The 115,343-nt window shown below is 67.6% G+C and carries 94 protein-coding genes and 1 tRNA gene (1 of these 95 running past the window's edge); 62 read left to right on the top strand and 33 right to left on the bottom strand.

Features of this window, described 5'->3' with window-relative positions:
- From EAH68_RS03750 to EAH68_RS03740, 3 genes are all read left to right on the top strand, one after another.
- Positions 1-593 carry the 3' portion of an arsenate-mycothiol transferase ArsC gene (locus EAH68_RS03750; RefSeq protein WP_126119989.1) on the top strand. The gene continues 52 nt to the left of window position 1, outside the view, so only the last 593 of its 645 coding nucleotides appear in the window; the start codon falls outside the window, past its left edge; its stop codon occupies positions 591-593.
- 5 nt (positions 594-598) lie between these two features.
- Entirely contained in the window at positions 599-1,120 is a 522-nt protein-coding gene (locus EAH68_RS03745; protein ID WP_164546387.1) for a phosphatase PAP2 family protein, read from the top strand.
- Positions 1,121-1,271: 151 nt separating this feature from the next.
- Entirely contained in the window at positions 1,272-1,913 is a 642-nt protein-coding gene (locus tag EAH68_RS03740; protein ID WP_126119987.1) for a three-helix bundle dimerization domain-containing protein, read from the top strand.
- 6 nt (positions 1,914-1,919) lie between these two features.
- On the opposite strand, the gene EAH68_RS03735 is transcribed toward EAH68_RS03740, so the two are convergent.
- Positions 1,920-3,347, bottom strand: coding sequence for a DUF5129 domain-containing protein (locus EAH68_RS03735; protein ID WP_164546386.1), 1,428 nt, complete (start codon positions 3,345-3,347; stop codon positions 1,920-1,922).
- A 75-nt stretch (positions 3,348-3,422) separates the two neighbouring features.
- Between EAH68_RS03735 and EAH68_RS03730 the strand changes: the two genes are divergently transcribed.
- From EAH68_RS03730 to EAH68_RS03680, 11 genes are all read left to right on the top strand, one after another.
- Positions 3,423-5,414 carry a glycosyltransferase gene (locus EAH68_RS03730; protein ID WP_126119985.1) on the top strand — a complete coding sequence of 664 codons (1,992 nt, stop codon included), beginning with the start codon at positions 3,423-3,425 and terminating at the stop codon, positions 5,412-5,414.
- The gene (locus tag EAH68_RS03725; RefSeq protein WP_126119984.1) at positions 5,411-5,914 is read left to right on the top strand and encodes a phosphatase PAP2 family protein; all 504 of its coding nucleotides are present in this window, start codon (positions 5,411-5,413) and stop codon (positions 5,912-5,914) included. Before EAH68_RS03730 ends, EAH68_RS03725 begins: the two co-directional genes overlap by 4 nt.
- Entirely contained in the window at positions 5,911-6,906 is a 996-nt protein-coding gene (locus EAH68_RS03720; RefSeq protein WP_126119983.1) for a decaprenyl-phosphate phosphoribosyltransferase, read from the top strand. Before EAH68_RS03725 ends, EAH68_RS03720 begins: the two co-directional genes overlap by 4 nt.
- A 60-nt stretch (positions 6,907-6,966) precedes the next feature.
- Entirely contained in the window at positions 6,967-8,940 is a 1,974-nt protein-coding gene (locus tag EAH68_RS03715) for an arabinofuranosyltransferase AftB family protein (RefSeq protein ID WP_206436346.1), read from the top strand.
- Positions 8,941-9,117: 177 nt separating this feature from the next.
- A complete protein-coding gene (locus tag EAH68_RS03710) occupies positions 9,118-10,134 on the top strand; it encodes an alpha/beta hydrolase (RefSeq protein ID WP_126119982.1) in 1,017 nt (338 codons plus the stop codon).
- Between the two features lie 316 nt (positions 10,135-10,450).
- Positions 10,451-12,358: an alpha/beta hydrolase-fold protein gene (locus EAH68_RS03705; RefSeq protein WP_126119981.1), complete on the top strand. Its 1,908-nt coding sequence runs from the start codon at positions 10,451-10,453 to the stop codon at positions 12,356-12,358.
- 2 nt (positions 12,359-12,360) lie between these two features.
- Positions 12,361-12,870, top strand: a complete 510-nt coding sequence (locus EAH68_RS03700) for a DUF732 domain-containing protein (RefSeq protein WP_126119980.1) — start codon at positions 12,361-12,363, stop codon at positions 12,868-12,870.
- Positions 12,871-12,889: 19 nt separating this feature from the next.
- Positions 12,890-13,798 (top strand): cutinase family protein, encoded by a 909-nt coding sequence (locus EAH68_RS03695; protein WP_126119979.1) that lies wholly within the window; start codon positions 12,890-12,892, stop codon positions 13,796-13,798.
- Positions 13,799-13,936: 138 nt separating this feature from the next.
- The gene (locus EAH68_RS03690) at positions 13,937-15,799 is read left to right on the top strand and encodes a FadD32-like long-chain-fatty-acid--AMP ligase (protein ID WP_126119978.1); all 1,863 of its coding nucleotides are present in this window, start codon (positions 13,937-13,939) and stop codon (positions 15,797-15,799) included.
- A gap of 110 nt (positions 15,800-15,909) precedes the next feature.
- Positions 15,910-20,745 (top strand): polyketide synthase Pks13, encoded by a 4,836-nt coding sequence (pks13, locus tag EAH68_RS03685; protein WP_126119977.1) that lies wholly within the window; start codon positions 15,910-15,912, stop codon positions 20,743-20,745.
- Positions 20,746-20,748: 3 nt separating this feature from the next.
- Positions 20,749-22,299: an acyl-CoA carboxylase subunit beta gene (locus EAH68_RS03680; RefSeq protein WP_126119976.1), complete on the top strand. Its 1,551-nt coding sequence runs from the start codon at positions 20,749-20,751 to the stop codon at positions 22,297-22,299.
- A 360-nt stretch (positions 22,300-22,659) separates the two neighbouring features.
- Here the strand turns inward: EAH68_RS03680 and EAH68_RS03675 are convergent, their stop codons facing one another.
- From EAH68_RS03675 to trmB, 5 genes are read right to left on the bottom strand one after another with little or no spacing between them, the layout of a single operon-like run.
- Entirely contained in the window at positions 22,660-23,034 is a 375-nt protein-coding gene (locus tag EAH68_RS03675; RefSeq protein WP_126119975.1) for a DUF3054 domain-containing protein, read from the bottom strand.
- Positions 23,006-24,088, bottom strand: a complete 1,083-nt coding sequence (locus tag EAH68_RS03670) for a lysylphosphatidylglycerol synthase transmembrane domain-containing protein (protein ID WP_206436351.1) — start codon at positions 24,086-24,088, stop codon at positions 23,006-23,008. Before EAH68_RS03670 ends, EAH68_RS03675 begins: the two co-directional genes overlap by 29 nt.
- Positions 24,089-24,092: 4 nt before the next feature.
- Positions 24,093-26,393 carry an MMPL family transporter gene (locus tag EAH68_RS03665; protein WP_126119974.1) on the bottom strand — a complete coding sequence of 767 codons (2,301 nt, stop codon included), beginning with the start codon at positions 26,391-26,393 and terminating at the stop codon, positions 24,093-24,095.
- 17 nt (positions 26,394-26,410) lie between these two features.
- Positions 26,411-27,088: an NYN domain-containing protein gene (locus EAH68_RS03660; protein WP_126119973.1), complete on the bottom strand. Its 678-nt coding sequence runs from the start codon at positions 27,086-27,088 to the stop codon at positions 26,411-26,413.
- 32 nt (positions 27,089-27,120) lie between these two features.
- Positions 27,121-27,903 (bottom strand): tRNA (guanosine(46)-N7)-methyltransferase TrmB, encoded by a 783-nt coding sequence (gene trmB, locus EAH68_RS03655; protein WP_126119972.1) that lies wholly within the window; start codon positions 27,901-27,903, stop codon positions 27,121-27,123.
- 126 nt (positions 27,904-28,029) lie between these two features.
- Between trmB and EAH68_RS03650 the strand changes: the two genes are divergently transcribed.
- The 3 genes from EAH68_RS03650 to EAH68_RS03640 all read left to right on the top strand — a co-directional run bounded on the left by EAH68_RS03650 (position 28,030) and on the right by EAH68_RS03640 (position 31,543).
- Positions 28,030-29,196, top strand: coding sequence for a hypothetical protein (locus tag EAH68_RS03650; protein WP_126119971.1), 1,167 nt, complete (start codon positions 28,030-28,032; stop codon positions 29,194-29,196).
- Positions 29,193-29,597 carry a DUF6802 family protein gene (locus EAH68_RS03645; protein WP_126119970.1) on the top strand — a complete coding sequence of 135 codons (405 nt, stop codon included), beginning with the start codon at positions 29,193-29,195 and terminating at the stop codon, positions 29,595-29,597. The genes EAH68_RS03650 and EAH68_RS03645 overlap by 4 nt, the downstream gene beginning before the upstream one ends.
- A 116-nt stretch (positions 29,598-29,713) precedes the next feature.
- On the top strand, positions 29,714-31,543 hold the full coding sequence (locus EAH68_RS03640) for a phosphoenolpyruvate carboxykinase (GTP) (RefSeq protein ID WP_126119969.1): 1,830 nt from the start codon (positions 29,714-29,716) through the stop codon (positions 31,541-31,543).
- A gap of 246 nt (positions 31,544-31,789) precedes the next feature.
- On the opposite strand, the gene EAH68_RS03635 is transcribed toward EAH68_RS03640, so the two are convergent.
- A complete protein-coding gene (locus EAH68_RS03635) occupies positions 31,790-32,545 on the bottom strand; it encodes a class I SAM-dependent methyltransferase (RefSeq protein WP_241228274.1) in 756 nt (251 codons plus the stop codon).
- 39 nt (positions 32,546-32,584) lie between these two features.
- Between EAH68_RS03635 and EAH68_RS03630 the strand changes: the two genes are divergently transcribed.
- Positions 32,585-33,712, top strand: coding sequence for a glycosyltransferase family 4 protein (locus EAH68_RS03630; protein WP_126119967.1), 1,128 nt, complete (start codon positions 32,585-32,587; stop codon positions 33,710-33,712).
- On the opposite strand, the gene EAH68_RS03625 is transcribed toward EAH68_RS03630, so the two are convergent.
- Positions 33,669-35,105 carry an MmpA family trehalose lipid delivery protein gene (locus EAH68_RS03625; RefSeq protein WP_500778757.1) on the bottom strand — a complete coding sequence of 479 codons (1,437 nt, stop codon included), beginning with the start codon at positions 35,103-35,105 and terminating at the stop codon, positions 33,669-33,671. The two genes, EAH68_RS03630 and EAH68_RS03625, sit on opposite strands and share 44 nt — an antisense overlap.
- 5 nt (positions 35,106-35,110) lie before the next feature.
- The gene (locus EAH68_RS03620) at positions 35,111-36,193 is read right to left on the bottom strand and encodes a PorA family protein (RefSeq protein WP_164546385.1); all 1,083 of its coding nucleotides are present in this window, start codon (positions 36,191-36,193) and stop codon (positions 35,111-35,113) included.
- Positions 36,194-36,279: 86 nt separating this feature from the next.
- Here EAH68_RS03620 and EAH68_RS03615 point away from each other — a divergent pair, with 86 nt between their 5' ends.
- On the top strand, positions 36,280-37,407 hold the full coding sequence (locus tag EAH68_RS03615) for an acyltransferase family protein (protein WP_126119964.1): 1,128 nt from the start codon (positions 36,280-36,282) through the stop codon (positions 37,405-37,407).
- Here EAH68_RS03615 and EAH68_RS03610 read toward each other — a convergent pair.
- From EAH68_RS03610 to EAH68_RS03600, 3 genes are read right to left on the bottom strand one after another with little or no spacing between them, the layout of a single operon-like run.
- Complete coding sequence (locus EAH68_RS03610) at positions 37,323-40,436, bottom strand: alpha-(1->3)-arabinofuranosyltransferase domain-containing protein (RefSeq protein ID WP_126119963.1); 3,114 nt, start codon at positions 40,434-40,436, stop codon at positions 37,323-37,325. The two genes, EAH68_RS03615 and EAH68_RS03610, sit on opposite strands and share 85 nt — an antisense overlap.
- Before the next feature lie 3 nt (positions 40,437-40,439).
- Complete coding sequence (locus EAH68_RS03605; protein WP_126119962.1) at positions 40,440-40,637, bottom strand: DUF2613 domain-containing protein; 198 nt, start codon at positions 40,635-40,637, stop codon at positions 40,440-40,442.
- Between the two features lie 18 nt (positions 40,638-40,655).
- Positions 40,656-41,114, bottom strand: a complete 459-nt coding sequence (locus EAH68_RS03600) for a universal stress protein (protein WP_126120057.1) — start codon at positions 41,112-41,114, stop codon at positions 40,656-40,658.
- A 119-nt stretch (positions 41,115-41,233) separates the two neighbouring features.
- Between EAH68_RS03600 and EAH68_RS03595 the strand changes: the two genes are divergently transcribed.
- From EAH68_RS03595 to EAH68_RS03585, 3 genes are all read left to right on the top strand, one after another.
- Entirely contained in the window at positions 41,234-42,436 is a 1,203-nt protein-coding gene (locus tag EAH68_RS03595) for a glycoside hydrolase family 3 N-terminal domain-containing protein (protein WP_126119961.1), read from the top strand.
- An 84-nt stretch (positions 42,437-42,520) separates the two neighbouring features.
- Complete coding sequence (locus EAH68_RS03590) at positions 42,521-44,221, top strand: VanW family protein (RefSeq protein WP_126119960.1); 1,701 nt, start codon at positions 42,521-42,523, stop codon at positions 44,219-44,221.
- Positions 44,222-44,560, top strand: a complete 339-nt coding sequence (locus tag EAH68_RS03585) for a DUF2200 domain-containing protein (RefSeq protein WP_126119959.1) — start codon at positions 44,222-44,224, stop codon at positions 44,558-44,560. It abuts the gene before it with no gap.
- 90 nt (positions 44,561-44,650) lie between these two features.
- Here EAH68_RS03585 and EAH68_RS03580 read toward each other — a convergent pair.
- Positions 44,651-44,721: transfer RNA gene (locus EAH68_RS03580), tRNA-Gly, on the bottom strand.
- Positions 44,722-44,840: 119 nt separating this feature from the next.
- Between EAH68_RS03580 and dcd the strand changes: the two genes are divergently transcribed.
- Positions 44,841-45,404: a dCTP deaminase gene (dcd, locus tag EAH68_RS03575; protein WP_126119958.1), complete on the top strand. Its 564-nt coding sequence runs from the start codon at positions 44,841-44,843 to the stop codon at positions 45,402-45,404.
- Between the two features lie 74 nt (positions 45,405-45,478).
- On the top strand, positions 45,479-46,801 hold the full coding sequence (locus EAH68_RS03570) for a UDP-glucose dehydrogenase family protein (protein WP_126119957.1): 1,323 nt from the start codon (positions 45,479-45,481) through the stop codon (positions 46,799-46,801).
- Here the strand turns inward: EAH68_RS03570 and EAH68_RS03565 are convergent.
- Positions 46,798-48,027: a YibE/F family protein gene (locus EAH68_RS03565; protein ID WP_126119956.1), complete on the bottom strand. Its 1,230-nt coding sequence runs from the start codon at positions 48,025-48,027 to the stop codon at positions 46,798-46,800. The two genes, EAH68_RS03570 and EAH68_RS03565, sit on opposite strands and share 4 nt — an antisense overlap.
- 36 nt (positions 48,028-48,063) lie before the next feature.
- Here EAH68_RS03565 and EAH68_RS03560 point away from each other — a divergent pair, with 36 nt between their 5' ends.
- Positions 48,064-49,023, top strand: a complete 960-nt coding sequence (locus EAH68_RS03560) for an LLM class oxidoreductase (RefSeq protein WP_126119955.1) — start codon at positions 48,064-48,066, stop codon at positions 49,021-49,023.
- A 3-nt stretch (positions 49,024-49,026) separates the two neighbouring features.
- Here EAH68_RS03560 and EAH68_RS03555 read toward each other — a convergent pair whose 3' ends face one another.
- The 4 genes from EAH68_RS03555 to EAH68_RS14890 form a co-directional block, all read right to left on the bottom strand.
- A complete protein-coding gene (locus EAH68_RS03555; protein WP_439647605.1) occupies positions 49,027-50,292 on the bottom strand; it encodes a pyridoxal phosphate-dependent aminotransferase in 1,266 nt (421 codons plus the stop codon).
- A 248-nt stretch (positions 50,293-50,540) separates the two neighbouring features.
- Positions 50,541-51,146, bottom strand: coding sequence for a DUF1707 SHOCT-like domain-containing protein (locus tag EAH68_RS03550; RefSeq protein WP_126119953.1), 606 nt, complete (start codon positions 51,144-51,146; stop codon positions 50,541-50,543).
- A gap of 116 nt (positions 51,147-51,262) precedes the next feature.
- Positions 51,263-52,174, bottom strand: a complete 912-nt coding sequence (locus EAH68_RS14895; RefSeq protein ID WP_241228284.1) for a cytochrome b/b6 domain-containing protein — start codon at positions 52,172-52,174, stop codon at positions 51,263-51,265.
- Entirely contained in the window at positions 52,156-53,055 is a 900-nt protein-coding gene (locus EAH68_RS14890; RefSeq protein WP_241228287.1) for a hypothetical protein, read from the bottom strand. The genes EAH68_RS14895 and EAH68_RS14890 overlap by 19 nt, the downstream gene beginning before the upstream one ends.
- 541 nt (positions 53,056-53,596) lie before the next feature.
- On the opposite strand from EAH68_RS14890, the gene EAH68_RS03540 reads away from it, so the two are divergent.
- The 4 genes from EAH68_RS03540 to EAH68_RS03525 all read left to right on the top strand — a co-directional run bounded on the left by EAH68_RS03540 (position 53,597) and on the right by EAH68_RS03525 (position 58,299).
- Positions 53,597-54,022, top strand: a complete 426-nt coding sequence (locus EAH68_RS03540; protein ID WP_126119951.1) for a pyrimidine dimer DNA glycosylase/endonuclease V — start codon at positions 53,597-53,599, stop codon at positions 54,020-54,022.
- 370 nt (positions 54,023-54,392) lie between these two features.
- Positions 54,393-55,538: a helix-turn-helix domain-containing protein gene (locus tag EAH68_RS03535; RefSeq protein ID WP_126119950.1), complete on the top strand. Its 1,146-nt coding sequence runs from the start codon at positions 54,393-54,395 to the stop codon at positions 55,536-55,538.
- 161 nt (positions 55,539-55,699) lie between these two features.
- Positions 55,700-56,650 (top strand): alpha/beta hydrolase, encoded by a 951-nt coding sequence (locus tag EAH68_RS03530; RefSeq protein ID WP_126119949.1) that lies wholly within the window; start codon positions 55,700-55,702, stop codon positions 56,648-56,650.
- A complete protein-coding gene (locus tag EAH68_RS03525) occupies positions 56,647-58,299 on the top strand; it encodes a flavin-containing monooxygenase (RefSeq protein ID WP_126119948.1) in 1,653 nt (550 codons plus the stop codon). Before EAH68_RS03530 ends, EAH68_RS03525 begins: the two co-directional genes overlap by 4 nt.
- A 91-nt stretch (positions 58,300-58,390) precedes the next feature.
- Here EAH68_RS03525 and EAH68_RS03520 read toward each other — a convergent pair whose 3' ends face one another.
- Positions 58,391-59,971, bottom strand: coding sequence for an SLC13 family permease (locus tag EAH68_RS03520; protein ID WP_126119947.1), 1,581 nt, complete (start codon positions 59,969-59,971; stop codon positions 58,391-58,393).
- 480 nt (positions 59,972-60,451) lie between these two features.
- Between EAH68_RS03520 and EAH68_RS03515 the strand changes: the two genes are divergently transcribed.
- On the top strand, positions 60,452-61,003 hold the full coding sequence (locus EAH68_RS03515) for a hypothetical protein (RefSeq protein WP_126119946.1): 552 nt from the start codon (positions 60,452-60,454) through the stop codon (positions 61,001-61,003).
- Positions 61,004-61,079: 76 nt separating this feature from the next.
- Here the strand turns inward: EAH68_RS03515 and EAH68_RS03510 are convergent, their stop codons facing one another.
- Positions 61,080-62,459, bottom strand: coding sequence for an FAD-dependent oxidoreductase (locus EAH68_RS03510; RefSeq protein WP_126119945.1), 1,380 nt, complete (start codon positions 62,457-62,459; stop codon positions 61,080-61,082).
- Positions 62,460-62,771: 312 nt separating this feature from the next.
- Here EAH68_RS03510 and EAH68_RS03505 point away from each other — a divergent pair, with 312 nt between their 5' ends.
- Genes EAH68_RS03505 through EAH68_RS03475 form a run of 7 tightly spaced genes read left to right on the top strand, consistent with a single transcriptional unit; the run spans position 62,772 to position 69,341 of the window.
- On the top strand, positions 62,772-64,454 hold the full coding sequence (locus EAH68_RS03505) for a nitrite/sulfite reductase (protein ID WP_126119944.1): 1,683 nt from the start codon (positions 62,772-62,774) through the stop codon (positions 64,452-64,454).
- Positions 64,451-64,717: a hypothetical protein gene (locus tag EAH68_RS03500; RefSeq protein WP_241228272.1), complete on the top strand. Its 267-nt coding sequence runs from the start codon at positions 64,451-64,453 to the stop codon at positions 64,715-64,717. The genes EAH68_RS03505 and EAH68_RS03500 overlap by 4 nt, the downstream gene beginning before the upstream one ends.
- Positions 64,714-65,487, top strand: coding sequence for a phosphoadenylyl-sulfate reductase (locus tag EAH68_RS03495; protein WP_164546384.1), 774 nt, complete (start codon positions 64,714-64,716; stop codon positions 65,485-65,487). Before EAH68_RS03500 ends, EAH68_RS03495 begins: the two co-directional genes overlap by 4 nt.
- Positions 65,484-66,401, top strand: coding sequence for a sulfate adenylyltransferase subunit CysD (gene cysD, locus EAH68_RS03490; RefSeq protein ID WP_126119943.1), 918 nt, complete (start codon positions 65,484-65,486; stop codon positions 66,399-66,401). The genes EAH68_RS03495 and cysD overlap by 4 nt, the downstream gene beginning before the upstream one ends.
- The gene (locus EAH68_RS03485; RefSeq protein ID WP_126119942.1) at positions 66,401-67,699 is read left to right on the top strand and encodes a sulfate adenylyltransferase subunit 1; all 1,299 of its coding nucleotides are present in this window, start codon (positions 66,401-66,403) and stop codon (positions 67,697-67,699) included. The genes cysD and EAH68_RS03485 overlap by 1 nt, the downstream gene beginning before the upstream one ends.
- A 2-nt stretch (positions 67,700-67,701) precedes the next feature.
- Positions 67,702-68,409: a sirohydrochlorin chelatase gene (locus EAH68_RS03480; RefSeq protein WP_126119941.1), complete on the top strand. Its 708-nt coding sequence runs from the start codon at positions 67,702-67,704 to the stop codon at positions 68,407-68,409.
- Entirely contained in the window at positions 68,406-69,341 is a 936-nt protein-coding gene (locus tag EAH68_RS03475; RefSeq protein ID WP_126119940.1) for a sulfite exporter TauE/SafE family protein, read from the top strand. Before EAH68_RS03480 ends, EAH68_RS03475 begins: the two co-directional genes overlap by 4 nt.
- Positions 69,342-69,536: 195 nt before the next feature.
- Here EAH68_RS03475 and EAH68_RS03470 read toward each other — a convergent pair whose 3' ends face one another.
- From EAH68_RS03470 to EAH68_RS03460, 3 genes are all read right to left on the bottom strand, one after another.
- Positions 69,537-70,928 (bottom strand): NAD-dependent succinate-semialdehyde dehydrogenase, encoded by a 1,392-nt coding sequence (locus EAH68_RS03470; protein ID WP_126119939.1) that lies wholly within the window; start codon positions 70,926-70,928, stop codon positions 69,537-69,539.
- A 177-nt stretch (positions 70,929-71,105) separates the two neighbouring features.
- Positions 71,106-72,044 carry an alpha/beta hydrolase gene (locus EAH68_RS03465; protein WP_126119938.1) on the bottom strand — a complete coding sequence of 313 codons (939 nt, stop codon included), beginning with the start codon at positions 72,042-72,044 and terminating at the stop codon, positions 71,106-71,108.
- Positions 72,045-72,102: 58 nt separating this feature from the next.
- Entirely contained in the window at positions 72,103-73,785 is a 1,683-nt protein-coding gene (locus tag EAH68_RS03460; RefSeq protein ID WP_126119937.1) for a flavin-containing monooxygenase, read from the bottom strand.
- Between the two features lie 269 nt (positions 73,786-74,054).
- Here EAH68_RS03460 and EAH68_RS03455 point away from each other — a divergent pair, with 269 nt between their 5' ends.
- Positions 74,055-76,379 carry an ATP-binding protein gene (locus tag EAH68_RS03455; protein WP_241228271.1) on the top strand — a complete coding sequence of 775 codons (2,325 nt, stop codon included), beginning with the start codon at positions 74,055-74,057 and terminating at the stop codon, positions 76,377-76,379.
- Positions 76,380-76,383: 4 nt separating this feature from the next.
- On the opposite strand, the gene EAH68_RS03450 is transcribed toward EAH68_RS03455, so the two are convergent.
- Positions 76,384-77,010 carry a TetR/AcrR family transcriptional regulator gene (locus EAH68_RS03450; protein WP_241228270.1) on the bottom strand — a complete coding sequence of 209 codons (627 nt, stop codon included), beginning with the start codon at positions 77,008-77,010 and terminating at the stop codon, positions 76,384-76,386.
- 153 nt (positions 77,011-77,163) lie between these two features.
- Here EAH68_RS03450 and mhpA point away from each other — a divergent pair, with 153 nt between their 5' ends.
- The 4 genes from mhpA (at position 77,164) to EAH68_RS03430 (ending at position 81,597) form a co-directional block, all read left to right on the top strand.
- Positions 77,164-78,789, top strand: a complete 1,626-nt coding sequence (mhpA, locus tag EAH68_RS03445) for a bifunctional 3-(3-hydroxy-phenyl)propionate/3-hydroxycinnamic acid hydroxylase MhpA (protein ID WP_126119935.1) — start codon at positions 77,164-77,166, stop codon at positions 78,787-78,789.
- Positions 78,790-78,831: 42 nt separating this feature from the next.
- Entirely contained in the window at positions 78,832-79,923 is a 1,092-nt protein-coding gene (locus EAH68_RS03440; RefSeq protein WP_126119934.1) for a maleylacetate reductase, read from the top strand.
- 27 nt (positions 79,924-79,950) lie between these two features.
- Entirely contained in the window at positions 79,951-80,859 is a 909-nt protein-coding gene (locus EAH68_RS03435; protein WP_126119933.1) for a dioxygenase family protein, read from the top strand.
- Positions 80,860-81,003: 144 nt separating this feature from the next.
- Positions 81,004-81,597 (top strand): nucleosidase, encoded by a 594-nt coding sequence (locus tag EAH68_RS03430; protein WP_126119932.1) that lies wholly within the window; start codon positions 81,004-81,006, stop codon positions 81,595-81,597.
- Here the strand turns inward: EAH68_RS03430 and EAH68_RS03425 are convergent.
- Together EAH68_RS03425 and EAH68_RS03420 are read right to left on the bottom strand one after the other, a co-directional pair.
- Entirely contained in the window at positions 81,584-82,993 is a 1,410-nt protein-coding gene (locus EAH68_RS03425) for an AI-2E family transporter (protein ID WP_126119931.1), read from the bottom strand. The two genes, EAH68_RS03430 and EAH68_RS03425, sit on opposite strands and share 14 nt — an antisense overlap.
- A 32-nt stretch (positions 82,994-83,025) precedes the next feature.
- Complete coding sequence (locus tag EAH68_RS03420; RefSeq protein WP_126119930.1) at positions 83,026-86,352, bottom strand: proline dehydrogenase family protein; 3,327 nt, start codon at positions 86,350-86,352, stop codon at positions 83,026-83,028.
- Between the two features lie 658 nt (positions 86,353-87,010).
- On the opposite strand from EAH68_RS03420, the gene dnaK reads away from it, so the two are divergent.
- The 5 genes from dnaK to exaC all read left to right on the top strand — a co-directional run bounded on the left by dnaK (position 87,011) and on the right by exaC (position 93,071).
- On the top strand, positions 87,011-88,879 hold the full coding sequence (dnaK, locus tag EAH68_RS03415) for a molecular chaperone DnaK (RefSeq protein WP_126119929.1): 1,869 nt from the start codon (positions 87,011-87,013) through the stop codon (positions 88,877-88,879).
- Positions 88,879-89,538 carry a nucleotide exchange factor GrpE gene (gene grpE / locus EAH68_RS03410; protein WP_126119928.1) on the top strand — a complete coding sequence of 220 codons (660 nt, stop codon included), beginning with the start codon at positions 88,879-88,881 and terminating at the stop codon, positions 89,536-89,538. Before dnaK ends, grpE begins: the two co-directional genes overlap by 1 nt.
- 144 nt (positions 89,539-89,682) lie before the next feature.
- Complete coding sequence (dnaJ, locus tag EAH68_RS03405) at positions 89,683-90,870, top strand: molecular chaperone DnaJ (protein ID WP_126119927.1); 1,188 nt, start codon at positions 89,683-89,685, stop codon at positions 90,868-90,870.
- A 130-nt stretch (positions 90,871-91,000) separates the two neighbouring features.
- Positions 91,001-91,342 (top strand): heat shock protein transcriptional repressor HspR, encoded by a 342-nt coding sequence (locus EAH68_RS03400; protein ID WP_241228283.1) that lies wholly within the window; start codon positions 91,001-91,003, stop codon positions 91,340-91,342.
- Positions 91,343-91,550: 208 nt separating this feature from the next.
- Entirely contained in the window at positions 91,551-93,071 is a 1,521-nt protein-coding gene (gene exaC / locus EAH68_RS03395; protein ID WP_126119926.1) for an acetaldehyde dehydrogenase ExaC, read from the top strand.
- Here exaC and EAH68_RS03390 read toward each other — a convergent pair.
- Entirely contained in the window at positions 93,041-94,234 is a 1,194-nt protein-coding gene (locus EAH68_RS03390; RefSeq protein ID WP_126119925.1) for an alpha/beta hydrolase, read from the bottom strand. The two genes, exaC and EAH68_RS03390, sit on opposite strands and share 31 nt — an antisense overlap.
- Positions 94,234-94,488, bottom strand: a complete 255-nt coding sequence (locus EAH68_RS03385; RefSeq protein ID WP_126119924.1) for a hypothetical protein — start codon at positions 94,486-94,488, stop codon at positions 94,234-94,236. Before EAH68_RS03385 ends, EAH68_RS03390 begins: the two co-directional genes overlap by 1 nt.
- A gap of 90 nt (positions 94,489-94,578) precedes the next feature.
- Here EAH68_RS03385 and EAH68_RS03380 point away from each other — a divergent pair, with 90 nt between their 5' ends.
- Positions 94,579-95,382, top strand: a complete 804-nt coding sequence (locus EAH68_RS03380; protein ID WP_126119923.1) for a carbon-nitrogen hydrolase family protein — start codon at positions 94,579-94,581, stop codon at positions 95,380-95,382.
- Positions 95,383-95,388: 6 nt separating this feature from the next.
- Here the strand turns inward: EAH68_RS03380 and EAH68_RS03375 are convergent, their stop codons facing one another.
- Together EAH68_RS03375 and EAH68_RS03370 are read right to left on the bottom strand one after the other, a co-directional pair.
- Positions 95,389-96,555 (bottom strand): FAD-binding oxidoreductase, encoded by a 1,167-nt coding sequence (locus EAH68_RS03375; protein ID WP_164546383.1) that lies wholly within the window; start codon positions 96,553-96,555, stop codon positions 95,389-95,391.
- A 22-nt stretch (positions 96,556-96,577) separates the two neighbouring features.
- A complete protein-coding gene (locus EAH68_RS03370) occupies positions 96,578-97,591 on the bottom strand; it encodes an alpha/beta fold hydrolase (protein ID WP_206436345.1) in 1,014 nt (337 codons plus the stop codon).
- An 80-nt stretch (positions 97,592-97,671) separates the two neighbouring features.
- Between EAH68_RS03370 and EAH68_RS03365 the strand changes: the two genes are divergently transcribed.
- The 4 genes from EAH68_RS03365 to EAH68_RS03350 are packed head-to-tail and all read left to right on the top strand — an operon-like array spanning position 97,672 to position 100,746.
- Positions 97,672-98,478, top strand: coding sequence for an ABC transporter ATP-binding protein (locus EAH68_RS03365; RefSeq protein ID WP_126119921.1), 807 nt, complete (start codon positions 97,672-97,674; stop codon positions 98,476-98,478).
- Entirely contained in the window at positions 98,475-99,119 is a 645-nt protein-coding gene (locus tag EAH68_RS03360) for an ABC transporter permease (protein WP_126119920.1), read from the top strand. The genes EAH68_RS03365 and EAH68_RS03360 overlap by 4 nt, the downstream gene beginning before the upstream one ends.
- The gene (locus tag EAH68_RS03355; RefSeq protein ID WP_126119919.1) at positions 99,116-99,790 is read left to right on the top strand and encodes an ABC transporter permease; all 675 of its coding nucleotides are present in this window, start codon (positions 99,116-99,118) and stop codon (positions 99,788-99,790) included. Before EAH68_RS03360 ends, EAH68_RS03355 begins: the two co-directional genes overlap by 4 nt.
- Entirely contained in the window at positions 99,787-100,746 is a 960-nt protein-coding gene (locus EAH68_RS03350) for an ABC transporter substrate-binding protein (RefSeq protein WP_126119918.1), read from the top strand. The genes EAH68_RS03355 and EAH68_RS03350 overlap by 4 nt, the downstream gene beginning before the upstream one ends.
- Here EAH68_RS03350 and EAH68_RS03345 read toward each other — a convergent pair.
- Together EAH68_RS03345 and EAH68_RS03340 are read right to left on the bottom strand one after the other, a co-directional pair.
- A complete protein-coding gene (locus EAH68_RS03345; RefSeq protein WP_126119917.1) occupies positions 100,743-101,810 on the bottom strand; it encodes an LLM class flavin-dependent oxidoreductase in 1,068 nt (355 codons plus the stop codon). The two genes, EAH68_RS03350 and EAH68_RS03345, sit on opposite strands and share 4 nt — an antisense overlap.
- Entirely contained in the window at positions 101,807-102,979 is a 1,173-nt protein-coding gene (locus EAH68_RS03340; RefSeq protein ID WP_126119916.1) for an NAD(P)-binding domain-containing protein, read from the bottom strand. Before EAH68_RS03340 ends, EAH68_RS03345 begins: the two co-directional genes overlap by 4 nt.
- Before the next feature lie 170 nt (positions 102,980-103,149).
- On the opposite strand from EAH68_RS03340, the gene EAH68_RS03335 reads away from it, so the two are divergent.
- From EAH68_RS03335 to EAH68_RS03315, 5 genes are all read left to right on the top strand, one after another.
- On the top strand, positions 103,150-104,499 hold the full coding sequence (locus EAH68_RS03335; protein ID WP_126119915.1) for a sodium/glutamate symporter: 1,350 nt from the start codon (positions 103,150-103,152) through the stop codon (positions 104,497-104,499).
- 143 nt (positions 104,500-104,642) lie between these two features.
- A complete protein-coding gene (clpB, locus tag EAH68_RS03330; RefSeq protein WP_126119914.1) occupies positions 104,643-107,204 on the top strand; it encodes an ATP-dependent chaperone ClpB in 2,562 nt (853 codons plus the stop codon).
- A gap of 69 nt (positions 107,205-107,273) precedes the next feature.
- The gene (locus EAH68_RS03325; protein WP_126119913.1) at positions 107,274-107,561 is read left to right on the top strand and encodes a DUF7218 family protein; all 288 of its coding nucleotides are present in this window, start codon (positions 107,274-107,276) and stop codon (positions 107,559-107,561) included.
- Positions 107,562-107,613: 52 nt separating this feature from the next.
- A complete protein-coding gene (locus EAH68_RS03320; RefSeq protein ID WP_126119912.1) occupies positions 107,614-108,789 on the top strand; it encodes a glucose-1-phosphate adenylyltransferase family protein in 1,176 nt (391 codons plus the stop codon).
- 10 nt (positions 108,790-108,799) lie between these two features.
- Positions 108,800-109,192: a DUF4265 domain-containing protein gene (locus EAH68_RS03315; protein WP_164546382.1), complete on the top strand. Its 393-nt coding sequence runs from the start codon at positions 108,800-108,802 to the stop codon at positions 109,190-109,192.
- Between the two features lie 15 nt (positions 109,193-109,207).
- Here the strand turns inward: EAH68_RS03315 and EAH68_RS03310 are convergent, their stop codons facing one another.
- The gene (locus tag EAH68_RS03310) at positions 109,208-110,530 is read right to left on the bottom strand and encodes an MFS transporter (protein ID WP_277600454.1); all 1,323 of its coding nucleotides are present in this window, start codon (positions 110,528-110,530) and stop codon (positions 109,208-109,210) included.
- 81 nt (positions 110,531-110,611) lie between these two features.
- On the opposite strand from EAH68_RS03310, the gene EAH68_RS03305 reads away from it, so the two are divergent.
- The 5 genes from EAH68_RS03305 to EAH68_RS03285 all read left to right on the top strand — a co-directional run bounded on the left by EAH68_RS03305 (position 110,612) and on the right by EAH68_RS03285 (position 115,227).
- On the top strand, positions 110,612-111,451 hold the full coding sequence (locus tag EAH68_RS03305; protein WP_126119909.1) for a sulfurtransferase: 840 nt from the start codon (positions 110,612-110,614) through the stop codon (positions 111,449-111,451).
- A 71-nt stretch (positions 111,452-111,522) separates the two neighbouring features.
- Positions 111,523-112,683, top strand: a complete 1,161-nt coding sequence (locus tag EAH68_RS03300; protein ID WP_126119908.1) for a TtfA family protein — start codon at positions 111,523-111,525, stop codon at positions 112,681-112,683.
- 77 nt (positions 112,684-112,760) lie between these two features.
- The gene (pyrE, locus tag EAH68_RS03295) at positions 112,761-113,315 is read left to right on the top strand and encodes an orotate phosphoribosyltransferase (RefSeq protein ID WP_126119907.1); all 555 of its coding nucleotides are present in this window, start codon (positions 112,761-112,763) and stop codon (positions 113,313-113,315) included.
- Positions 113,296-113,949, top strand: a complete 654-nt coding sequence (locus tag EAH68_RS03290) for a TrmH family RNA methyltransferase (protein WP_126119906.1) — start codon at positions 113,296-113,298, stop codon at positions 113,947-113,949. Before pyrE ends, EAH68_RS03290 begins: the two co-directional genes overlap by 20 nt.
- A gap of 78 nt (positions 113,950-114,027) precedes the next feature.
- On the top strand, positions 114,028-115,227 hold the full coding sequence (locus EAH68_RS03285; protein WP_126120051.1) for a glycoside hydrolase family 76 protein: 1,200 nt from the start codon (positions 114,028-114,030) through the stop codon (positions 115,225-115,227).
- The last annotated feature ends 116 nt before the right edge of the window (positions 115,228-115,343 follow it).

The raw sequence follows: 115,343 nt of genomic DNA, 5'->3' as shown, positions 1-115,343 counted from the left end.
GCCAGTACTTCGATCCCGATACCATCGATGACCTGGTCGACCGCACCATCGAGGAGGTCTCCGCGCGGGCGCGGATCAAGACCTACCTGCCGGTGCTCGTCGAGCGCGAGGTCTCCGAGATTCTGGAGCACATCGCGGCCGCCGATGACCCGGACGTGGAGTCCCGCCGTGAGGTCCTCTACGTCTGCCAGCGCAACGCCGGCCGTTCCCAGCTCGCCGCCTGCATCACCCGGCACCTCGTGGGTGACCGGCTCTTCGTCCGGTCCATCGGCCTGGAGCCGGAGGAGGGCGTCGATCCGAACGTGCTCGCCGTGCTGGAGGAGCGGGGCATCTCCACGGAGTACATCTACAAGGCGACGATCATCCCGCGCACCGTCCACCGCGCCGATGTCGTGGTGCTCATGGGTGTCCACGAGATCCCGGCAGTCCCGGGCCACCGTTATGTCTACTGGAACATCGACGACCCGGCGGGCCGTCCCATCGAGCGGGTGCGGAAGATCGCCGATGAGGTGGAGGAGCATGTCCGTGAACTGCTCCACGAGATGGATCTCCTGGCCGACCGTCTGCCCTCGAGTGAGTCTGTGGCGGGCTGAGGTTTTTGCCTCTGCCTGATTCCGCGCTCTGGCACCGGCTGATCGAGGACCGTCACCCCCTGCTTGTCGACGCCGCCGTCGCCCTCTCCGCCGTCACCCGCCCGCTCGCGGTGACGGCGTTGTCGTTGGTGGTGGCGGCCCTGCTGGCGTGGCGCTGGCGGCCGGTGCTGGTCCTGCCGCTGTCGGTCATCGCCGCCGGGCTGGTCGGTCATGCACTCAAGCCGGTGATCGGCCGGGAGCGTCCGCCGGAGGAGTTCCGGCTGGTCGTGGAGACAAACCACGCGATGCCCTCGGGGCATGCCACGGGGATGGCGGCCCTGGCGATGGTGCTCACCCTGTGGTGGTGGCCGCGCGGCGGGTGGTGGCGTCTCCCGGTGGCGGGGGTGTGGGTGCTGGCCGTGACGGTGTCCTGGACCCGTCTCTACCTGGGCGTCCACTGGTTCAGCGATGTCCTCGCCGGACTCATCCTGGGTGGGGCGGTGGCGTTTCTGGTTGCGGAGGCCACCAAAAGGTTAACTTTAAGTTAACACCCCTGACCTGGGGTGATGTCGGATCATTTTGAATAAACCTAGGACTTTGGTTGCGAACTCCCTGGTCGCTCGCCTAAGATGAACACTAGGTAAACATTAAGTCGCACAAGTAAACACTTGGCGGCAGCCAGAAAGAGAGACCTGCAAAATGACTGTAAACGCATTCCGCTCCGTCCGCCACGACCTCTACACCCGTTTCGGGCACCGTGCCGACAGCACCATCATCGACACCATCCTCGATGAGGTGATCACCGAACACACCGCCGCAGCGCGTGTCACGGATTTCCTGTCGATCTTCATCTACCGCGAGGCAGCGGAGAAGATCCAGGACCACCTGTGGACCCACGGGAATACAGGCACCCCGCGCCAGCGGGTCCTCTTCGTCAGCCGCACCAACGCCGCCCGCGCCGTCCTGGCTGCCGCACTGGCCCGCCGCATCAGCGACAACGCCGTCGTGGCCACCGTCGCGAGGACCCACCCCGAGAACCGTCGTGACGCCCTCATCGAGTGGGTCATGGATGAGCGTGGCCTGCGCGCCGAGCCGGTCAGCTACGCCGCTGACACCGGCCGCACCGTCGCCGCCGCCGACATCGTCGTCTACCTCGACGACAAGGAGCCGCACGACCTGCCGGGCCGCAGCTTCGTCCAGTGGGACGTGCCGGCCACCGACGGCATGAACGTCGAGCAGATCCGCCGCTTCGCCCAGGACATGGAGGGTCGCGTCGCCGGCCTGCTCACCGACCTGGACATCCCCTTCGTGCCGCAGTCGGCTCAGCGCCTCGCCGCTTAAGCTGCCTTAAAAACCCCGGGAGCCGCCACCGCCGGAGAATCCGCCCGCAGAATAACCGGTGGTGGCCGACGACGAGGAGGCGCTCGCCGCCTGCTGGTCACTGCTGTGCCACGTGTGCACCACGGCGAAGGGCACATAGTTGCCGTAGCCGTAGGCCGGGCGCCAACCCGATTCCCACACCCTCGGTGCTCGGCGGCCCTCGTCCGAGGTCTCCTCCGTGCCCGATTCCTCGTAGAGACGCTGCTGCGCCGCCGCCACGAGCACCCGGTGGTCGCCGACCAGGTCGGCGAACTCATCCATGAAACCGGGGGCCTCGAGGCGGGAACGCAGGTCGAGCACGCGGGCGTCGAGAAGCGAGAGACGTTCGCGCAGCCCCGCATCCTCGATGCCGGCGCCGGCCTCGAGAATGTCCTCGTGCAACTCCGTGAGCTCCCGACGGCGCAGCTCCGCATCCCCGTGCTCCATGCCCGCCAGCAGCTCGATGTTCTCCTCCGCCGTCCGCATCCGCGTGACCTGTTCGTGCGCTGTGGCGATCGGTTCCTGCAGCTCCCGGAACTCCGCGTCCGAGGATTCGTGACGCAACCCCTCCAGCCGGTCGAAGGTCTCGTTCAGCCCGAGGAAGCCACTCTTGACCTCCTCCCACTGCCGCCGCAGGGCGTCATTGGCCAGCGGCGAGGTCAACGAATGCGCGCGCACGTCGATGGCCTGCAGCTCCTGGGCCACGCGCCCGTAATCGCGCTGCACCTCATCGAACTGCTCCCGCGCCTTCTTCACCTGGGAACGGCGGGTGGCCACCACGGCCGCCGTGCCACCGCCCACGGCGAGCACCCCGATGCCGCCGCCGATGGCCCATCCCGCCCAGGCCGGAAACTCCGAGCTCTCCCGCACCGCGGTGGGATCGCCCGCGGCCGCCGCGCCCTCGAGCATGCCCGCGGCCCAGTTCCCGTTGCGCAGGGGAGTCTCCATCCGGTCAAGGATGCCGTCCAGGCGGCCTTCCCCGTAGATCCCGATCGCCGCGCACACATCATCGCCGCAGTACACGCCCATCTTCTGCGGATCGAGACCCACCGCCACGATCAGCGCCCCCGGCGCCCACTTATCGCGCTCCGCGCTGATGAGGTCGGAACGTTCATCCTCACCGAACTCCCGCACCGTGTCATTGAGATTGTCGTCATTCTCGGCGAAGAGGATGTAGGCCACATCGGTGACTTCCCCGGGCAGCTCCAGGCCCGGGGTGCGTTCCAGCAGCAGCTGCTCATCGGTCGCACTGAGCTCACCTGCCAGGTCAATGACCTCCACCTCCCGCGCGGCCACCGCCGCCGAGGCGGGGGAGAGGATGCCGGGGAGGAACGCACCCACCGCGGCGAGGAAGCCGAGCAGGAGGCAGGCGGACAGGCTTCGGGTTCGGGTCAGTCTCTGAATGGAGGCCGTCATGTTAACCAGGATAGAGTCCCGTCCCGGTGGGTGCACCGCGAAATCTGCGCCAGGCACACTACCCTTGTTCCGGAGATGACCCGAAAGGTGGAACCACCCGAAGTGAAGAACAACGGAGACGACAACGTGCGCGAGATGCTGCAGCGCATCCTGCTGCCCCGGAAGGGCGAGCCGCATGATGTACGCATGCTCTACCTCGTCGAGGCCGAGCAGAACAAGGAGCGCCTGACCTGGGCAGACCGGCTCACGGTCACCGTTCCCGCCGGCGCGGAGGTGTCCTTCCAGACCTACTTCAACGCCTTCCCCGCCAGCTACTGGCGCCGCTGGTCCCAGCTGGAGCACGTGCTGCTGCGCATGAACGTGGCCGGCACCGCCAGCGTCGAGGTGTACCGCTCCAAGATCGACGGCACCCGTGTGGCCGTCGACGGGGCCCTGATCACCGACGATGTGGCTGAATTCACGATTCCCCTGTCCCACTTCGAGGATGGCGGCTGGCTGTGGTTCGACATCACCGCCGAGACAGGGACCACCATCACCGAAGCCGGCTGGTACGCGGACCGCGAACCAGCCGCCCAGGTCCTGCCTGACGGCAGTGAGGTCGGCCCCTTCGAGAAGCGCGCCACCGTGGGCATCCCCACGTTCAACCGCCCCCACGACGCCGTCGCGGCACTGCAGGCACTCGCCGAGGACCCGCTCGTCGACGCCGCCATCGACGCCGTCATCATGCCCGACCAGGGCACGGCGCACCCCGCCGACGAGCCCGGCTATGACGAGGCCGTCGCCCACTTCGGGAACCGTTTCCACGAGTTCCGCCAGGGCAACCTCGGCGGTTCCGGCGGCTACTCCCGCATCATGTACGAGGCCGTCGGTGATGGCCCGGCCGGTGCCGCGCAGTCCCCGTTCATCCTCTACATGGACGACGACATCGCCATTGAACCGGAGTCGATCCTGCGCGCCATCCAGGTCGGCCGCTACGCCAGGAGCCCGATCATCATCGGCGGCCAGATGCTCAACCTGCAGGAACGCTCCCAGCTGCGCACCATGGGCGAGGTCGTCCAACACCACGACTTCATGTGGGGCCCGGCCACCCACTCCACCTACGACCACGACTTCGCCCGCTACCCGCTGGGCTTCCGCGGCGAGGACGAGGACGAGAAGGACCCGGACGCCAAGAACTCCCGGGACCTGCACCGCCGCATCGACGTGGACTACAACGGCTGGTGGATGTGCATGTTCCCCCGTGTTGTCGCCCAGACGATCGGCCAGCCGCTGCCGCTGTTCATCAAATGGGACGACACCGAGTACTCCTTGCGCGCCGGCAAGGCCGGTTTCCCCACCGTGACCTGGCCGGGTGTGGCCATCTGGCACATGGCGTGGACCGACAAGGACGACGCCATCGACTGGCAGGCATACTTCCACCTGCGCAACCGCCTCATCGTCGCGGCCCTCAACCACGACGGCCCCGTCGACGGCATCATCACCTCCCTGCGAAAATCCACCTTCAAGCACCTGATGTGCATGGAGTACTCGACCCTGGCCATCCAGATCGAGTCCATGAAGGACTTCCTCGCCGGCCCCGACCAGCTCTTCGACATCCTCGAGTCCTCCCTGCCGCGCATCGCCGCGATCCGTAAGCAGTACCCCGATGCCGTGGTCATCCCCTCGGCCGCGGAACTGCCCGCCGCCTCCGGTGCGCCGGGTGTGCCCATCAAGGACATCGGCGGCCGCCTGGGCAAGATCAAGAAGGCCGGCTGGCTGCTCAAGGGCCTCAAACACTCCCTGGGCAAGGAGGATCCGCACCACCACGAGGTGCCGCAGCTGAACCTCTCGCCCGCCGAGGCCCGCTGGTTCTCGCTCTCGCGTCTCGACGGCGTGACCGTCACCACCGCCGGCAACAACGGCGTGGCCTACCGCAAGCGCGACCGCGAACTCGCCGAGCGCCTGCTCAAGGAGACCTGGGCCCTGCAGAAGGAGATCGCGGAGCGTTTCGAGGAGCTGCGCACCACCTACCGCGCCGCCCAGCCCGAGCTGGTCAGCCGGGAGTCGTGGGGGAGGATCTTCGGATGAGCCGGGAAGTCGATCTGCTGGTCCGCGCCCAGGACCTGCTCTGTGACCGGCCGGGCGCCCTGCGCGTGGCCACCACGCTCTCGCATTTCGGGGAGCACTCCCTCGGCTGGTTCGCGTTGGCCGGGGCTGGGGCGGTCGTCGACAAGCAACGCCGCCGCCAGTGGGTGGCGCTGGGTGTGTCGGCCTTCACCTCTCACGCGGCCTCCGTGGTGATCAAGCGGGTCGTGCGCCGCAACCGCCCGCATGACCCGCGCATCCGGGTCGGGGTGGGCACGCCGTCGAAGCTGTCCTTCCCCTCCTCGCACTCCACATCCACCGCCGCGGCACTGACTTCCCTGTCACAGTTGAGCGGCTCCCGACTGCCGCTCGCGGGCATTCCGGTGATGATGGTCTCGCGTATGGTGCTGGGAGTGCACTACCCGACCGACACACTGGCAGGCGCGGTCCTGGGTGCCGCCACCGCCAGGATCGTCACCACGATTGAGAGGAAGACCGCGTGAGCGAGGAAAACCTGGCCGAGGACAAACCGGGCATCTTCTACTCTGAGCCGCACACCGAGGGCATCGACAACACCCGTCGCCGTCAGCCGCCGAAGAACCTGCCCGATGCGATGGTCAAGGCGCTGCGCCCCAAGCAGTGGGTCAAGAACGTCCTCGTCGTCGCCGCTCCCGCCGCAGCCGGCGCCGAGGCGCTGACCGACGGCCGCACGCTCCTCGACGTCCTCCTCGCCTTCGTCGTCTTCTGCCTCGCCGCCTCGTCGATCTACCTGGTCAACGACGCCCGCGACGTCGACGCCGACCGCGAGCACCCCACCAAGCGCTTCCGCCCGATCGCCTCAGGCATGCTGCCGATCAACCTGGCCTACGCCATGGCGGTCATCCTCATCATCGCCTCCGTCGGGCTGTCCTTCCTGGCCTCCTCCGGCTGGGGACTGGCCGCCGTGGTCAGCGTCTACATCATCCTGCAGCTGGGCTACTGCTTCGGCTGGAAGCACCTGCCGGTGATCGACATCGCCCTGGTCTCCTCCGGCTTCATGCTGCGTGCGATGGCCGGCGGTGTCGCCGCCGGCATCTCCCTGTCCCAGTGGTTCCTGCTGGTCGCCGCCTTCGGTTCGTTGTTCATGGCCTCCGGCAAGCGCTACGCCGAGCTGCTGCTGGCCGAGCGCACCGGCAAGCAGATCCGCCGTTCCCTGCAGGGCTACACCCCGACCTACCTGCGTTTCGTCTGGACCCTGGCGGCCACCGCCGTGGTCATGAGCTACGCCCTGTGGGGCTTCCAGCTCTCCACCGAGGTCGGGGGCATGGCCGGCGTCTGGTACCAGATCTCCATGGTGCCGTTCACCATCGCGATCCTGCGCTACGCCGCCGACGTTGACCGCGGTGCCGGTGGTGCCCCCGATGAGATGGCACTGTCCGACCGGGTCCTCCAGGCGCTGGCTCTGTTGTGGATCCTCTGCATCGTGCTGGCCGTCTACCTGGTGCCGGCACTCTAGCCGCGTCGCGCCCGCCCGTGGTTCATGGGGCGGGCCTGCGCCCCTGCTAATATTTCGGCCATGACCACAGCTGCCGGGTTGTCCGGTCACCCTGCACCACAGAAATCCCCGGAACGGAAGACCCCGGCGTCGCTGACGCTGTGGACGGGTGTGGCCAGCGCGATCCTGCTGGCCGTCCTGGCCTTCGCCGGGGGATGGCAGCGGCGGTGGATGAGCGATGACGGCCTGATCGTCCTGCGCACCGTGCGTAACCTGCTGGCCGGCAACGGCCCGGTCTTCAACGCCGGGGAGCGCGTCGAAGCCAACACCTCCACCCTGTGGCAGTACCTCATCTATCTGGTGGCCCTGGTCACCGATGCCCGCCTCGAGATCATCGCGATGTGGCTGGCCCTGATCTTCACCACCGTGGCACTCGGCCTGGCGGCCTGGGGCACCGCCCGGCTCTACCGCCACCGGCCCACGCTCCTGCTCCTGCCCGCCGGTGGGCTGGTCTATCTGGCGCTGCCGCCGGCCCGCGATTTCGCCACCTCCGGCCTGGAGTGGGGCCTGAGCCTGTTGTGGATCGCCGGGCTCTGGTGCCTGCTCATCTCATGGGCGACCCGGGAGGGGAAGGCGGGCCGGCACCACGCCGGCGGACCCTCCGAGAAGACCACCTACTGGCTGGCGTTCTGGGCGGGTCTGTCCTGGCTCGTGCGTCCCGAGCTCGCGCTCTACGGCGGGCTGACCGGCCTGCTCATCATCTTCGCGGCCGCCAGCTGGCGGCAGCGCGGACTCATCCTGGCGGCCGCACTGCCCGTGCCCGCCGGCTACCAGATCTTCCGGATGGGCTACTACGGGCTGCTCACCCCGCACACGGCGGTGGCGAAATCCGCGGGCGACGCCGAATGGGCGGGCGGCTGGGAGTACCTCCGGGATCTGGTCGATCCGTACTGGCTGTGGCTGGCCCTCGCGGTGGTCATCGTTCTCGGTGCGGTGACCCTGTGGCGCTTCTCGACACCCCATGGCGAGCCCGTCGTGGTCACCGGCCGTGGGCGGCTGCGCACCCCTGTGGCGGTGACCTGCCTGATCCTGCTGGCCGGCACCATCCACCTCCTCTATGTGCTGCGCGTGGGCGGTGACTTCATGCATGGCCGGATGCTCCTGCTGCCCCTGTTCGCCCTGCTGCTGCCGCTGGCGGTGGTGCCCCTGGTGGATCTGCAGCGGATCGCCCCGCGTTTCGATCTGCCGGCGGCTCTCGGCCTGGCGGTGCTGGCCTGGTGGGGGATGAGCACGGTCATCACCGGTCATCCCGTCGACTGGGAGACCGACTACGAGGAACTGGGTATCGTGGACGAACGTGATTTCTGGACGTACGCCACCTTCCGGGAACAGGGGGATCCGCCGCTGGTGGCCGATGATTTCCGCACTGCCCTGGCCATGAACAACTACCCGGAGGTGGCAGAGCAGGCCAGGGCGCAGGACGTGGGCCTGATGTCGCAGATCCTGTTGAGCACGGAGCCCAACGAGTTCTCCTGGATCACCACCCCGCGGATCCCGCGCGAGCTGGCGCATGAGGACCCGACCGGCCTGGCTGACCAGCCGCCGACCGTGTACCACATCAATCTGGGTATGACCAGTATGAATGCGCCGCTGGAATTGCGTGTGCTGGACACCGTCGGGCTGACCACCCCGCTCGCCGCACGTCAGCCGCGGGACGAGGAGGCGCGCGTGGGCCACGACAAGTGGCTGCCCTTCGAGTGGCAGGCCTCGGACACCGCCGTCGCCCTGGACAACCTGCCCGGTTGGTATGACCGGGAGGCCACCGCCCTGGCCCGCCAGGCCCTGCAGACCCCGGCGTTGGCGGAACTGGTGGCCACCTACCGTGAGCCGATGAGCCTGGACCGGTTCCTGGCCAACATCCGTTTCGCCTTCACAGACGGTCGTACGCTGGAGTTCAGCCTCGATCCAGAGGAGGTCATTGAGGAGCACGGCCCGATTCAGCCCGGAATTCAGGTGGCCTGGCCAGTAGAAATTTCCCCGGAAAACCCCAGGTGAGGGAGCATAAAGTCACAGAGTGGTAACGAAATAATGAGCTTTTCGTTACGTATTGCTCTAGAGTGTCACGCAGTAGGGACGCTATGATGCAGCGCGGCGTGGTTGTTAACGAACTTGCAGGCGCAGCCGATAGATCCCACAGCGTCAAGACTGCACAACGCCAAGCCGAGGAGAACCATGACCTTTCTGACCGGAGCCCGTCGCGTGAGCCGAAGAGCCCTCGCGGTGCTGACCGCCTTCGCCACCGCCCTCACCCTCATGGTGTTCGTCGGTGCCGGGGAAGCCAGGGCCGACAACCGTGCAGGGCTGCGCAACGGCTGCCAGTGGGACGGTGTCGGCTACTGGGTCCAGCGTTGTGACGTGTGGTCCCACTCCACCGGCGCCAACATCACCGTCCAGATCCAGCCGGCCGCCCGCGGCGGCAACGCAGGCTTCTACCTCCTGGACGGACTGCGTGCCACCAACCACGCCAACGCCTGGACCGTCGACGTCAACGCCGCGGCCGTGTACAACAACTCCAACATCACCCTGGTGATGCCGGTGGGTGGCGCAGGTTCCTTCTACGCCGACTGGGAGGAGCCCGCCACCTACGACCTGAACAACCCGGTCACCTACCAGTGGGAGACCTTCCTCTCTTCTGAGCTGCCGGCCTACCTGCAGCAGAACTTCGGTGTCGCACCGGACAACAACTCCATCGCCGGCCTGTCCATGGGTGGCACCGCCGCCCTCAACCTGGCCGCGAAGTACCCGGGACAGTTCCGTCAGGCACTGTCCTGGTCCGGCTACCTGGCCACCACCATGCCGGGCATGCAGACCATGATGCGCGTGGCGCTTCTCGACGCCGGCGGCTTCAACATCAACGCCATGTACGGCTCGACGATCAACCCGCGCCGTTTCGAGAACGACCCCTTCCACAACATGGAGGGCCTGCGCGGCAAGGACGTCTACATCTCCGCAGCCACCGGCCTGTGGGGCCCGGAGGACGACAACTACCCGGTGAACCTCAAGCTCTCCGCGACCCCGCTGGAGATGCTGGCCCGGGTGTCCACCCGGCTGTGGGAGGGCAAGGCACTGGCCACCGGGATCAACGTCACCACCGACTACCCGTTGACCGGCATCCACAACTGGAACCAGTTCGGTAGCCAGCTGCACAAGACCAAGGACCGTGTCCTGGACGTCATGAACGCCTGGTAACCACGCCGACGCGTGCCCCGGAGGGCGGGAACCATCCTCCGGGGTTCTTTATTTCCGGGGGTAGAGCACGGCGTGCCCTACCCTAAAGTCTCAAGTTCAACTTAAACTTGAACAGACCCCGGCGGAGACCCACATCACCGCCCCGGTGAGACAACTGAAGAATCTTCCGCCGACGGAGACGTCGGGCGCGGAAGGTGGGCGCTGAGAAGCCCACCCTCCGGGGGCGGGGAACCCCCGGGCGGTGGCGGCCCACCTGGCATTCCGGGTCCCCGTCGGCACCACACATCCACGAGCACCACACACAAGGACTTCACTCATGCGCGACACCGCATCCCGTTCCCCGCAGCGCCGCCGACCCTGGCTCGCCGCCCTCGTCCTCCCGACGACGGTTGCCCTCGGTCTGTCCCTGGCGCCCGCGGCCATTGCCCAGGAATCCTCCGGAAGCAGTCTCTCCGACTCGATCCGCCCCTCCGACCCGCCGCAGCGTACCCCGGTCTCCACGGAGTACCCGGACGTCCAGGGACTGCCCGCCGGCGTCGACGTCGAGCGTGTCGAGTGGATCACCGACCGCCGCATCGCCCTCTACATCAAATCCGCCGCCATGCCCGGCGAGCTGATCCAGGTCCAGATGCTGCTCGCCCGTGACTGGCACGCCGACAGCAGCCGCACCTTCCCGGAGGTCTGGGCACTTGACGGTCTGCGTGCGCGTGAGGACGACAGCGGCTGGACGATCGAGACCAACATCGAGCAGTTCTACGCCGACAAGAACGTCAACGTCATCCTCCCCATCGGCGGCGAATCCTCCTTCTACTCCGACTGGCAGCGTCCGGACAACGGCAAGCACTACAAGTGGGAGACCTTCCTCATGCAGGAGCTGGTCCCGATCCTGGACAACGGTTTCCGCTCCAGCAAGGACCGCGCCATCTTCGGCCTGTCCATGGGCGGTACCGCCGCGATGAACCTCGCCCAGCGTCACCCGCACATGTTCGAGTTCGTCGGCTCCTTCTCCGGCTACCTGGACACCACCTCCCCGGGCATGCCCGAGGCCATCCTGGCGGCCCAGCGCGACGCCGGCGGTTACGACGGCACCGCCATGTGGGGCAGCCCCGGCCACCAGGACTGGGTCGATCACGATCCGAAACTGGGCATCGAGGCCCTCAAGGACATGAAGGTCTACGTCTCCTCCGGTTCCGGCAGCGATGACTTCGGACAGGCGAATTCCGTGGCCACCGGCCCGGCGAATGCCGCAGGCATCAGCCTGGAGATCCTCTCCCGCATGACCTCCCAGACCTTCGTCGACCGCGCCCGCGCGGCCGGCGTGGAGCCGATCGTCCACTTCCGCCCCTCCGGCGTCCATGCCTGGCCCTACTGGCAGTTCGAGATGGTCCAGTCCTGGCCGCACATCGCCAACGCCCTGTCACTGTCCGAGAGGGACAAGGGCGCCGACTGCGTCGCCATCGGCGCCATCGCCGAGGCCACCAAATCCGGCGTCATCGGTTCCTGCGTGAACAACGAGTACGCCGTCGGGGACGGTGCCCGCCAGGACTTCCGCAACGGTGTGGCCTACTGGTCCCCCGAGACCGGCGCGCACGCCCTGCACGGCGCCATCAACGCCCGCTACCACCACATCGGCGGCCCGGCCAGCTGGCTGGGCTTCCCGACCACCGGCGAGCGCACCACCCCGGACGGGGTCGGCCGCTACGTCCACTTCGAGAACGGCTCCATCTACTGGACCCCGGACACCGGCGCGCAGGAGGTGCCGGGCCGGATCATGGCTGAGTGGGGCGCCACCGGCTGGGAGCGCGGCGACCTGGGTTACCCTGCCGCCCCGCCGGTCGACACCAACGGCGGCCAGGTCCAGCAGTTCCAGAACGGCTGGATCATCCAGAGCCCCGACGGTGAGACCCACTGGGTCAAGGGCGCCATCGCCGCCAAGTACGGCGAGCTCAACACCGTCAGCTCCACCCTGGGTTTCCCGACCTCCAACGAGAAGCTCATCCGCGGCGGTGCCTTCCAGGAGTTCGAGAACGGTAACATCTACTGGTCCGCCGCCACCGGCGCCCACTACATCCTCTACGGCCCGATCTTCGATCACTGGGGCACCAAGGACTGGGAGCAGGGTGAATTCGGTTGGCCGACCGCCGACCAGTCCGGCCAGACCGTCCGTTTCCAGAACGGCACCATCAGTGAAGTCGGTGGACAGATCCGGGAGGGACGGAACTGATCATGAGTACTCCGGCCAGGACCGGGCTGATCATCGCTGCGCTGACCGGCACGCTCACCCTCACCGCCTGCGGCGGGGCCACCGTGGAGAATGATCCCACGACGGCCACCTCCGTGGCGCCGCTCGAGCGCGCCCCGAAGAACGACGTGTCCGAGGAGTCCCCGGAGACCGGGGAGCCCGGGCGCCGGCCTCCGACCGGCCGACCTGCCGAACCGCAGCCTCAGGATCAGGGTGCCCAGGAGATCGATGAGGTCCCCGAGCAGCAGACACCGCGTTCGCCGGAGGACGTCACCTTCCTCGGTGACCTCACCGACGAGGGTATCGACGTCGAGGGGGTCGAGGACCAGCTCATCGGCACCGCCTCGACCGTCTGCGGGGGTGGTGGGAACGTCCTCACTGAGGCCACCCCGCCGGCCGTGGCAGGCCAGCTTGTTGAGCAGGGTCGTACCGACCTGCCCGTCGGAGAAGTCACGGCGCTGATCGAGTCCACGGCGAAAAACGCCTACTGCTAGAGATATAAGATCTGAAGACATGCGTAAGCTGCTGACCATCCTGGCCGTGTTGATCCTCGTACTCCTCATCGGTGTCGGCACGTTCCGTTTCCTGCGCTCCGGCGATGACATTCCGTTGCCGCCGGGGGTGCCGCAACCGACGGAACTGCTCCAGCCGGACTGGTGTCCGGACGTCGAGGTGATCGCCGCACCGGGTACCTGGGAATCGGCGGCCGGTGACGACCCGTTCCACCCGACCGCGAACGAGTACAGCTTCATGCTGTCGATCACCCGCCCCCTGCAGGAGCGATTCAGCCCGGATGACGTGAAGGTGTGGACTCTGCCGTACACCGCGCAGTTCCGCTCCATCAACTCCCAGCAGGAGATGACCTACGACGAGTCCCGGCAGGAGGGGCAGCAGGTCCTCGAGACCGAACTGGTGACGATGCACGATCAGTGCCCCTACACGGATTTCATTCTCGCCGGATTCTCGCAGGGGGCGGTCATCCTGGGCGACCTGGCCAGCCAGATCGGGCAGGGCGGCGGCGTGATCCCGGCCGAGCGCATCAGGGGTGCCGTCCTGATCGCGGACGGACGCCGGGAACCTGGTGTGGGCCAGAACCCCGGCACCTGGGTTGACGGAGTCGGTGCAGAGGTTGCTCTCCAGCCACTCAACCTGCTTGTTCAGCCGGTCGTGCCCGGTGCGACCATGCGCGGTCCCCGCGTCGGCGGATTCGGGGAGCTCCAGGACCGCACCTTTGACATCTGCGCCCCCGACGACAGCATCTGCGATGCGCCCCGCAACGTGGGCAACGCCATTGAGCGGGCCCAGGCGTTGGTCGCCGCCAACGGTGTACACGCTCTCTACGCCAGCAATCCCGATGTCATCCCCGGGACCACCGCCAATGCGTGGGTTGTGGAATGGGCCAGTGAACTGATCGCCCAGTGACCGGGGGTACCGGAGGGTACTCTCGTTATGTAACGAAAACGTCTCGACAGGGGACTAACAGGACGTATGCCTGCTCTGTTAGGTTGACACGAAAGACTTATAAACCATCCCGCCCGCGGGAGCACCATAAGGAGAAGCATGGACCTTCAAGCGGCGATGAGCCAGTTCTTCAACGACAAGGGCGAGATCGTCCTTGCTCCGCAGCTGACCCTGGCCGGCCTGGCCGAGCTGATGTACCAGGGTGATCTGCAGCTCGGCGGGGGAGAACGTCACTGTCTGCGCTTCTGGGACTTCTCCGAATCCCGTGAAGGTACCCCGGTCGACTTCACCCGCACCGAGATCAACACCCGCATCAAGGCTGTGGCAGCCCGTCTGCAGCAGGTGGGCAAGATCGGTGACCGCGTGGCCATCCTGGCGAACAACTCGCCGGAGTACCTCTTCGGCTTCATCGGTGCGCTCTATGCGGGCATGACCCCGGTCCCGCTCTACGACCCCTCCGAGCCTGGCCATGCGGACCACCTCAGGGCCGTCTTCGCGGATTGTGAGCCCGCCTTCGTGCTCACCAACTCCACCTCCGCGACAGCCGTGCGCGAGCATTTCGCCGAGCTGCCCTCCCGTGAGCGCCCCCGCATCCTCGCGGTGGACTCCCTGCCGGACACCCTGGCATCCTCCTACATGAACCCGATGATGACCCTGCAGGGTCAGCAGCTCATGGCCTCGGCGGCCACCATGCCGGTCGACCAGCCCGCCTTCCTGCAGTACACCTCCGGTTCCACCCGCACCCCGGCCGGCGTGCAGCTGACCAACCGCTCCATCCTCACCAACGTGCTGCAGATCTTCACCGCCGCCCGCCTGCGCATGCCGCTGCGTCTGGTGACCTGGCTGCCGCTGCACCACGACATGGGCATCATCCTCTCCCTCTTCGTCACCATCCTGGGTCTGCCCAACGAGATCATGGCCCCGCGTGACTTCATCCAGCAGCCGAAGCGCTGGGTCGACCAGCTCAACCGCCGCGAGACCGATGAAGGGGTGTCCATCTACACCGTCATCCCGAACTTCGCCCTCGAGCTGGCCGCCCGTTACGGGAAGCCGAAGGACGGCGAGACCCTCGACCTGTCCGCCCTCGACGGCATCATCATCGGCTCCGAGCCGATCACCGAGAAGGCCCTCAACGCCTTCATCGAGGCCTTCGGTGAGTACCAGCTGTCCACCAACGTGCTGCGCCCCTCCTACGGACTGGCCGAGGCCTCCCTGCTGGTGACCACCCCGCAGACCCCGGAGCGTCCGCTGATCTCCTACTTCGACCGCGACAAGCTCTCCGAGGGTGTCGTCGAGTTCGTGGAGAAGGACTCCGAGCTGGCCGTGGCCTTCGCCTCCAACGGCCAGGTTGTCCGCCCGCAGGCCCTGACCATCGTCGACCCGGAGACGAAGGCCGAGCTGGCTGACGGTCAGATCGGTGAGCTGTGGGTCAAGGGCGACAACCTCGCCGCCGGTTACCTCGGCCGCGAGGAGGAGACCGCGGAGACCTTCCGCAACACCCTCGGCGAGCGTCTGCCGGAGTCCCGTGTCGCGGACGCCACCGACGAGGGCTGGCTCGCCACCGGTGACCTGGGCGCCATTGTCAACGGTGAAACCTACATCACCGGCCGCCTCAAGGACCTCATCGTCATCGCGGGCCGCAACCACTACCCGCAGGACATCGAGTTCACCGTGATGAACGCCTCCGACCACGTCCGCCCGGACTCCGTCGCCGCGTTCTCCGTCACCGACGAGGATGCCGCCGAATCCACCGAGCAGCTGGTGCTGGTCATCGAGCGCGATGACAAAGCCGATGCCTCGGGCGACGTGACCGCCATCGAGACCATCCGGGCAGCGGTCACCACCGCCCACGGTGTCACCCCGGCCGACATCCGGTTCGTCGGCCCGAATGAGATCCAGCGTTCCTCGGCAGGCAAGATCGCCCGCCGGGTGATCCAGAAGAGCTACCTGTCCGAGGCCTGATCTCCGCCGGGGACGAACAGGAATAAGTAACGAAGGGGTCCGCACAGTCGATAACGTCCCGTACGAAAAAAACTGTGCTGGACCGAAGATGGAAAAGGAATACCGCGTACATGAGTGAGAGCCCTGGCCCCGCGACGATGACCGTCGAACAGCTCCGCGGGTGGCTCCGCGACTGGGTGGTGCAGGTCACCGGATTGAACCCGGAGGACGTCACCGACACCAAGCCGATGGAGAACTTCGGCCTTTCCTCCCGTGACGCGGTCATCCTGTCCGGCGAGCTGGAGAACCTCCTCGGTGTCCAGCTGGACGCCACCATCGCCTACGAGTACCCCACGATCCAGGCCCTGGCGCAGCGGCTTGTCGACGGCGAGCCCGCCGCCCGCGAACGTACCCGCCCGCGTATCCGCCACACGGGCGGCGCCGACCGCACCCCGGGCACCCACGACATCGCCATCATCGGCATGGGGGGACGTTTCCCGGGTGCCGGGAACCTGGACGAGTACTGGTCCATGCTCGTAGAGGGCCGCGACGGCACCGGCGAGCTGCCGATCGGCCGCTGGTCGGAATACGCCGGCGAGGAGGTCATGGCCGCCAAGATGGCGGAGCAGTCCCTGACCGGCGGCTACCTGGAGGACCTCTCGAGCTTCGACGCCGAGTTCTTCGGGCTGTCCCCGCTCGAGGCGGCCAACATGGACCCGCAGCAGCGCATCATGCTCGAGGTCACGTGGGAGGCCCTCGAGGACGCCCACCTCGCGCCGAACACCCTGCGCGGCACCTCGGTGGGTGTCTTCCTCGGTTCCTCGAACAACGACTACGGCATGCTCATCACCGCCGATCCGGCCGAGGCCCACCCCTACGCCTTGACGGGCACCTCCAGCTCGATCATCCCCAACCGCATCTCCTACGCCTTCGACTTCCGCGGCCCGTCCGTCAGCATCGACACGGCGTGCTCCTCCTCGCTGGTGGCCGTCCACCAGGCGGTGCGTGCGCTGCGCGACGGCGACGCCGATGTCGCGGTGGCCGGTGGCGTGAACATCCTGGCCTCCCCGTTCGTCACCACCGCTTTCGGCGAGCTCGGGGTGCTCAGCCCGACGGGCCACATCCACGCCTTCTCCGACGATGCCGACGGTTTCATCCGTTCCGACGGCGCCGGCGTGCTCATCCTCAAGCGGGTCAAGGATGCGCTTGCCGACGGCGATGACATCCTCGCGGTGGTCAAGGGCTCGGCCATCAACTCCGACGGCCACTCCAACGGCCTGACCGCGCCCAACCCCGACGCCCAGATCGAGGTGCTGGCCCGCGCCTACGACGACGCCGGCATCGACCCCACCCAGGTGGACTACATCGAGGCCCACGGCACCGGCACCATCCTCGGTGACCCCATCGAGGCCACCGCCCTCGGCGCGGTCCTCGGTGAGGGCCGCGACCTGAAGCGGCCGACCCTGCTGGGTTCGGTGAAGTCCAACATCGGCCACTCCGAGTCCGCCGCGGGAGCTGCCGGCCTGATCAAGGTCGTCCAGTCCATCCAGCACGGCGTGATCCCGCCGAGCCTGCACTTCGAGGCTCCCAACCGCTACATCGACTTCGATGCCGAGCGCCTCGAGGTCGTCGAGGACCCCCGCGAGTGGCCCGAGTACTCCCAGCGCAGGGTCGCCGGCGTCTCCGGTTTCGGTTTCGGCGGTACCAACGCCCACGTCGTGGTCAGCTCCTTCGACCCGGCCGACTACGAGGCGGAGACCGCTGATCTTGCTCCGCTGGAGTCCCAGTTGACCGACCCGGAGCATCCGGATGCGGTGCTGCTGCCGGTCTCCGGACTGCTGCCCTCGCGCCGCCGCCAGGCCGCCGCGGACCTCGCCGATTTCCTGGAGGGCCGCCCCGACACCGATCTGGTGCCGGTGGCCCGCTCCCTGGCCGGCCGCAACCATGGTCGTTCCCGCGCCGTCGTCAACGCGGAGACGGTGGAGGAGGCCGTGAAGCGCCTGCGCCAGGTCGCCGAGGGCAAGGTCTCGGTGGGCATCACCGCCGCCGATTCCCCGGCCGCTGTGGGCCCGGTGTTCGTGTACTCCGGCTTCGGTTCCCAGCACCGCAAGATGGCCAGTGAGCTGCTCGCGGCCTCCCCGCTGTTCCGTACCCGCATGGAGGAACTCGACGAGCGCGTGCAGTTCGAGTCCGGCTGGTCGGTCCTGGAGATCGTCGCCGATGATGAGCAGACCTATGACACGGAGACCGCCCAGGTCGCCATCACCGCCATCCAGATCGCGCTGACCGACCTGCTGGCCGCCTTCGGTGCGAAGCCCGCGGCCGTCATGGGCATGTCCATGGGCGAGATCGCCGCGGCCTACGCCGCCGGTGGCCTCAACGCCGAGGACGCCATGCAGATCGCCTGTCACCGGGCCCGCCTCATGGGCGAGGGGGAGAAGTCCCTGCCCGAGGACCAGCTCGGTGCGATGGCAGTGGTGGAACTGTCCACCGAGACACTCCGGGAGCTCAACTCCGAGGAGGCCTTCGGCAACATCGAACCGGCCGTCTACGCCGGCCCGGGCATGACCACCGTGGGCGGACCACGGGAGCAGGTGACCGCGCTCGTCGAGAAGCTCGAGGGCGAGGGCAAGTTCGCCCGCCTGCTCAACGTCAAGGGTGCCGGCCACACCAGCGCCGTGGAGCCGCTGCTCGGTGAGCTCGGCTTCGAGACCGCCGGCATCAGCCCGCAACCCCTGCACACCCCGCTATTCAGCTCCGTGGACCCCGGTGAGCTGCACCAGCCGGGTGAGACCATCCATGACACCGACTACTGGCTGCGCATGACGCGCCAGTCCGTCCACTTCCAGGACGCCACCGAGGCCGCCTTCGCCCACGGTCACACCACGCTGGTTGAGATCGCCCCGAACCCGGTCGGGATCATGGGCATGATGAACACCGCCTTCAGCGTGGGCAAGCCCGACGCCCAGCTGCTCTTCGCCCTCAAGCGCAAGGTCGGCGAGGTCGAGGCGCTGCGTGACCTGCTGGCCAAGCTCTACGTGGCCGGTGCTCCGGTTGACTTCTCCCTGGTCTACGGGCCCGGTGAGCTGCTGCCCGCCCCGCACATCACCTGGAAGCACCAGCGTTACTGGACCAACGCCCGCCCGGCCAGCCACCGCCCCGCGGAGCTGCCGGGCCAGCGCGTGACCCTGCCCGGTGGTGTGGTGGCCTTCAGCACCGACGCCGACCAGGTGCCCTCCGCCCTCGCGCTGCTCGAGCGCGCCGCCGAGGCCGTCCAGCCCGGTGCGCAGCTGGTCGCCGCGGAGGAGTACGGCATGCTGCCGGTGACCGGTGAGATCACCACCGTCGCCAACCGTGGCCTGGGCGGTGTGAGCCTGACGGTCCACGGTGTCACCGACCCCGCCGCCGGCACCACGACCCTGCTGGCGGAGGGTTTCGCCACCGCGCTGAAGCTCAACGCCCCGGCCGCCGTGCCCGGGGTGCAGACCCCGCAGGCCGCGGAGACCCCCATCGCGGCCGAGGAGGAACTCGACATCGAGGAGATCCGCTGGGACCCCTCCTCCGGGGAGACCGTCGAGGCCCGCCTGCGTTCCATCGTCTCCGAGTCCATGGGCTATGACGTCGACGACCTGCCCGGTGAGCTCCCGCTCATCGACCTGGGCCTGGACTCGCTCATGGGCATGCGCATCAAGAACCGCGTGGAGAACGACTTCCAGATCCCGCCGCTGCAGGTCCAGGCGCTCCGTGACGCCTCCGTGGCCGATGTCGTCCGCATCGTCGAGGAGGCCGTCGCCGCGAAGACGAACACCGCCACCCCGCTCATCGAGCCGGTCATGTCCGTCGACGATGTCGAGGAAGCCGAGCAGGATGTCCGCGACGAGCCGGCACAGGGTGTCGGTGTCGCCCCGCGCGACGCCGCCGAGCGCATGGTCTTCGGCACCTGGGCCACCATCACCGGCAAGGCGCCGGCGGGGGTGACCACTACGCTGCCGGCGGTTGACGCGGGTGTCGCGAAGCAGATCGCCGAGCGGCTCACCGACCGCGCCGGCCTGGAGATCACCCCTGAGCAGGTCACGGGGGCGGAGACACTGGAACCGTTGGCCAACATCGTGCGTGACGCACTGGAGACCGAGGTCGAGGGCAACATCCGCGTCCTGCGGGCCCGCCCCGGGGGCTCCGTGAAGCCCAGCGTGTTCATGTTCCACCCCGCCGGCGGCTCCTCCGTGGTCTACCAGCCGCTGGCCCGCCGCCTTCCGGAGGACATCCCCGTCTACGGTGTGGAACGCCTCGAGGGCACTCTCGAGGAGCGGGCCGCCGCCTACATCGATGAGATCCGCCAGTACTCCGACGGCCACCCGGTGGTCCTCGGCGGCTGGTCCTTCGGCGGGGCGCTGGCCTACGAGGTCGCCAGCCAGCTCAAGGACACCGACGTCGAGGTCGCCTACATCGCGCTGCTGGACACCACCCAGCCCTCCGAGCCGATCCCGGACACCATGGAGGAGACGAAGGCCCGCTGGCAGCGCTACAGCGAATTCGCCGGCCGGACCTACGGTCTGGACTTCCCGGTGCCCTTCGAGCTGCTGGAGACCGCCGGCGAGGAGGCCATGCTCACGATGCTGGAGCAGTTCCTGGCCACCACCGACGCCTCCGAGCACGGTCTGGCCGCCGGCGTGCTGGAGCATCAGCGCGCCAGCTTCGTGGACAACCGCATCCTGGACAAGCTCGACTTCAGCCGCTGGGCGGAGGTGAAGGTGCCGGTCCTGCTGTTCCGTTCCGAGCGGATGCACGACGGTGCCATCGAGCTGGAGCCGCGCTACGCCCACATTGACCCGGACGGCGGCTGGTCGGCCATCGTTGATGAACTTGATATCGTCCAGCTCAAGGGCGATCACCTTGCGGTACCCGACGAACCGGCCATCGGCGTCGTGGGTGCGCACATGGCCCGGCGTATCGAGGAACTGGAGTGATCTGTGACTGAAACGTCAACCGCAGCCAAGCTGGCGGACCTGCGCTCCCGCCTAGACCAGGCACGCGACCCCGGCAGCGAGCGCGCACGCAGGAAGCGTGACGACGAGGGCCGGTCCACCCCGCGCCAGCGCATCGCCTCGCTTCTCGACGAAGGCTCCTTCGTAGAGATCGGCGCCCTGGCGAAGACACCGGGTGTGGATGACGCCGTCTACTCCGACGGCGTGGTCACCGGCTACGGACGTGTCGACGGCCGTCCGGTCGCCATCTACGCCCACGACAAGACCGTCTACGGCGGTTCTGTCGGCGAGACCTTCGGCCGCAAGGTCGTCGAGGTCATGGAGATGGCCATCAAGATCGGTTGCCCGGTCATAGGTATCCAGGATTCCGGTGGCGCCCGCATCCAGGACGCCGTGACCTCCCTGGCCATGTACTCGGAGATCTCCCGCCGCCAGCTGCCCCTGTCGGGTCGCAGCCCGCAGATCTCCGTCATGCTCGGCCGTTCCGCCGGCGGCGCGGTCTATGCCCCGGTGACCACCGACTTCGTCATCGCCGTCGACGGCGAGTCCGAGATGTACGTCACCGGCCCGAACGTCATTCGCGAGGTCACCGGCGAGGACATCACCTCTGCGGAGCTCGGCGGCGCCCGCCAGCAGGAACTCAACGGCAACATCTCCATGGTCGTCGATTCCGAGGATGAGGCCTTCGACGCGGTCCGGGACCTGCTCGACCACCTGCCCCTGACCTGCCACGATCCGGCCCCGGTATTCCAGGCACCGCTGGACGAGGCCGTCGCCGACGACCCGGCCCTCGACCTGTTCATGCCGGACGACTCCAACGCCGGTTACGACATGATGGACCTGCTGGTCCAGCTGGGCGATGACGAGAACCTCGTGGAGATCCAGGCCAACTACGGGCCGAACCTCATCACCGCCTTCGGGCGTATCGACGGCCGCGCCGTCGGCTTCATCGCCAACAACCCCATGCACCTGGCCGGCTGCATCGACGCCGATGCGGCCGACAAGGGTGCCCGCTTCATCCGCACCTGCGACGCCTACAACATCCCCCTGGTCTTTGTCGTGGACACCCCGGGATACCTGCCGGGCGTGGAGCAGGAGAAGGCGGGACTGATCCACCGCGGTGCGAAGCTCGCCTTCGCCCTGGTGGAGGCGACCGTGCCCAAGGTCACTCTCATCGTCCGCAAGGCCTACGGCGGCGCCTATGCCGTCATGGGTTCGAAGAACCTCAGCGGCGACATCAACCTGGCGTGGCCGACCGCGCAGATCGCCGTCATGGGTTCGGCCGCCGCCGTGGTCATGATCCAGGGCAAGCAGCTGGCTGCCGCGCCCCCTGAGCAGCGGGATTACCTGAAGAAGATCTTCATGGACTTCTACGACGAGAACATGACCAGCCCCTATGTGGCGGCCGAACGCGGCTACCTGGATGCGATGATCCAGCCGCGGGGGACGCGTCTGGCCCTGCGCCGGGCCCTGCGCCAGCTGGCGACGAAGGACGAGCAGGATCTTCCGAAGAAGCACACGATCATGCCGCTGTAGTCGGAGAAATTGTTTTCCCCGACTATGTAACGGAATGATTACTATGGCACGATGTACCCAATGTAACTGCTCGTCAATCATGTAAGGAGCATCCCCATGCTGAGCACCGCCGTGGATCTTTTCGGTGACATCATCGGTCTGATCATCATGATCAGCAATCAGCTGACCCACTCCCTGAGCTCTCAGGTCTAGCCTCCGGCTGCACGACGTCCCGGTTCCCGCTCCGTGCGGGGGCCGGGACGTCGTCGATTCAGCGGAGTCGAGGTCACCTTGTCGAGAGGGGCCCCTGGGCGCCCTGATTACCGGTGCTCTCGACGAGGTGGTCTCGGGGAGATGATATCGACCAGGCCGGCCCACCCCTCAGGCCCGGCGGCGACGCTCCACGATCCCGGCGATCGCCCGCCAGCCGAGCATGAACAGCGCGGACATGATGGTGGCCACCAGGATGAAGGACCAGTGGGGGAACTCCCCGTTGCGCACGGTCCAGATACCCAGGCCCACCACGACGGTGATGAGCCACGCGGACACTCCCGCGGGCACCAGGCGGGCCCCGTCCCATTTCGCTGCGGCGATGACCACCCACGACAGTGCCACGCCCAGCAGGAAGGGCCAGAGGGTGGACAGCCAGCCACCGAAGTTCAGGGGCATGTCGTCGGTCTGGTGCGCGATGCGGGCAAACAGTGCGAAGGCGGCGATGGCCACCACGTCAGCGGTCAGTGCGGAGATTCTGCTCATGTCCCAACTCTATCGTCGGTCCCCGGGATGCCCGGCTGCTGCGTCCGGCGAAGTACAGGAAGTAGACCACCCAGCCGACGATGGTGGCCAGGGCGAAGGAGACCAGGCGGTAGACCAGGGCCACGCCGGTGGCGTCAACGGCGGTCATGCCGGCGGTGACCAGGGTGGCGATGATGACCGCCTCCACGGTACCCAGCCCACCCGGGGTCACCTGCGCGGTGCCGGCGAGTTTGGCGGTGGTGTAGGCCAGCATGACACCCATGACGGTGGTGTGGTCGGGGGTGGCTTCCAGGCCGGGGGCGGTGCCGGTGATGGCCCAGACGCAGGAGTAGAGGGCGAGGGCGTCGAAGAGCCGGTTGAGCAGCGACCAGCCGGAGACAGCAGCGAAGCGGCCCCGGCTGAGGTGAACGGTGTCGAACTGGTGGAGCTGGTTGACCACGGCCTCGAGACCGGTGTCGGGGGCCCGGTGCAGCATCCGGTTGAACACGGGCAGGAGGGCGCGGGTCCAGCGTTCCAGGTGGTCGGGGTTGTTGGCGGCCCAGTACACGACCCAGGACAGGACGGTCATGGCCGCCAGGGTGGCCAGCAGGGACCATACGCTGACCTGGGCGCCGAGGAAGAACACACCGGAGACGCCGATCAGGACCAGCCACATCGTGGACACCGCGGAGCTGAGCACCAGGAACCAGCCGCACAGCAGGCGGCTGGCACCCCAGCTGCGCTGGACCTGGTAGGTCAGCACGGCGGAGAAGGCCGGGCCGCCGGGTAGGGAAGTCGACCAGGAGTTGGATGCCAGGGTCAGGCCGGTGGCGGAGGCAGGGGAGACGCGGGTGCCCCCGGCGCCGAGGAGAAGCCGCATGACCTCGGCCATCGCCGCGAGGGAGAGGAAGGTCGCGATGACCGCCACGAGCACCCCGGCAGGTTCCGCATTGCGCAGGCGGCGGATGCCGTCGCCGAGGAAAGGCAGCTGGTCGCGGAAGGCGACCACGAGGATGACCAGGACCACGAACGGTCCCAGCCACCGCACCCACCGGTTGGCGGCGATCCGGCGCAGCACGTCAGTGGCCCAGCTTGCGGGGACCGTCCCGGTCGGCCGAGATGCGGGCCATCAGCTCGCTGAAGGGGATGAGCTCCTCATCGTCGGCGGTGGTGCGGCCGCCGCGGGCGGCCTCCTCTTCGTCGACGACGACGGCGTCGTCAAGCAGCAGTTCCTGCTTTCCGACGGCCGCGGGTGCCTCACCGTGGCCGAGGCGGGCGTAGGCGCGTTTGATGAAGGCCGGGGCCCACCAGTTGTCCTCGCGCAGCAGGTGCATCACGGCGGGCACGAGCATCATGCGGATGATGGTGGCATCGATGGCCAGGGCGAAGATCATGCCGAAGGCGATGTACTTCATCATGACGATCTCGGAGAAGCCGAAGGCACCGGCCACGACGATCATGATCAGCGCCGCGGCGGTGATGATCGAACCCGTCTGGGCGGTGCCGTAGCGGATCGCGTCGTCGGTGGAGTCCCCGCGGTCGCGGGCCTCCACCATCCGGGAGACGAGGAAGACCTCGTAGTCCGTGGACAGGCCGTAGACGATGGCCACGATGAGCACCAGCACCGGTGACATCAGCGGACCCGGCGTGAAGTTGAACAGCTCCGCCCCCAGACCGCCGACGAACATGGCGGTGAGGATGCCCAGGGTCGCGCCCAGCCCCAGGACCGTCATGATCACGGCCTTCGCCGGGAGGATGAGCGAACCGAAGACCAGGGCCATGAGGATGAACGTGGCCACCACGACATAGATGGCCATCCACGGCAGCTTGTCCAGCAGGGCCTCGATGGACTCGATCTCCATGGCCGGGGTGCCGCCGATGTACAGGCCGACCCCCTCGGGTGCCTCGAGGGCACGCAGCTGGTCGATGACCTGGCCGTTGAGGTCCCGGTCCTGGATGCCCGCGGAGAGCACCGTCGTCCCGTCAACCGTGCCGTGATCCGGGGTGAACGGGGCCGTCAGACCCCCGATGTCACGGGCCTGGACGTAGATGTCCACCAGCTGCTGCTCCGTGGCATTCGTGACCACGAGCTTGACCGGTTCGGTCCGGAAGGTGGGGAAGGTCTCGTTGAACTCGTCCTGGGCCACCCGCGTCTCATGGGAGGGCGGGAGATAGGTCTCGTTGATGCCGCCGAACTTCACCCCCGCCAGCGGCAGGGTGAGCAGGATGAGCAGTCCGGCGACGACGACGGTGACCACCTTGGCGTTGCGCATCGCCCAGGAGGGGATGCGGAACCACAGGGTGTCCTCCAGGCGGCGGGCGGTGCGCTTCGTGCGGCGGATGGTCCACTTGTCGATGTTGTGGCCCAGCATGCCGAACAGGGCCGGCAGGACCGTCACCGACAGCAGCGCCGCCAGACCCACCGCGGAGATCGCACCGTAGGCCACGGACTTGAGGAAGGCCTGCGGGAATACCAGCAGGCCCGACAAGGCCACCGCGACCATCGCCGCGGAGAAGACCACCGTCTTGCCGGCGGTGGCGGTGGTCGTGCCCACCGCCTCGGGTACACCGGTCCCCTTGTCCAGCTCCTCCCGGAACCGGGAGACCATGAACAGGCCGTAGTCGATGGCCAGACCCAGACCGAGCAGGGTGACCACCGACTGGGCGAAGACGTTGACCTGGACGGTCCCCGCCAGGATGGACAGGATGCCCAGGGAACCGGCGATGGACAGGACACCGACGATCAGCGGCATGAACGCCGCGACGACGGAACCGAAGACCACCAGCAGGAGCAGCCCCACCAGGGGCAGCGCGACGACCTCGGCGCGGACGATGTCGCCGGCCATGCCGTCGTCGAGAGAATCGGCGACGGCCGTGGCGCCGGCCACCCTGATCTCCACCCCGCCCGGCAGGTCGTCCGCCACGAGGGAGTCCTCGATGGCGCGGAAGTCCCGCAGAGTCTGCTCCCCGTCCCCGCGCAACCCGATGGCGGCGAAGGCGACGGTGCCGTCCTCGTTGATCAGCTGGGCGTTGCGGGTGTCGAAGTAGCTGGTGACGTGGGCGATCTCCTCCGGATGCCCGGTCTTGAGATCCTCCAGGTGGGAGGCGATGGCACCGAAGGTCGCCGGATCGTTGATCGAGCGGCCCCCGGTCGCCTCGAAGAGGAGGATGACATCACCGCTGTTGTCGCGGCCGAAGGTCTCCAGCTCGATGGCGGCGGCCGCGGTGGAGCTGGAGCCCGGATCGTCCCAGCCCTCCTGGCTCATGCGGTCGCCCAGACGCAGCCCGAAGACGGCGTAGAGCACCACGATCGCGGCGATGACGATCAGGGGCACCAGGCGGCGGTGGCGATAGGAGAAATGTCCCCACTTCTCGAACATCGGGCTTCCCCTCTCAGTCAGTGATTGCGGCCGGCCAGCAGGGCCGACAGCGGACGGAAAGGCTGCAGCCAGGCGCCTTCGTCGGGCAGCTGGTCCAGGCTGATGCGCGGCAGCGGCTCCCGGAAGACACCGGTGATCTCCTCCAGATCGACGAAGTCGATCGTGTCGGAGCCGACCGCCCAGGAGGCGTGCTCATGGAAACCGAGGACCGTGACCGGCAGCCCCTCGGCGATGAGCTCGTCGATGGTCTCCTTGAAGTTCTGCCCGTCCGCCGAGGCGACGACGAGACCCTTGAGCACCCCCTCCGCGTGGCGGCGGCGGATGTGGGCGAGCATGTCCGGGTCGACATCGGAGTCCTCGTCCGTCTTCGGCTTGGCGAAGACGGCGAAACCCACGTTGCGCAGCGCCTCCACCCAGGGGCGGACGACGTCCGCGCCACCCGGGGTGACGTTGGTGAAGACGGTGGCCTCCGCCTCGACATGGCCGCCCGTGTCATGGGAGAGTTTGCCGGCACGCGCCAGCAGCCAGCGGCCGATGGCGTCGAAACGCGGGCGGTAGGCCGCGGTGGGACGGCCGCCGAGGATGGCGCCGAGGCCCATGTCCAGGTTCGGGGCGTCCCAGACCAGCAGGAGGTTGTCCGGGCCGGAATTCTCCCGGCTGCCGTAATGATGGGTGGATTCGTGAAGATCGCTCACGGTGGATGCTCTTTTCGCAAAATAAGGGAAAATCAGGCGGGCGCGTCAGTGCGCTGCCAGAGAAATTCAGTGATGGTGTGGTCCTTGTCCAGACCCTTGCCCTCGAATTTGGTGATGACCTGCCGGTCCACCAGCTGCGGGCACTCCGCCCACGGCCAGCCCTGGTACCCGAGCAGCGGCTCGGAGTCGACGAGCTCGGTGATCCACTCCGCATAATCGGCGTGGTCGGTGGCCACGTGCAGCACGCCGCCAGGCTTCAGCCGGGTGGCGATCAGGTGCAGCGTACCGGTCTGGATGATGCGGCGCTTATGGTGCCGCGCCTTCGGCCACGGGTCCGGGAAGAAGATCCGGACGCCGTCGAGGGAACCTGGGGCGATCATGCGGGCCAGCACCTCGACGCCGTCGCCACGCACCATACGGATGTTGTCGATACCGCCGCGGACCACGGAACCCAGCAGCTTCGCCAGGCCGGGCTTGTACAACTCGACGGCGATGACGTTGGTGCCCGCCTCCAGCGGGGCCATCGCCGCGGTGGAGGTGCCGGTGCCGGAACCGATCTCCAGGATGGTGGGAGCACCGGTGCGGCCGAACCATTCGTCGACGTCGATGCGCTCATCGCTGAGGACACGGCCCAGACGCGGCCAGTTCTCCTCCCAGAGCTTCTCCTGGTTCTCGGTCAGCGTGCCGCGGCGGAAGCTCACCGCACCGAGGCGGGGGTAGTCGCGGCCGTCGTCGCCGAAATCGGTCTGCGGGGGGCGGCCGGCGGGCAGATCGCCCAGGGGCCGTTCATTATCGGGAAAATCAGTGATAGACATCGCTCTTATTCTTCCCCTACGGTGGTCAAACTTCAATTTTCTCCGCCCCGGTTGCGTCCCGGTTGCGGCCAGGGAGGGCGTGGGTGAGGATGGGCGCGGAAGCGACCCGGGGGAGGGGGCGGGACATTGCGCACGCCGGAGATCTTCATCCGCGCGGCCGACTGGGCACACGCGCGGGATTTCGGCTGCCCGGCGGGCATCGGTCTGCGGCGGGTGCTGCTGGAGCTGACCGGGCCACCCCGGGTCGGTGCCTGCACCCTGCACGCACCCGTGCCACTGCCGGCATCCTGGCAGGTCAGGGAGGTGGTGGTGTCGTGGCCGGCGACGAGCCCCGGTGTCGACATCGTGGTGCTCGTCCATCCGGACCCGTTGCCGGCAGCCGCCCGCTCCCGGATCGCCCTCGGCCTGCAGGAGGTCATCGTGGTCAGGCAGCTGCCGGAGGAGCCGCCGTTTCCCGCCGGGCTGCTTCCGGCGGTCCGCTCGCGTCTCCTCCACGGTGAAATCCGCGCACTCGCTGCCCGCCACCCCCGGCTTGCGGACGAGCTGCTGGCGCTCGCCGGGCCTGCCCCGACCATCACCCGGACCCCACGGGTGGCCGTCATCAGCCCGGACCCGGACACCCGGGTGGAGTTGCCCGGCATTGACATCGCCGATGACGCCCACGTGGATGCGGTGCTCGCCGTCGCGCCTCCGGGCGGCTGGACCACCGCCGACCACCCGACCCTGGCCGATGCCGCGCGCCGGGCCGGCCGCCTGGTTTCGACAGCGCCGCTGCCCGCAGGCATTCCCGGCACGCTTGTCCCTCCCGGCCGCCCACCGGTCGAGGCGGTCCGCCACGCCCTCACCCTCCCCGCCGACCCGTTGCCCGACGCGCGGCCCGGCACGTGGCTGCGCGCCGCCGAACAGCTGGAACGCCGGCGCCGCGTGCTTCTCGACACCCACCTCACCGACCTGGTCACCCGCCGCGCGGTGGGGGAGCTGGCGCAGCTCGCCCACGAGCAGGGGCTGCCACCCTCCTCACCGCCCCGGCTACGGGAGCAGCTCGGCCAGGCCCTGCTCATGGCGTTCGTGGTGGGGTTGGCCGCCTGCCGTGCGGTCTGGGCGGCGGGCCCGCTCGCCGCAGCCACCGCCGGGATGCTCGCGGCGCTGGCTGCGGGAGGACTGCGATGGTGGCGGGGGCGTCGTGAAGCACAGTCGCGGTGGGCAGCGGAGGAGGCCGCCCGCCTCCGCCGCGCACCCGAACACGCGCCGGCCGTCTGGCTGCGGCGCACACTGGCCAAGGAGCTGACTTGACTGACATCTGGCTGAGCCTGCACGGGCTCGATGACCTCACCGGAGCTGATGAGGGCGCCACGCTGCGCCTGCGCCTGGGTGGGGAACGGTTCGAACTCGCCGGCGCGGAGGGGGACTGCGTCACCCTCAGTGATGACACCGGAACGACCGTCTACGCCGACCTCGACGGTGACGGGGTCATCGACCACATCTCCTCCGTCCACCACGACGGAGGCTATGAGGTCTATACCGCTGACCCCCATGCTGCAGCCTGGGGGCTGGCGTCGGATATCCCCGGAAAATCTGCTATTGAGGAAGTATCGGGGTGGGGTTTAGCCCCGGAGTCCACCCCCGAAAGGGGGAGTGTCCCGTCCGGTGAATCCCGGAGTAATGCCGGGTGGCACCGGATTGAACGGGGATAAATCGGCAGGTTATGACCTATCCCACTCTCTGAATCTCAGCGCCACTCTTCCGAAACCACTACAAATAGATACCCTGTAAAGAGATCTCTACCGAGTGACCTGTAAATGGAGAACAAATGACCACTGCCATCAAGGGCCTGGTGGGCCCCGCCCCGACCGACAACGAGAAGCTCCTCACCTGGATTGCGGAGGCAGTTGAGTTGTTCGAGCCTGAGACGGTCGTCTTCGTCGATGGCTCTCAGGAGGAGTGGGACCGCCTCACCTCGGAGCTCGTCGAGGCCGGCACCCTGATCAAGCTCAACGAGGAGAAGCGCCCCAACAGCTTCCTCGCACGTTCCAACCCGGACGACGTCGCCCGTGTCGAGTCCCGCACCTTCATCTGCTCCGAGAACGAGGAGGACGCCGGCCCGACCAACAACTGGGTCGACCCCGCCGAGATGAAGGCCGAGATGACCGAGGTCTTCCGCGGCTCCATGCGCGGCCGCACCATGTACGTCGTTCCCTTCTGCATGGGCCCGATCACCGACCCGGACCCGAAGCTGGGTGTCCAGCTGACCGACTCCGCCTACGTCGTCCTGTCCATGGGCATCATGACCCGCATGGGTTCCGAGGCCCTGGCCAAGATCGGCACCGACGGTGAGTTCGTCCGCGCCCTCCACTCCGTCGGTGCTCCGCTCGAGCCCGGCCAGGAGGACGTGCCGTGGCCGTGCAACGACACCAAGTACATCACCCAGTTCCCCGACACCAAGGAGATCTGGTCCTACGGCTCCGGCTACGGCGGCAACGCCATCCTGGCCAAGAAATGCTACGCCCTGCGTATCGCCTCCGTCATGGCCAAGGAGGAGGGCTGGATGGCTGAGCACATGCTCATCCTCAAGCTGAACTCCCCGGAGGGCAAGAGCTACCACATCGCCGCCGCCTTCCCGTCCGCCTGCGGCAAGACCAACCTCGCGATGATCACCCCGACCATCGAGGGCTGGACCGCCGAGGTCGTCGGCGACGACATCGCCTGGCTCAAGCTGCGCGAGGACGGCCTCTACGCCGTCAACCCGGAGAACGGCTTCTTCGGTGTCGCACCGGGCACCAACTACGCCTCCAACCCGATCGCCATGCGCACCATGGAGCCGGGCAACACCCTGTTCACCAACGTCGCCCTGACCGACGACGGTGACATCTGGTGGGAGGGCATGGACGGCGAGAAGCCGGCCCACCTCATCGACTGGCTGGGCAACGACTGGACCCCGGAGTCCGGCACCAACGCCGCGCACCCGAACTCCCGCTACTGCGTCGCCATCGAGCAGTGCCCGGTCGCCGCACCGGAGTTCAACGACCCGAAGGGCGTCAAGATCGACGCCATCCTCTTCGGTGGTCGCCGCGCCGACACCGTCCCGCTGGTCACCCAGTCCTTCGACTGGGAGCACGGCACCTTCGTCGGTGCGACCCTGGCCTCCGGCCAGACCGCAGCCTCCGCCGAGGCCAAGGTCGGCTCCCTGCGTCACGACCCGATGGCCATGCTGCCGTTCATGGGCTACAACGCCGGTGACTACCTGCAGCACTGGATCGACATGGGCAACAAGGGCGGCGACCGCATGCCGTCCATCTTCCTGGTCAACTGGTTCCGCCGCGGCGAGGACGGCCGCTTCCTGTGGCCGGGCTTCGGCGAGAACTCCCGCGTCCTCAAGTGGATCATCGACCGCATTGAGGGCCGCGTCGACGCCGAGGCCACCGTCGTGGGCAACACCGCCCGCCCGGAGGACCTGGACCTGACCGGTCTGGACACCCCGCTGGAGGACATCCAGGAGGCGCTGTCCGCACCCGCCGAGGACTGGGCCCGCGACGTCGCCTCTGACGAGGAGTACCTGGCATTCCTCGGCCCGCGTGTCCCGAGCGAGGTCCACGAGCAGCTGGGCAAGCTCAAGGAGCGCATCGAGGCCGCCAAGGCTTAAGGTGTCCGGCTCGCTGAGCTGACGCAAGACTTCCCGCCCCCAGGTTGACCATGGTCCCCGGGGGCGGGATTTTTTGTGGGGCGGCGGGGCGGACACCGGAACCCTGCGATCACAAAGCCTGCGATCAAGAACCCGCGAGGGCCCTGCTTTCTGGACTCCTCGCGGGGTTTGGGCTTGTTTCGGGACTGATCGCAGGCTTTGTGATCGCAGGGTTTCCGGTGGGACCAGGCAGCGGGGACCTTCGATTCAGTCCTTCCGCAGCACCACGACGAGGTTGGACACCAGGAACTCCCGCAGCACAGGCACACGCACCAGCCACCACGCCCAGGCCGGGTGGTACCGGGGGAAGGCCGCCATCAGCTCCGCCCCCGGCACCGCAGCGGCCCAGCGCAGACCCTCGGCGCAGGAGACGTTGAACAGTGACTCGCCGAAGACGTTCTTGGGCGGGTGCCCGTGCCGGGACTCATAACGGCGGCGGGCGAAGTCGCCGCCGATGTAGTGCTCCCAGATGCCGGTCTCGTGGCCGCCGAAGGGCCCGAGCCAGACGGTGTAGCTGAGGACCATCAGACCGCCGGGGCGGGTCACGCGCAGCATCTCCTCGGCCATGGCCCAGGGCTGTGGCACGTGTTCGGCCACGTTGGAGGAGTAGACCACGTCGAAGGAGCCGTCCCGGAAGGGCAGGGCCATGCCGTCGCCGCGCACGGAACCGGGGACGGTGATGCCGGCGGCGGCCATCTCCCCGACATCGGGCTCCACGGGCACGTACCAGGCACCCAGCCCAGCGAAGGCCTCGGCGAAGTAACCGGGGCCGCCGCCGACGTCGAGGACGGACGCCCCGGCCAGGTCACGACCGAGGAGGTCGGTGCTGAGGGCGTCGAGAAGCGATGCGGTGTCCTCGGCCAGGGGCCGGTAGAAGAGTTCTGGCCGGGTCTGTTCGTGGCGGATGGCGCGCAGCAGGGACCAGGAGCGGCGCAGCGTGGCCAGGCGTCGGGTTCGGGGCATCACGGGCTCCATCGTCCCACAGGTAGAATCGGGCGGACCATGAAGATCCTCCTGCTGTGCTGGCGCGATTCGACCCATCCGCAGGGTGGCGGCTCGGAACGCTACCTGGAACGGGTCGGTGAGTATCTCGCGGCCCATGGCCATGAGGTGGTCTACCGGACGGCAGGGCACACGGATGCGCCGCGACGTTCCCACCGCAACGGGGTACGGTTCTCCCGCAGTGGCGGCAAGTACACGGTGTATCCGAAGGCGTTGCTGGGGATCGTGTTGGGTCGGTTGGGGATCGGCACGCTGGGTGGTCTCGACGTGGTGGTGGACACCCAGAACGGCATCCCCTTCTTCGCCCGCCCGGTGGCCGGGGTGCCGACGGTGCTGCTGACCCACCACCGGCACAAGGAGCAGTGGCCGGTGGCCGGCCGGGCGATGGCGAAGCTGGGCTGGTTCCTGGAATCACAGGTCGCGCCACGGGTGTACCGGGGTGCGCAGTACGTGACGGTCTCGGAGTCCTCGCGTGCGGATCTGCTGGAGCTGGGCGTGCGGGAGAGCGACATCACCATCATCCACAACGGGGTGGACCCGGTGCCCGAGCACATCCCGCGGCTGGAGGGCAACGGTGCCACCCACCTGGTCACCCTGTCCCGGCTGGTGCCGCACAAGCAGATCGAGCATGCCATGGACACCGTGGCTCAGCTGCCCGGGGAGGTGGTCCTCGATGTCATCGGCTCCGGCTGGTGGGAGGAGGAACTGCGGGACTACGCGCAGCAGCGCGGGATCACTGGGCGGGTGCGTTTCCACGGCCAGGTCACGGAGGACTATAAACACGCCCTGCTGGACCGTGCGACGGTGCACCTCATGCCCTCCCGGAAGGAGGGCTGGGGGCTGGCGGTGATGGAGGCCGCCCAACATGGGGTGCCCACCATCGGCTACCGCACGGCCGGTGGCCTGCGGGACTCGATCATTGACGGCGGGACCGGCCTGCTGGCGGACAGCCCCGCGCAGCTGACGCAGCTCACGGCCCGCCTGCTTGCCGACGCCCCCCTCACCCGCCGCCTCGGGCAGGCGGCCCGGCAGCGGGCGGAGGGTTTCTCCTGGGAACAGACCGGCACGCGTTTTGAGGAGCTGCTCACCGCCGTCGCAGCAGGTGCAACCCCACCCCGGCAGGGATGAGCAGCCAGCCCGCCAGCAGCACCAGGCCGGGCCAGCGCGGCTGCGGGCCAGCGGAGGTCTCCACGACCCGGCCGTCGGCGACGACCACCCCGACGCCGAGTTCCGCGAGCCGGTCCAGGTCACGGTCCGCCCACGCGGCGGTGGCGGCGGTCCATCGGGGGGCGGGGGCGTCGACGAGCACGCCGTCGACGCTCAGCGCCCCGGACTCCACCGTGGACAGGGCCTTGGTCAGGGGGTTGAGCATCACGGTGCCGTCGGCGCGGCGGACCAGCACGGGTTCGTCGACAAGCAGGACGTCGCGGCCCGCGGCGTGTTCCACCAGCGCCTGATCGACCACCACCGGCTGTGGGCGCAATGGTGCGAGTGCCGCAGGTGCGTCGGGGACCTGGAGCAGCGCCAGAACCAGTACCAGTCCCGCCGCCCACGTGCGTGCCGACGCCGCCGCGGCCACATACGCCGGCAGCGCCAGGACGGACAGTTTGCTCGCATCCCGCAGCAGCCCTGCCCCGGGCACGGTGGCGACCAGCCAGCCGGAGAACCCGGGCAGCAGCCAGACGAGCACTGCCCCGCCCAGGCCGATGCCCGCCAGCCACAGCAGGGGGGTGGGCACCCGCCGGGCAGAGAACAGCAGCACCGCGAAGAGGGCCACCCCGGCCAGTGCGAAACCCAGTTCCCGGGAGGCGGGCACAGCCTCCGCATTCCAGATACCGCCCAGTCCCAGCAGGGCACCGAGGGTGCCCACATGAGCTTCCGCACGCGGGGCGAAGGCCGCGGCGGATGCGGCACTGGCGGTGCCCCCGCCACCCAGCAGTCCGGGGAGCAGCCACGGCAGGCAGCACAACAGGCCGAGCAGCAGGGTGGACAGGCGGCGGCCCCGGGCCGTCGCGAAGCCCGTGAACAGGGCGAACAGAGCACCGGTGGGTGTCAACGAGGCCGCCCACATGGCCAGCCAGCCCAGTGGGGCGCGACCGCTGAGACCGGCGGCGGCGATCAGCGGCAGCAACCAGCCGGCGATGACCAGCGACCAGTGCCCCTGCAGGAGACGTTCCACCACGAAAGGATTCCACAGCACCAGCGTGACCGCGGCGAGTGTGGCCACCCGCCCGGCCCCCTGGAGGCGGGCCAGCCACACCGCGCCGACCGCCCCGGCGACCGCCCCACCCACGAGGAGAGCACGCGCCACCCAGGAGGCAGGCAGGAAGATGCCGAGCAGGGCCAGCAGCCCGTCCTGCGGGGCGTTGCGGGCCGGCAGGTCACCGGTGCCCAGCGCGCCGGGTGACAGGGCGGGAGAGTCGAGGACCAGCATGTCGCGCAGGGCCAGCTGGCCCGGCATGATCAGCGGCCACAGCAGAGCGGTGATGAGCACACCCGCCCACAGGGGCGACCACCGCAGCCGGTTCAGGACGCCCGCCCCCGGCGTTCACGCAGCAGGAGCACCACCGCCCAGATCACGGCCGCCAGGGCGACCGTCTTGAGCAGGACGGCACTGACCTGCAGGACCCGCAGGCGGGAGGCCACCCCGGCGGCCCGTTCGTGCTGCCGCTCCACGGTGGCGCCGTCCCAGGTCGCGGCGGTGTGCAGGATGCTGAACTCCGGGGCGGGGGCGAAGGCGCGTTCCTCGGCCTCGGCGTGGTCAGCGGCGAAGTAGATGTGGATGCGTTCCTGCGTGTCCACCAGCGTGCCGGATTTCGGTTCCACCCATACGGTGCGGTCGACGGAATACCAGACGGAACCCAGCCCCCACGCCTCCAGGGTGGTGAACACACTGTTCTCGGCTTCTTCCTGGCGGGGGCGGTTGTCATCGGGTGCGGTCAGCGGCAGGGCGGTGAAGGTGTGGTGGAACTCGAAGCTCTCCAGCCCGGCACGTTCCACCTCGCCGATGTAGTCCAGCAGGAGGGGGCGTTGAGCGACGGTGTCATAGCGCGGGTAGGAACGCCGTTCCGGCGGGAAAGGGAAGAAGTACTGCAGGCCCTCCCGGACGGAGGGACCGGTGGTGGTTTCCCGCTCCAGGGCAGGGATGGTCACCGAGAGTTCGCTGACCGGGTCGGAGACCGGATAGGTGGAACGCCGGTCCAGACGCAGGGTGTCGCTGACCTCCGCGAGGAGAGTCCCCTCCGCGTGCAGCTGCGTGGTGGCCGTGACGTCGACCTCGTCACGCGCGGGCGCTGCGGCGGTGGCCACCGTCAGTTCCCGGTGGGCGGTGGTCTCCACCACGAGACAGGAATAGGGGACATCAGGGAAGGATCCCTCCCGGCATTCTGCGCGTGCCCGGTTCTCCTCCGGCACAGCGCCCTCCGCCATGGCCGCGGGCGCGAGCATGACCGTCTCTGCCGGGTTGCTGCGGTAGGACGCCTGCAGATCGGTGGGCAGGGGCTTCATCTGGCCGATGAGCAGGGGCGGGACCAGGGAACCGAGGAGGAAGGTGACCACGGCGAGCAGCAGCAGCCGGATCGGCGGGTGCCGGAACACGCTCTGAGTCAATGTGTGCAGGTCCTGTTCGTTAAGATCGCCGGAAACACCCCGGGACTTACCCGGGTGCCGAGAAGCGAAGCGGGAGGTGTGGCCGCATGTCCGTTCCATCCTACAAACCACGCCACCTGCCCGGACTGGAAGGACTGCGTGCCGTCGCGGCCTTCGGGGTGGTGCTCACCCACGTGGCCTTCCAGACGGGTGTGGACCCGCGTTCCCTGGCCGGTTCCGTGCTGGCCCGCTTCGACTTCTTCGTCCCCGTCTTCTTCGCGCTCTCCGCCTTCCTGCTCTGGCGCAACCACCACGGTGACCGGGACGCGGGCACCATCGGCCGCTACCTGGCCAACCGCACCGGCCGGATCCTGCCCGCCTACCTGGTGTGCGTCGCGGCGGTGATCCTGCTGCTGCCCGAGGCCTCCCGGATGAGCGGGGAGCAGATCCTGGCCAACCTCACCCTCACCCAGGTCTATGTCGTCGACGGACTGGCCCCCGGCCTGACGCACCTGTGGTCCCTGAGTGTGGAGGTCAGTTTCTACCTGGTCCTGCCGCTGCTGGCGCTGAGCATCGGGCGGCTGCCCCGGCGCGGGCGGATCCTCACGATCCTCGGCCTGGCGCTGCTCAGCCTGGGCTGGGCCTGGCTGCCTGTTGTCACGGCGGGCCCGGATGCGGCCGCCGGCATCCCCAACCGGCAGATCTGGCCGATTGCGTACGCCCCCTGGTTCGCGGTCGGCATGATCGCGGCGGAGTTCTCCGGGCGGGTGCCGGACCGGGTGCGCCGGGTGCTGGGCTGGCGGTGGGCGTGGTGGTGGCTGGCGCTGATGACGGCCTGGTTGGCGGGGCAGGAGTGGTTCGGGCCGGTGGGGTTGACCCATCCGGAGCCCGCGGAATTCGCCCGCCGGGTGCTGGCGGGCACGGTCTTCGCCTTCGCGGTGGTCGTGCCGGAGGCACTGGCCCCGGGTGCGCGCTGGCTGGCGAGCCCGGTGATGCTGGCGCTGGGGCGCTGGTCCTACTCGATCTTCCTGTGGCACGTGGCCATGCTCTCGCTGGCCTTCCCGCTGTTGGGGCTGAATTACTTCTCGGGGGGTTTCTGGCCGGTGCTGGCGGTGACGCTGGTGCTCACCCTGCCGGTGTCGGCGGCCAGTTATGTCTTCCTGGAGGAGCCGGGCAAGAGGCTGGTCAGGGCGGCGACGAGCAGGAGGGCCAGGGCGGTGGAGTCGCCGGCATAGTCCCCGACGGGCCATGGCCCGCGGGCCAGCCAGGCCCCGGTGACGCTGAGCAGGGAGAAGGCCAGCAGGCCGGCGGGGATGATCGTCAGCCGCAGGACCAGCAGGGCCCCGGCCGCGGCCAGCAGGCCGGGCCAGCCGGCGAGCAGCCAGGCAGCCACCACCCCGAGGATGAGCAGCCCGGGGCCGGTCCGTTTATCAGGGACCGCCCGTTCCACTGGCCGGGTGCGGACCAGCAGCGCCAGGCAACCGAGCACGGTGAGCAGGGCGAGGACACCCCCACCGAAGAGCAGACCCCGGTAGGCGCGATCCCCGGCGAAGCTGAACTCCACCCGGCCGCCGGGGCCGGCGGGCACGCGGAAGGCCTGGGTGGCGGCGTCCACGACGACCGGCTCGAGTTCCTGCCCGCCGATGTGGGCACGCAGGCCGGGGTTGGCGGAACGGCCGGTGATCAGCAGGCGTCCGGTGTCCGCGGCGGCGAGGTCCGTGCCTGTCGCCTCCCAGGCAGGGGAGGGGTGGAAACCCTCCTCGGTGAGGGTGACCCATTCCGCGGCGGTGGACAGGCGGTGGACACCCGGTTCCAGGTCCACGACAGCGCCGGGGGCGTGCACGGCGCCGTCGAGGAGAACCTCGGATTCGGCGGGGGCGTCGACAAGCACCCGCATCGGGCGCGGCGCGGTGAAGTCGCGGATGACGTGGCCGGTGTCCAGGGTGAGCCGCTGGAAGAGGAACTGGCGCACGTCCGGGGAGGTGTCCGGCACGGTGACCACGCGTTCCAGCGGGTGTCCGTCGACCGTGACCTCGGCGATGCCCACCGGCTGGGCCTCGGTGAGGGTGATGCGCAGGGTCTCGAAGTCACCGCGCAGGTGGAAGGTGGTGGGTTCCTCACCGATCTCATGGAGCCGGCCGTGGAGGTTGACCGTCGTCTCGGCGGTGGCGCTCAATGTGACGGCTGGATCCCGCAGCACCCGGTCGGGGCGCAGCTCCAGCCACTGCCCGTCCGGCGGGCCCGGCGTCGGCCACCAGGCGGTGTCCGGCTCACCGTCGACGGCTGCGGTGAGCGAACGCGCCGGGTCGGCCCCGCCGAAGCTGCCCGCATCGGCTGCCGAGGAACTGGCGGTGACGGTGCCGCCGCGGGACTCCACCCGGGTGAAGGGGCCGGCGGAGGGGTAGTCAGGCACGGCGTTACGGGAGCCCACGCCCTCATCCAGGTCGGCGAGGGGTGCGGAGACCGCCCCGTCGAGGGTGCCGTAGTGGCGCACCGTCAGCGCCGGGGTGTCGGTGACCACCTCCGCATTCTCATCCACCAGCAGGCGCGGGCCGGGGCCGTGGATCATGTCGAGCACCGCCAGGCTCTCCCCGCCGCCGGCCACCCGTACAGGTTCCTGATCTGTCACGGTGAGGTCGGCGGCCGGGTCGAAGATGACCACCGCCAGCTGGTCCTCGGCGCCGAAGTGGTGGACGGTGCCGCCGGTGGCCCCGGCGAGCTTGTCCACGTCGATCTCCGCGACCCCCGTATCCAGGTCACCGCGGTGCAGCACCGCACCGATGCCCAGCCGGCGCAGGACATCCGCCCCGGCCGCCGGGTCGCGGTGCAGCACGGACATCACCCCGTCGAGGCCGCGGATGGCCTCCGGGTCGATGAGGGGGACGGCGTCGCGGACGGCCCACGGGACATCCAGCAGCGGCTGGGCCGGTTCATCGCGGGTCCACCCCCAGGTCTGCCGGGCGAAGGAGGTCTCCGGGATGATGAGCGTGCGCGTGCCCTGCGCCTGCGCATTGAGCAGGTTCGTCGCCTCCTGCCAGTAGGCGGGCACGTACTCGTAGGCCCCGCGTGGCAGCATCCGGCCCGACCAGGCCGGTGCCAGCGAGGCCACACCGATGACGATGACCAGCGCGGCAGCCGCTTCACGACGCCCCGGTTCCAGCACCGCCCGCCAGCTGCCCGGCGTGCGCAGCGGCACGCCGAGGCCGGCCACCCCGACCAGCAGCGGGATGCGCACCAGGGGATCGAATTTGTGGAGGTTGCGGAAAGGCGCCAGGGGGCCGTCGAGAAGCGCCAGCCACTGCGGACCCAGCGGGCCATGTGCTGCACCCAGGATGACCACGCCGATCAGCAGCATGCCCACCCACATCCGCCGGTGCGGGGTGGTGCGCAGCGTGAGCCCCCACAGCCCGAGGGCCGCGACGGCAGTGGTAGCCAGCACCATCGTCGGAGAGGAGGCCAGCAGGTGGCCGGCCTGGCGTTCGGTGTCCACGAACGACGACCAGCTGGTGGTCCCGCGCAGGATCTCAATGAGGTTGAGCCAGCGGGTGGTCACATACGAGGACTCGATGAAATCCGTGAACGGTGCGGAATAGCGCCCCAGCACCAGCAACGGACCGATCCACCACAGGCTCACCAGCAGGCAGCCGGCCAGCCAGCCCAGCAGCGTGCCCGCCGCCCGACCGTCCCGGCGCAGCACCCGCCACGCGATGACCAGACCCGCGGGCAGGCAGGCCGCGATGGTGGCGGTGGCGTTGACCGCCCCCATCATCGCCACCGGCAGCGTGGCCGCCGCCACAGCCCGCCAGCCCAGCCGCCCGAGGAAGGGCAGGACCACCCACGGGGCGAGCATCACCGGCCATGTCTCCGAGGAGATCGCCGTCAACGTGGTCAGCGTGCGTGGCGAGAGCGCGAACAGCAACGCCGCCAGCACCCGGAACGGTGTGCTGCCGATGCGCAGGCGCCCCACCAGCAGCAGGAAACCCGAGAAACCCACCCCGGTGACCAGCCACCACCACAACCGCTGCGCGATCCAGTCCGGCAGGGGATCAGTGAGCACGAAGAAGGCCCCGTGCGGGAAGAGATAGCCGTAGGCCTGGTTCTGCAGCTGGCCCAGTGTGAACGTGTCCGTCCAGGCGTGCGTGGCCTGCGCGAGGAAACCCGCCGGGTCGACCGTCAGGTCATGTTTCGTGTCGGCAGCCACCAGCCCCGGCGGCTGCAGAAAACTGAGCAGCCCCAGGAGCACCCAACCGAGGAGGTGCGGCACGAATCAGCCGCGGGTGCCGTACTCCGGGCCGCCGAGCAGGGCGTCCTCGGCCGGCACGGCGTTGCCCTGCGGCACGGTGTCCTGACCCGAGAAGGAGGCGACCCCGATGACGGACACCACGCCCAGAGCCACCCCGACGACCGCGCTGGCGATCACTGAGCTCACCGAGCGACGGTTGACGGAAGGGGAGGTGTAGGACATGGCTGCAGATCCTACCCCCTAATTTTCCGGCGGAACAATGAAGACCGGCACACCACCGTGGTGCAGCACACCCTCAGCGGTTGAGGTCTGCCAGAATGATTTCCACGCCGAGGCCCCCCGGGTGCCGGTGACGATGACATCCGGCTCCAGCTCCCGGGCCGCATCGACGATCGCCGACCAGACCGAGGTCTCCGACTCCACGAGGTGGGCACGTGCCGCCAGGCCCAGGGACTCCGCCAGCTCCACACCCTCGTTGCAGATCTCCCGGGCCCGCGCATAGGCCGGATCATTCTCCTCGGTGTCCGTCACCCACTCCGCCTGGTGCAGCCCCGACATACTCACCGCGCGTGCCGCCGCCCGGTGCAACGGCTCCCACGCCGTGAGCAGTTCCACACTCCGCGGGGAGAGCAGCTGAGCGGCGGCGGTGATGGCGCGCCGGGCCTCCCGGGATCCGTCGAAGGCGATGAGCATCGTCATGGTCACGGGTGAATTCACATTCCTTGTGCGCAGGGGATGGTGCAGGCCCAGTCTAACGACGACTCGTGCACAATAGTAGGGAACATGCCACCGAAGCACCCCAGGAAAGGACGGACCGAATGATCATCAGCCGCAGCATCGCCCGCCCCCTGGGCGCGGCCCTGAGCATCGGGGCGTTGTTCGGCGGGCTGGCCGCGTGCACGGAACCCGCCGACCAGCCCACCTCGGCGAGCAGCACCCCGGAGACGAGTTCGACGGCGGGGTCCACGGCGGTGCCGACAAGCAGCACCCCGGTGGTTGAACTCACGCCCGAGGAGCTGGCGCGGTCCCGCATGCCGCAGGAGCAGCGTGCGAAGGCCGCCTCCCTCATGGTCGTCGGCGTGGACAACTACGATGATGCGCTGGCGAAACTACGGCAGGGCGTCGGCGGCATCTTCATCACCAGCTGGGCGAACCCGGAACTGCTGACCACCCCGGGTCGCAACATCGTCGCCCTGCGTGAGGCCGTCGGCCGGCCCTTCTCCGTGTCCATCGACTACGAGGGCGGGCGCGTGCAGCGCCACGAACATGTCATCGGCAGCCGGATCTCCGCCCGCGAGATGGCCGCCACGATGAGCCTGGCGGAGGTGGAGGACTACGCCCGGGACCTGGGGCATGCGCTGCGCTGGCACGGGGTGACCGTCGACTTCGCGCCCGTGCTCGATGTCGACGCCGCTGGTCTGGAGATCATCGGCGACCGTGCCTTCTCCACCGACCCCCAGGTCGCCGGCGACTACGGCGCCGCCTTCGCCCGCGGGCTGGGCGCAGCCGGGGTCACCCCGGTGTTCAAGCACTTCCCCGGCCACGGTCAGGCCAGCGGCGACACCCACCTCGAACTGGCCGTCACCCCGCCGGTCGAGCAGGTGATCGCCCACGACCTGCCGCCCTACGCCACCGCCCTCGCCCACTCCGAGGGTGCGGTGATGGTCGGCCACATGGTCGTACCCGGCCTCGGCGACGGCTCCAGCCCCTCCAGTCTCGACCCGGCCGTCTATGAACTGCTGCGCAGCGGCAACTACCCCGGCGGTGTCCCTTTCGGGGGTGTGGCCTACACCGATGACCTCACGGGCATGCGCGCGATCACCGACCGCCACACCCTGCCCCAGGCTGTCGTCGCCGCGGTGCAGGCGGGCGCGGACCGGCCGTTGTTCTCCACCAGCGGGGAACTGGGCGCGGCCATCGACGCCCTCGACGCAGCGGTCACCGCCGGGGAGATCCCGGCGGAACGTCTCGATGAATCCGCGTACCGCGTCCAGCTCCAGCTGATCACCTCGGGGAGCTGAATCAGGTATTTCCGGGGCGTTTCCGGGAGGTTTCCAGGCTCGTGGAAGTAGGCAAACCTGTGCACGGCCACTAGTGTGAAACCTGTGAGTCAGTCAAAAAGCCAGGACAGTGGTAGGCGCGGCACCCGTATCGCCGGCGGCGTCGTCGCCGGTCTCTTCGCCCTCGCCGCCGTCGCCTACGGCGCGGATTACTTCCTGACCAAGGGAAACGTCCCCCGCGGCACCACCGTCGGCGGGGTCGACATCTCCGGCATGAGCCCGGCGGAGGCCCGCACCACCCTCGAGCGTGAACTCGGCGGTGTTGTCGACGAGCCGGTCACCGTCACCGCCGGTGACCGGGCGGTCGAGTTCATCCCCGCCCAGGCCGGCCTGGGCATAGACTTCGCGCAGACCATCGAGGAGATCGGCACCGAATCCGCCAATCCGCTCCTGCGCCTGCAGGGTCTGTTCGGCTCCGGAACCGAGGCCGAGATCGTCTCCGCCGCCGATGACACCGCCCTGACACCCGAGCTGGAGCGCATGCATGCCGAGCTCAGCGCCGAACCCGCCGACGGCCGCGTCGAGCTTGTCGACGGCCGCGTCCAGGTCACCGAGGCAGTCAACGGCCACGTCATCGACCCCGCCGCCCTCCGTGAGGGTGTCACCACCGACTGGCTGGACCCTGCCGGTATCGAGGTCGACGCCGAGGTCACCCCGCCCGCCATCGACGCCGACACCGTCGCCGCCACCGCCGAGGGGGACGCCGCCACCGTCATCTCGGGGCCGCTGACCGTGACCGGCCGGGACGACATCAACGGCATCATCCCCCCGGAGCGCATGGGCGAGGTCGTCACCTTCATCCCCGAGGACGGCACCCTGCGCACCGACATCAACGTCGAGGCCGCCCAGGGCATCCTCGATGAGACTCTCAGCGAGACCGAGTCCACCCGCCGCAACGCAGACATCATCTTCTCCGGTGGCTCCCGCCAGATCATCCCGCACAGCGACGGCGTGCAGATCAACTGGGAGACCACCCTCGAGGGCTTCAACGACCGTCTCCTGAGCACCGACCCCGAGGCTCGGCAGTGGGAGGCCGAGTACGAGGACGAGCCCGCCACCTTCACCACCGAGATGGCCGAGGTCGCCACCTTCGACCAGACCGTCGGCGAATTCACCACCTCCGGTTACTCCGCCTCCTCCGGCGTCAACATCCAGCTGGTCGCCGCGACCGTCAACGGCGCCATCATCGCCCCTGGCGACACCTTCTCCCTCAACGGCTACACCGGCCCCCGCGGCACCGCCCAGGGCTATGTCGACTCCGGCATCATCATCAACGGTCGCGGCGGCACCGCCGTCGGCGGCGGCATCAGCCAGTACGCCACCACCCTCTACAACGCCGCCTATTTCGCCGGGATGGAGGACGTCGCCCACACCCCGCACAGCTACTACATCTCCCGCTACCCCGCGGGACGCGAGGCCACCGTCTACGAAGGTGCCATCGACCTGCAGTTCCGCAACAACTCCCAGTACCCCGTGCGCATCGAGAGCACAGTCGGCGGCGGCAACGTCACCATCCGCCTCACCGGTGTGAAGACCGTCCAGGTCGAGTCCGTCAACGGTGGCCGCTGGGCACCCACCCAGCCGCAGACGATGAACGTCTCCGGCAGTGACTGCAGCCCCTCCGGTGGTGCGCCTGGCTTCACCACCTCCGACACCCGCATCATCCGCGACCTGGCCGGCAACGAGATCAGCCGCGAGGTGCAGACCACCGTCTACGACCCGCAGCCGATCGTGCGGTGCTCCTAGATGTCCGAGCGTCTGTTCAGCTACTCCTTCGCCGAGATCCACCGCCTGTACGTGAACAAGGTGGAGCGTAAGGGCCGCACCGTCGAGGAGCTGGATGAGGTCATCAGCTGGCTCACCGGCTACACCGCCAAGGAACTGCGGAGCTTCGAGGGGGATCTCCGGGAGTTCTTCGCCGCCGCCCCGGCCATGAATGACAACACCGGGCTGATCACGGGCGTGATCTGCGGCGTGCGCGTCGAGGACATCGAGGACCCCCTCATGCAGCAGGTCCGCTGGATGGACAAACTCGTCGACGAACTCGCCCGCGGAAAGAAGATGGCGAACATCCTGCGGGGATAAGGGCGGGAGAAAGAGATGAACTCCTGAGGTGTCCTGCGAAGCAGACGCCCCCGCGGCCCAGTTCAGGGCGGCGGGGGCGGCGATAAGCAGAGCCGGCGACGGGAATCGAACCCGCACTCTCAGCTTGGGAAGCTGATGTTCTACCACTAAACTACGCCGGCGTCTGTGCAGCTCAGTGCACTGCAACACACTGTAGCACCCGCCGGCGCCCCGTCCGGAAATCGGGGCGGAAATCCCCTGGTGGGCCGGCGGGCACATGCGCTGACGTACACTCGGACCCGTGCTTCTCTCAGATCGTGACATCCGTGCCGCCATTGACTCCGGTGACCTGGGTATCGAACCCTTCGAACCGGCCAACATCCAGCCCTCCAGTGTGGATGTGCGGATGGACCGCTTCTTCCGGGTGTTCAACAACTCGAAGTACACCCACATCGACCCGAAGCTGCAGCAGGATGAACTGACCACTCTCGTCGAGGTCGATGAAGGGGAGTCCTTCGTCCTGCACCCGGGTGAGTTCGTGCTGGCCTCCACCCTGGAGAAGTTCACCCTGCCGGACAACCTCGCCGGCCGCCTGGAGGGCAAGTCCTCCCTGGGTCGTCTCGGCCTGCTCACGCACTCCACCGCGGGTTTCATCGACCCGGGTTTCAGTGGCTACATCACCCTTGAGCTGTCGAATGTGGCGAACCTGCCGATGACGCTGTGGCCGGGGATGAAGGTGGGGCAGCTGGCGTTGTTCAAGATGTCCTCGCCGGCGGAGGTGCCCTACGGTTCGGGCAAGCTGGGTTCGAAGTACCAGGGCCAGCGTGGGCCGACACCGTCGAAGGCGTACCTCAACTTCCCCTGACCGAGCCCTCACATGAGATGACATTCATTTTCGTTTAATCCTCAGTTCATGTCCGGCAGGTAAAACTTGTGGACATGCGTATGACTGTCATCGGCACCGGATACCTGGGTGCAACCCACGCCGCCTGCATGGCTGAACTCGGCCATGAGGTCCTGGGCGTGGATGTGGATTCCGCCAAGATCGACTCCCTGAAGGCTGGCACCGTCCCCTTCTACGAGCCCGGCCTGCCGGAGGTGCTCAGCCGGAGCCTGGACTCGGGTCGCCTGGACTTCACCACCGACTACCAGCGGGTCGCCGACTTCGCGAACGTGCATTTCCTCGGTGTCGGCACTCCGCAGAAGCGTGGTTCCTATGCCGCGGACCTGACCTATGTGCGGGCGGTCATCGAGGACCTGGTCCCGCTGTTGGAGGGGGACCACATCATCTTCGGTAAATCCACCGTGCCGGTGGGCACCGCCGATGAGATGCAGGAGTTGGCGGACAGCCTCGCTGGTCCGGCCACGAACGTCGAGATCGCCTGGAACCCGGAGTTTCTCCGCGAGGGTTATGCCGTGCAGGACACCATCTCCCCGGACCGCATCGTGCTGGGCATCGGCCGGGAGGACAGCCGTGCGGAGGAGGTCGCCCGCGAGGTCTTCGCGAAGTCGATCGGGGAGGGCACCCCGTTCCTGGTCATGGACCGGGTGACCTCGGAGCTGGTGAAGGTCTCCGCGAACGCGTTCCTGGCCACGAAGATCTCCTTCATCAACGCCGTCTCCGAGATCTGCGAGATCGCCGGGGGAGACGTGACCAAGCTTGCCGACGCCATCGGTTACGACGACCGTATCGGGCGGAAGTTCCTCGGCGCCGGCCTCGGCTTCGGTGGTGGTTGTCTGCCCAAGGACATCCGCGCTTTCATGGCCCGCGCCGGTGAACTCGGCGCCGATCAGGCCCTGACCTTCCTGCGCGAGGTCGACGCGATCAACATGCGTCGACGTGACCGCGTGGTCCAGCTGACCCGTGAGCTTTGCGACGGCAACCTTCTCGGCCACCGCGTGACGGTGCTGGGCGCGGCCTTCAAACCGAATTCCGATGATGTACGGGACTCCCCGGCGCTGTCGGTGGCCGGTTCCCTCTCCCTGGCAGGTGCGGACGTCTCCGTCTACGACCCGCAGGCGATGGACAACGCCCGGAAGGTCTTCCCCACCCTCGGCTACGCCGATTCGGTGGAGGAGGCGCTCGAGGGTGCAGACGTGGTGGTGCTGGCCACCGAGTGGCAGGAGTTCCGCGACCTGGACCCGGTCAAGGTAGGGGAGCTCGTGGACCGGAAGGTCATCATCGACGGCCGCAACGTCCTCCCCGTGCAGAAGTGGCAGGACGCCGGCTGGAACATCCAGGCCCTCGGTCGTAGTCTCTAGGCGCTTATTCGTGTCGGCTTCTCCCGCACCGTCCACGCCGCGATGAGGGTGGTCAGCGGGACCGCCATGGTCAGGGCGAGGGCGCCGATGCCGGAGCGCAGCAGCTCGGTGGCGACGACGTCGCTGGTCAACGTCTGGCTCAGCGGCCGTTCCGCGACGCTGAGGAGCAGCAGCATCGGCAGGGAGGCACCGGTGTAGGAGAGCACGAGAGTGTAGACCATCGAGGCGATATGGTCGCGGCCGACCTTCATCGCGCCGAGGAAGAGCCGCCAGGGGGTGGCGTCGGGGTCGAGGTCGGCGAGTTCGGTGACGGTGGAGGCCTGCGCGATGGTGACGTCGTTGAGCACGCCGAGTGCACCGATGATGAAGCCGCACAGCAGCAGGCCGATGATGGAGACCTCCGGCAGGTAGAGCAGGATGTTGAGGTTGTCGTCGGAACCCAGGCCGCGCAGGTGTGAGGTGTCGATCGCCACCTGCGCCAGACCTGCGGCGATGCCGAGGGCGATGAGGGTGCCGCCGAGTGCGGAGGCGGACTTCCAGTTCAGGCCGTGCACGAGCGGCACGACGATGATGAGGATCGCGGAACCCGCCACCAGCGCCAGCCCCAGGGGGCTGCCGCCGTGCAGCAGCGCGGGCAGCAGGAAGACACCGATGCCGACCATGGTGATGACCAGGCCGATCAACGCCCGGAAACCACGCCAGGCGGCGAAGGCGACGATCATCAGCGCGATAACCACACCCCAGGTGAGCAGCGGGACGGTGCGCTGGTAATCGGAGAAGGAGTAGATGGGTCCCTCCGGCGTGGGGGTCTCCGCAAGCATGATCCGGTCATCCTCCGCGAGCCGGGGCTCACCGGGCATGCCGTAGTGGACGAGCTGGGTACGCCGCCCCTCGTTCTGCCCCGAGGTGATCTCCACGAGAGAGCGTTCACATACGATGCCCTCCTGGCCGGGTGGGCTCAACGGTGAGCCGTCGAAGACGGTGCCGGTGGACGGGGAGGTGCAGGCGGCGGCGTCGGCAAGCGTGACGGTGCCGGTGACCTGCGTGTGGTTGAGGTTGAAGGTGGTGGCGAAGTCCGCGGAGACGTTCGGGGCCTCCGCCGGCGGCCACAACCGCCACAGGCCGACGAGGGTGGTCAGCACCGCCACCGCGAGAAAACCGAGCAGCGCCCACCGCCAGGGTGAGGTTGCCGCCGGTGGTGTGCCTGTCGCCTGGTGTCTGCCCATGGTTGTTGAGGTTAGCCGCGGCTACCATCGGCGGGTATGGTCCCCCCGTTCTCGCTTTCCGACGCCCCCGTCACCGCCCTGCCCGGCTTCCGCCGGACCTTCCCCCGTGGGCGCCTGACCCTGGGGCTCTTCCTCCCGGTGGACGCCGGCCGGGCCGAGGAACCCGACGTCGACATCATCCGGCAGGTGGAGCTGGTGCGCCGCGCGGAGGCCGCAGGTTTTGCCGCGGTGTGGCTGCGTGACATCCCGCTGCGGGACCCGGATTTCGGGGACGTGGGGCAGGTCTGGGACCCGGTGAGCTACCTGGGGTACCTGGCGGCGTCGACAAGCAAGATCGCGCTGGGCACCGGCGCCGTGGTGGTGCCGCTGCGGCACCCGCTGCACCTGGCGAAGCAGGCGGCCAGCATTGACCACCTCAGCGGTGGGCGTTTCCTCTTCGGCGTGGCCACCGGGGACCGATCCAGCGAATTCCCCGCCTTCGGGGTGGCGGAGGGGGAACGGGACGCGGTTTTCCGGGAACACCTGCAGGTGATGCAGCAGGCCTGGACCACGGAGAAGCGGGGGATCCGCTGGTCGGGCGGCCGGATGTGGGGCGGGGACGTCGTGCCCAAACCCCTGGCTGTGCGCCCGCCACTGCTCACCGTCGGTTCCTGCCTGCAGTCGATGGCCTGGCACCGCGAGCACGCTGACGCGCACGTCACCTACCAACGACCGCTGCCGGTGCAGCAGAAATACCTGGGCACCTGGCGGGAGGAGGGCAATGACAAGCCCTTCGCCATGTCGATGTCCCTGGACCTGCACCCCGACCCGGAGGCAGCAGTCGGGCCCATCAAATTCGGCTGGCGGGTCGGTGTGCGGCACCTGCGCCGGATCCTCCATGAACTGGAGGACATGGGCGTCGACCACGTCATCCTCGGCCTCAAACGCGGGACCCGGCCGGCCGAGGATGTACTCGATGAACTGATCGAGGACGTCATCCCGGCCTTCCGGGCCTGAAGATTACTGCTTGTAGCTGACCAGGAAGTTGCCCAACCGCTCGATGGCGTTCTCCAACTGGGAGGCCCAAGGCAGGGTGACCAGGCGGAAGTGGTCGGTGTGCGGCCAGTTGAAACCGGTGCCCTGCACCAGGAGGATCTTCTCCGCACGCAGGATGTCGAGCATCAGCTTGGAGTCGTCGTGGATCTCGTAGACGTTGGGGTCCAGACGCGGGAAGGCGTAGAGAGCACCCATCGGCTTGACGCAGCTGACACCGGGGATCTCGTTGAGCTTCTCGAAGGCCACGTTGCGCTGGTTGAGCAGCCGCCCACCCTCACCGGTCAGCTCGAAGATGGACTGGCGGCCGCCCAGGGCCACCTGGATGCCGTGCTGTGCAGGGACATTCGGGCACAGACGCGTGCCGGCAAGCAGCTCCAGGCCTTCGATGAAGCCCCTGGCGTGCTCCTTCGGCCCGGTCAGCACCATCCAGCCCGCCCGGTAGCCGGCCACCCGGTAGGCCTTGGACAGGCCGTTGTAGGTGATGGTCAGCAGGTCCGGGGCCAGGGTAGCCAGGGAGATGTGCTCCGCGTCGTCGTAGAGGATGCGGTCGTAGATCTCATCGGCCAGGATGAGCAGCTGGTATTCGCGGGCGACGTCGACGATCCTCTGCAGGACCTCCCGGGAGTACACCGCACCCGTGGGGTTGTTCGGGTTGATCACCACGATGGCCTTGGTCTTCTCGGTGACCTTGGCGCGGATGTCCTCGATGGAGGGGTTCCAGTCGTCCTCCTCGTCGCACAGGTAGTGCACCGGCTTGCCACCGGCCAGGGAGGTGGCGGCCGTCCACAGCGGGTAGTCGGGGGCCGGGATGAGCACCTCGTCGCCGTCGTTGAGTAGTGCCTGGGTGGTCATGGTGATCAGCTCGGAGACACCGTTGCCCAGGAAGACGTCATCGACGTCGAAGTCCGGGAAATCGTCGATGAGCTCATAGCGGGTGACCACGGCGCGGCGGGCCGGAATGATGCCCTTCGACGTCGAGTAGCCCTGTGAGGTGGGCAGGGCGGCGATCATGTCCCGCATGATCACGTCGGGGGCGTCGAAACCGAAGGTGGCCGGGTTACCTGTGTTCAGCTTGAGGATGTGGTGGCCGTCCGCCTCCAACCGCTCCGCCTCCGCGGACACCGGGCCGCGGATCTCGTAGAGTACGTCCTTCATCTTGTTCGACTGGTCGAACACGCGTGGACGTCGGCGGATGGTGGTCGGGGAGTCGGTCTCGCTCATGAAGTGCATTGTGCCACTCCTGGCAGGACGGAGTAAACCAAGCATGTGTGCCTATGAGCACGAGGAGTCTGGTGCCGGCCTGGATCCGGTGCTGATCCCGAGCCGCAGGCCGGAGACACGAAACCGTGGGGCCCCGGGGAGTTCCGGAGGATGGATCCAGGCTTTGGTCAGTGCCGGCAACCGGTCAGTCGCAGTGTTGGACAGGTGGGAGGAACTGAGTGGTCACTGGAAGCGGTTCAGGGCGGAAAGTGATCCCGTCAGTCCCGGTCTGATTTTCCCCGGTCCAGGGCCTTGTTGACGAAGCCCATCGCTTTGTTGGTCAACTCCGCAGTCTGAGCGCGCCGCTCCGCCCGCAGCTGGGCCAGTTTATCCTGTTCCGCCAGCCGCAGTTCCGCTGCACGTAGCTGCTCCGCGGTCCGCAACTCCCTGATCCGCTGCCTGTCGAGCGCCCGCGAGCTCGGCACAAACCAGGACTTCGGCCCGATCTTCATGATGTAGAGCAGGATCCACACGGTCGGGATCAGCAGGAGCAGCAGGGGAGAGAAGGGCGTGGTCCCGGCCAACAGGATGGACGCCGCCGCACTGCCCACGGTGGTCAGACCGAGAAGGCCGAAACGGGTCTTCTGCCCGTCCCGGAAGGCACTCTCAATCTCCTGTGCCGAGTACAGCTTGCCTACCTCGGTACCGGGCGCACCCTGGAACTGCGGGATGTCCTGGAAGAGCGGTGCCAGATCGCGGTGCAGGTCCGCTTTCGCGATCTCCGCGCACCGTCGGTCATATTCGTCGACTGTCAGCCGACCTTCCGCAAAGGCACGCCCCAGCGTGGACATGGCGGCGTTGCGCTCAGCATCACTCAGTCTCATGTCCGGCTGATTGGCGGGGTACCTCATACTCATGCTCCCAATCCTACTGCTGACTGACTGATGTGACCTCCGGGAATTCCCTGATCAATCCTGCATGGCCGCGGCAACCACCCTGATCAGCGGGCAGTCACGTCGCCGAACCTCTGCGCGAGCGGGGCGATCAGGGACGGACGGATGGCGATAAGGCCTACGACGATCGCGGCCAGGGACAGAACGAAGAGACCAAAGCCCGTCCAGTTTGTGGAGTCCTGCGCGGCGTACATGTGGTTGAGGTTGCGCAGAGCTCCGGTGGCGAATACCAGGATCACATGGATAACCGTGAAAATCACAAAATAGACCATCACGGGCAGGTGTACCCCTCGGGCGAGAGCGATCGGAAAAGCATTGCTCAGTGCCTTGTTGTTCTTCGGCCAGTACTCGGACAGCCGCAGGCCTGTGAGGATCGCCAGGGGGGCGGCGATAAAGACGGTGATGAAGTAGGCGAGTTCCTGCAGACTGTTGTAGTTGACCCAGGAATTGTGGGTGGGCCAGTCAAGGGACAGGTACTGAAGGCCAGCGGAAATTGCGTTCGGGAAGACCTCCCAGCTGGTGGGTACGATCCGTGCCCAGTGCCCGGTGGCGAATAGCAGGATGTAGAACACCGCACCATTGACGATCCACAGCAGATCCAGGACCAGGTGTATCCACAGGATCAGACTGATCTTCTTCCCTCCCCGCTTCGACCGCCAGTAACCCCGGGGCCTGCGCTCCCGGTTGATCTGGATTCCAGTCCGGATGATCAGGAAAAGGAAGAACATGTTGAAGAAGTGCTGCCAACCCACCCAGGCGGGGATACCGGTCGGAGTGTTTTCGGGCAGCTCATATTCGCCTGGATAGCGGGTGATGAACTCCGCCACAGGCTCAAGTCCCACCAGCCAGCGTGCAGCAAGCGTGGCGATAGCGGCGCCGACGATGAGAACAAGAAGGATGAAACCGCCCGTGATGGACCACTGCTTCCGGGTTAACGGAGTCAGCAGCTGTGTTCGCACGGAGCGTTGCCTGGGCTGCTTCCGGGTTTCACCGTCGACAGGGATCGCGTCCTGCTGTGCTGAGCCGCTGGATCCGGGCGCGGGCACGGTAGCACCTGGAGGCGTCGGCACGGTAGTTGAAATTGCACCGCCAGGGGCGGGAACGGCGCCGCCGGGGACAGCGCCACCGGGAGCAGGGACAGCGGCACCCGGAACAGCACCGCCGGGAGCAGGGACAGCGCCGCCGGGGGCCGGGACAGCACCGCCGGGGGCGGGAACAGCGGCACCGCCGGGGGCCGGGATAGCGCCACCGGGAGCAGGGACAGCGACACCCGGAACAGCACCGCCAGGAGCAGGGACAGCGACACCCGGAACAGCACCGCCAGGAGCAGGGACAGCGACACCCGGAACAGCACCGCCAGGAGCAGGGACAGCGACACCCGGAACAGCACCGCCAGGAGCAGGGACAGCGACACCCGGAACAGCACCGCCAGGAGCAGGGACAGCGACACCCGGAACAGCACCGCCAGGAGCAGGGACAGCGACACCCGGAACAGCACCGCCAGGAGCAGGGACAGCGACACCCGGAACAGCACCGCCAGGAGCAGGGACAGCGACACCCGGAACAGCACCGCCAGGAGCAGGGACAGCGACACCCGGAACAGCACCGCCAGGAGCAGGGACAGCGACACCCGGAACAGCACCGCCAGGAGCAGGGACAGCACCGCCGGGGGCCGGGATAGCGCCACCGGGTGCAGGGACAGCGGCACCCGTAACAGCGCCGCCAGGGGCGGGGACAGCACCGCCGGGGGCCGGGATAGCGCCACCGGGTGCAGGGACAGCGGCACCCGGAACAGCGCCGCCAGGGGCGGGAACAGCACCACCGGGTGCAGGAACGGCACTGCCGGGGGCCGGGAGCGCTGAACCGGGCGGGGAAAGGGGCTGGCTGTTCTTTTTCTTATCTGTTGAGGTGCCGTCCATGATCGATGCCGTTTCTTACTGCAGGGTTTTGGGATGATGTCGGGAACTGCGGGAGGGAGTGAGGTACGTGTACCGCATGACGAGCTCTGAGTGTTGAGGCTATCTGTCCGACAACTTTTCTCCACACTGGAAAGCGGTCCAAATGTTCCTCGCTGAGTCCGGGAGCACAATGAGCAAGGGTAGTGGGTGCTCCTGCGGGCCTGGTCTCCCACTTTATGTACTGAGCAGTCTATATTTTTAGCACCAGTAAGTCTAGAAAGTGACAGTGTAGTGACGTTCACCCCGGGGAAGTTCGGTATTCCTACCGGAATCGACCCACGGCCGACCGGGGGTCGAAAAGGTGTCGACCTGTCTGCTCGCTTGGTCCTGAGTGAGGGGTTAGTGAGGTTAAGGTTGGGCCCTGAGGTCCCGACCTCTCTGCCTGTCCGATAGCCGGCGAAACAGGTGGGATAACCTGGTCCCATGAGAATCTGGTCCCTGCACCCCCGATACCTGGACCAGAAGGGGTTGGTCGCGTGTTGGCGGGAAACTCTCCTGGCGCAGAAGGTCCTCACCGGTGCAACCACCGGCTATCGCAACCATCCCCAGCTGCTTCGTTTCCGCGCACAGGAGGATCCTTTGGCGGCGGTCGGTGCCTATCTGCAGGGGCTGCATGACGAGGCGACGGCGCGTGGGTACAACTTCAACCCCACCAAAATTCTGGTGGCCGGTTCGCCGGTGGCTCCGATGGAGGTGACCGACGGTCAGCTGACTTTTGAAGCGGGCCACCTGCGCGCCAAGTTGGAGGTCCGGGATCCGGCGCGGATTGCGGCTCTGTCGGATTTTCCGGAGACCCACCCACTGTTCCGAATGGTGGCGGGCCCGGTGGAGGAATGGGAGCGGCTCTGAGGGGCCGGTGAACCGGAAATGGGCTGGTGGGCATTCCTGCCCACCAGCCGTTTTCCGGCGGTATCCGAGTGCCGTCTTACATAACTGAGAAGATCCAGATCAGCAGAGCGACAATCAACAGAATGCCGACGATGGTCCAGATTAATCCGCTTCCACGCATGTCATTTTCCTTCCGTTGTGGTTTTTCTCCAGTGTAGCGACGATCACTTCTGAGGGTAGGGGACAAGACGGTAAGCGATTGACATCGTTTGCGTAACAGGTCTTGAGTAATGCGTTGGCATCTTCAGTTCGTTTCCCCGTATGCATGATCGCCCGAGGCTAGACTGCGGTGATCAGCAGTGATGCAAGTCACGGGAAAAGGTGAGGGCCAGTGCCATTTGTGAAACCTCAGCTCTTTGAGTCGCGGGACCGGCTCGTGGAGGACGTGTTCGAGTTCTCAGGAGCGGTTGACTCCCTGGTGGAGAAGCGGGTGCCGCTGGAGGATTTTCTCGGTTCCGTCGCCGCGACGCTGGGGCGGAGGGTCGAGGCCGATGTCTTCGGGGGCCGCTTCGCCGGTTCGCCGGACGGGCAGTCCGTCCGAATCCGCCGGGAGCCCGGCGACGCTGTGCCGGACGTGGATGAGGTGGATTTTCGTCTCGACCCTCCACTGCCGGAGTGGGCGGAGCGTTTCGTCGGACAGCGGCTCGTGCACGCCGCGAAACTCCTTGTCCGCAGTGAGGTCGAGGTACGGGTCGTGGATGAAACGGGGGACCGGGTCCGGATCCTGCTCGGCACGTCAGGTAGTGCCGAGCGGCGCCGGGAGATGCTCCATCTCCTGGGCCTGGACGGTGCCCGGATGCTGACGGTGGTGGCCATCGCGGGGGTGGGGCGCAATCCGGAGGGTGCGGCGCGTCTCGCGGAGGTGCTGTCTGGTGGGGGTGCCGCACCAATGGTCCGCCTGGGGGAGCTGCTGGTCCTCATCCTGCGGCGCAGGCCCGAGCTGGACACCGGAGTTCCGGCGGGACTCTCCGTCGGTCTCGGGGAGTCGCTGCCCCCGGAGCGGGTCCGCGACTCCTGGGAGGGGGCCCGGACGGCCGTGCGCTTCTCACTGCCCAGCCCCAACCACCGTGCCCGCTACCGGATGATCGATGCGGTCGTGGTGGATATCTGCAAGGTCGGCAGCCTGCGGATCCTGGCTGATGCGGTGGACCGGCGTGGAGTGCAGGATCTCGCGGATGTCCAGGCCATCGCCCGACTGGCCGAGGAGGGGCTGCCCGATACCCTCAACGTGCTCGAGGCGGTGGCCGCCACAGAGTCGATCCGGCAGGCTGCCCAGCTGGTGCACATGCACCACAACACAGTGGCGCACCGGGTGGAGGCTGCGGAGGGGGTGCTCGGTTTCCCGCTGCGGGAGATCTACGGCCGGACCCGTCTCCTCATCGGTCTGACCCTCTATCGCCTGGACCGCAACGCCGAGAAATTCCGTCCGGGAGTCTCTGACCGGCGTCCCCGGGGCAGCGTCCTGCTGGCAACTTAGCCAATTGTCACTTTTTCCTGGCAAACATTCGCCATTTGCCCGATGACTGCACGCTCATGAGTGATTAACGTCTCCTTCAGATCAAGTAAATGACTTGAATCACATTCTGAATCGGGTCTTTCCGGCATACCGGAGGACGAGAACGAGGAGTCGGACAGACAATGGCTATTGATCAAGCAACCCAGCAGTTCCTGGCCCAGGCGCAGGCGGCCAACCCGGATGCCAGGCCGATGCACGAATCCACCCCGGAGGAGGCGCGCATCGGTGCCCTGGGCACCCTCGACCTCATCGGCCCGGGCGTCGAGATGGCCGAAGTGGAGAACCTCGAGCTGAGCAGCGGCGCGGGTCAGGAGCCCTTCCAGGTCCGTGTGCTCAAGCCCTCCGCCCAGCCCCAGGGCATCATCGTCTACCTGCACGGTGGTGGCTGGGTGGTCAGTGACATTGCCGCCTACGACACCATCGGCCGCCAGCTGGCCCAGCACACCGACCACACCGTCGTGTTGGTCAACTACCGCAAGGCACCGGAATTCGCCTATCCCGCCCCGGCCGATGACTGCTGGACCGCCCTGCAGTGGGCCGATGAGAACCGTGATCAGCTCGCCGTCACCGGTGCCCCGCTGGTCGTCGCCGGTGACAGCGCCGGCGGCAACCTGGCTGCCGCGATGACCCTGCGTGCCCGCGAGGCTGAGGGCCCGCAGATCGACTACCAGGTCCTGGTCTATCCGGTCACCGACGCCGACTTCACCCGCCCCAGCTACCTCGACCCGGAGAACCAGCTGCTGCTGACCACCGAGTCGATGGTGTGGTTCTGGAACCACTACGTCCCCGCTGAGCGCCGCACTGAGCAGGACGTCGCCCCGCTGCACGCGGAGTCCCTGGCCGGACTGCCGGAGGCCTTCGTCATCCTCGCCGAGCACGATGTGCTGCGCGATGAGGGCGAGGCCTACGCCGCCCGCCTCGCCGAGGCAGGCGTCACCGTCGAGACCGAGGTCTTCGAGGGCCAGATGCACGGCTTCCTCAACATGTTCAACATCCTGCCCTCCAGCGCCGCCGTGGTCGAGCGCATGGGCGAGAAGATCCGCCAGCAGGTAGCCAAGGAGGTCGTCCGATGAGCAGGTCAGCACATGTCGATGTTGTTGTCGTCGGTGCAGGTTTCGCAGGCATCTACGCCACGCACCTGCTGCGCGACAAGAACGGTCTGAGTGTCCAGGGTTTTGAACGCGGCTCTGATGTGGGCGGCACCTGGTTCTGGAACCGCTACCCGGGCGCGCGTTGCGACGCCGAATCCATCGTCTACTCCTACTCCTTCGACGACGACATCCAGCAGGAGTGGACCTGGTCCGAGCGTTGGGCCACCCAGCCCGAGATCCTCCGGTATGCCGGCTTTGTTGCGGATAAGCTCGGCATCCGAGAGTCCTACGCCTTCAACACCGAGGTCGCCTCCATGGTCTGGGATGAGGAGGCCGGGCTGTGGATCACCACCACCAGTGATGGGGAGACCACCACCTCCCGCTTCGTTGTCACCGCGGTGGGCTGCCTGTCAGCCTCCCAGGTCCCCGAATTCAAGGGGCTGGAGGGCTTCGCCGGCGAGGTCTACCACACCGGTTCCTGGCCGCATGAGGGCGTGGACCTGGCGGGTAAGCGGGTTGCCGTCATCGGCACCGGTTCCTCCGGCATCCAGGCCATCCCGGCCATCGCGCAGCAGGCCGCGCACGTCACGGTCCTCCAGCGCACCCCGAACTACACGGTGCCCGCCCGCAACCGCAAGCTCGGCGTCGACGAGATGTCACTGATCAAGCGCATCTACCCGGCCCTGCGGGAGAAGGTCCGGGAGACCCCGGCCGGCGTCATCGTCAAGCCCCCGGTCGGTGCGGCCCTGGAGCTGCCGCCGGAGGAGGTCCGCGCCGAGCTCGACCGCCGCTGGGAGCAGGGCGGTCCGACCTTCATGAACGCCTTCACCGACACGATGAGCGATCACGCCGCCAACCAGATCACCGCCGACTACGTCCGTGAGCGGATCCGCGAGATCGTCCAGGATCCGGAGAAGGCGGAGCTGATCTCCCCGCAGGCCTACCCGATCGGCACCAAGCGCATCTGCGTGGACACCGACTACTACGCCACCTACAACCGGGAGAATGTCGACCTGGTGGATGTGCGCAGCACCCCCATCGAGCGCATCGGCGCCCGCGGGCCGGTCGTGGGCGGGAAGGAGTATGAGGTCGATGTGCTGGTTCTGGCCACCGGCTTCGATGCAATCACCGGTCCGCTGCTGCGCCTGGGCGTCCAGGGTCGCAACGGTCTGAGCCTCAATGAGGCCTGGGCGGAGGGCGGCAAGTCCTACCTCGGCCTCGCGGTGGCGGGTTTCCCGAACCTGTTCACGGTCACCGGCCCGGGCAGCCCCTCGGTGCTGACCAACATGATCGTCTCCATCGAGCAGCACGTGGACTGGATCTCCGACATGCTGCTCGACCTGGAGAACGAGGGTATCGAGCGCATCGAGGCCTCAGCTGAGGCCCAGGAGGAGTGGATCGCGAAGGTCAACGCCATCGCGGCCCAGACCCTCTACCCGGAGACCGCCTCCTGGTACATGGGTGCCAACATTCCCGGTAAACCGCGGGTGTTCATGCCCTACGCGGGTGGACTGGACACCTACCGGGAGATCTGCCGCCAGGTCGCCGCCGCCGGGTACGAGGGTTTCCTCACCTCGGGCCAGGTCGGTGTCGAGGCCCACGAGGTGCTCGCCACGGTTCCGGCCTCCTGACCGGGCTGACCCGACGGTGAAGGGCCCCGCTCCCGGAGACAGTCCGGGGGCAGGGCCCTTGTCGCTTATCGACGCCGCGGGGCGCCTGCGGCTACGGCAGCACGAGTCCGAAAACCGGCACCGCGATGAAGTAGGTGGTCAGGGTGACCAGGAACAGCGCGATGACGTTGAGCCAGAAACCACCCTTGAGCATGTCACCGATCCGGACGTAACCGGAGGCGAAGGCGATGGCGTTCGGCGGGGTGGCCACCGGCAGCATGAAAGAGCAGGTGGCGCAGAGGACCACGGGCAGGATGAGGAGCAGGACGTTCTGCTCGCCGTATTCAGTCAGGCCCATGCCCACGGCGACGCCACCCATGATGGGCAGGAAGGTCGCTGCGGTGGCGGTGTTGGAGGTGAACTCGGTGAGCACCAGCACGAGCACGGCGATGACGAAGATGAGGATGATGGTGGGCAGTCCGCCGAAGCCGGAGGCGAGTTCACCGATCCACAGGGACAGTCCGGACTCCGTGAACATTCTCGACAGGGCCAGTCCGCCGCCGAAGAGGAGCAGGACATCCCAGGGCAGTTTATTCGCCGACTTCCAGTCCAGCAGGCGGGTGCCACCGCGGTTGACCGGGATGAGGAAGAGCAGTGCTGAGGCGGTCAGTCCGATCGCGGCATCCGCGATCTGGATATTTGCGCCGATCCAGTCAAAGATGAAGGGGAGGAAGACCCAGGACAGGGCGGCGCCGAGGAAGACTGCGCCCGTGAGCTTCTCCCCGAGAGTCATCGGGCCCATCTTGGCTAGCTCTGCGCGGATCATCTCCTTGCCACCGGGGATCTCGGTCATCTCGGGTTTGAAGACGGTGGTGAGCACGAGCCAGGCCAGGACGAGGAAGACCATGGCCAGCGGCAGGCCGACCATCATCCACTGGGCGAAACCGATCTCGATGCCGTGGGTGGAGGCCATGTACGCGGCCAGCATGGCGTTCGGCGGGGTGGAGATGATGGTGGAAACCGAGGCGATGGATGCGGAATAGGCGATCGCCAGCATCAGTCCGGAGGCGAACTTCTTCTGGTTCTTGTGGCCTCCCACAACCTCGGCGGTGAGTGCCAGGACGGAGGTGCCGATCGGCAGCATGACCACCGCGGTGGCGGTGTTGGACACCCACATCGACAACAGGGCGGTGGCCAGCATGAAACCGGCGATCATCTGCTTCGGTTTCGTGCCCACCAGCAGGATGACGTGCAGCGCGAGGCGGCGGTGCAGGTTCCACCGCTGCAGACCCAGCGCCAGGATGAATCCGCCCATGAACAGGAAGATGGTGAGGGAGGCGAAGGGGGAGGCGATTGTCTCGAAGGGGATGATCTGCGCGATCGGGAAGATGATCAGAGGTAGTAGCGCCGTGATCGCAAGTGGGATCGCCTCGGTCACCCACCAGGCGGCCATGAGGACTGCGACTGCGGCGGTCAGGCGCATGGAGGCATAGGTGTAGTTGGTGTCCTCGGTGCCGTAGGTCGCGTTGACGGAGTCAACCGCGCCTTCCGGGAAGATCGACCAGACGAGGGTGGCCAGGATGAGGCCGATGAAGATGCCGCGTATCTGGCGGTTGGCCTCCTTCCGGTTGCCCACCTCCACGACGTCGCCGGTCTTGAGGGCGGTGGGTGGTTTGTTCTCGACTGCTGTCATGGGATCGGAGTCCTCCATGGATGCGGTCCCGGACTTGAGGCATGTCATGCCTCCACACCCGGGTATGGGACAGAAAAATACGGAGAAATGTGGGATATACCACTTTCTCCGCTCTATGTCAGGGGGATCGCAATCGTGTATGGCGTGGGGTACCACTTGATAACTCTCCTCACCCCCGCCATACCCCCGTTTATTCATCTTTCCCGACCTCAAAAAGCTGCCTGGTCGGCTACTGGTGGATGCTGCTTTCATGCGGATGTTTCCCGTGAAACATCCGGGCCGGGAGGTAGGCGTTCGCCGGTATCTCCCTCGGGGTTGCTGCCGCGGATCGCGCGGGTGGGGGACTTTGGCCCATGCATCGGGGGAGTGGTAATGGTCTCCGGCCGTGCACGCCGTGCGCCAGGGTGGTTGATTCCTTGATCGGGAACTCCACCGGACCTGCCTGCGGAAGCCATTGAGCCGTTCACGCAGTTTCTCCAGGTGGTAGGGGACGGACTGAAACTCACCCAGACGGGCAAGATCCCACCGGCGCAGGTCAGCGAACTGAGTCACGCACTGGGGCTCGACCAGTGGTACATCGGCAAACTCAACCGCGAGGGCCGGGTCTACCCTGTGGCCCTGCTGCATGAGCTCTGCCGGCAGCTCGGCTTTGTCTATCTCCGTAAAGGCACGCTGCTGCCCAGTAAAGCGGGCAGGGCACTGCTCAGTGGCGCCCCCGGGAACGGAAAACTGTTCGCGGCCAAACTCCCCGTGGCAACGCGGAAGAGATTCAATGAGGACGCCGGCTGGATCACCCTGATCGTCGCCGGTTCGGGACTCCCCTTCCACGAGTGGGAGTTCTACATCGCAGAAATACTCGGTGCCATCGGCTGGGAACGCAGCACCGGGCTGGTGGTGCTCCCGCCCCTGCCCCATAACCCCACCCCGGATGTCCTGCAGATCCTGGCGAGAGGACTGCGGCGCACGGAGGAGGCCGAACCGGAGAGGGTCGTGGATCTGGCTCGCCTGGCGCGGGTGACCTGCCGGCAATGACAGAAAAGCGCGGTACGGCAGGGGCTCTTCCCTGCCGTACCGCGCTTTTATGTGTGGCGCGTCCTGAAACAGTCAGTTAGACGCAGACGGGCACCGCACGGGCGTGGCGCACCATCTCCTCCCAGTCGACGATCTTCTTGCGCTCGCGGCCCTCGGCCTCACCCAGGGCGCGCTCTTCGGCGTCGAGCTGGTACCAGCCCTGCCAGGTGGTGTAGGCGATCTCGCGCTGCTCAAGCAGGGAGATGATCGCGTCGGCGTCCTCATGGGTACGTCCTGTGAGCAGGTCGGCGGAGGCGTCGGCGACGAGCATGTCGGTGGTCTGCTTGGCATCCGACTTGGTGTTGCCGATCAGGCCGATCGGGCCACGCTTGATCCAGCCGGTGGCATAGAGGCCGGGGACCGGGGAACCCGCGGACTCCGCCAGAACGTGGCCGCCGTCGTTGGGGATGACGGCCTTCTTCTCATCAAAGGGCACGCCGGGGATCGGGTCGGATTCGTAACCGACCGCGCGGTAGATCGCCTGGACGGGCCAGTCGGTGAACTTACCGGTGCCCTTCGCTCCGCCGTTACCGTCGAGCTCGGTGCGTTCGGTGCGCAGACCGACGACCTTGCCGTCCTTCTCCAGGATCTCGACCGGGGACTCGAAGAGGTGGATCTGCAGGGTGTGCGGGGCGTCCTTGGGCTCACGGATGGCGTAGCCCTCGAGGATCTGGCAGACCAGGTCCTGGGACTTCGAGCCACGGCGGGCCTCCTCGGATGCCTCGTCGTAGTCGATGTCCTCCGGATCGACGACCACGTTGATGGTGGGGGAGTGGTCGAGTTCCTTGAGCTCCTGCGGGGTGAACTTCGCCTGGGCGGGGCCGCGGCGGCCGAAGACGTGGACCTCCTTCGCCTGGTTCTTCTTCAGGCTCTCGTAGACGTTGTCGGGGATCTCGGTGACCTTGAGCTCGTCAGCGGTCTTGGCCAGGACACGGGCGACGTCGAGGCCCACGTTGCCGACACCGATCACGGCGACCTGCTCGGCGGAGAGGTCCCAGTCGCGGTCAAAGCGCGGGTTGCCGTCGTAGAAACCGACGAAGTCGGCGGCACCGAAGGAACCCCCAGCCTCGACACCGGGGATGTTGAGGGCGCGGTCGCGCACGGCACCGGTGGCGAAGACGACTGCGTCGTAGTACTCACGCAGTTCATCGACGGTGACGTCCCTGCCCACCTCAATGTTGCCCAGCAGGCGCAGCCGCGGACGGTCGAGCACGTTGTGCAGCGACTTCACGATGCCCTTGATGCGCGGGTGGTCCGGGGCAACGCCGTAGCGGATCAGGCCGAAGGGGGCGGGCATCTGCTCGAAGAGATCCACGTAGATCTCGTGCTCCTCGTTCCGGATGAGCAGGTCGGATGCGTAGATTCCGGCGGGGCCCGCGCCGATGACTGCGACGCGCAGAGTCTGCTGGCTGGTCATGATCAAGTCCTTTCGTAGACCGGTTGGTCTGTGAAGTTAGCACTATTCTGTTTGGGTGCCAAGGGGTGGAGTGGATCTGGTGCGGTACGCCTCGGATTCTTCCTTTCCATTCATGCTGTTGGATTTAGTATAACTCGACGTCAAATGCATTAAATTCTTCTTGACCTCCGAGTCTTTGGGCGATGAATGAAAGAAACTGTTGGCATAGACCGTCTGGTACGGCAGACTGCGTTCAATGCACTTCTCGGCCCAGCGGAGAACGTGGAGTCGAGAAGTATTAATAGACAGACTGGTACAGAAACTGGAGAAGACATGACAGTGAGCACCGCCGCTCCCCGGAAGCGCCCGGCACGTGCCCGCAAGCCGGAGGGCCAGTGGAAGATCGACGGAACCGCACCGCTGAACCACGTCGAGGAGGTCAAGCAGGACGGTGATGTCCTGGCCGTCAAGCAGCGGATCATCGACATCTACTCCAAGCAGGGCTTCGATTCGATCCCGGCCGATGACATCGCCCCGCGTTTCAAGTGGCTGGGCATCTACACGCAGCGTCGCCAGGATCTGGGTACGGAACTGACCGGCCAGATCCCGGACTCCGAGATGCAGGACAAGTACTTCATGATGCGCGTGCGCTTCGACGGCGGCCTGGTCAGCCCGGAGAAGCTGCGTGCCGTCGGTGAGGTCTCCCGCGATTACGCCCGCTCCACCGCCGATTTCACTGACCGGCAGAATATCCAGCTGCACTGGCTGCGCATCGAGGACTTTCCGGCCATCTTCGAGAAGCTCGAGTCTGTCGGCCTCAACTCCGAGCTGGGCTGCGGCGACGTGCCGCGCATCATCCTCGGCTCCCCCGTGGCCGGTGTGTCCGCTGAGGAGATCATCGACGCCACCCCGGCGATCGAGGAGATCCAGCGTCGCTGGCTGCCGGATCCCGAGCTCCACAACCTGCCTCGCAAATTCAAGTCCGCCATCTCCGGACACTCGCGCCAGGACGTCACCCACGAGATCCAGGACGTCTCCTTCATCGGCTCCGTACACCCTGAGCACGGCCCCGGTTTCGAGTGCTACGTCGGCGGTGGCCTGTCCACCAACCCGATGCTCGCCCAGTCCCTGGGTGCCTGGATCCCACTGGACGAGGTCCCCGAGGTGTGGGCCGCGGTGGCCAAGGTCTACCGCGACTACGGTTACCGCCGCCTGCGCAACCGCGCCCGGCTGAAGTTCCTGGTGGCGGAGTGGGGTATTGAAAAATTCCGTGAGGTCCTCGAAACCGAGTACCTCGAGCGCAAGCTCATCGACGGCCCGCACCAGCCGATCAACCCCGGCTACCGCGACCACATCGGCATCCACCCGCAGAAGGACGGCAGGTTCTACCTCGGTGTGAAGCCGACCGTCGGACACACCACCGGTGAGCAGCTGATCGCCATCGCTGAGGTCGCCGAGAAGTTCGGCATCTCCCGCATCCGCACCACCTCGGAGAAGGAGCTGCTCTTCCTCGACGTCGAGCGCGAGAACCTCGCCTCCCTGGCTGCCGCTCTGGATGACACCGGCCTGTACTCGAAGCCGTCCGAGTGGCGCCGCAACATCATGTCCTGCACCGGCCTGGAGTTCTGCAAGCTGGCGCACACCACCACCAAATCCCGTGCCGTCGAACTCGTCGATGAGCTGGAGGAGCGCATCGGTGACATCGATGTGCCGGTCCGGATCGCCCTCAACGGCTGCCCCAACTCCTGCGCCCGCACCCAGGTGGCGGACATCGGTTTCAAGGGTCAGACCGTCACCGACGAGGACGGCAACCGTGTCGAGGGTTTCCAGGTCCACCTGGGCGGTTCGATGAACCTCAACGCCAACTTCGGCCGCAAGCTCAAGGGCCACAAGGTCCTCGCCGATGAGGTGGGCGACTACGTCACCCGCGTGGTGGAGAACTTCCGTGACCAGCGACTGGACGAGGAGACCTTCCAGGAGTGGGTCCAACGCGCCGACGAGGAGGACCTCAAGTGAGTTTCACCGAGCCGGTGCTCCGCCGTGAGCCCAACCCCAACCGCAACCACCCGCTGCACTGCCCCTGGTGCGCCGGCGAGGACCTCTTCCCCAACGAGATCGAGGACTTCGGCTGGCTCTGCCGCGACTGCACCCGTGTGTTCTCGGTCCGCTACTACGGCCAGGATGCGCCCGAACACCGCCCGGCCCCGGCGCGTTCCACCAGCCAGGCCATCAAGAACTCCCTGAAACGACACGGACATCTCCAGGAGGAGGAAAAATGAATCTGCTCAACCTGGACAACCGCTCCTACCGTGACCCGGAGCTCAGCCCCGAGGGCCCCCTGACCACCGGTGAACTGCCGGCTGAGGTGAAGGAGGAGAACGCGCGGCTCGTCGAGAAGCACGCTGACGAGCTCTACGACGCCGACGCCGCCACCATCCTCACCTGGGCCGCCACCCACGCCCCGGGCCGCATCGCGGTGACCATGAGCATGGAGAACACCGTGCTCGCGGAGCTGGCCGCCCGCCACCTGCCGGAGGCCGACCTGCTCTTCCTGGACACCGGCTACCACTTCCCGGAGACCCTGGACGTGGCCCAGCGGGTGGACGCCCGGTATCCGCAGCTGCTGGTCACCGCCGCCCCGCGGCTCAGCCGCCCGGAGCAGGACGAGACCTACGGCCCCAACCTCTACCGCGCCAACCCCGCAGCCTGCTGCCGCATGCGCAAGGTCGAGCCGCTGGCGGTGAACCTCACCCCCTACGCGGGCTGGATCACCGGCCTGCGCAGGGCCGACGGCCCCACCCGGGCCACCGCCCCGGCGCTGAGCCTGGACGCCACCGGCCGGCTGAAGATCTCCCCGATCATCACCTGGTCGTTGGAGGACACCGAGACGTTCATCGACGACAACCAGCTGATCATCCACCCCCTGACCAGGCAGGGCTACCCGTCCATCGGGTGCTCCACCTGCACCCTCCCCGTCGCCGAAGGCGAAGACCCCAGGGCCGGCCGCTGGGCCGGACAGAACAAGACAGAATGCGGGCTCCACTCATGACCACTTCCATCCAGACCACCAGACTCTCCCCCCACCTCAAGGACCTCGAGAACGAGTCCATCCACATCCTCCGCGAAGTGGCCGGACAGTTCGACAAGATCGGGCTGCTGTTCTCCGGCGGCAAGGACTCCGTCGTCGTATTCGAACTCGCCCGCCGCGCCTTCGCCCCGGCGGCCGTCCCCTTCGAACTCCTCCACGTGGACACCGGCCACAACTTCCCGGAGGTCATCGAGTTCCGCGACAACCTAGTCGAGCGCACCGGCGCCCGCCTGCGGGTGGCCAAGGTCCAGGACTGGATCGACCGCGGTGACCTCGTTGAGCGCCCCGACGGCACCCGCAATCCCCTGCAGACCGTCCCGCTGGTGGAGACCATCGCCGAGCAGGCCTACGACGCCGTCCTCGGCGGCGCACGACGCGACGAGGAGCGGGCCCGCGCCAAGGAACGCGTCTTCTCCGTGCGCGACTCCTTCGGCGGCTGGGACCCGCGCCGCCAGCGCCCCGAGCTGTGGGACCTGTACAACGGCGGCAAACTCCCGGGCGAGAACATCCGTGTCTTCCCCATCTCCAACTGGACCGAGGCGGACATCTGGGAGTACATCGGTGCCCGCGGCATCGAACTCCCGCCGATCTACTTCGCCCACGACCGTGAAGTCTTCGAACGCGGCGGCATGTGGCTGACCGCCGGTGACTGGGGTGGGCCGCGCGAGGGTGAGGAGCTGGTGACGAAGCAGGTGCGCTACCGCACCGTCGGCGACATGTCCTGCACCGGTGCCGTGCTCTCCGACGCCACCGACATCCCGGCCGTGATCGCCGAGATCTCCGCCTCCACCCTCACCGAACGTGGCGCCACCCGCGCCGATGACCGACTGTCCGAATCCGCCATGGAAGACCGCAAGAAGGAGGGCTACTTCTGATGAGCGCGCCCGCATTCACCGAGAACACATTCGCCGAGAAACTGACCACCCGCGAGACCCTGCGTCTGTGCACCGCCGGCTCCGTCGACGACGGCAAGTCCACCTTCGTCGGCCGCCTGCTGCACGACACCAAGTCGGTGCTCGCCGACACCCTCGCCTCCGTGGAGGCGACCTCCGCCGACCGCGGTTTCGACGGCCTGGACCTGTCCCTGCTGGTCGACGGCCTGCGTGCCGAGCGCGAACAGGGCATCACCATCGATGTGGCCTACCGCTACTTCGCCACCAGCGAGCGCACCTTCATCCTCGCGGACACCCCGGGCCATGTGCAGTACACCCGCAACACCGTCACCGGCATGTCGACCTCCCAGGTCGTCGTCCTGCTTGTCGACGCCCGCCACGGCGTCGTCGAGCAGACCCGCCGCCACCTCACCGTCGCCGCCCTGCTGGGCGTGCGCACCGTGATCCTCGCGGTGAACAAGATCGACCTGGTCGACTGGTCCGAGGACGTCTTCCGCGGCGTCGAGTCCGAGTTCACCGGCCTGGCCACCGAACTGGGCATCGAGGACCCGCACGTCGTGCCGATCTCCGCGCTGCGCGGCGACAACGTCGTCGAGCCCTCGGAGAACCTGCCCTGGTACCCGGGCCCGACGGTGCTGCAGCTGCTGGAGTCCGTGGAGGTGCAGCGCGGCCGCGCCCACGACCTCGGCTTCCGTCTGCCCATCCAGCACGTCATCCGTGAGCACGCCACCGACTACCGCGGCTACGCCGGGCGCATCAGTGCCGGCGTCATCCGTCCCGGCGACACCGTCCACCTGCCGCACGGTCGCACCACCCAGGTCACCCGCATCGACACCCCCGACGGTGCGACCGAGGAGGCCGTGGCCGGTGACTCCGTCGTGCTCCTGCTCGCCGACGACATCGACCTGGCCCGCGGTGATCTCATCGCCGGCGCCGACCGGCCCGCCGAGGTCCGTTCCTTCCCGGCCACCCTGGTCGGGCTGACCGAGAAGCAGCTCGTCGAAGGCGCGGCCGTGAAGCTGCGCTACGGCACCGCCCTGGTCCGCGCGCGCATCGCCGAGGTGGAGCGCGTGCTCGACCTCGACGGCCGCAGTGACCTGCTGCAGCCGGGTCAGCTCGGACTCAACGACATCGCCCACGTCCGCCTCGAGAGCGCCGCCGAACTGCCCGTTGAGCCATACGCCGCCCGCGGCGCAGTGGGCAACCTGCTGCTCATCGACCAGGCCAGCGGCAACACCCTCGCCGCCGGCTTCGTGGGCCACCGCCTGCGCCAGGAGTAGCCATGACCGCACTGATCACCCTCTCCCACGGGTCCCGCCACCCCCAGGCCGAGCCCGGCGTCCGCCGGCTCACCGCCCTGGCCGGCGAGATCGCCGGGGTGGACGCCCTCAGCGCCCACCTCGAGTTCGATGAGCCCTCGCTTGTCGACGCCGCCCGCCAGGCCGCCGCTCGCGGCCATGACACCGCCATCGTGGTGCCGCTGCTGTTCACCCACGCCTTCCACGCCAAGCACGACGCCCCGGCGGTCCTGGAGCAGGCACGGAAGGAAACCGGCATGGACCTGCGTCTGGCGGAGGGCCTGGGCACCGGGGAAGAGGTTGCGTCAGTGCTCAACATCCGGCTGCTCGCCGACGCCCCCGACGATGCCCACGTCGTGCTCTACCCCGTGGGCACCTCCGACCCGGAAGGAGTGGCCGGACTCGCAGACCTGGCCGACCTGCTGGAGCGACTCTCCGGCCGCGGCGTCAGCATCGTGCCCGCCACCGGCGGGGGCCACCCCGGCGCCGGCCTCGTGGAGGTGGCCACCCACCACGAGGCCGTGCACATTCTGCCGTTGTTCGTCACCCACGGGCTGCTGCTGGACCGCATCACCAACCTGATCTCCCGCATCCAGGACGCCACCGGTGCCCGCATCACCCATTCCGCGCCCCTGACCACCGATCTTGCCGCCCTGGTGGCCGGCCGGCTCACGCAAAGGACCGCCTCATGAGGACGCTCATACTCATCGCATTCGCGGGGCTCGCCGCCCAGCTTGTCGACGGCGGCCTGGGCATGGGCTTCGGGGTCACCTCCACCACCATCCTCATCCTGCTCGCGGGTCTCGGTCCCGCCCAGGCCTCCGCGGTGGTCCACACCGCCGAGGTGGGCACCACCCTGGTCTCCGGCATCAGCCACTGGAAATTCGGCAACGTCGACTGGGGTGTGGTCCTGCGTCTCGGTGTGCCGGGTGCCGTCGGTGCCTTCGCCGGCGCGACCTTCCTGTCGAACCTCTCGATGGAGGCCGCGGCACCGGTCACCGCTCTGATCCTGGCGCTGATCGGCATGAACCTGGTGTGGCGCTTCAGCCGCGGCCGGGTGCAGCGTACCTACAGCGGTCGCCCCCACTCCAGTGGTTTCCTCGGCGGGCTGGGCCTGGTCGGTGGCTTCGTCGACGCCTCCGGTGGCGGCGGCTGGGGACCGGTGACCACCTCCACCCTGCTCTCCCTGGGACGCACCCAGCCCCGCAAGGTGGTCGGCACCGTCAACACCGCCGAGTTCCTGGTCTCGGTCGCCGCGACCCTCGGCTTCGTCGTCGGCCTGTGGGACGACCTCGTGGCCAACCTCGCCGCCGTGCTGGCGCTGCTGATCGGTGGTGCGATCGCCGCACCGATCGGTGCCTGGATGATCTCCCGGGTCAACGCCACCGTCCTCGGCGGCCTGGTGGGCACCCTCATCGTCACCCTCAACCTGCCGAAGGTGCTCGAGGCTGCCGGCCTGGAGGACTTCAACTTCGGTCTCCTCCAGCTGGTGATCGTCATTGTCGGCATCGGACTGACCTGGCTGGGTTTCCGCCGCTACCGTGCGAACCTGGCGGCCCTGCCGCCCGTGGAGACCACCGACGAACAGTCCGCCCCGCAGACGGAGAAGGCACGCGTGTCCTGATCCGGTTGGACAAATGAAGTGAGGCCGTCGGCCCCGGAACCTGATGGTTCCGGGGCCGACGGTTTTTGTCTGGACGGGGAGGGCGCGCAACATCTGACCGGTCCGGGTGATGCCGACGCGCAACGTCGCTGTTCACCGGTTCAGGCGTGGCGAGATGTTTCGTCCCTGATGCTCGTTGACGCCGCTTGTCCAGGGCTAGAAGGAACCGTCGATGTCGCTGACCACGACGACCTTCTGGTTGATGAACTCCTTGATACCCAGATCGATGAGCTCGTGGCCGTAGCCGGAGTTCTTCACGCCACCGAAGGGGATGTCCGCCTTCACGCCGGTGGGCTGGTTGATGTAGACCATGCCGGTGTCGATGCGGCGGGCAACCTTCTTGGCACGGTCGATGTCCTCGGAGAAGACCGAACCACCGAGACCGAAGGGGCTGTCATTGGCGATGTCCACAGCCTCGTCCTCGTCCTTCGCGCGGTAGAGCTGTGTGACGGGACCGAAGAACTCGGTGTGCGCGGTCTTCGAACCGGCCGGGATGTCGGTGAGCAGCGTCGGCCGGAAGAAGGCGCCCTGCTCGGGGACCTCAGCGCCGATCGTCTCGACGGTGACGCCCTCCCCCCGGGCCATCTCCACCTGGGCGGCCAGGTCATCGGCGGCCTGCTGGGAGGACAGGGGTGCCAGGGTGGTCTCCGGGTCCATGGGGTCACCGGCGACGAGCTTCTCCACATGTCCGCGGTAGGCCTCCATGAACTCATCGGCGACAGAATCCACCACGATCAGGCGCTTGGAGGACACACAGACCTGGCCGGCATTCCAGTGGCGGCCGAATGCTGCCCAGCGGGCGGCCTTCTCGATGTCCGCGTCCTCGAGGACGATGAAGGCATCAGCACCGCCGAGCTCCAGGGTGGACTTCTTCAGGTTCTTCGCCGCGGTGGCGGCGACGACGGAACCGGCGCGCTCGGAACCGGTCAGCGCGACACCCTTAATGCGCGGGTCGGCGAGGATCCGGTCGGTGGCGTCGTGGTTGGCGAAGATGTTGGTCAGCAGGCCCTCTGGTGCGCCGGCGTCCCTGTAGAGCTTCTCCATGGCCAGGGCCGACTGGGGGACGTTCGCGGCGTGCTTGAGCACGATGGTGTTGCCGGCCATCAGCTGCGGCGCCGAGATGCGGATGACCTGGTAGAAGGGGAAGTTCCACGGTTCGATGGCGTAGAGGACACCCAACGGCTCATTGACCAGGGCTACATCGGTGTCGCCGAAGCCCTCCGCCGGCAGGTAACGCGGCGTCAGGTGGGTGGGGCCGAACTTGGCGTAGTACTCGAGGATCTTCGCGGAGAGTTCGACCTCGGCCTCGGCCTCGCCGATGAGCTTGCCCATCTCCAGGGTGAGGATCTCGGCATAACTGCGGGAGTTGGCGCGCAGTTCGTCCGCGGCGCGCTTCAGGAGTGCGGCGCGCTCCGTCACCGGCTCGTTACGCCAGTTGAGGAATGCCTCCTGGGCACCGGCGATGGCCGCCTCGATCTGTTCCTCGGTGGCGTCCTCGAAAGTCTTGAGAACTTCTCCGGTGTAGGGGTTGAGGGTCTGATAAGCCATAGTAATTGCCCTTTCCTAATAAAGTCTCCAATTTGAAAGACAAGTACTATCATAACATATGTTGACGGGTCACCAATGTGGGTCTGTGTTTCCACTCGGCCCGGTAAAGTGCCCGGATGGACGGGAGACACGAAAAAACCGCTGATGTTCCCATCAGCGGTTTTCAGAGGGCAAGACTTAATTGACCTGCAGTTTATCCCGGAGGAAGTCGACGGTGGTCTCGTGGATCTCGGTCCAGCGGGGGATCGCCCCGGACATGTTGTAGACGCCGTGGATCAGGCCGGGCAGACGTACCTTCTCCACGGACACTCCCGCAGCTGACAGCTGGTCGGCGTAGTTCTCCGCCTCATCCCGCAGGACCTCGTACTCGACGCTGAGCACCAGGGCCGGCGGCAGGCCTGCCAGATTGCCCCGGGAGGGGGTGGCGCGCGGGTCCTCCACCTCCTCGGGGGAGTTGAGGTACTGCCCCCAGAAATAATCCATGTCAGCGGTGCTGATCACGTAGCCTTCGGCGAATTCGCGCTTGGACTCGGTATCGGCGTTGGCGTCAATGGCCGGGTAGATCAGCGCCTGTGCGGCCAGCTCCGGGCCGCCCTCATCGCGGGCCCGCTGTGCGGCCACCGCGGCCAGGTTGCCACCCGCGCTGTCGCCCATCACGGCGATGCGTGCCGGGTCACCGCCGTATTCGCTGATGTGTTCCGCAGTCCAACGCAGTGCGGCAAAGGTGTCGTCGGTGGCTGCGGGGAATTTATGCTCGGGAGCCAGCAGGTAGCTGGCGGCGACCACGATTGCGCCCGTGTCATTGGCCAGGGCCCGGTTGGACTCCTCGGCGACGTCGAGGCTGCCCGCCACAAACCCGCCGCCGTAGTAGTAGACGACCACGGGGAGCGGGGTTGCCCCCTGGTTCTCCGGGATGAAGATCCGCAGGTGCTGCTCACCGCCGGGACCGTCGATAATCTTGTCGACCACCCGCGCCACCTCCCGGGCGGGCTTCTGCAGGCCGGTGAAGGAGGCCACCACTGCCCGGCCTTCCGCCACGGAGATCTCCCCGAAGGGTTTCTGGCCCTGCTCCGCAAGTCCGTTGATGAGGGTCTGGACGGCACTGTCCACTGTCATGGGTTGTTTCCTTTCAGCTGGTGCCGGCTGAGCCGGCGTTCCGGACGGGGTGGAGGGGTCAGAGCTGGGCCAGTTCCACGGCCGGGGAGAGTTCAAAGCCGCGGTAGCCTTCGGCCACCACCTCATCGCAGATTGCGCGGTAGGTCGGTGCGCCGCCCACGTAGACCAGGCAGCGGCGTGGCTTGCCCGGGATGTTGGAGCCCATGAACCAGGAGTTCGCCTCGGGCAGCAGGGATTCCGCGGCCTTCTCGTTGGCGTGATCCACCCAGGCCTTCTCTGCCTCGGCGTCGGCCTCGATGATGGCCAGATCGTGCTCGTTCAGGTGGGCGATGGCCGCGGTGGCGAAGTCCACGTGGTCCTCGATGGCCAGCGGCATGTTGTAGAGCACCGAGGGGCTCTGCGGGCCGGTGATGAGGAAGAGGTTGGGGAAGCCGTTGACGGTGATGCCCAGGTAGGTTTCCGGTCCATCGGCCCACTTGTCCTGCAGACGCTCGCCGTTTCTGCCCACGATGCCCATCGCCATCAGGGGACCGGTCATGGCGTCGAAGCCGGTGGCCAGGACCAGGACGTCGAATTCGTACTCGTCGGTGGTGGTGTTCAGTCCGGTGGCGGTGACCCGCTCGATGGGGTTGGACTTGACGTCCACCAGCTCCACGTTGTCCTGGTTGAAGGCTTCGAAGTAGCCGTTCTCGAAGGCGGGGCGCTTGGCGGCGTAGGGGTGGTCGGTGGGACTGAGCAGCTCGGCGACTGCCGGGTCCACCACGCGCTCCTGGATCTTCCCGCGGATGTAATCGGCGGCGGTGTCGTTGGATGCCTTGCTGTGGTAAATGTCCGCGAACGTCGACAGGAACATGCGGAAGCCACCCTGGGCGTAGCGCTTGTCGTAGACCTCCTTGCGCTTTTCTGCGCTGACCTCGATGGCGGAAGGCAGCGGGGCCTCGAGGGGGACGCCCTGGACGTGGTTGCGGGCCTCCTTCCGGAGTTCCGCGTAGCGGGCCTTCTGGTCGGCGTAGAGCTCCGGATCGATCGGACCGTTGCCGATCGGGGTGGCGAAGTTCGGGGTGCGCTGGAAGACGGTTAGGTGGCCGGCCTGTTTGGCGATCTCGGTGATCGCCTGGATACCGGAGGAGCCGGTGCCGATGACACCGACGCGCTTGCCGGTGAAATCGACCGGCTCCTGCGGCCAGTTGCCGATGACACCGACGCGCTTGCCGGTGAAATCGACCGGCTCCTGCGGCCAGTTGCCGGTGACGTAGACGTCGCCCTGGAAATCCTTCACGCCGGGGAAGTCCGGCTCCTTGGGGACGGAGAGGTTGCCGGCGCCGGAGATGACGTAGCGGGCGGTGGTGGTCTTTCCGTCGTCGGTGCCCACGCGCCAGAAGGAGTTCTCCTCGTCCCACACCATGGAGGTCACCCGGGTGTTGAACTGGATGTTGCGGCGCAGGTCGAAGCGGTCGGCGACGTGGTTGAGGTAGTCCAGGATCTCGGGCTGGCCGGCGTAGCGCTCGGGCCAGTTCCATTCCTGCTGCAGCTCCTCGGAGAAGGAGTAGGAGTAGTGGATGCTCTCGATGTCGCAGCGGGCGCCGGGGTAGCGGTTCCAGAACCAGGTGCCGCCGACGCCGGAGGCCGCCTCGAAGGCCGTGACGTCCAGGCCCATCTGGTCGCGCAGCTTGTGCACGGAGTAGAGGCCGGCGAATCCGGCGCCGATGACGATCACATCGTGGGTCTGAGAGTGGGACATGTGCTGCTCCTGACGGGCTGAAGGGGTGTGTCTGGAGCAATACGATATGGTCCGGTGTGATTGAAGTCATGGGTGGAATCACCCTAAACGCCACCCGATCCCTCCCTGGTCCCTATGGCCTGGATGTATGCGGAGGTACCCGGGTAGCTGCGGATGCGCGCACGGGGACTGCCGGTGATGGTCCTCGTCCGGGATACGGGTGGGCGCTAACGTTGGGTGGATCTCCGGGGCTGTCCCCGTAGCGCCGCCGACAGGAAGGAAGGCGAACTGTGTCCGGAAATTCTGGTGCTCCCAGCAGGGGTTCCACCCTCGGGAAAATCTCGACGACGAGTTTCATCGGCAGACGCCGGGAGCTCGCCGAGATCAGGGCGGTCCTGGCGGATACCCGACTGGTCACTCTCACGGGACCCGGGGGAGTGGGCAAGACCCGCCTGGCGCTGGAGATCGCCGAGCGCTCCAGGAGGAGCTTCCGCGACGGGGTCTGGTTGGTCGAACTCGACAGTCTGCGTACCGGTGACCGGGTCGCCCCGGCGGTGGCGACGGCCCTGCGGGTGCCCGACCAGTCAAACCGGGTGGCCCTGGAACGCGTGGTGGATTATCTCCGGGACAGGGAGGTCCTGCTGGTCCTGGACAATTGTGAGCATGTGCTCCAGGAGGCCGCCGAGCTGGTGGACCGTCTGCTGGCGGCGGCACCGGGGGTGCGGATCCTGGCCACGAGCCGGGAGCCGCTGCACATCGTCGCCGAATCGGTCCGCGTCGTGGCGCCTCTGTCGACGCCGTCGTCGGACAGCGGGGGCGTGGGCATTGAGGGTTCTGAGGCGGTGATACTGCTGGTGGACCGGGCGCGCCAGCTAGTACCGGATTTTTCGGTGACTCCGGAGAACAGGGAGTCCGTGGCGCAGTTGTGTATCCGCCTGGATGGAATTCCGCTGGCGATCGAGTTGGCGGCCACGCGACTGCGGTCGCTGACCCCGGGCCAGTTGCTGGACCGGCTGGACCAGCGTTTTCAGTTGCTCAGCCGCGGCGACCGGACCACCCTGCCACGCCAGCAGACCCTGCAGGCCCTGATCGACTGGAGTTATGAGCTGTGTTCCGAGGCTGAACAACTGTTGTGGCGCCGGTTGTCGGTATTCCCGGATGCCCTGGATCTTGACGCTGCGGAGGCGGTCTGCGGCTTCGGGGAACTGGACATGTTCGAGGTCTTCGATCTGATGGATCAACTGGTGTCCAAGTCCCTCCTGCAGACGGAGCGGACGGGGGAGGGGATCCGCTACCGCCAGCTGATGACGGTCCGCGAATACGGGAGCCAGTTGCTCACCGATGCTGCGGAGCGGGATGAACTGCACCGCCGGCACCGGGATCATTATCTGGCGCGTGTCGAGGCAAGGCTTGCGGCCTGGAATGGTCCGGACCAGGCGGAGTCCCTCGCGGCCACGCGCGCGGAGAGACCGAACCTGCTGGCCGGACTCAGGTGGTCGCTGGATACCCCGGGTGAGCAGGATGTGGCTGCCCGGATCGCCGTTGCCCTGCGTTACCACTGGATAGCGGGTGGGTTCCTCAGTGACGGCCGGGGCTGGCTGGAGCGGATCCTCCGCCACCCGGAGCTGTCTGCGCATGCGCGGGGATCCGCCTCCTGGGTGGCCGGGTGGGTGGCCCTGATCCAGGGCGACCACCAGGATGCGGCCGATCATCTTGAGGTGTCGCTGTCCATCGCGCGTTCGTTGCCGGATCCGGAGATGGAGGTCTTCGCGCAGCACTGGCAGGCCCAGCACCGTGTGTTCACCGGGGATCTGGTGGCAGCCACGGAGCAGTTCCGGAAGGTCATCGCTGAGCATGAGGGCCATGGCCGGACCGTCCCGCAGCTCACGGCGATGTTCCAGCTGGTGATGGCGCAGATCTTCGGGGGTGAGCCTGAGGAGGGGCTGCGGATCAGTAGCGCGGCGATGGCGATCGCGGAGCGTCACGGGGAGCAGCGGAATCAGTCGTACCTGTGGTGGATCTCCGGGGTCTGCCACTGGCGGCTGGGTGATTATCCCGCGGCGACGGAGGCGGCCACCCGTGCCCTGGGGATCCAGCAGAATTTCCAGGACGGTATCTGCACGGCGATGAGCGTCGAGCTGCTGTCGTGGATCGCGGTCTCGGCCGGTGACTTCGAGAGGGGAAGGGAGCTTGCCGACGCCGCCAGCGCCGTCTGGCAGGAGCTGGGGACGAGCATCCAGGCCTTCGGCCCGCACATCGCCGCGGTTTCAGAGGCCTCTGCCGCCGAGATCCGGGCAGCTCTCGGGGAGCGTTCACCGGAGGGGGTGGAGCAGGGGGCGCGTGACAGCAAGACCGAGGCGATCGCGGTGGCCCTGGGCAGGAGGGCACCGCAGGCCGAGCCCGCGGGCGCGGTGGGGGACAACCCGCTGAGCGGCCGCGAGAGGGAGGTGGTGGAACTGGTTTCCCAGGGGCTGACCAACCGTCAGATAGCCGGCAAGCTGGTGCTCTCCCCGCGCACCATTGAGGGGCATGTTGAACGGATCCTCAACAAGCTCGGATTCAACTCCCGCACCCAGGTTGCCACCTGGGTGGAGAGCCTGCGCCAGGCGGGCTGAACGCTCAGGTGAGGTCGATCTCGGGGAGGGGGCGTGCCGCGACCTCGGCGGCCTCCCCGGCGGGAACGCCGACCATCCGCAGCATCGCGCGGGCGAAGATCTGGTCGCGGTCTTCGCGGGGCTCCGAATCCATCGCCAGCTGAATCGAGGCGATGAGCGAGCCGAAGGTGCAGGTGGTGGCCAGGTCCAGGTCGTCGATGGTGAACCGGCCGGATTCCAGTCCCCGCAGCAGATCCCGTCGCGCGCGGGGGCCGAGGATGCGTACCAGGGCCGGGTGGGCCGCGCCCATCTGGACCAGAAATCCTCCCCACACCCGGTCGCTGAGCGCATGGCGGACCAGGTGGCGCAGTGACCCGGCGAAGGCCTCGGCCGGGTCCTCCAGGCTGGAGACCTCACGGTCGAGGATGTCACCGACCTTCTCCACCGAATCCTCGGCGACGGCGGCCTGCATCTGCTCGCGGGAGGAGAAGTAGTTGTAGAACGTGCCCGTGCCCAGGTCAGCGGCCTCGGTGATCTCGGCGATGCCGACCTCGTTGAACCCGCGCTCGGCCATCAACGTGCGTGCGGCGTCGATAAGCCGCGCCCGGGTCTGTTCGCGGCGCCTGCTTCGCCGGTCGTCGGTTTTCGTCATGCGTTCACCGTAAATGATCGCCCAGGTCACACCCATGCCCCGGGGGTGGTCGGGGGTGGCCGCAAAGGTGAATCCTTGTCCATGAATGAATGATGATTCACAATGTGTGCCAGACAACATGTTCCAGATCACATCAAAAAGGGAGACGCGCCCATGTCACTCAACGGCAACACAGCAGACAACCAGAACTTTGACACGGACGTCGTGATCGTCGGCGGCGGTCCGGTCGGCACCCTGCTCGCCGTCCTGCTCGGCAAGAAGGGCCACCGCGCCATCATCGTGGAGAAATGGCCCACCTTCTACGAGCGTCCCCGCGCCGTGACCTTCGACCACGAGATCGCCCGCATCCTCGGCTACATCGACATCGACTCCGAGAACGACGCCGCCATCGAGCACCACACGGACTTCTACTCCTGGCGCAACGCCGAGGGCGAGTCCCTCATGGAGGTCGACTGGACCTCCATCACCGACTCCGGCTGGCGCACGCGGTACTGGTTCTACCAGCCGGACCTGGAGAAGCGTCTGCGCGGCATCGCCGAGACAATGGACAACGTCGAGATCCGCTGCGGCTGGAAGGTCACCGACCTCCAGCAGGATGATGAGTCCGTCACCCTGTACGGCGAGATCACCGACAACCCGGAGGTGGAGAACCCGGACGCCGAGCAGGCGCAGATCCGTGCGAAGTACGCCGTCGGCTCCGACGGCGCGAACAGCTTCATCCGCAACTCCCTCGGCATGGAGATGAATGATCTCGGCTTCTTCTTCGACTGGCTGATCCTGGATCTCAAGCCGACCCAGGAACTGGAGTACGGTCCGGACCACTGGCAGCTGTGCGACCCGAAGCGCCCGACCACCATCGTCCCCGGCGGCCCGGGGCGCCGCCGCTGGGAGTTCATGGCACTGCCGGGCGAGGACCTCAAGGAGCTGGCCAGCGAGGAGAACGCCTGGAAGCTGCTGGAACCCTGGGGCGTCACTCCCGACAAGGCGATCCTGGAGCGTTCCGCGATCTACCGTTTCGAGTCCCGCTGGGCTGAGCAGTGGCGCTCAGGCCGGGCGTTCATCGCCGGCGACGCCGCCCACCTCATGCCTCCTTTCGCTGGTGAGGGCATGTGCGCCGGCGTCCGGGACTCCCTGGCCCTGGCCTGGCGCCTGGACCTCGTCCTCGACGGCAAGGCCGATGATGACCTGCTGGACTCCTACGGCGAGGAGCGCCGCGAGCACGTCCGCCACTACATCGACTTCTCCATGGGGCTCGGCGACGTCATCTGCATCACCGATGAGGAGGAGGCCGCGAAGCGCGATGAGCGCATGATCGCCGAACTCGCTAACTCCGACGGCACCCCCGTCAACACCGACGTCGCCCACCTGGGGCCGGGCATCTGGATCCAGGACGCCGCCCATGGCGGTGAGCTGGCCAAGCAGGGCCTCGTTGAATACCAGGGACGCAAGGGCCGGTTCGATGATGTCGTCGGCCGCGGCTGGACCGTCATCGGCCTCAACACCGATCCGGCAGCCGTGCTCGACGCCGGACAGCTGGCCACCCTCGAGACGATCGGGGCCACCACCGTCAGCGTCGGCCACCACGCGGACCAGGTCGATGTCGTGGATAGTGAGGGTGTCTACAGCCGCTGGCTGGACGGAGCCGGTGCCGCTTACGTGATCACCCGCCCGGACTTCTACGTCTACGCCACCGCCGCCGATGCCTCTGAGCTGCAGACGCAGCTGGACAGGCTCGGTCAGCTGCTGCACCTGAGCCCGCAGCCGACACTCGTCCAGTAATAATCTCCCCAGAGCCCATAAGCCACGGAAAGGTCAGACAACATGTCATTGAGTTTTGAGCACGTCACCCTCGGTCAGCGGGTGCTGTTCGGTCACGGTCAGGCAGCCGACCACCTGTCCGCCGAGGTTGAGCGCCTCGGTGCGGGCAAGGTCATGGTCATCGCCGGGGAACGGGAAGTCGAGATCGCCGAGCAGGTCGCAGCGCGTATCGACGTCGCGGTCTGGCACTCGGACGTGGTGATGCACGTCCCCGTCGAGGTCGCCGAGACCGCCCGCCGGAAAGCCACCGACAATGGTGTGGACCTGCTCGTCTGCGTCGGCGGGGGTTCCACCACCGGCCTGGCCAAGGCGGTGGCCCTGACCACGGGCATCCCGATCATCGCGGTACCGACCACCTACGCCGGCTCCGAGGCCACCAACGTGTGGGGTCTCACCGAGGCCGCACGTAAGACCACCGGTGTCGACCACAAGGTCCTGCCTGCCACCGTGATCTACGACTCCGCACTGACCCTGTCCCTGCCGGTGGACATGTCCGTGGCCTCCGGGCTCAACGGCATGGCCCACTGCATCGACTCGCTGTGGGGACCGAAGGCCGACCCGATCAACGCCGCCCTGGCTGCCGAAGGCATCCGCGCCCTGTCGGCCGGGCTGCCGAAGATCGTCGCTGATCCGCAGTCGATCGCCGGGCGGGATGAGGCCCTCTACGGCGCCTACCTGTCCGCGGTGGCGTTCGCCTCCGCGGGATCCGGGCTGCACCACAAGATCTGCCATGTGCTGGGCGGGACCTTCAACCTCCCGCACGCCCAGACCCACGCCACGGTCCTGCCCTATGTACTGGCCTTCAACGCCCCTCACGCACCGCAGGCCGAGGCGCGTGCCGCCGCGGCCTTCGGCACCGGCACGGCACTCGAGGGGCTGCAGAAACTGCGCGAACAGGTCGACGCACCGCAGAAGCTGTCTGACTACGGCTTCACTGCCGAGGGTATCCCGGAGACCGTGTGCATCGTCCTGGAGAAACTCCCGGCGAACAACCCGCGGGAGATCACCGCCGACAACCTCACCGCACTGCTCACGGCCGCACTCAACGGCGATGACCCGGCCGTGCTCACCGGCGATGTGCAGTACGCACAGTAAGACACCAGAAAAGGAAGCTGAAGAATAATGACGCAGGCAACCACCCAGACCGGTATCAGCGCGGCCCAGCAGGAGGTGGAGGAGGAACTCGTCGAGCGGGTTGTCGCCTCCTTCGACAACTGCGAGAATCCGCGCCTGAAGCAGATCATGCAGTCGTTGACCACCCATCTGCATGACTTCATCCGGGATGTGCGCCTCACGGAAGAAGAATGGAATAAGGCCATCGACTTCCTCACCGCCGTCGGACACATCACCGATGACAAACGCCAGGAGTTCGTCCTGCTCTCCGATACCCTCGGCGCGTCGATGCAGACCATCGCGGTGAACAACCAGGCCTATGAGGATGCCACCGAGGCCACCGTCTTCGGCCCCTTCTTCCTGGATGACGCCCCCGAGGTGGCTCTCGGTGGGGACATCTCCTTCGGTGCCGAAGGTCAGCCCGCCTGGATCGAGGGCACCGTCACCGACACCGACGGCCAACCCATCGCGGGTGCGCGGATCGAGGTGTGGGAGTGCGACGAGGACGGCCTCTACGACGTCCAGTACGACGACGGACGGATGTCGGCACGCGCGCACCTGTTCACCGATGAGAACGGCACCTACCGGTTCTGGGGGCTGACCCCGGTGCCGTATCCGATCCCGCATGACGGGCCGGTGGGCAAGATGCTGGAGGCGGTGGGCCGTTCCCCGGTGCGTGCCGCGCACCTGCATTTCATGGTCACCGCACCTGAGAAGCGCACCCTGGTCACCCATATCTTCGTCGAGGGTGACCCCCAGCTGGAGATCGGTGACTCCGTCTTCGGGGTCAAGGACTCGTTGATCAAGACCTTTGCGCAGCAGCCGGCCGGCACCCCGACGCCTGACGGGCGGGAGCTGGGTGAGCAGGACTGGGCGAAGACCCGTTTCGACATCGTCCTCGCACCCGCCCAGGCCTGATTCACCCCGTATTCACCCCATTCCGCCGCCCCACGCGATCATCTTCGCGTGGGGCGGCGGTGGCGTATCAGCCTGCTGGCCTCCGGTGCGAACCCGGTCACTCCAGGTAGGCAATCCACCGTGGACGACGTACACTTTCCACCCATGACTGCACCCCTTTTCGTTGCCGCTGTCCCCGGTGAAGCCGCCCACCTGCCCGAGGGCTCCGATGTCCTCATCACCGGAGTGGGCACCCTGCCCGCCGCGATCAACCTGACGCTCGAGCTGTCCGCGCGTCGTGCCGCCGGGAAGCTGCCCTCCCGGATCATCAACATCGGCACCGCCGGAGCGCTGCGGGATGACCATGAGAACGGCGTCTACGAGATCGACCGTGTGCACAAGCACGACTTCATGTCCGCAGAGGTCCCCGGTGTCACCGGCGTGGCCCTGCCGATCGCCTTCGAACCGGAGATCTCCGGGCGTTTCCCCACGGCCCAGCTGGCCACCGGCGACACCTTCGTCGAAGACTCCGTCACCCGCGACCGCCTGGCGCAGGACGCCGGCCTGGTGGACATGGAGGGCTACGCCGTGTGCGCCGTGGCGCACAGTTTCAATGTCCCGGTGACGCTGCTCAAGCAGATCTCGGACCGCGCGGACGAGGAAACCGCCCCGGGTTGGGCTGACGCCGTCGACCCCGGCGCGGTCCAGCTGGCCAAGGCGGTCCGTCTCCTCGAGGAAGCTGTGGTCACTCCGGTTTAGCGGTGTCCCCGGTTTCAGCCCTGGCCTCGGCCGGGGCTTTTTCCCTGTCGGCGTCTGTGGTGTCCCCGGCGTCCTCGTCAGAGGGCTTCCGTCTGCCCATGGAGATCAGTTTCTCCCGGACAGCGGTGAATGTCTCCCAGGAGGTGATGTTGCCGCCCCGGGCGGTGGCGATCTCGATGTCGTCGATGGTGATCTCCCCGGCACGCAGGGCCACCAGCTCGGAGTGGTAGCGGAAGAAGACCGCGGCTGTCGCGGCGACCGGCACGGCGAGGAATGCCCCCACGATGCCGAAGAGTGTGGAGCCGACCGTCACGGCCAGCAGGACCACAGCGGCGTGCAGGTTCATGGCCTTGGACTGCAGGACCGGCTGGAGGATGTTGCCCTCGAGCTGCTGGACCGCGATGATCAGCAGCAGCACGAACAGGGCGTTGGTCACACCGTTGGTCACCAGAGCGATGATCACGGCCAGCGCACCGGCGGTGAAGGCACCGACGATGGGGATGAAGCCGGCGAAGAAGGTGATCACGGCCAGGACGAAGGCCAGCGGCACGCCGAGGAGCATCAGGCCGATGCCGATGAACAGGGCGTCGACGAAGGACACGATCGCCTGCGTCCGGATGAAACCGGCCAGTGTGTTCCAGGTGCGGGTGAGCACCTCGGTGAGGTGCCAGCCGGCGTTGGCGCCGGTGTACTTGCGCAGCCAGGGCAGGAAACGGTCGCCGTCCTTGAGGAAGAAGAACGTCAGCACCAGCATCACCACGAGGGTGACTGCGACGGAGGTCGCCGCGCTCAGCCCCGTGAAGACGCCGGAGGCGATCTGGGAGGACTGGTCCTGGAGGAAACCCGTGATGTCGTTGAGCACCTGGTCGAACTGCCCCAGATCAACGTTGAAAGGCGGTCCCTGGACCCACTCTGACAACTGACTTAAACCCACGGAAGCCTGATCGATCAGGTCACGGCCCTGGTTGCGGATGGTCGGGGCCATCGCGGCGAAGATGCCGCCGATGATGGCGAAGAATCCGACGAGGACGACCGCGGCGGCCAGTGCAGCGGGGAAGCGCAGCTTATCCCGCAGGAGTTTCACCGGCGGCCACAGAACGGTGGCGACCAGCAGCGCAAGGAGGACCGGCAGGATGCCGGCCCACACGAAGCCGAGGATCTGGCCCAGGATGTAGGCCGCGGCGACGAAGATGACGAAACGCAGGGCCCAGCCGGCGGCCCAGCGGCCGTCCCGGCCGATGAACACCGCGCGGTCGGTGACGTCATCACTGTCCTGGGGGCTGGTGACGTCCTGCGGGTTGTCGGACAGCTCGGCGAAGTCGGAGACGGCCTCGGCGAGGTCGTGGGTGTCGGTCCCCGTCTCGCCGGGATTGTGGGGGCTCTTCGGTGTGCTCATCAGATTTTCAATTCTGCCAGAGAAATCGATTGTCAGCCGCGCACGGAGCCGACCGGCCGCAGCACGCCGAAGCGGTGCAGGGTCACGGTGACGGCCTGCTCCAGCAGGAAGGGGAGCAGCTCCCGGCGGCCGTCGGCGAGCACAGGCTGGTCGAGGATGACGGAGCCGTTCTCCGCGGCGGCTGCGTAGAGCGCCGGATCAACCTTCCCGAGGGCCCGCACCCGGCTGCCCGGGCTGAGACTGGTGCCCTCGATGACCTCGATGCCGGTGCCTGTCCGCAGACCCGCCATCCGCAGCCGCCACAGGTCGCGCCCGGCGGCACCGGGCCCGACCCACACCTGCAGCGGTTCCGGGAGCCGGCGGTAGCGGAAGATGTTTGCCTCACTGCGCAGCCCCGTCAGGTCGTGTTCGCGGCTGAACTCCTCCCGCCAGGACAGTTCATCGAGTTCGGCGGCGGTGCGCAGCCACGCAAGGTCAGCCGGGGAGAGTTCTGCGGCGGCACGATCAAGCAGATCGTTGACAGCGGGGAAGAGCTCCACCTGCGCGTGGTCGGGTTCCCCGTCGGACCAGGTACCCAGCTGGGCCACGTAGTTCGGGCCGCCGGCCTTGGCTCCGGGGCCGATGACGGATTTCTTCCAGCCGCCGAAGGACTGCCGCTGCACGATCGCGCCGGTGATGCCGCGGTTGACGTAGGCGTTGCCCACCTCAACGTTGTCCATCCAGTGGTCGATCTCTGCGTCGTTGAGGGAGTGGATGCCACCGGTCAGCCCGTAACCGGTGGAGTTCTGCCAGGAGATCGCCTCATCCAGCGTCGCGGCGTACATGATGCCCAGGACCGGGCCGAAGCACTCGTTGGTGTGGAACCAGGAGCCGGGGCGAACGTTGTCGCGCACACCGGGCGACCAGAAGCGGCCCTCCTCATCGAGGCGGCGGGGCTCCAGCAGCCAGTCCTGGCCGGAGTCGAGCTGGTTCAGGCCGCGGTGCAGCTTCTCCCCGGGGGGTTCGATCAGTCCGTTCATGGTGGTGGAGATATCGGTTCCGGGGCCGACGCGGAGGGTACCCACGGCGTCGAGAAGCTGCGTCCGCAGCCGCTTCGACCGCCCCGCCGCGCCGACGAAGATGACCAGCGAGGCCGCCGAGCACTTCTGGCCCGAGTGCCCGAAGGCGGAGCGGAGGATATCGGCGACCGCCAGGTCCGGATCCGCGGCCGGGGTCACGATGATCGCGTTCTTTCCGGAGGTCTCCGCGCTCAGTTTCATCTCCGGGCGCCAGGACCGGAAGAGGGCGGCCGTCTCTGTCGCGCCGGTGAGGATGACCTGGTCGACGTCCGGATGGGAGATCAGACGCTGCCCGGCCTCCGCCTCATCGGCGGGCAGGAACTGGACGAGGTCCGTGTCCACGCCGTGCCTGGCCAGCCCGCGGTGCACCGCGTCGACCAGCACCTCCGCGCAGGCCACGGTCTGCGGTGCCGGTTTGATGATCACCGCGGAACCCGCTGCCAGCGCGGCCAGCACCCCGCCGGTGGGGATGGCGACGGGGAAGTTCCACGGGGGCACCACCACCGTCAGCGCATGCGGGGTGAAACGGGAACGGGAGCGGTCGAGGTTACGCGCGGATTCGGCGTAGTAGGTGGCGAAGTCGATGGCCTCGGAGATCTCCGGGTCCGACTGGTCGATGGTCTTGCCGGCCTCCTGGGCCATCACGGTGACCAGTGCCCCGCGGGCGTCCGCCAGTTCATCGGCGATGGCGTCCAGTACCTCGGCGCGCTGCGCGCCGCTGCGCTGGGCCCAGGCGGTGGCCAGCTCACGTCCCCTTTGCACAGCCTTGTCGACGACCGCCGGGTCGGTGATCTCCTCCGCCCGCAGGCGATAGGGCTCGGCCGCGAGTGCGTCGAGCGCCCAGGCCCGGTTGACACGCAGGGCCGGATCCGTGTCCGGTTCATTGCGGAACCGTCCCGTCTGCAGCGCCTGGCGGCCCCGCTCCGTCTGCCGGTCCTGCTTCCGGCGCGGCTGCGCGGAGGTGCTCTCCCGCTCGGCCACGGCCCGGCGCAGGGCCTGCTCCTGCAGGTCCATCGGGCTCGGCGGCTCGATGTCAGGGGCGAAGAGGGCATGGAGGAAATTCTCCTCCGTGGCATTCTCCTCGAGACGGCGCACCAGGTAGGACACGGCGACGTCGAAATCCTCGGCGTGGACGACCGGAGTGTAGAGGATCATCCGGCCGACCTCCGCCTGCACCGCCTTCTGCTGCTCCGGGGCCATGCCCTGCAGCATCTCCGCATCAATCTGCTCCGTGACTCCGCGGGCCAGTCCGAGCTCCCAGGCCAGCGCCACAGTGAACAGGTTGTGGCTGGCCACCCCGATGCGCACGTTGGCAACGTGCTCAGGCCGGAGGATGAAGTCGATGAGTCGGACGTAGTTGGCGTCGACCTCCGCTTTAGTGGCGTAGGGGGCCTGTTCCCAGCCGTGGACCTCCGCCTCGACCTTCTCCATCGAGAGGTTCGCGCCCTTGACCAGACGGATCTTGATGGGGGCGCCGCAGCCGGCGACCCGCTGTTCCGCGAACTCGGCCAGCTCCTGCAGGGCGGCGAAGGAATCGGGCAGGTAGGCCTGCAGGACGATGCCGGCCTGCAGGTCGGTGAACTCCGGCTCGCTGAGCAGTTCCGTGAACAGGCGGATGGTCATCCGCAGGTCCTTGTACTCCTCCATGTCCAGGTTGATGAAGGTGCCGTTGGCGTGCGCCGCGCGGTACATCGGCCGCAGCTGGTTCTTCAGGCGGATCAGGTTGCCCTCCAGGTCCCAGGGGTTGAGCTGGGCGCAGAGGCTGGAGGCCTTGACGGATATGTAGGTCACCCGCGGGTTGTCGATCAGCTGCATCGTGCGCTCGGCCCGCCGGTCGGCTTCACCGTCGCCCAGCACCGCCTCACCGAGCAGGTTGAGGTTGAGCTGGTTGCCTTCCGCAGCAGCCTTGTCCAGCAGCTTATTCAGCGCCTTGCCGTCCGCGTCGAGCACCAGGTGCCCCACCATCTGCCGCATTCTCGTGCGGGCGGCAGGTAGGACGATGCCCGGCAGTTTCGGTCCCAGCAGGCCACCCAGCCGCAGTGCGGCCTGGTTGAGCCGGCCCAGGAACTCCGGAGGTGAATCCAGGCTGCGCAGGGCCTGTGCAGCGGTGCGGTTGTCCTCCGGACGCATGACCCGGTCCACGAAGTCCATGGTGAAGGACACCCCGGCCGGGTCACGGACCAGGTCCGCGAGACGTTCGGTGGCGGAGGTGCCGGCGCCGCCGGCGCTGGCCTGCAGCCAGGTCCGGGCCCGGATCACGGCGGACTCGAGGATTGTTTCGACGGTGGTGAGCTCAGACATGGGGGACGTCCTTGGGGTCAGTGGGATGGACTCAGTCGGTTCGGCTGGACCGGATGGCCACCGGGGGACGGTCACTGACGTGGCGGGTGCGGGTCAGCTGCGGATTCACTGGCGGGCACCTTTCTCCTGGATATGCCCCGCACGGGGCAGGGGAGGCACGGAAGAACGTGATCTGTATCGCTCCCCGCCAGTATAGGGCTGCGGGGGTGTCCATGGCGGTTGTCACCCGGATCTGTTTCCTCCCCTCATCCTGCGCTTCCTCTTGCGGTGCGGTGGCAGTCTGGCTCTATGGGCGGTATGGATGTCCTCGTCTTCTCCGCCGGGCCGCAGACCGCCCCCGGTGCAGAACCCGTCGAGGCCTTCACGCACCACGCGGTGGAGGTACTGCACTGAGAACTGCGGGTCGTCGCGGCGCAGTGGATGCGTGCGCTGGCGTGGCTGTGCGCCCCCGGGTGCGCCTGGGGCGAGGCCGGCCGGTCACTCTGAGCAGCGGAAACAAAATAAGTTGAGTCAGCCGGGAACAACTTTGCGTGGAGCGCCGTTGTACGGAATGTAAGCTTGAGTGCGGTCGGCTCAAGGCATCTGCTAGGGTGGGTGCCGGAAGTTGAGCCTCAGGCAATCAACTTAAGGAAGCCCGCTTAAACAGGAGGAAAACAATATGGGACGTGCAGTAGGAATCGACCTCGGCACCACCAACTCGGTGGTTTCGGTGCTGGAGGGTGGCGAGGCCACCGTCATCGCCAACTCCGAGGGCGCCCGGACGACCCCGTCCGTCGTCGCATTCGCCAAGAACGGTGAGGTCCTGGTCGGCCAGTCCGCGAAGAACCAGGCTGTCACCAACGTCGACCGCACCATCCGTTCCGTCAAGCGCCACATCGGCTCGGACTGGTCCGTCGACATCGACGGCAAGCAGTACACCCCGCAGGAGATTTCCGCCCGCACCCTGATGAAGCTGAAGCGTGACGCTGAGGCCTACCTGGGTGAGGAGATCACCGACGCCGTCATCACCGTCCCCGCCTACTTCGAGGACGCGCAGCGTCAGGCCACTAAGGAGGCCGGCCAGATCGCCGGTCTGAACGTTCTGCGTATTGTCAACGAGCCCACCGCGGCTGCTCTGGCCTATGGCCTGGAGAAGGGTGACAAGGAACAGACCATTCTCGTTTTTGACCTGGGTGGCGGTACCTTCGACGTCTCCCTGCTCGAGATCGGCGACGGTGTCGTTGAGGTCCGTGCCACCGCCGGCGACAACAAGCTCGGCGGCGACGACTGGGACCAGCGCGTCGTTGACTGGCTCGTCGACAAGTTCAAGTCCTCCAACGGCATTGACCTGACCAAGGACAAGATGGCCCTGCAGCGTCTGCGCGAGGCCGCCGAGAAGGCCAAGATCGAGCTGTCCGCCTCCCAGCAGGCCACCATCAACCTGCCCTACATCACCGTGGACGCAGACAAGAACCCGCTGTTCCTGGATGAGACCCTGTCCCGCACCGAGTTCCAGAAGATCACCCAGGACCTGCTCGACCGCACCAAGGAGCCCTTCAACCAGGTCGTCCGCGACTCCGGTATGTCCGTCGCCGACATCGACCATGTCGTTCTCGTCGGCGGCTCGACCCGCATGCCGGCCGTCACCGACCTGGTCAAGGAGCTGACCGGTGGCCGCGAGCCCAACAAGGGCGTGAACCCGGATGAGGTCGTTGCCGTCGGTGCCGCCCTGCAGGCCGGTGTTCTGCGCGGCGAGGTCAAGGACGTCCTGCTTCTCGACGTCACCCCGCTCTCCCTCGGCATCGAGACCAAGGGCGGCGTGATGACCAAGCTCATCGAGCGCAACACCACCATCCCGACCAAGCGTTCCGAGACCTTCACCACCGCCGAGGACAGCCAGCCCTCCGTGCAGATCCAGGTCTTCCAGGGTGAGCGCGAGATGGCCGCGGCCAACAAGCTGCTCGGTTCCTTCGAACTCGGCGGCATCGCCCCGGCCCCCCGCGGTGTGCCGCAGATCGAGGTCACCTTCGACATCGACGCCAACGGCATCGTCCATGTCACCGCCAAGGACAAGGGCACCGGCAAGGAGAACACGATCAAGATCCAGGACGGCTCCGGCCTGTCCCAGGAGGAGATCGACCGCATGGTCAAGGACGCGGAGGTCCACGCGGAGGAGGACAAGAAGCGCCGCGAGGAGCAGGAGACCCGTAACAACGCGGAGTCCATGGTCTACCAGACCCGCAAGTTCGTGGAGGAGAACTCCGAGAAGGTCTCCGAGGACATCAAGGACAAGGTTGAGGAGGCCGCGAAGGGCGTCGAGGAGGCACTCAAGGGCGAGGACCTCGAGGCCATCAAGGCTGCCGTGGAGAAGCTCTCCGCTGAGTCCCAGGAGATGGGCAAGGTCATCTACGAGGCCGACGCCAACGCTGGCGCCACCCAGGCACAGGCCGGTGACGAGGCAGCCGACGATAACGTCGTCGACGCCGAGGTCGTCGAGGACGAGACCAGCACCGACACCGACACCGACGCTGAAGGGGAGAAGAAGTAGTGACGGACCCCAACCCGATGCCCGACAACCCGGGAGACCCGGAGCACACCGACCCGGAGGCGACCTCGGCTGAGCGTGCCGAGGCCGCCGCCGACGAAGCTGCCCGTGCCCAGGACGCCGACCCCGAGATCGACGCTGCCCTGCAGGCCGAGATCGAGGCCGCCTTCGCGGAGGCGGAGGGTGGGGTTCCGCCGATGGATCCCGACGCCGACGGCGACGGGGAAGTCTCCGACATCGAGGCGCAGCTCGCCGAGCGCACCGAGGATCTGCAGCGTGTGAGCGCGGAGTACGCCAACTACCGTCGGCGTACCGAACGTGACCGCCAGGGAATCATCGACTCCGCCAAGGCGTCGGTGCTGACCCAGCTGCTGCCGATCCTCGATGACCTGGAGCTGGCCGCCAAGCACGGGGACCTCGACCACGGTCCGCTCAAGGCTTTCGCCGATAAATTCACCGACACCGTCAAGGGGCTCAAGCTCGAGCCCTTCGGTGCGGAGGGCGAGGCCTTCGACCCGGAGATCCACGAGGCGGTGCAGGACCTGTCCTCGGGTGAGGAGAAGGTGCTCGGCACCGTCCTGCGGCACGGCTACCGCTTCAGCGACAAGGTCGTCCGCAACGCGATGGTCATCATCGCGGATCCGGCCGACACCGCCGAATAATCCGGGGGTTCCACCCCGACCTGCACCGCCGTCCGAGACGCACCTCCAGCCGCCCTCGGGTGGCGGTGCACCCATTTTCACCCGTGATACAGAATAATTACAGGAACAACGAGAGAATCCGTTTCAGAAAGGAGGAGATGCCCAGTGACTGTTCAACGCGAATGGGCAGACAAGAACTACTACGCGGATCTGGGGGTCTCCTCATCCGCCTCCGCAGACGACATCAAGAAGGCCTACCGGAAGCTCGCCCGGGAGAACCACCCCGACAAGAACCCCGGTGACAAGGCCGCCGAGGAACGCTTCAAGAAGGCGGCCGAGGCATACGACGTCATCGGCGACGAGACCCGCCGCAAGGAATACGACGAGCTGAAGTCGATGCTGCGCTCCGGCGGCTTCGGTGGTTTCGGCGGAGGCGGAGGCGCCGGATTCCCCGGCGGGTTTCGCCAGACGGAGGACTTCGACCCCTCGGACATCTTCGGACGAGGATCCGGTGGAGGATTTTCTGCGGACGGCGGTCTGGGCGATATCTTCGGTGGCCTTTTCAACCGCGGCGGCGGTGCTCGCCACACAGCTCGGCCGACGCGGGGAGCGGACGTCGAGACGGAGATCACCCTGGACTTCCGGGAGGCGGCCAAGGGGACCACGATTCCCCTTCAGCTGACCGGCGACGCCCCCTGCAACACCTGCCACGGCTCAGGCTCGAAATCGGGCAATCCCACCGCATGCTCCGTGTGCCACGGCTCCGGTTTCACCTCGGAGAACCGCGGTGCCTTCGGCTTCTCCGCCCCATGCACCAACTGCGATGGCACGGGTCAGGTGATCACGGACCCGTGCACCACCTGCCACGGTTCCGGCACGGTCCGACGTACCCGCCAGCTCACCGTCCGCATCCCGGCCGGTGTCATCGACGGGCAGAAGGTCCGGCTGGCCGGGCAGGGCGAAGCGGGGCCGCAGGGCAAGCCTGCCGGCGATCTCTTCGTCACCGTGCACGTGCGCGCCGACAAGGTGTTCACCCGCTCCGGTGATGACCTCGAGGTGACCGTGCCCGTTTCCTTCGCGGAGCTTGCCCTCGGCGACACCGTCACGGTCCCGACCCTCGACGCACCGGTGAAGGTGAAGGTGCCCGCCGGCACACCCAGCGGACGCACCCTGCGTGTCCGGGGCCGAGGCGTGCCCAAGAGCGGCGGCACCGCCGGTGACCTCCTGGTCACCGTGGAGGTGACGGTGCCGAAGAACCTCGACGCCGCCGCCACCAGTGCCCTGCGCACCTATGCGCAGGCGGAGAAGGACTCAGGATTCAACCCGCGCACCGGGTGGTCCGGGAACAGATAGCAGAGTGTGAGGAGGTGTATGACCTGTGATCGGTGACAGTGACAAGGCCGGTGGAAAGGCCAAGGAAAAATCGTCGACGGAGGAGCTGGGCGAGGTCTTCGTCATCTCGGTGGCCGCCGAGCTGGCCGGCATGCACGCCCAGACCCTGCGCACCTACGACCGCATGGGACTGGTCACCCCGCGCCGCACCACAGGTGGTGGGCGCCGCTACTCCCGCAAGGATGTCGCCCTCCTGCGCTGGATTCAGCAGCTCTCCCAGGAGGAGGGCGTGAACCTGGCCGGTATCAAGGCGATCATCGAGCTCTCCGAGGAGAACGAACGTCTCCGCGCTGAGGTGGAGGAGCTGCGTGCAGAGAAGGAACGGTTGCGCGGCCGCAGTGGTGTCCGGGGCGGGGAACTCGTCCACGTGCCGCGTTCCACCGCGATTGTGATGTGGGAACCCCGCCGTGTGCGGCGCCGCCGCCAGGCGTGAACCAGGATCTTCCCAAGGCCCGCGTCCGCCCCTGCTGAGGGGGTGGCCGCGGGTCCCTTTTTCCTCGGAGCCTTCCTGCCTGTGCGGTTGTGAACTCTGCTAGTCACCCCCTTCGCGGATAATGTCCACAGATCTTCGCAACTGTGTCCTGGGGCACAGGTAGGGTGTGGTGGCAGACCGCACATCCTCCGTGAAAGGACTCACCGACATGACTGTCTACGCCAACCCCGGTACCGAGGGTTCGATCGTCAACTACCCTGAGCGCTACGACAACTTCATCGGCGGCGAGTGGGTGGCCCCGGTGGACGGCGAGTACATGGACAACATCACCCCGGTTACCGGCGAGGTCTTCTGTCAGGTCGCCCGAGGCAAGGCCGCCGACATCGAGCTGGCCCTCGACGCCGCCCACAAAGCCGCCCCGGCCTGGGGGAAGACCTCCGCAGCCGAACGCGCGCTGATCCTCCACCGCATCGCCGACCGCATCGAGGAGAACCTCGAGGAGATCGCCGTCGCCGAGACCTGGGACAACGGAAAATCCGTCCGCGAGACCCTTGCCGCCGACATCCCCCTGGCCGTCGACCACTTCCGCTACTTCGCCGGTGCCCTGCGTGCCCAGGAGGGGCGTCTGTCGCAGCTCGACGAGAACACCGTGGCCTACCACTTCAACGAGCCCCTCGGTGTGGTCGCCCAGATCATCCCGTGGAACTTCCCCATCCTCATGGCCACCTGGAAGATCGCCCCGGCCCTGGCCGCCGGCAACGCCATCGTGCTCAAGCCCGCAGAGCAGACCCCGGCGTCCCTGCTCTACCTCGTGGAGAAGATCGCGGATCTGCTGCCGGCCGGTGTGCTCAACATCGTCAACGGCCTCGGCGACGAGGCCGGCTCGGCACTGTCGGGTTCGGACCGCATCGCGAAGATCGCCTTCACCGGCTCCACCGGCGTCGGCAAGATCATCAACAAGGCCGCGGCCGACAAGATCATCCCGGTCACCCTCGAACTGGGCGGCAAATCCCCGTCCATCTTCTTCCCGGACATCATGGATAAGGACGACGCCTTCCGGGACAAGTGCCTCGAGGGCTTCGCCATGTTCGCCCTCAACCAGGGTGAGATCTGCACCTGCCCCTCCCGCGCGCTGGTCCACGAGTCCATCGCCGATGACTTCCTGGCCCTGGCCGTGGAGCGTGTCAAGAGCATCAAGCAGGGCAATCCGCTCGACACCGAGACCCAGATCGGCGCGCAGGCCTCCCAGGAGCAGATGGACAAGATCTCCGGCTACCTGGAGCTCGGCCCGCAGGAGGGCGCAGAGACCCTCACCGGCGGCAGCGTCAAGCAGATCGAGGGCCTGGACAAGGGCTTCTACATCGAGCCGACCGTGTTCAAGGGCACCAACGACATGCGTATCTTCCAGGAGGAGATCTTCGGACCGGTGCTCTCGGTGGCCACCTTCAAGGACTACGACGAGGCCATCCGCATCGCCAACGACACCAACTTCGGGCTGGGTGCCGGCGTGTGGGCCCGCAACGGCAACATCGCCTACCGCGCCGGCCGTGACATCCAGGCGGGCCGCGTGTGGGTCAACCAGTACCACACCTACCCGGCCCACTCCGCCTTCGGCGGCTACAAGGAGTCCGGCATCGGCCGCGAGAACCACCTCATGATGCTCGCGCACTACCAGCAGACGAAGAACCTCCTCGTCTCCTACTCCGAGGATGCCGCCGGCTTCTTCTGATCCGCCAGTTCCCCCAGCCGCGCCAGAAACACCGGGTCCGCCCAGTAACTGCTGTGGTCCCCGGAGCTGTCACCCGGCCAGACCCGGGCCCCGAAACCCGGGGCGGTGGGATCCGGCCCGTGGACACCCGCCCCCTCCGTCACGGTCATTCCGATCGGGTCGGAGGGGTTCGTCATGGCGTGGATCTGCGGCCGGTCACCCAGCAGCGTCAGTTCCCCGGCACGGGCCACACCGGCGCCCGGGCTGCCGATGAGGATGAGGTCATCCGCGTAGAGCCCACCGCCTGCCGATGCCGCCTTCCCTGCCACTACGGAACCGTAGCTGTGGCCGACCACGATGCGGCGCTGACCGGGGAAACGCCGGGTCAGCTCCCGCTGGAAGAGCTGTAGTTCCGTGCCCGCCGCCCGGGCCGGTTCCTGTGCGAGTGCATGGGTAGCCTGCACCGGGGCGTGGTAGCCCAGCCACAGGACCGCCGCCCCACCCGTGGCGGCGGCGACAGTGCGCGCCCGGTTGAGGTGGACCGGCAGCCCTGCAGGATCGGAGGAGCCCACCCCGGCCACGATGGTGGTCACCGACGGGGCCGTGGCGAGATCGCCCACCGCGGCCACCAGGCGCCCGTCAGCCACCTCCAGGATCTGCAGGTCAGGCTGTTCCAGGGCCAGCAGTTGCACAGCCTCAGGCGCGGTGAGCAGGTTGAGCTCATGGACGGCCGCCACCTCCAGGTCCGGGGTGTCACCGAGGCGGGTCGGCTCCTCAACCTGCACCGGGGTGCACAGCAGATCGATCTGCCGGGCGCAGGCGTAGTCGAGCAGATCTCCCAGCACGCGGAGATTATGCAGCAGCAGACTGAGCGCGTCGGCAGCCCCCGCATAGCCGGCGACCAGCCCACGGGCCCGTACCTCCGCGGCGTCCAGTTCCTCCTGCAGCCCGGCCGTCACCGACAACACCTGCGCCACCCGCAGCATCTGAGCAGGTGGGGCCGTCATCGGCCGGGCCAGAACATGGAGGCGGTTCACCGCGGCCTCCGCGGCCTGACCCCGGAAACCGGTGGCGGGCAGCTCATCGAAACTGCGGGACAGCCATTCCGCCTGCCCCACGAGCCAGTCGGCGTCGACGGTGAGGCGTCGGGCGGCGTGGCGCAGGGAAGGGGCGTCGATACGCATCAGATATCCAGTCGGGCAGCGAGCCGGGAATCGTGGTCCCGGGCACGGGAGAGGAGATCGCAGACCTCCCGGACATGCCCGCGCAGCGCCTCATCCGCCCGGCGGTGGGTACCGGTCCAGGCGATCCCGGCGCGGTGCAGGGCCGCGGCGGTACGCGAACCTGGGGGTAGCTCCGGCGACGGGGGTTCGGAAATGGGGCGCAGCAGGGAGCTCAGGTGGTCGAAGGTGGCTGCGGTCAGCTGTATCTGGTTCATGCCGTCAGTGTGGGCCGTGACCGCGGCCACGCCAACCGGGTGCCCGCGAACCTGTGGATAACCACCGCCCATCCACATACTGTGGGTGCCATGCGAATCGGAATCGTGCAGTTGACCTCCGGCGGGGATATCGTGGACAACCTCGCCCTGGCCCGGGACCAGATCCGGGAGGCCGCCTCCCGGGGTGCCACCCTCATCGTGCTGCCGGAGGCCGCCAGCCATGCCTTCGGTGCCGGCCGGCTGGACAGCCAGGCCCAGGAGCTGGACGGCCTCTACGCCACCGGCCTACGCGAGCTGGCCCGGGAGCTCGGGGTCACCGTCGTCGCCGGGATGTTCCGCCCCGCTGACACCGTCGAACGCGAGGGCCGGGCCTTCCACCGCGTGTACAACACGGCCCTGGTCACCGGCCCGGACGTCCACCTGGGCTACGACAAGATCCACACCTTCGATGCCTTCGACTACCGGGAGTCCGACACCGTCAAACCCGGCTCCGAGCTGGTCACCTTCGAGGTGGACGGGGTTACCGTGGGCGTGGCCACCTGCTACGACATCCGTTTCCCCGTGCAGTTCCAGGATCTGGCGCGCCGGGGTGCTCAGGTGATCGTGGTGCCCACCAGCTGGATGGACGGCCCGGAGAAGCTCTACCAGTGGCGCACCCTCACCGCGGCCCGGGCGCTGGACTCCACCTCGTGGATCGTCGCGGCCGGTCAGGCCCGCCCGGGTGGCCAGGAGCAGGCGGGGCAGTCCAGCGGCCCGACGGGCATCGGCCATTCGTGCGTGGTGGGGCCGACGGGGCGTCGGGAAGCGGAGGCCGGTTACGAGCCGGAGATCATCGTCATGGACCTGGACATGGACGAGGTGACCAAGGCCCGGAAGACACTGCCGGTGCTGTAGGCGGGCTCAGGGGTGTGGCCACTCCTCGGTGGGTTCCCAGGCCTCCGCCTGAATGTGGTCGGCCGGGGTGCCACCGGCGATGAGTGCCGCGACGGTGCTGTGGACCCCCTCCGGATCACCGGCGACCAGGACCTCCCGGTCGGCCCACGCGCCGTAGGAGGCCACCAGTTCGCCGACCTGTCCGGTCTCCTGCAGGTGCAGGCCGCGCGGGGTGCGGGAATCCTCGGTGGCGCCGACCCACCACGCGTCCCTCGGGTGTTCGACGACGGGCACCACCGACAGCCAGGAGCTGACCACCGCCAGGTTCCACAGGCCCATGAGGTCGTAGAGTTCGCCGGGGTAGTCGGCCGCGACGAACAGGTGGACCCGGGGACGCTCCTCCCAGTCGAGCATGTCGAAGAGGATCGCGCGCAGCGGGGCCAGCCCGGTGCCGTGGGCGATCATGAGCACGTCGCGTTCCCCGCTGACCTGCAGGTCACCGCGGGGGGTTCCGAAGAGCCAGTAGTCGCCTGGTTTGGGCAGGGCGAGGAGCTGGGATATGTCGGAATCCGCCAGGGTCCGGATGTGGAACTCCAGCTGGCCGAAGTCGTTGGGCGGCAGGGCGGGGGAGAGCATCCGCCATACACCGGGCAGGTAGGTGGTGGTCACGGGCAGGTGCTGGCCGGCGCGGTAGGGGACGGGTACGCCGGCCTCCAGACGCACGACGCTGATGTGGCGGGTGCGCCGCTGCACGCCGAGAACCTCAGCGGACCAGGCCGGGGCCTCTCCTTGTGCGTCGGTTTTCCGGGCAGCATCGGCCATGACCTTGCACACGCTCGCCAGGGCGCGGGCGGCGGCGTCGGCGGCGGGGACCTCCAACGTGTGCAGCCCGTGGTCCAGAGCGGTGGCGAAGGCGGGGTAGATCTCGGCGGGGAAGCCGTAGCGGCGGTGGTCCCGGCCGAGCTGGCGCAGCCGGTCGAGGATCTGTGCGGGCAGTGCCCCGGTGCGCGGGGTGCGCTCGAGGACCCAGGCACAGGCGGCGGCGAGCTCGACATGGGTGTGGCGCAGGGATATGGGGAAGGCCTGCCGGGCCTCCAGGACCTCCTGGTAGAAGCGCTGCTGCACCACGTCCCGGAACTCGCCGCTGCGTTCCCGCAGGGCGGCACCGGTATCGAGAAGAGTCGCCGAATCCATGTCCACCATTGTGCCTGCCGGTTCAGTCCCCGGTCGCCGCTGACCCGGCTTCCGCCCAGAATCGGGGCAGGATCAGGTCGAAATCCGCCCGCTGATCCATGGGCAGGGAGTGGGTGCCTTCGGGCCAGACGGTGACGGTGGCCTGCGGGAGCAGCTCCCGGGCACGTTCGGCCGCCCCGGAACCACTGAGTGACTGCCGGCCACCCAGGTCCACCCGCACCGGGGTGGTGAGCGCCCGCCACTGCTCCTCGGGCAGTACCCCGGGGGTGGGCAGCGCAGCGGCGTAGCCCTTGGTGGCGGCGTCGATGAGCGCCGCCATGGGGCCTGCCCCACGCACCTCATCGGCGGTGGTGCCCCCGATCCGGGCGAGGGCCTCCTCGCGCCAGGCGGCCGGTAGCGGCAGGGAGGCGACGGTGGCCCAGAAGTAGACGGAGGCAGGTGGGGAGTCGAGCACCATCACCGGTTCGAACAGGGCCAGGGAGCGGATCCGCTCCGGATGCCGGACGGCGAGGTTGGCGGCCTGGGCGGCACCGAAACTGTGGCCGACCACGTGGGCCGCGTCGATCCCCAGGCCGTCCATGACCTCCGCCCAGGCATCGGCCTGGTCGCCGATACCGGTGAAGGGCAGCCGCTGGGCGGAGAAGCCGGCGTCCCCCAGCGGATCAGGCGCGTAGATGGGGCGGGTGCCGATCCACCCGGGGAGGTTCTCCACCCACTGTGCCGAACCGGAGGAACGCCCGGGGATCAGCAGCACCGGCTCCTGTTCCGCACCGTCACCCCCACCCGGCCAGTGGAGGACGCGGACGGTGCCGTGGGTGACGGGGACGTCGAGAAGCTCGGGCTGTGCGGGCAGCTGCGCAATGAGTTCCGCGTGTGCCTGTGCGTAGGTCGCCTGGACCCCGGCGCTGCGCCAATGGCCCACCTCGGGGCCGGAGAGCAGCAGCGCGGTGGTGGAGGCGATTGCCACAACGCTGACAGAGGTGAACGCCAGCCAGGCCAAGATCCTCCGTCGGCGAGATTCTGGTGGGCGGGTCACGGGCACCTCCTCACACCCCCGACCCTACGCCGACCTAAACTCGGTTGTCACCGGCCACCGACCGTGGGGAGAACACAGGCATGATCGAGTTCGACAACGTCAGCAAGACCTATCCGGGCAGTCCCCGGCCTGCCGTCGCAGGCTTCAGCCACCGGGTCCACCGCGGCACGACCACCGTGTTCGTCGGCCCCTCCGGCTGCGGGAAGACCACCCTGCTGCGCATGGTCAACCGCATGGTCTCCCCGGATTCCGGCCGGGTGCTCGTCCGCGGGGAGGACATCGGCGGCGGGGACGCGGTCGGGTTGCGCCGCTCCATCGGCTACGTCATGCAGCACGGTGGTCTGCTGCCGCACCGGACGGTGGCCGAGAACATCGCCGCTGTGGCCCGCCTCAGCGGGGCGGGGCGGGTGGCGGCCCGCGAACGTGCCGCGGAGATGCTGCGGCTGGTGGGTCTGGACCCGGCCCTGGGTTCGCGTTATCCGACGGAACTGTCGGGCGGGCAGGCCCAGCGCGTCGGCGTGGCCCGCGGCCTGGTGGCCGATCCCGACATCCTGCTCATGGACGAGCCCTTCGGTGCCGTGGATCCCGTGGTGCGTCGCGGTCTGCAGGAGGAGGTGCTGGCCATCAAGGAGTCGACCGAGACGACCATCCTCATGGTCACCCACGACATCGACGAGGCGTTCCGCCTGGGTGATGAGATCGTCCTGCTGGGGGAGGGTGGAACCGTCCAGCAGGTGGGCAGCGCCGAGGACTTCATCACCTCCCCCGCCACCGAGGTGGTCCGGGAGTTCACCGGTGGTGACGCCCGCCTGCTGAGCATCCGGGAGCACGAGGGCCAGCAGGTGCTGGTCGACCGGGACGGGCGTGTGCGGGGGGTGCTGGAATGAGATGGGACTGGGTGTGGACCAACTCGGAGCGGATCCTCGATCTGGCCTGGGCGCACGTCAACCTCGCCTGGCCGCCGATCGTCGCCTCCTTCCTCCTGGCGCTGCCCGTCGGTTGGCTCGCGCACCGTCACCGTCGGTTGCGTGAGGTGGTGGTCATCGCCACGGGGCTGCTCTACGTCATCCCCTCCCTGGCGTTGTTCGTGGCCATGCCGCTGGTGCTGGGGACCTCGATCCTCTCGCCGGTCAACGTCATCGCCGCCATGACCCTCTACGGCATCGCCCTGCAGGTCCGGGCGAGCGCCGACGCCTTCGACACTGTGCCGGACAGCGCCCGCCAGGCCGCCGTCGCCATCGGCCACCGCCCCTGGCGCCGCGTGCTCAGCGTGGACCTGCCCCTGGCCGGGCCGGGGCTGCTCGCCGGCATCCGGGTGGTCTCCGCCTCCACGATCAGCCTCATCTCCGTGGGCGCGCTCATCGGGGTGGCCTCCCTGGGCACCCTGTTCACGGAGGGTTTCCAGCGTTCCTTCCCCACCCAGATCCTCGTCGGTCTGGCGGGGACGGTCGTGCTCGCCGTGCTTTTCGACGCCGCCCTGGTCCTCCTCGGCCGCCTGCTCCTGCCGTGGCAGAGGAGGATCGGTTGAACCACCTCAGCGTCGCCTGGGAGATCATCACCGACCCCGCCCGCTGGGCGGGACCCGGCGGGATCGCCCAACGCCTGCTCGACCATCTTCTCTACACCGGGCTCGCGGTGGGCATAGCCCTGTTCATCGCGTTGCCGCTGGGGCTGTGGGTGGGGCACACCCGCCGCGGCGCCGACGCCGTGCTCGCGGTCTCGGGTGCCCTGCGGGCCCTGCCCTCCCTGGGGCTGCTGACCTGGCTGACGGTGGAGATGAGCATCGGGGTGCGCATGCCTGTCGTACCCGCCACCATCGTCCTGGTGGTCCTGGCGGTCCCGCCCCTGCTCGCCGGCACGGTGGCGGGACTGACCGCCGTGCCACCGGCGGTGACCGATTCCGCCCGGGCCAGCGGTTTCAACGAGTGGCAGGTTCTCGGCCGTGTGGAGCTGCCGCTGGCCGCCCCGGTCATGGTCGGCGGCCTGCGTTCCTGCGTTGTCCAGGTTGTGGCGACAGCCACAGTGGTCGCCTACATTGGACTGTCAGGACTGGGCAGGTACCTCATCGACGGTCTGGCGCTGCGCGACTACCCGCAGATGCTGGCGGGAGCCCTGCTGGTCACCGCTCTGGCACTCGTGGTCGATCTGGTTCTGGCGGTCCTGCAACGACAAGTCAAACCCAGAGGAAGTGTCCCGTGAAAATCCGTTCCCCCCGCACATTGACCGCAGCCGCCGCCCTCCTGGGGCTGGCGCTGACCGCCTGCACCTCCGAGGATCCGGTGGCCTCTGATCCCACCGGTACCACCCCGCAGGGGGAGACGGACACGATCGTCCTGGGCACCGCGAACTTCCCCGAATCCGAGATCATCGGCCAGATCTGGGCCGTGGCACTCGAGGACGCCGGCTTCGAGGTGGAACTGAGCTCCGGCATCGGTTCGCGCGAGGTCTACCTCCGGGCCCTGGAGGGCGGCAGCATCGACCTGGTACCGGAGTACACCGGCAACCTCACCCAGTACTTCCTCACCGAGGAGGGGGACGCTGAGCTGGCCGCGGGTTCGGACGCAGATGAGGTCTACGCCCTCCTGCAGGACAACCTGCCGGACGGCACGGAGGTGGGGGAGTACGCGGAGGGTGAGTCCAAGGACGCCTACCGTGTGACCAGGGAACTCGCCGAGGAATACGAGCTGGTCACCCTCGCGGACCTGAACAACCTCGACCAGGTGCGCATCGCGGCGAATCCGGAGTTCGAGCAGCGCCCCTACGGCCCCACCGGCCTGAGCGAGGTCTACGGGGTGGATGCGGAGAAGATCTCCATGGTGCCGATCTCTGACGGCGGTGGCCCGTTGACCGTGGTCGCCCTGCTGGCGGGCACCGCCGAGGTGGCGGACATCTACACCACCTCACCACTGCTGGACTCGGCGGGCAACGAGGTGGACCTGGTCACCCTCGAGGACCCCGAGATGCTCATCCTCCCGCAGAACGTCGTCCCGCTCATGCGGGCCGGTGAGCTGCCGCAGGAGGCGATCGACGCGATCAACGGCATCAATGAGCACCTGAACACCGAGGCGCTGGTGGAGATGAATCTGCGCAACATCGGTGAGGAGAAGGCCGAGGCCCCGGTCATCGCCCGGGACTTCGTGGACCAGCACTCCTAGCCGATGGGGTAACCCTCCACCGGCCCCCGGTCCGCGGGGATCCAGCCCAGCGCCGGGGCGACGTGCCCGGCGAAGGCCTCCAGGATGGACAGGTTGACCTCCACACCCATCTGGTTGGGGACGGTGAGCATGAGGGTGTCGGCGGACATGACAGCGGCGTCGGCACGCAGCTGTTCAATGAGCACGTCCGGCTCCGCGGCATAGGTGCGACCGAAGGTCACCGGGGCTCCCTCGCCCAGAGAGCCGATCTGGTCACGGCCGGTGGCCTGCAGGCCGAAGAGCTCACGGGAACGATCATCGACGATGGGGAAGACCGAGCGGGAGACGGACACCCGCGGGGTCCAGTCGTGGCCGGCCTCGGCCCAGGCGGCCCGGTAGCGGGCGATCTGCTCGGCCTGGATGTCGCCGAGGGTGGAACCGTCCGCCTCGGAGACCAGAGTGGAGCTCATGAGGTTCACCCCGTCGCAGGCGGCCTGCTCGGCGGTGGAGTGGGAGCCTGCGCCCCACCAGATGTTGCGGCGTAGGCCGGGGGAATGCGGGAAGACCGGCAGCGGGGTGCCCGGCTGGTACATCCGCGGGTACTGCTCCTCCGCCGGGGCTGCCTCGGCCACGCCGTAGCCGTCGATGGCGTTGAGGAAGCGCTCGAATTTCGCCCGCGCCATGTCCGCGCCGCTGTCCTGCTGCGCCTGGTAGCCGAAGGCCTCCCAGCCGCGCCGGGCCGGCTCCGGTGACCCCCGGGACACCCCGAGGGCGATGCGGCCGTCGGCAAGCAGGTTCAACGCCGCGGCCTCCTCCGCGAAGTGGAGGGGGTTCTCATAACGCATGTCGATGACGCCGGTGCCCACCTCGATGTGCTTCGTGGAGCCGGCGATGGCGCCCAGCAACGGCATCGGGGAAGCCCCCTGCGGAGCGAAGTGGTGGACGCGGAAATACGCGCCATTGACGCCGATCTCGTCGGCGGCCTGCGCCAGCTCAAGCGCCTGCTTGAGCGTTTCACCGGCGTCGGGGCCGGGTTGGTTGCCGATGGCGTAGTGGCCGAAACTTAAGAATCCGAAGGCTTTCACGCTGCTGATACTACTTTCTGTTCGAGGTGGCGGGCGGCCCGGCGGCCGGCGAGACGGCCCGCGCGGGTCGCACCGACGGTGGAGGCGTTGGATCCGTAACCGACGAGCAGGACCCGGTTGTCGCGCGCCGGGGTGACCTCATCGGCCAGGAGTATGCCGCCCTCCGGGCTGCGCAGACGCATGGGGGCGAGGTGGCGCATGGCGGGGCGGAAGCCGGTGTTCCAGAAGATGACATCGACCTCCAGTTCCGTCCCGGCGGGCAGCGGGTCCCAGGACTCCGGCACCTGCAGTTCATTGCTTCTCGACGGCCCGTGACCCTCCGCATGCTGGCTGTCGGGCTCGCTGAACACGACACCGTTCTCCGTGATGCGGTCGAACATGCCCCGGGAGATCAGCGTCCCGTCGGCGACACCGTTGAGGTAGTCGGGGATCTGCGGGATGCCGGTGGTGCGCACCACGGAGGCGGCGGGCAGACCGGAGTGGGTGCGTTCACGGACGGCCTTCTCCACGGCCAGGCCCCAGCCGGCGTCAAATTCCCGGGCGGTGAAGTTCGGCGGGCGGCGGGTCGCCCAGATGGTTTCGGTGACCGGGGCCAGCTCGAGGAGGAACTGCACGGCGGACAGGCCGCCGCCGACGACCAGGGTGCGCAGGCCGGCGAAGTCCTCCTTGCGGGTGTAGTCCCTGGTGTGCAGCTGGCGGCCGCGGAAGCTCTCGATGCCCGGGATATAGGGGATGTAGGGGTTGTCCCAGGTGCCGGTGGCGTTGAGGACCATGTCGGCGGTGAAGCTGCGACCGTCGATCAGTGTGACCTGCAGCTGGGAGTCGGGGTCGGTCGGGTGGACCGGCTCCACGCGGCGGACGGGGGCCGGCCGCATGACCTGCAGGCCGAATTCCTCCTCGTAGGAGCCGTAGTAGTCGGCGACGAGGGTGGAGGCCGGGACCTGCGGATCGGGGCGGGCCATGGCCAGGCCGGGGAGGTCGGCGATGCCGTGGGACCTGCCCAGCGTGAGGGAGTCCCAGCGGTGCCGCCAGGCCCCGCCCGGGCCGTCGTTGGCGTCGAGGATGAGGACGTCGGAGTCGGGGCCGGTGGTGAAGCCTCGGCGGTGGAGTTCGTGGGCGGCCGCCAGGCCTGCCTGACCGGCGCCGATGATGATGGCGCGGTAGTTCATGATACCCACCCTAACAGTTATTGGTGATATGTCAACAACGGTGGCGGCGGGGCAGGTCGGGCGCGGTCGGGCGGTCGGGTTAGAGTGAGGGCCGACACAGAATATGCGCGGACCAGCCTGGACCCACCCGTCCACCGGCTGGTCCGCGCCGGAAAGAAATGGATAACGCCGTGGACTACACCCCTTACAGTCTGCTCGTTGACGTGGGCTGGATCTCCCTGCTCATGATCATCGGAAACCTGCTCCGGCGGAAGGTCGGCCTGTTCCAGCGACTGCTCATCCCCGCCTCGATCACGGCCGGGCTCCTCGGCCTCATCTTCGGGCCGCAGGTCCTGGGCTGGATCAACTTCTCCGATCAGATCGGCTCCTACACCTCGATCCTCATCGCCTTCGTCTTCGCCTCCATGGCCTATTCGATGGACCTGACCTCCTCGGTGCGCACCGGCGCCAAGAACATGTGGTCCTATTCGACCGGCATGTTCATGGGGCAGTGGGGACTGTTCATCCTCCTCGGCGTCTATTTCTTCCAGCCGGTCTTCGGCACGGAGGACTGGTTCGGCATGATGCTGCCCGTCGGCTTCGTCGGTGGCTTCGGCACCGCCGCCGCGGTGGGAAGCTCCCTGGAGGGTGCGGGAGCGGTGGCGGCCAGTTCCCTGGGATTCATGTCCGCCACGGTGGGCACGCTCGCCGCCATCGTCGGCGGACTCATCTTCACCAGCTGGGGCATCCGCACCGGGCGCACATCGACCATGCCGAAGAAGCTGCCCTGGGACCTGCGTTCGGGGTACATCGATGACCTCAAGGCCCGTCCCTCCATCGGCAGGGCCACGACCAACCCTTCCGCGATCGAGCCGCTCGCCCTCCATCTGGGCTTCGTGCTGCTGACGGTGCTCATCGCCTACCTGGTCAACGGATTCATCAACGACCTCTTCCCCAGCGTCTCCATCCCGCTCTTCGCCATGGCCTTCGTGATCGGCCTGCTCGGCCGCATCCTGCTTGGGGCGCTCGGACGGAAGGACCTCCTGGACAAGCCCACCGTCAGCTCCATGTCCGGTGCGGCCACCGACTACCTCATCGCCTTCGGTGTGGCCTCCATCGTCCCGGCCGCGATCGCGGACTACTGGATTCCTCTCCTCATCCTCTTCGTGCTGGGCATCGTCTACTGCGTACTGGTCTTCTTCTTCCTCTCCCCGGAATTTTTCGGCGAGAAGTGGCTCGAGCGCGGCATCTTCTCCTGGGGTTGGGCCACCGCGGCCGTCGCCACGGGCATCGCACTGCTCAAGATCGTCGACCCGAAGCTCAAGTCCGGCACTCTCAACGAGTACGGCGTCGCCTACGTCGGTTTCGCCCCCTTCGAGATCGGTATGACGATCCTCGCCCCCATCGCGGTCCTGGTGGGACTGACGGCCGGTTTCGGCTGGCTGTCGCTGCTCATTGCGGTGGCCGTGCTGGTGGTGCCGATCGTCATGAAGAGGACGCCGGGCCGACAGCGGAAGGCGGCCGCCGCCGCGGACAGCTGACGTCGGGGGACTGCCGGGGTCCCGCTGCACGGACTAAACTTGAGCGCGCCTGACTCAAATATTTTTCCCTTGAGTGGAACAGACTCAACTCTTGAGGCGTTACTACTGGTAGTTGACGAATAAAAAGAGAAAGGAAACGTGGCGTGAGCTCGTTCAATCCCACCACCAAGACCCAGGAGGCGCTGCAGGCTGCACTGCAGCAGGCCTCCGCCAACGGCAACCCGGACATCCGCCCGGCGCACCTGCTGGCCGCCATCCTGGAACAGCAGGACGGCATCGCCGCGCCGGTGCTCAAGGCGACCGGTGTTGATCCGGAGACCGTCGCCCGTGAGGCGCGGGAACTGGTCGACGGTTACCCGAAGGCCGCCGGGGCCAACCTGGCCAACCCCAATTTCAACCGGGACGCACTCAACTCCCTGACCGCCGCCCAGGAACTGGCCGGTGAGCTCGGTGACGAGTATGTCTCCACCGAGGTGCTCATGGCGGGTATTGCCCGCGGGGACTCCGATGCCGCGAAACTGTTGACCGGTCGCGGCGCCACCTACGACGCCATCAAGGGGGCGTTCCCCTCCGTGCGCGGTTCCACCAAGGTGACCACCCAGGACCCGGAGGGCCAGTTCCAGGCCCTGGCGAAGTACTCCACCGATCTCACCGCCCGCGCGCGGGAAGGCAAGATCGACCCGGTCATCGGTCGGGACTCGGAGATCCGCCGCGTCGTGCAGGTGCTCTCGCGCCGCACCAAGAACAACCCGGTGCTCATCGGTGAGCCCGGCGTGGGCAAGACCGCCATCGTGGAGGGGCTGGCCCGCCGGATGGTGGCCGGGGATGTACCGGAGTCCCTCAAGGGCAAGTCCCTGGTCTCGCTGGACCTGGGTTCGATGGTCGCGGGTGCGAAGTACCGGGGTGAGTTCGAGGAGCGGCTCAAGGCCGTCCTGGACGAGATCAAGAACTCCAACGGTCAGATCGTCACCTTCATCGACGAGCTGCACACCATCGTCGGCGCCGGCGCCTCCGGCGAGTCCGCCATGGATGCGGGCAACATGATCAAGCCGATGCTCGCCCGTGGTGAGCTGCGCCTGGTCGGTGCCACCACCCTGGATGAGTACCGCAAGTACATCGAGAAGGATGCCGCCCTGGAGCGCCGTTTCCAGCAGGTCTACGTCGGCGAACCCTCCGTCGAGGATGCCGTGGGTATCCTCCGCGGACTCAAGGAGCGCTACGAGGTCCACCACGGCGTGCGCATCCAGGACTCCGCGCTGGTGGCCGCCGCGACCCTGTCGGACCGCTACATCACCAACCGTTTCCTCCCGGACAAGGCCATTGACCTGGTCGATGAGGCCGCCTCCCGGCTGCGCATGGAGATCGACTCCTCTCCGCAGGAGATCGACGAGCTGGAGCGCATCGTCCGCCGCCTCGAGATCGAGGAGGTTGCCCTGGAGAAGGAGACCGACGCCGCCTCCCGGGACCGTCTGGAGAAGCTGCGCTCCGAGCTCGCCGACGAGCGCGAGAAGCTCGGGGAGCTCAAGGCCCGGTGGATGAACGAGAAGTCCTCCATCGACAAGGTCCGCGGTGCCAAGGAGGAGCTGGAGAAGCTGCGCCAGGAATCCGAGATCGCCGAGCGTGACGGCGACTACGGCCGTGTGGCCGAGCTGCGTTACGGCCGGATCCCGGAGCTGGAGAAGGAGGTCGAGGCTGCCGAGGCCGAGGTCGCCGAGGGGGCCAACAACGCCATGCTCAGCGAGGAGGTCACCCCCGACACCATCGCCGAGGTCGTCTCCGCCTGGACGGGTATTCCGGCGGGCAAGATGCTCGCCGGTGAGACCGAGAAGCTGCTGGCCATGGAGAAGGTCCTGGGCAACCGGGTGGTGGGCCAGCACGAGGCGGTGCAGGCGGTCTCGGACGCGACCCGCCGTGCCCGCGCCGGCGTCGCTGACCCGGACCGTCCGACCGGTTCCTTCCTCTTCCTCGGCCCCACCGGTGTGGGCAAGACGGAGCTGGCGAAGACGTTGGCGGAGTTCCTCTTCGACGATGAGCGCGCCATGGTGCGCATCGACATGTCCGAGTACGGCGAGAAGCACTCCGTCGCCCGTCTCGTCGGTGCCCCTCCGGGTTACGTCGGCTACGACGCCGGCGGTCAGCTCACTGAGGCGGTCCGCCGCCGCCCCTACACCGTCGTGCTCTTCGACGAGGTGGAGAAGGCGCACCCGGATGTCTTCGATGTGCTGCTGCAGGTGCTCGACGAGGGCCGTCTCACCGACGGTCAGGGCCGCACGGTGGACTTCCGCAACACGATCCTCATCCTCACCTCGAACCTGGGCGCCGGCGGTACCCGCGAGCAGATGATGGAGGCCGTGAAGCGGACCTTCAAGCCGGAGTTCATCAACCGTCTCGATGACGTGGTCATCTTCGACCCGCTGTCCCGGGAGCAGCTGACCCACATCGTGGACATCCAGATCGACCAGCTGGCCGCCCGCCTGGCGGGCCGCCGCCTGAGTCTGGATGTCTCCGATGCGGCGAAGTCCTGGCTCGCGGACCGCGGCTACGACCCGGCCTACGGCGCCCGGCCGCTGCGTCGCCTCATCCAGCAGGCGATCGGTGACCGGCTGGCGAAGGAGCTGCTCGCCGGTGACATCCGGGACGGCGACACCGTCCACGTCGATGTCGCCGACGGCGGTGAGGCTCTGGAGGTCGGCCGGGCCCGCTAAAAGCGCTGCTGAAGTGCGCGGTCCTCACACGGCCGCGCACTTCGTCGTTCCGCCACTACCCTCGGTGTCATGGCACAGGACAAGAACCCCGAGAAAACCCCGGGCGGACCGTCGGTCAAGGACGGCGAGCTCTACGAATCCCTGCGGGAGGACGGTGCAAGCAAGGAGAAGGCCGCCCGCATCGCCAACGCTGCGGCGAACACCTCCCGGGAGGAGGTGGGCGAGAAGGGCGGCCGGGCCGGCAGCTACGAGGACTGGACCGTCGACAAACTACGGAAGCGGGCCGCCGAGCTGGACATTGCGGGCCGTTCCTCGATGAAGAAGGATGAGCTGATCACGGCGTTGCGGGAGCACTGAGCGCGTCCGCACCGCTCCGCAGGCGACGGGTGAACCGCCGTACCATGTCCTCATGAACGACGATGCCCCCACCGTGGTCGCCCTCATCCTTGCGGGTGGGCGCGGCAGCCGACTGTCCCCGCTGACCGACTCCCGCCCGAAACCGGCGGTACCGTTGGCTGGTTCCTACCGGCTCATCGACGTCACACTCTCCAACCTGGCCCACTCGGGCCTGCGTGACGTGTGGATCGTCGAGCAGTACCGTCCGGGTCTGCTCAACCGGCATCTGGCCGGCGGCCGACCGTGGGACATGGACGGCACCCGCCGGGGACTGCGGATCCTGCCGCCCGGGGAGCGGGACGGCAATGACAGGGACGGCTTCTCCGAGGGCAACGGCCATGCGCTGTTCCAGCAGCTGGATGCGTTGGCGGAGTTCGGGGCGGACACCGTCGTGGTGCTCAGCGCCGACCATCTCTACCAGCTGGATCTCCGCCCCGCACTGGCGCAGCACCGGGAACGCGGCAGCGACCTGACGATCGTCACCACGGAGATCGACGAGGACCCCTCCCGTTACGGTGTGGTCAGCTCGGACGGGCAGGGGGTGGTCACCTCCTACGACTACAAACCGCAGGAACCGGCCGGTCAGGTTGTCGCCACCGAGGTCTTCATCTACCGTTTCGAGGCGCTGGGCCGGGCCATCGACGAGCTCCTCGGCGACGACCCGGGCGCCGACGGTTCCCGGTTGGGGGACTACGGTGAGACGATCGTCCCGCACCTGGTGGCCCAGGGCCGAACGCACGAGTACCGGATGGACGGGTACTGGCGGGATCTGGGCACCATCGACGCCTATTTCCGGGCGCACATGGAGCTCATCGAGGGCACCGGTATCCGGCTCGACCACCCTGACTGGCCGGTGCTGGGCAATCTGGCCGTCAGCTATCCGGCCCGCATCGAGGCGGGCGCCTCCGTCACCGACAGCATGGTCTGCCCCGGGGCCCGCATCGCCGGCGAGGTCGAGCACAGCCTCATCGGCCCCGGGGTCACGGTGGAGAAGGGGGCGAAAGTGTCGCGCTCGGTGCTCATCGGCGATACCGTCGTCCCGGCCGGAGCACACCTGGAGTCCGTCATCGCCGACCACGGGGCCACCATCCCCACCGGGCGCGTCGGCCGGACGAAACCGGGCCCCGGCAACATCACCGTCCTGGGCGATGGCTCATCCACCGACCAGGGTGACGCGCTCACCCCGTAGCGCACCCGACATGGTCATTCTCATCGCACCGGTGGCACTGCCGGGTGTCGACTCTGAGGAACTCGCCGCTGATCCGCTGGGTGGCGGGCATTATGTCCTGCACTCCATCCCGGTCGTGGCCGAGGGGCTCGCACTCGGTGACATCGTCTCCTGCGTCACCGTCGGCGGCCGCCTCCATATCGACCGCGTGGTCGTGCCCGGCGGCAACACCACCCTGCGCCTACTTGTCGACACCCCCTTCCTCCCCGCCCTCCGCCGGCGTCTGGCGGCCATGGGTTGCCGTCTGGAACATCCGCTGCCCGATCTGCTGGTCCTCAATCTGCCCCCGGACGCACCGGGGGAGGGGATCCGGGCCTACCTGGCCGACCTGGCGGAGCAGGGCGTCGTGCAGATCGCACCTTGAGTAGTCGGCCGGCTCTCAGCTCTGCGCGGCCTGGCCCGCCACGTCCTGGCTCGTGTTCGCGTAATACTCCGAGAGCCGGCGGTAGGGGCGGGAGAAGAAGGCGAGGATGACCACCACCAGCATCACCAGACTGGCGGCCACCACCATCAGCGCCATCCCGCGGGTACTGCCCTCGCCGAGCAGCCAGCCGAACGTGCCACGACCGGAAGGGGTGGTCATCCACGGGATGACATAGGACTGCGCCACCACCGCCACGATGATCCCCGACACCGGGTTGGCGGCCATCTCCACTGCGATCGCCAGGCCGAAGACCCGGCCCTGCTGGAGGAAGGGCACCACCCGCTGCAGGATCGTCTGCTCGGCGGCCTCGGCGGCGGGCGTGATCGACATGAAGACGAGCATGCCCAGGGCGAAGATCCACCACCATTCCCGCAACGTGAATATCCCGCCGACAAGGGCGGCCACGAGGTTGACCAGGAGCAGGGTCCGTACCGGGTTCTTTCCCAGACCGACCTTCGACACCGCCAGCCCGCCGAGGATGAATCCGGCGGAGGTCACCGCCAGGACCACGCCCCACAGCTGCGGGCCGTACATCTCCAGGCCGTAGGGGTCCATGAGCGCGGTGTAGACCCCACCCATGAGGTTGTTGAAGGAGGAGAACAGGATCAACGCCAGCAATCCCGGCACAATCCGGATGGCCACCCAGGATCCGCGCAGATCGAGACCGGCGGTGGTCACGTCCCCCACACCGTCCGGATCGGCGGCGGTGACGATGTTCATCTCCCGGATCCGGATGGGCAGCAGGTGGACCAGGGCCAGGACCGTCAGCCCCAGGGCGATCCACAGGGAGGTCTCCATGCCCAGGTAGCCGATCGACAGCCCGGAGAACACCGAGGTGATGAAGAAGGCGATGCCCTGCACCATGCCGACCAGACCGTTGGCCCGGTCCCTCCCGGCCTCAGGCACCAGCAGCGTCACCGTCGTGGACAGGGCAATGTTGCGCATCTGCTCGACCACGGCGCCGACCAGGACGAGGGTGGCGAAGGCGATGATGGCGGGGTCGTCGGCACGCACCTGTCCCGGATCGACCCACAGGATCCACACGAGCGCGGCGAGGGTGAAGAACACCAGCGTGGTGGTCGCGGCGAAGACCATGACCGTCTTCTTGCGGTGATGGTCGACGACGGAGCCGAAGAAAACCGAACCGACCGCCAGCAGAGCCATGTACAGGCCGTTGATCACGCCGGTCAGGCCGACGTTACGGGTCTCCAGGTAGATCCAGAAGGCGAGGCAGAACCAGAGGAAGCTCGTAGTGACGTTCGCGAGCAGGGTGTTCACCAGCACATGGTGGAATGGCCGCACAGGAATATCATATGTGGATTCTGCGGTCGAGCAGAACCCCCTCTACACTCCCGGGGTATGAGCACTTTTGTGACTGCACAGGACCTGCGCGACGACATCTACCATGCCCGTCGACAGACCGTTCTCGGGGCTTTCTGGGCACCGCAGGAGGGGGCGGGCTACCGTCGATTCAAGTCTGAGCATGTGCCGACCGCCCTGTTCTGCGACCCGGCCTCCGCCCTGGCAGGTGTTCCCGGTTCCGGCCAGGGACGCAACCCCATGCCCGAACCACACCAGCTGCAGGACTGGTTCCGGCGCTGGGGTCTGAGCGACCACAGTCGGGTCGTGGTCTACGACGAGGGTCGTGGGCTCATGGCCGCCCGGGCGTGGTGGATGCTGCGCTGGGCGGGACTGAGTGATGTGCAGGTCCTGGACGGCGGTCTGCGCGCCTGGGACCGCCGTAACCTGCCGATCGTCGGCGGTCCGGGCAACTTCGTCACACCCAACGGCGGCACCGTGAAGGCCGGGGCGCTGCCGGTCGCTGACATGGACGATGTGCGTGAGCATGCGGCCGCAGGTGGGCTGCTCATCGACGCGCGCGAGCCCCGCCGCTTCGCCGGTCAGCGCGAGATCCTGGACCTCAAGGCGGGGCACATCCCGGGTGCGGTGAACATCCCCGCGGACGAGTTCTACGATGAGGACCAGCTGATCCGCCCTCGGGAGGAGGTCCGGGAGATCTTCGCGGGCCACGGCATCACCTCCGCTGAGGGGGCCATCGTCTACTCCGGCTCCGGCAACCATTCCGCCCTGTTGCTGGCCGCCATGGACCATGCCGGGCTGGGTGTCGCCGCGCATTATGTCTGCGGCTGGTCCCAGTGGTCCGCTGACCCCGCCAACCCGGTTGAGCGCGGCCTCTAGCGGATCTGCGGCGAACCGATGAACGTGCATCATCCCCGCGGAGGGACTCCTGCGCACTATTGTCGAGGGTGATGTCCATCATTGCCTTTGCTCTCGCTGCACTCGCCGCCGGTGCGGCGGCTCTGCTGTGGCGTCTCGACGCCCGTCAGCGGACCGCGGACCGGTCCGAACCTGCGCCCGCGACGGAGACCTTCCCGGAGGAGGCTCCCGTGAACGCGGCAGTGGAGCCGGAGCCGATGCGTGAGCCTGTGGCTGAGCCGGAACCCGTAGCAGTCGTGGAACCGGAATCGACGGGGGAGGAGACCACTGAGCCCGAAGCCCCCGCCCCGCCACCCCCTGTCCCGACGGCTGTACCGGAGCGGCGCACCGGGTTGACCCTGCCCGGCTCCCTGCGCCGGGAGCGCCGTTCCTGGGCCGAGGACAAGGGCTTCGAGTTCTCCCGTTCCGACGACTGGCTCAACGACGAATGGTCCCGCGGGGCCGCCGCCAGCGGCGCGGCCGCGAAGGACATCGTCAGCGGACAGGCTTTCGGCCACGAGATGGTGCTCATGGACCTGGGTGGGGTGAACGTCATGGCGGTGCGCCGGGGTGCGGCCTCGGACGTGGTCATTGACGCGCGCCGGGTGGGCACACCCGAGCAGGAGTCCTCTCCGGACCTCATCGAGGCGTTCACGTTGGAGGATTTCCGGGTGCTGGCCACGGACACGGGTGTGGCGGAGCGACTGGTGGATGAGCGGGTGACCACGGCCTTCGGACAGCTGCCGGCGATTGTCACCGCCGTGTGGCTGGAATCGGACTGGGTCCTTGCCCAGACCGGGCGTGGCTCCCACTCCGGGGACTGGGAGCAGATGCTCGCCCCGCTCGCCCTGCTCGCCGATGCTGCCCGCGCACTGCCCCCGCGCACCACCGCGACGCATGTCCTCCAGCTGGACGGCATGGACCCCACCCGCCAGATGGCCGATCCACCCAAGCCCGGCTTCGGGGTGCTGGAACTGGTCGCAGGTGGGGCGGAAGTCGGGGAACGGCCCCTCGTGCAGCGCCCGGAGGAACCGCTCGACATGCCCAGTCGGCGGCTGCCGGTCGCCCGGGGTGTGGTGGAACCATCCACCGTGGGAGCAGACGAAGTCGCCCCGATCGCGGACGGCTCACACCGCGACCATCCCCGGGGCGTGCAGATGCCTCGGGATCTGCGCCGTGGTCCCTCGATATTCGGGGACGGGCCGAAGGCCTGATCGACCCCCGGGTGGGCCGTGAATCTATGCTGGTTGACAACAGATATTCTTCTTCGGCCCCAGGAGGACCCCGCGTCATGACGAACCCCGCCGTCAACCAGGAGAAGCTCGCCGAACTGGCTGAGCTGGTCAAGGAACTTGCCGTGGTCCACGGCAGAGTGACCCTGTCCTCCGGCAAGGAAGCCGACTACTACGTCGACCTGCGTCGGGCGACCCTGCACAACCGGGCCTCCCGCCTGATCGGTGAGCTCCTGCGCGAGCTCACCGCAGACTGGGATTTCGTGTCCGTCGGTGGCCTGACCCTGGGCGCGGATCCGGTGGCCACCGCCGTCATGCACGCCGGAGGCCGCCCCGTCGACTCCTTCGTTGTGCGCAAGGAGACCAAGAAACACGGCATGCAGCGCCGCGTGGAGGGTCCGGATGTGGTGGGGAAGAAGGTGCTCGTGGTGGAGGACACCACGACCACCGGGAACTCCCCGCTGACCGCTGTCGCCGCGCTGCGTGAGATCGGCGCGGAGGTCGTCGGTGTGGCGACCGTCGTCGACCGGGCGACCGGGGCCGATGAGGTCATCCGCGCGGAGGGTCTGGAGTACCGCCACCTGCTGGGCCTGGATGATCTTGGACTCGCTTAAGGGTCCCACTGAGTGGGGTGAGGGCAGGCACGGGGTCGGCCCCTGGGAAGGGGAGTGGCCCACCGGCGAACGCTATGACCCGGAGCTGCTCGAGCACGGTGACCGCCGCAACGTCGTGGACGCCTACCGTTACTGGACGCGCGAGGCGATCGTGGCGGACATCGATAAGCGGCGGCATCCGCTACACGTGGCGATCGAGAACTTCGAGAACGACGCCAACATCGGCACCGTCGTGCGCACCGCCAACGCCTTCGCGGTGGACACGGTCCACATCGTCGGACGCCGGCGGTGGAACCGGCGCGGTGCGATGGTCACCGACCGCTACCAGCACCTCATGCACCATCCGGATGTCCATTCCCTGCTGGTCTGGGCGATCCGCAATGACCTGACGGTGGTGGCCATCGACAACACCCCCGGCTCGATCCCGCTGGAGACGGCCACCCTGCCGCGGGAATGTCTCCTGCTGTTCGGCCAGGAGGGGCCGGGTATCACCCCGGAGGCCGCCGAGGGTGCGCTGATGACGTGCTCGATCGCGCAGTTCGGCTCCACCCGCTCCATCAACGCGGGGGTCGCCGCAGGGATCGCCATGCATGCCTGGGTCCGTCAGCACGGGGAACTCGGAAACGCCTGGTGACGCGACTCCCGAGAAATCGTTATCATAGTGTGATGAAGAAACTGTAACATCATGACCCTCGGGAGCGACGAGACTAACGTGCAGGAAACCTGGGCGCACCGCGCCGACCTGGCGGAATCCGCCATCAATGAGCGCCACGCCCGGCGCGTGTGGGGGATGCCACGGACCAACCTCGCGGTGGTCAGCTGGCCACCGACAAGCAAAGAAGGTCTCTTCCACCACTGGCACTACTGGTGGCAGGCCCACTACCTGGACTGTCTGGTCGATGCGGCGGTGCGCCGCCCCACCCGGGCCCGCCGGAAGTTCATCCGTTACACCGTCAACGGCATCCAGGCCCGCAACCTCGGCCCCTTGACCGGCAACCGCTACTACGACGACAAGGCGTGGCTGGCACTGGCGCTGCGCCGTGCCGGTTCCCTGCCGGAGGTGCCCATGCCTAAGGCCGTCACCGCCCTGGAGAAGGATCTCATCGAGGGTATCGATTCCCTGACTGGTGTCCTGCCGTGGCGTACGGGGGAGATGTTCTACAACGTCCCCTCCAACGGTCCGGCAGCGATCATGATGGCCCGCACCGGGCGGCTCGACACGGCCCGCACCATCATGGAGTGGATCCATGACCACCTCATTGATGATGAGGGTCTGGTGATGGACGGCATGCGCATGCGGATGCACGGTCCTGAGCTGGTCCGCGACGTGCACCCCTATTGTCAGGGGGTGGTCCTGGGTGCGAACCTGGAGATCGCCCTGGCTCTGCGCCGGGAGGCGGGTTTCGACCACGCCGACCGCATTGCCGGGGTGGCGGATGCCGAGGCGATCGACGAGGCGATGCCCTACATCACCCGCGTGCGTTCCCTCGTGCAGGCCGTGGCCGTGCACATGGCCACCCCCGCCGGGGTCATCGACTGGCAGACCGGTGACGGCGATGGCGGTCTGTTCAAGGGGATTCTCGCCCGCTACCTCGCGGACGTCGCGGTACGCCTGCCCTCGGACAGTCCGGCGAACCGGGCCGCCAAGAAGATCGCCGCCCGCCTCGTGCTGGTCTCCGCGGAATCCGTGTGGAACCGTCGCCTGGAGGTTGACGGCCTGCCGGTCTTCGCCACTGACTGGACGGCGGATGCCCGCCTGCCCCACAACTACGGGCTGGCTCCCTCCACCCTCCCGGAGGCCCTGGGGGTCCTGCGTATCGACGAACGCGACCTGTCCGTCCAGCTCTCCGGCTGGATGCTGCTGGAGGCTGCGGCCCGCGTCATCGCCGAAACGGACAACCCTAAACCCTGATCCTGCCCGGTTCGGGGGGAGTGCGACCGGGATTACAGGCGTGGGCGCGAGCGGAACGTGTCACGGGCGGGCATACTGGGGTGCGGACACCGGACCTGAAAGCACAATCGGCCGGT

It is taken from the genome of Corynebacterium hylobatis (assembly GCF_003955685.1).
Classification (GTDB): Bacteria; Actinomycetota; Actinomycetes; order Mycobacteriales; family Mycobacteriaceae; genus Corynebacterium; species Corynebacterium hylobatis.
The sequence above is the reverse complement of the archived record's forward strand: the minus strand, read 5'-3'. Positions and strand labels throughout refer to the sequence as shown.

Excerpts from the sequence above, each read along its gene's own strand:
- EAH68_RS03740 (WP_126119987.1), top strand. The coding sequence starts at position 1,272 with ATGACTGTAAACGCATTCCGCTCCGTCCGCCACGACCTCTACACCCGT.
- EAH68_RS03735 (WP_164546386.1), bottom strand. The coding sequence starts at position 3,347 with ATGACGGCCTCCATTCAGAGACTGACCCGAACCCGAAGCCTGTCCGCC.
- EAH68_RS03730 (WP_126119985.1), top strand. The coding sequence starts at position 3,423 with ATGACCCGAAAGGTGGAACCACCCGAAGTGAAGAACAACGGAGACGAC.
- EAH68_RS03725 (WP_126119984.1), top strand. The coding sequence starts at position 5,411 with ATGAGCCGGGAAGTCGATCTGCTGGTCCGCGCCCAGGACCTGCTCTGT.
- EAH68_RS03715 (WP_206436346.1), top strand. The coding sequence starts at position 6,967 with ATGACCACAGCTGCCGGGTTGTCCGGTCACCCTGCACCACAGAAATCC.
- EAH68_RS03710 (WP_126119982.1), top strand. The coding sequence starts at position 9,118 with ATGACCTTTCTGACCGGAGCCCGTCGCGTGAGCCGAAGAGCCCTCGCG.
- EAH68_RS03705 (WP_126119981.1), top strand. The coding sequence starts at position 10,451 with ATGCGCGACACCGCATCCCGTTCCCCGCAGCGCCGCCGACCCTGGCTC.
- EAH68_RS03700 (WP_126119980.1), top strand. The coding sequence starts at position 12,361 with ATGAGTACTCCGGCCAGGACCGGGCTGATCATCGCTGCGCTGACCGGC.
- EAH68_RS03695 (WP_126119979.1), top strand. The coding sequence starts at position 12,890 with ATGCGTAAGCTGCTGACCATCCTGGCCGTGTTGATCCTCGTACTCCTC.
- EAH68_RS03690 (WP_126119978.1), top strand. The coding sequence starts at position 13,937 with ATGGACCTTCAAGCGGCGATGAGCCAGTTCTTCAACGACAAGGGCGAG.
- pks13 (WP_126119977.1), top strand. The coding sequence starts at position 15,910 with ATGAGTGAGAGCCCTGGCCCCGCGACGATGACCGTCGAACAGCTCCGC.
- EAH68_RS03675 (WP_126119975.1), bottom strand. The coding sequence starts at position 23,034 with ATGAGCAGAATCTCCGCACTGACCGCTGACGTGGTGGCCATCGCCGCC.
- EAH68_RS03665 (WP_126119974.1), bottom strand. The coding sequence starts at position 26,393 with ATGTTCGAGAAGTGGGGACATTTCTCCTATCGCCACCGCCGCCTGGTG.
- trmB (WP_126119972.1), bottom strand. The coding sequence starts at position 27,903 with ATGTCTATCACTGATTTTCCCGATAATGAACGGCCCCTGGGCGATCTG.
- EAH68_RS03640 (WP_126119969.1), top strand. The coding sequence starts at position 29,714 with ATGACCACTGCCATCAAGGGCCTGGTGGGCCCCGCCCCGACCGACAAC.
- EAH68_RS03635 (WP_241228274.1), bottom strand. The coding sequence starts at position 32,545 with ATGCCCCGAACCCGACGCCTGGCCACGCTGCGCCGCTCCTGGTCCCTG.
- EAH68_RS03630 (WP_126119967.1), top strand. The coding sequence starts at position 32,585 with ATGAAGATCCTCCTGCTGTGCTGGCGCGATTCGACCCATCCGCAGGGT.
- EAH68_RS03615 (WP_126119964.1), top strand. The coding sequence starts at position 36,280 with ATGTCCGTTCCATCCTACAAACCACGCCACCTGCCCGGACTGGAAGGA.
- EAH68_RS03605 (WP_126119962.1), bottom strand. The coding sequence starts at position 40,637 with ATGTCCTACACCTCCCCTTCCGTCAACCGTCGCTCGGTGAGCTCAGTG.
- EAH68_RS03600 (WP_126120057.1), bottom strand. The coding sequence starts at position 41,114 with ATGACGATGCTCATCGCCTTCGACGGATCCCGGGAGGCCCGGCGCGCC.
- EAH68_RS03595 (WP_126119961.1), top strand. The coding sequence starts at position 41,234 with ATGATCATCAGCCGCAGCATCGCCCGCCCCCTGGGCGCGGCCCTGAGC.
- EAH68_RS03585 (WP_126119959.1), top strand. The coding sequence starts at position 44,222 with ATGTCCGAGCGTCTGTTCAGCTACTCCTTCGCCGAGATCCACCGCCTG.
- EAH68_RS03570 (WP_126119957.1), top strand. The coding sequence starts at position 45,479 with ATGCGTATGACTGTCATCGGCACCGGATACCTGGGTGCAACCCACGCC.
- EAH68_RS03565 (WP_126119956.1), bottom strand. The coding sequence starts at position 48,027 with ATGGGCAGACACCAGGCGACAGGCACACCACCGGCGGCAACCTCACCC.
- EAH68_RS03560 (WP_126119955.1), top strand. The coding sequence starts at position 48,064 with ATGGTCCCCCCGTTCTCGCTTTCCGACGCCCCCGTCACCGCCCTGCCC.
- EAH68_RS03555 (WP_439647605.1), bottom strand. The coding sequence starts at position 50,292 with ATGCACTTCATGAGCGAGACCGACTCCCCGACCACCATCCGCCGACGT.
- EAH68_RS03550 (WP_126119953.1), bottom strand. The coding sequence starts at position 51,146 with ATGAGACTGAGTGATGCTGAGCGCAACGCCGCCATGTCCACGCTGGGG.
- EAH68_RS03540 (WP_126119951.1), top strand. The coding sequence starts at position 53,597 with ATGAGAATCTGGTCCCTGCACCCCCGATACCTGGACCAGAAGGGGTTG.
- EAH68_RS03530 (WP_126119949.1), top strand. The coding sequence starts at position 55,700 with ATGGCTATTGATCAAGCAACCCAGCAGTTCCTGGCCCAGGCGCAGGCG.
- EAH68_RS03525 (WP_126119948.1), top strand. The coding sequence starts at position 56,647 with ATGAGCAGGTCAGCACATGTCGATGTTGTTGTCGTCGGTGCAGGTTTC.
- EAH68_RS03520 (WP_126119947.1), bottom strand. The coding sequence starts at position 59,971 with ATGACAGCAGTCGAGAACAAACCACCCACCGCCCTCAAGACCGGCGAC.
- EAH68_RS03510 (WP_126119945.1), bottom strand. The coding sequence starts at position 62,459 with ATGACCAGCCAGCAGACTCTGCGCGTCGCAGTCATCGGCGCGGGCCCC.
- EAH68_RS03505 (WP_126119944.1), top strand. The coding sequence starts at position 62,772 with ATGACAGTGAGCACCGCCGCTCCCCGGAAGCGCCCGGCACGTGCCCGC.
- EAH68_RS03495 (WP_164546384.1), top strand. The coding sequence starts at position 64,714 with ATGAATCTGCTCAACCTGGACAACCGCTCCTACCGTGACCCGGAGCTC.
- cysD (WP_126119943.1), top strand. The coding sequence starts at position 65,484 with ATGACCACTTCCATCCAGACCACCAGACTCTCCCCCCACCTCAAGGAC.
- EAH68_RS03485 (WP_126119942.1), top strand. The coding sequence starts at position 66,401 with ATGAGCGCGCCCGCATTCACCGAGAACACATTCGCCGAGAAACTGACC.
- EAH68_RS03480 (WP_126119941.1), top strand. The coding sequence starts at position 67,702 with ATGACCGCACTGATCACCCTCTCCCACGGGTCCCGCCACCCCCAGGCC.
- EAH68_RS03475 (WP_126119940.1), top strand. The coding sequence starts at position 68,406 with ATGAGGACGCTCATACTCATCGCATTCGCGGGGCTCGCCGCCCAGCTT.
- EAH68_RS03470 (WP_126119939.1), bottom strand. The coding sequence starts at position 70,928 with ATGGCTTATCAGACCCTCAACCCCTACACCGGAGAAGTTCTCAAGACT.
- EAH68_RS03465 (WP_126119938.1), bottom strand. The coding sequence starts at position 72,044 with ATGACAGTGGACAGTGCCGTCCAGACCCTCATCAACGGACTTGCGGAG.
- EAH68_RS03460 (WP_126119937.1), bottom strand. The coding sequence starts at position 73,785 with ATGTCCCACTCTCAGACCCACGATGTGATCGTCATCGGCGCCGGATTC.
- EAH68_RS03450 (WP_241228270.1), bottom strand. The coding sequence starts at position 77,010 with ATGACGAAAACCGACGACCGGCGAAGCAGGCGCCGCGAACAGACCCGG.
- mhpA (WP_126119935.1), top strand. The coding sequence starts at position 77,164 with ATGTCACTCAACGGCAACACAGCAGACAACCAGAACTTTGACACGGAC.
- EAH68_RS03440 (WP_126119934.1), top strand. The coding sequence starts at position 78,832 with ATGTCATTGAGTTTTGAGCACGTCACCCTCGGTCAGCGGGTGCTGTTC.
- EAH68_RS03435 (WP_126119933.1), top strand. The coding sequence starts at position 79,951 with ATGACGCAGGCAACCACCCAGACCGGTATCAGCGCGGCCCAGCAGGAG.
- EAH68_RS03430 (WP_126119932.1), top strand. The coding sequence starts at position 81,004 with ATGACTGCACCCCTTTTCGTTGCCGCTGTCCCCGGTGAAGCCGCCCAC.
- EAH68_RS03425 (WP_126119931.1), bottom strand. The coding sequence starts at position 82,993 with ATGAGCACACCGAAGAGCCCCCACAATCCCGGCGAGACGGGGACCGAC.
- EAH68_RS03420 (WP_126119930.1), bottom strand. The coding sequence starts at position 86,352 with ATGTCTGAGCTCACCACCGTCGAAACAATCCTCGAGTCCGCCGTGATC.
- dnaK (WP_126119929.1), top strand. The coding sequence starts at position 87,011 with ATGGGACGTGCAGTAGGAATCGACCTCGGCACCACCAACTCGGTGGTT.
- EAH68_RS03400 (WP_241228283.1), top strand. The coding sequence starts at position 91,001 with ATGCACGCCCAGACCCTGCGCACCTACGACCGCATGGGACTGGTCACC.
- exaC (WP_126119926.1), top strand. The coding sequence starts at position 91,551 with ATGACTGTCTACGCCAACCCCGGTACCGAGGGTTCGATCGTCAACTAC.
- EAH68_RS03390 (WP_126119925.1), bottom strand. The coding sequence starts at position 94,234 with ATGCGTATCGACGCCCCTTCCCTGCGCCACGCCGCCCGACGCCTCACC.
- EAH68_RS03385 (WP_126119924.1), bottom strand. The coding sequence starts at position 94,488 with ATGAACCAGATACAGCTGACCGCAGCCACCTTCGACCACCTGAGCTCC.
- EAH68_RS03380 (WP_126119923.1), top strand. The coding sequence starts at position 94,579 with ATGCGAATCGGAATCGTGCAGTTGACCTCCGGCGGGGATATCGTGGAC.
- EAH68_RS03375 (WP_164546383.1), bottom strand. The coding sequence starts at position 96,555 with ATGGATTCGGCGACTCTTCTCGATACCGGTGCCGCCCTGCGGGAACGC.
- EAH68_RS03365 (WP_126119921.1), top strand. The coding sequence starts at position 97,672 with ATGATCGAGTTCGACAACGTCAGCAAGACCTATCCGGGCAGTCCCCGG.
- EAH68_RS03360 (WP_126119920.1), top strand. The coding sequence starts at position 98,475 with ATGAGATGGGACTGGGTGTGGACCAACTCGGAGCGGATCCTCGATCTG.
- EAH68_RS03340 (WP_126119916.1), bottom strand. The coding sequence starts at position 102,979 with ATGAACTACCGCGCCATCATCATCGGCGCCGGTCAGGCAGGCCTGGCG.
- EAH68_RS03325 (WP_126119913.1), top strand. The coding sequence starts at position 107,274 with ATGGCACAGGACAAGAACCCCGAGAAAACCCCGGGCGGACCGTCGGTC.
- EAH68_RS03320 (WP_126119912.1), top strand. The coding sequence starts at position 107,614 with ATGAACGACGATGCCCCCACCGTGGTCGCCCTCATCCTTGCGGGTGGG.
- EAH68_RS03315 (WP_164546382.1), top strand. The coding sequence starts at position 108,800 with ATGGTCATTCTCATCGCACCGGTGGCACTGCCGGGTGTCGACTCTGAG.
- EAH68_RS03305 (WP_126119909.1), top strand. The coding sequence starts at position 110,612 with ATGAGCACTTTTGTGACTGCACAGGACCTGCGCGACGACATCTACCAT.
- EAH68_RS03300 (WP_126119908.1), top strand. The coding sequence starts at position 111,523 with ATGTCCATCATTGCCTTTGCTCTCGCTGCACTCGCCGCCGGTGCGGCG.
- pyrE (WP_126119907.1), top strand. The coding sequence starts at position 112,761 with ATGACGAACCCCGCCGTCAACCAGGAGAAGCTCGCCGAACTGGCTGAG.
- EAH68_RS03290 (WP_126119906.1), top strand. The coding sequence starts at position 113,296 with ATGATCTTGGACTCGCTTAAGGGTCCCACTGAGTGGGGTGAGGGCAGG.